Raw genomic sequence first — 115,343 nt, forward strand, 5'->3', positions numbered from 1 at the left:
CCTCGACCCGCCTCGGGTTGGTGGCAGCGGGGCTTTGCGCTTAGCATGGGGCAGTACCGCTGAGCCGAAAGAGAGAGACGCAACGTTGGAACGTGACATCTCCGCCCCGGAATCGCCGCGGCGGCGCTATGCCCCCTGGGCCATGACCGCCATCGTGACGGCACTCGTTGCCCTGCTGTTCCAGGGTAGCCTGCCGCCATTGAACATTGCCGCCGCCATCTTCGCGCTGATGGGGCTGCGCCAGATCCGCCGCCACCCCGACCGCTACATTGGCCGAGCTTTTTGCTGGCTGGCCATCGCGCTGGTGCTGATACTTGCCATACTGACGGCGATGCTCCAGCCCCCGATGCTGGACGATGCTCCCGCCACTGCCCCCGAGCCGCGCGCCATCGAGGCGGAATGACGAGATAAGGCGCGGCACGAATTCATACACGTTAAATGAAGCAAGGCCCGCAGAGGCCAGGAGAAACGACATGGAAGCTCTGAAGGAAACGCAGCTCTACTGTCCGTTCGCCTACATCGACGGCAGTTGGGTCGCTGCCGACAGCGGTGAGCAGATCGAAGTGGTCAACCCGGCGACCGGCGAGACCTTCGGCACCGTGCCGAGGCTGGGCCGGGCAGAGACCGAGCGCGCCATCGCCGCAGCGGATGCGGCGCTGGTCGGTTGGCGTGCTCTCACCGCTCAGGAGCGGGCCGATATCCTCATGAAATGGCACGACCTGATGATGGAGCATCAGGACGATCTGGCAATGATCATGACCCACGAGCAGGGCAAGCCGCTCAAGGAGGCCGCCGGCGAGATCGCCTATGCAGCGAGTTTCCTGCGCTGGTTTGCCGAAGAGGCGCGGCGCATCTACGGCGAGACCATCCCGGCGGCGAAGCCCAATCAGCGTATCGTGGTGACCAAGCAGCCAGTGGGGGTGGTCGGTGCCATCACGCCGTGGAACTTCCCGGCGGCGATGATCACGCGCAAGGCCGGTGCGGCGCTGGCGGCAGGCTGTACCATCGTGATCAAGCCGGCCAGCCAGACCCCGTTCTCGGCTACCGCGCTGGCGCTGCTGGCCGAGCGCGCCGGCATCCCGCGCGGTGTCTTCAACGTGGTGCCGGGTCGGGCCAGCGAGATCGCCTCGGCGATGACCGAGTCGCCGCTGGTGCGCAAGATCACCTTCACCGGCTCCACCGAGGTGGGCCGCGAGCTGATGGCGCAGGCCTCTCGCCACATTCAGAAGATCTCGCTGGAGCTGGGCGGCAATGCGCCGTTCATCGTCTTCGAGGACGCCGACCTGGATGCCGCCGTCGAGGGGGCCATGGCGGCCAAGTTCCGCAATGCAGGCCAGACCTGCATCTGCACCAATCGCTTCCTGGTGCAGTCCAGCGTGATCAACGCCTTCTGCGAAAAGCTGGCGGTGGCGATGAACAGCGAGCTGAAGGTGGGCGACGGCACCGAACCGGACATCAACATCGGCCCGCTGATCGACGAAAAGGCGGTAGCCAAGGTGAGCGAGCACGTGCACGACGCCGTCGACAAGGGCGCTGAACTGCTGTTGGGCGGCAATCCCCATCCGCTGGGGGGCAACTTCTTCTCGCCGACGTTGATCAGCTTCGCCAACGCCGACATGAAGGTTGCCCACGAGGAGACCTTCGGCCCGCTGGCAGCGGTATTCCCCTTCGAGGACGAGGAAGACGCCGTGCAGATGGCCAACGACACCCAGTACGGCCTGGCCTCCTATTTCTACTCGCGGGATCTGGGCCGGGTATGGCGTGTCGCCGATGCGCTGGAGTACGGCATGGTGGGCATCAACACCGGGCTCATCTCCAACACCGCGGCGCCGTTCGGCGGGGTCAAGGCCTCGGGCCTCGGCCGCGAAGGCGGCCATCAGGGAATCGAGGAGTTTCTCGAAACCAAGTACCTCTGCATCGATCTTGGTTAATAAACGGGCTGCGCTCGGTCATACGGCGTTGAAAACTGGCTTAGAATGCTCACTTACAACAGTAAGCTCCGCTTCTTCGCCAGTTTTCGCCTTGTCTGACCGTCGCTCGCACCGTTTCTCGAGATAGAGAAGCATAAAGCGAAAACCCCACACGGGCGTCTAGCCCAGGTGGGGTTTTGCGTGTGACTTGCCGCTTGCTCCTTGCTCCTTGCTTCTCGGCGAGCGTCAGTGCCTGAAGTGGCGCATCCCGGTAAACACCATGGCGATGCCGGCTTCGTTGGCGGCGTCGATTACTTCCTGGTCGCGCATGGAGCCGCCGGGCTGGATCACCGCAGTGATGCCGGCCGCTGCGGCGGCATCGATGCCGTCGCGGAAGGGGAAGAAGGCGTCCGAGGCCATCACCGAGCCGGGCACGGAGAGGCCCTCGTCGGCGGCCTTGATACCGGCGATCTTGGCCGAGTAGACGCGGCTCATCTGGCCGGCGCCGACGCCGATGGTCTGGCCGTCCTTGGCGTAGACGATGGCGTTGGACTTGACGTACTTGGCCACCTTCCAGGCGAAGGCCAGGTCGCGCATCTCCTGCTCGCTTGGCACGCGCTCGCTGACCACGGTCAGCTCGTCGCGGCCGACCATGCCGAGGTCGCGGTCCTGTACCAGCAGCCCGCCGGTGACGCGCTTGAAGTCGTGGGCGTGCTCGCGCTCGCCGGGCCAGTTGTCGCCGACGTCGAGCAGGCGCACGTTTTGCTTCTCGGCGACGATGGCAAGGGCGGCTTCCTCGACCCCGGGGGCGATGATCACCTCGACGAACTGGCGGTCGATGATGGCGCGGGCGGTCTCGGCGTCCAGCGGGCGGTTGAAGGCGATGATGCCGCCGAAGGCGCTGGTGGGGTCGGTGGCGAAGGCCTTGTCGTAGGCTTCACGGGGCGAGGCGCCAACCGCCACGCCACAGGGGTTGGCGTGCTTGACGATCACGCAGGCGATGTCGGTGAAGCTCTTGACGCACTCGAAGGCGGCGTCGGTGTCGGCCACGTTGTTGAACGACAGCTCCTTGCCCTGCAGCTGGCGGGCGGTGGCGACGCTTGCCTCGCGGGCGTCGGCTTCGACGTAGAAGGCCGCGCTCTGGTGCGGGTTCTCGCCGTAGCGCATGGCCTGCTTCTTGACGAACTGCACGTTGTAGGTGCGCGGGAAGCCATCCTCGCCGCCGGGCACGCGCTGGCCCAGGTAGTCGGCGATGGCGGCATCGTAGCCGGCGGTGTGCTCGAAGGCCTTCACTGCCAGGTCGAAGCGGGTGGCATGGCTCACCGCGCCGCTGCCCGAGTCGATCTCGGCCAGCACGCGATCATAGTCGCCGGCATCCACCACGATGGTGGTGTGGGCGTGGTTCTTGGCACAGGCGCGCACCATGGTCGGGCCGCCGATGTCGATGTTTTCGATGGCGTCCTCGAGCGTGCAGTCCGGCTTGGCGACGGTCTGGGCGAAGGGGTAGAGGTTGACCACCACCATGTCGATGGGCGCAATGCCGTGCTCGGCCATCACCGCGTCGTCCTGACCGCGGCGACCCAGGATGCCGCCATGGATCTTCGGGTGCAGGGTCTTGACGCGGCCGTCCATGATCTCGGGAAAGCCGGTGTGCTCGGACACCTCGGTAACGGCGATGCCGTTCTCCTGCAGCAGGCAGAAGGTGCCGCCGGTCGAAAGCAGCTCGACACCGCGTTCGCTCAGGCCGCGGGCGAAGTCGACGATGCCGGTCTTGTCGGAGACGCTGATCAGGGCGCGGCGTACCGGGGTGGGGGAGGCTTGGGCCATGGTGCGGTGCAACTCTCTGTGGGAAGTGGATGTAAGGGGCCGGGCCGTCCAGGGGGGCGTTGCCCGGCGGTGTCAGATCAGGTCGTGCTGCTTGAGCTTCTTGCGCAGCGTACCGCGATTGAGGCCGAGCATCTCGGCGGCGCGGGTCTGGTTGCCCTGGGTGTATTCCAGCACGCTGGCCAGCAGCGGTGCCTCGACCTCGGCCATGACCATGGCGTAGAGATCGGTCACGGTACCGCCGTCTAGATGATCGAAATAGCGTCGCATGGCGGCATCCACGGCTTCGCGCAGCGGCTGTTCGCCCAGCGTACTGGGTGGCGGGGTGAGGCTGCCGAGTTCGGGCAGGCCGGTCAAAGCGTTACCCTCCAGGCCTGGCAGATCGGCATTCGGGTCGAAAACTTCACGGTTCATGCGGCACTGATTCCATTCGTTGCCCACGAGAGGCCGGTTGCACCCTCGAGGGAAAACAGATCGTCGATGAAGTCATACTGTTCGTTCGGCTGCTCCAGGGCGTTGAAGGCTGCCCGCAGCTCGCGCTGTCGATCGCTGTCGAAGCGGCGGTCGGCAGCGAGATACCAGCCCAAGTGCTTGCGTGCAATCCGCACCCCCATGTAGCCGCCGTAAAAGTCGTGCAGGGCACGGACATGACCCCGCAGGACGTCGGCGCGCTCATTCATGTCGGGAGGCGGGCAAGTGCGCCCGTGGCGCAGGTAATGGTCGATCTCGCGAAAAATCCAGGGGTTGCCCTGGGCGCCGCGGCCGATCATCACCGCATCCGCACCAGTATAGTCCAGAACTTCGGCCGCCTTGCGTGGAGAGTCGATATCGCCGTTGGCGAAGACCGGGATGCGCACCGCCTGCTTGATGGCGGCAATGGTGTCGTACTCCGCTTCCCCCTGGTAGCGCTGCTGGCGATGACGGCCATGTACCGCCAGAGCCTGAATGCCGGCGTCTTCGGCCAGCCGTGCCACGCGCACGCCGTTGTTGCTGTCGGCGCACCAGCCGGTGCGGATCTTGAGCGTCACCGGCACCTCGACCGCTGCAACCACGGCTTCGAGTATTTCTGCCACCAGCGTTTCGTCACGCAGCAGGGCTGAGCCGGCGGCCTTGTTGCACACCTTCTTCGCCGGACAGCCCATGTTGATGTCGATGATCTCGGCGCCCTGTGCGGCGTTCAGTCGCGCGGCCTCAGCCAGCATGGCGGCGTCGCCACCGGCGATCTGCACCGCCCGCGGTCCCGGCTCGCCGGTATGGTCCATGCGCTGGCGCGACTTGCGGGTGTGCCACAGTGCCGGGTCCGAGGTGACCATCTCGCCCACCACCAGGCCTGCCCCCAGGCGGCGACAGAGCTGGCGAAAGGGGCGGTCGGTGACGCCGGCCATGGGGGCCAGGATGACCCGGTTGGGCAGGCGGTGGCGACCGATCTGTGGCAGTGGACGACTATCGGGCATGGGGCGGCTCAGTGAACCAGGGGCTGCATATGATACGCCCCCGAAGGGGCCGGGTGAAGGTGACGGTGGTGACCAATGGGCTCATGCCGGCCGCTGTCCACTGAGTCGTACCCAGCCCTCGCGGAGCTGAGGCTCGTCCATGGTCAGGCCCTGCTCGCGATAGGCGTCGAGCACCGCGTTGGCCTGGCCTTCGAGAATCCCCGACAGGGCCAGGCGGCCGCCGGGGGCGACGTGGCCGGCGATGGTCGGGGCCAGCTCCACCAGCGGGCCGGCCAGGATGTTGGCTACCACCAGCGGGAAGCGACGTCCGGCGTCGAGCTGCTCGGGATAGCAGAGCGCCAGTTCGTGCTCGGCAACGTCGTTGCGTATGGCATTGTCGCGGCTGGCCTGCAGCGCCTGGGGGTCGATGTCGGTGCCAGTGGCCATTGCCGCTCCCAGCTTGAGCGCGGCGATGGCGAGAATGCCGGAGCCGCAGCCCACGTCGAGCAGCTCGATGCCGTCGAGACCGCCTTCCAGCGCCAGCGCGTCGAGCCACTCGAGGCACAGGGCCGTGGTGGGGTGGGTGCCGGTGCCGAAGGCCAGGCCGGGGTCCAGGTGCAGGTTGACGGCGTCGAGGTCGGGCGGCTCGTGCCAGCTGGGCACGATCCACAGCCGCTGGCCCATGCGCAAGGGCTTGAAGTCCTCCATCCACTCGCGCTCCCAGTCGCGGTCGGCGAGCAGCTCGTGCTCGATGACCGGGCAGGGCTCGTCGGGCACGCGCTCGGCCCAGGCGGCGGCCAGACGCTCGAGCATGGCATCGAGGCCTTCGAGATCGTCGTAGAGTCCCGTCAGCACCGTTTCGTTCCACAGCGGCGTGGTGCCGCGCTCGGGCTCGAACACCGGGTCGTCGTGGGCGTCCTGCAGGGTAATGGCGGTGGCGCCTTCGGCCAGCAGCAGCTCTTCGAGCAGCTCGGCCTGCTCCGGGGCGACGTAGGTCTTGAGTTGCAGCCAGGGCATGGCATTCTCCGTGCTTAACGCAGACGGGGTGGCCTTGGCCACCCCGCCGGGAGCGATGTTCGGTCCGGGAAGCGAACTTCCTAGGAGCCGAGCTTCTTCTCCAGGTAGTGAATGTTGACGCCGCCCTGCTGGAAATGGCCGTCGCGGACCAGATCCTTGTGCAGGTCGGTGTTGGTCTTGATGCCTTCCACCAGCAGCTCGTCGAGGCCGTTGCGCATGCGCGTCAGCGCGATCTCGCGGCTGTCGCCCCAGGTGATCAGCTTGCCGATCAGCGAGTCGTAGTGGGGCGGCACGGTATAGCCGGTGTAGAGATGCGAGTCCATGCGAATGCCCAGGCCGCCCGGGGGATGATAGAGCGTGACCTTGCCGGGGGAGGGCATGAAGGTGCGCGGGTCTTCGGCGTTGATGCGGCATTCGAATGCGTGGCCGTTGACCTTCACGTCCTCCTGACGGATCGACAGCGGCAGGCCCGAGGCGATGCGCAGCTGCTCGCGCACGATGTCCACGCCGGTCACCATCTCGGTGACGGGGTGCTCCACCTGTACGCGGGTGTTCATCTCGATGAAGAAGAACCGGCCGTCCTCGTAGAGGAACTCGAAGGTGCCGGCGCCGCGGTAGTCGATCTCGATACAAGCCTGGCGGCAGGCTTCGAGCACCTTGGCGCGGGCCTCGGGATCGATGCCCGGGGCCGGGGCTTCCTCCAGCACCTTCTGATGGCGGCGCTGCAGCGAGCAGTCGCGATCGAAGAGATGGATGGCATTGCCCTGGCCGTCGGCCAGCACCTGGACTTCGACGTGGCGCGGACGCTCGAGGAATTTCTCCATGTACACCGTGCCGTCGCCGAAGGCTGCGTGGGCCTCGGTGCGGGTCACGTTGATCGCCGAGAGCAGGTGCCCTTCGGTGTGCACCACGCGCATGCCGCGCCCGCCGCCGCCGGCAGCGGCCTTGATGATCACCGGGTAGCCGATGCGTCGGGCGATGGCGAGGTTGTCGCCTTCGTCGTCGCCCAACGGCCCGTCGGAGCCGGGTACCGTGGGCACGCCGGCCTTCTTCATGGCCTCGATGGCGCTGACCTTGTCGCCCATCAGGCGGATGGTCTCGGCACGCGGACCGATGAAGACGAAACCGGAGCGCTCCACCTGCTCGGCGAAGTTGGCGTTCTCGGAGAGAAAGCCGTAGCCGGGGTGGATGGCGCTGGAGTCAGTGACTTCGGCGGCGCTGATCAGCGCGGGGATGTTCAGATAGGATTGCGCCGAGGGGGCCGGGCCGATACACACGGCCTCGTCGGCCAGGCGAACGTGCATCAGCTCGCGGTCGGCCTTGGAGTGTACCGCGACGGTCTTGATGCCCAGCTCCTTGCAGGCGCGCAGAATTCGCAGGGCGATCTCGCCGCGGTTGGCGATGAGAACCTTGTCCAGCATAGGGAGTCCGCCAGTGTCGGTGAAAGATCAGGAAATGACGAGCATCGGCTGGTCGAACTCGACCGGCTCGCCGTCCTCGACCAGGATGGCCTCGATGACGCCGTCACGATCGGCCTCGATCTGGTTCATCATCTTCATGGCTTCGACGATGCACACGGTCTCGCCCTTGCGCACGCTCTGACCCACTTCCACGAACGGCTTGGAGCCGGGAGCCGGGCTGCGATAGAAGGTGCCGACCATGGGCGAGGTCAGCGCATGCCCCTGGTAGGAGGCCGCAGGCGCTTCTTCGGCGGGGCCGGCTGCGGGAGCGGGGGCCGGCTGGCTGGGCATGGCCTGAGCGGGGGCATACTGGGGCATGGGAGGCTGGGGCCAGCTCACCCCATTGGGGTGGCGGCTGATACGCACCGACTCTTCGCCTTCCTGAATCTCGATTTCGCTGATGTTGGATTCTTCGAGCAGCTCGATCAGCTTCTTGACCTTACGGATATCCATGTTGAGTCTCGACCGGTGGGTAAATGGCGCTGGCAAGGGCGCTGTTAACCCAAGCCAACTTTCGATAGATCGCGGCAAGATGGTGAACATTGCCGACGCTATCGGCCTCAAAGAGCGTTGTTGGCGGAGTGTGCCTAAAATCGCCGGGGATGTCCAGCTGGTCGAACGGCGTTCGGCTACGTCATGCGGGATCAGGAAGCCTCAGGGGCGGAAGCCTGGCCTTCGAGCCAGTCGAGCAGGTCCTGCAGGTGGCTGGCGAGTTCGCCCGCCCGCACCTCACCTTGGATGCGCGCCTCGCGAACCTCTTCTTCCCCGCTGAAGAATAGCAGGCTCGGCGGGCCGAACAGGCCGAAGTGGTCGAGAATCTCGCGGGTCGCATTGTCCGTACGGGTGACGTCGACGTAGATCTGGGCGAACTGCGCCAGGGGCTCGGCGACCCGGGGGTCGGGATAGACCTGACGCTCCATCTGCTTGCAGGAGATGCACCAGTCGGCGGTGAAGTGAACGAAGGCCGGTTGGCCCTGGGACGAGCGCGCGCGCAGCTCGCTGCGCAGCCCTTCGAGATCGGCCACGGTGGTGACGGGGCGCGCCTCGACGGTACCCGAGCCGCTGGACAGAGAGGCCAGCGGACGCAGCGGGTCGCTGCCGCCCATGGCGGCGCCGAACACCAGGGCGATGCCCCAGGCCAGCAACAGCAGGCCGCCGGCCTGGCGTACCCGCGGCCAGCCCTGAGCCTGATTGAGCGAGAGGGCGCCTAGCGCCAGGGCGCTGCCGATGGCCAGGGCGGCCCATAGCAGCAGGCTGACGGAGGCGGGAAGCAGCCGTTCGATCAGCCACACGGCGACGCCCAGCAGCAGAATGCCGAAGGCGATCTTGACCCCGTTCATCCAGGCGCCGCTGCGCGGCAGGGCAGTGGCGCCGAAGGTGCCGACCAGCAGCAGCGGCACGCCCATGCCGAGGCCCAGTGCCAGCAGGGCGGCGCCGCCCATCATGGCATCGCCGGTAGAGGAGATGAACACCAGGGCGCCGGCCAGCGGTGCCGAGACGCAGGGCGAGACCACCAGTACCGACAGCGCGCCGGCACCGGCCAGACCCAGGGGGCCGCTGCGTTGGGCGCGGGCCTGCCAGGCGTCGACGCGACCCGCCAGGCGTGGCGACAGGCGCAGGTCGAAGGTGCCGAACATGGCCATGGCAAAGAGCGCGAAGAGCAGGGCGAAGACGATCAGCACCGGGGCCGACTGCAGATGCGCCTGCAGGTTGAGGCCGGCGCCGAACAGGCCCATCAGCACGCCGACCAGGGCGTAGGTCAGCGACATGCCGGCCACATAGCTGGCGGAAAGGGCGAAGGCGCGCGGCCGGGTCGGATTCTGGCCGACGATGATCGACGACAGGATCGGCACCATCGGCAGCACGCAGGGGGTGAAGGTCAGGCCCAGCCCGGCGAGGAAGAACAGGCCGAGGACCATGGGCAGGCTGGCCTCGCCGATCAGGCTGCTGAAGCGGCCGTCCTGGCTCTGCAGAGCGGGCGGGGCGGCGGCATTCGCGGTGGTGGCGTTCCCGCCCGTGCCGTTACCGTCACGCCAGCCGACGAAGGCGGCCGGCATGGCGCTGGCGGGTGCCTGGAGTTCGACCCGCTCCGGCGGGTAGCACAGCCCGGCGTCGGCGCAGCCCTGGAAGCGTACCGTGATATCGAGCGGACCTTCGGCACTGCCTTGCAGCGGTGCCTCGAAGACCACGCGGTCGTAGAAGACGTAGACGTCGCCGAGAAACTCGTCGCTCTTGAACTCGCCCGGGGGGATCTCCGGTTCGCCGACCTCGAAAGCATCGTCGCGGCTCTCGACGCCGAGCTGGTGACGATACAGGTAGTAGCCCTCGGCATTCTCGAAGCCGATATACAGGGTCTCGCCGTCGTGCCAGGCGCTGGGCTGGAAGGCTTCCATCACCGGCAGGAAGTCGCTCTGGCTGCCGGAAGAGGACGAGAACCACTGGGCCTGGGCGACCAGCGGCACCCACAGCAGCAGGGTGCAGATCAGGCGTATGGCGAGGTGGCGGTGAGTCAACGCAGAGTCTCCTTATCGAAACGTAGCCGGGTGTTACAGGGACCCGGGCGCGTTACGCCGAGTTCCCGGCGAGCTGATGGCTTCCTTAGAATACCTCAGTCGCCGGTGGCGTTAGAACCTTACGCCTGCGCTCCGATGTCGCAGGAAAGCGAACGGGCCGCCCCAATGGGGCGGCCCGTGCGGCAGAGCTGGCTCGGCTCAGGCTTTTTCGTAGGCGGCCACGGCCTTCTCGATGGCCTTGCGGGCGGCATCGGCACCTTCCCACGACTCCACCTTCACCCATTTGCCTTTCTCGAGATCCTTGTAGTTCTCGAAGAAGTGGGCGATCTGCTGGCGCAGCAGTTCCGGCAGGTCGGCGACTTCCTGAACGTCATCGTACAGGGTCGTCAGCTTGGCGTGGGGTACGCACACCAGCTTGGCGTCCTCGCCGGCTTCGTCGGTCATGTTCAGGATGCCCACCGGACGGGCACGGATGATGCTGCCGGCCTGGACCGGGTAGGGCGTGACCACCAGGGCGTCCAGCGGGTCGCCGTCGTCGGCCAGGGTGTGGGGGATGAAGCCGTAGTTGGCCGGGTAGAACATCGGGGTGGCCATGAAGCGATCCACCAGCAGGGCGCCCATCTCCTTGTCGATCTCGTACTTGATCGGAGCGTGGTTGGCAGGGATCTCTATGGCGACATAGACGTCATTGGGGAGGTCCTTGCCGGCGGGAATGTGGTCGAAGTTCATCGTCGCTTCCTTCGTTGGCGAAAAGTTGAGGCCGCAAAATGCGCAGAATTATACGGAGCTGCTGTGAGGATTACCAATGCGACATAGGTGAGAGCCGGCCCGGTTTGGGCTTTGGTTGACAGGTTGTGTCGGCCACAAGCGTGTATCATGGCCGACGTCGGGCGGTTCGGCCAGTCATGTGGAGCGAGCGGTGATCAGCGGCGATATTTCCAATGAGCGTGTATTGTCGGCCAATCGGCTGGCGCTGAGCGTCGGGCAGGCCTTCGTGGCCCCCGATCGGCGACGTCACCGCAGCTCCATGTCGGTGCGCATTCCCGACCAGGCAGGGCAGTTTGCCGCCAAGGGGGCGTGCGCCGTGATCAGCGACACCAGCTCGCGCAATGGCATTGCCAAGCAGGCTGGCGATCTCAGCGTGCGCGGCTTTCTGGCGGACTACTTCTCCACCCCGGACCACTGGGACGTCAAGACCTCGGCCACCCGCGTGCTGCGGGCGCTCAATGGCTGGTGCTACAGCCAGAGCACCTTCGTGCAGGACGGCAGCTACGTCGCTTCGCTGTCGGCCATGGTCTATCGTGGGCGCGACGCCCATCTGTTCCACATGGGCGATACGCTGATCTTCCGCCTGCGCGGCGCCGAGTTCGAGCAGCTCTCGCGAGACCACATCACCGATCTGGGCGGCTACCGCTATCCGTCGCGCGCTCTCGGGCTCGACGGCAGCATCGATATCGACTACATGCAGCTGCCGCTGAAGCAGGGCGATATCTTCCTCTTCACCACCCAGGCGGTGCGCGGCACCCTGATGCCTTCCGACTACGTGGGGTTGATTCGCCAGGATGCCAGCGACCTCGATGCCGCCTGCGAGCGGCTGGCAGCGGCGGCCCGCGACCGAGCCCAGGAGCACGGTTACGGCGCCGACCAGTTCTGCTTCCAACTGGTGCGCATCGATCAACTGCCCGAGGCGGAGCGCGATCACCCCAGCCGTATCTACGGCGACCTGCCGATTCCCCCCGAGCTTGCCCCGGGCGAACGTATCGACGGCCTGGAAGTGCAGGAGGTGCTCTCGCGCACCGCGCAGTCGCGGGTCTACCGGGTGCGCGACACGCGCACTGAGCGTGAAATGGTAATGAAGGCGCCCAGCCCCGAGCTCTCCAATCGCAATGCCTACCTGGAGCACTTCCTGCTGCAGCAGTGGGTGGTTGAGCGCGTCAAGTCGCCGTTCGTGGCGCGGGTCATGGAGTCCTCGCGGCCGCGTCGCCATCTCTATTACCTGATGGCCTACGTAGAGGGCATGACGCTCAGCGAATGGGCTCGGCGCCACCCCCAGGCCAGTCTGGCCCAGCGTCTCGACATAGCCGTGCAGTTGGGCAAGGCGATCCAGGCGCTGCATCATCGCGAGGTGCTGCATCAGCGCATCCATCCCGACAACGTGCTGATCGATACCCACGGTCAGGTGGTGCTGATGGATTTCAGCGCCTGCCACATGCGTGACCTGGACGGACACCGGCGCTCCCGCGAGCTGGCTCGCCAGACCGGCCTGTCCGAGCACAGTGCGCCGGAGTATGCGCTGGACGACGGCGTCGGGCGGCGCAGCGATCAGTACTCGTTGGCTTCGACGATCTACTGGCTGCTGACCGGAGAGCTGCCCTATACCCTGACGCCGGACCGGCTGCGCAGCCATACCGACCTCGAACAGCTCGACTATCGCAGCGCCAGACTGTTCAACCCGGAGGTGACGCCTCAGCTCGACGACACGCTGCGTCGGGCGCTGGATCCGCAGCGCTCGCTGCGCTTCAGACGCCTCTCCGAGCTGCTCTATGCACTGCGCCATCATGACGGGCGGGCCAAGCCCAGGCGCCGCGACCCGCGCCGTTTCCTGCGTGACCCGGCCAGTTTCTGGCAGGGGGTGGCGGGCATTCTGCTGTTGCTGCTGGTGCTCTCCTGGCTGCTGAAGTGAGTTTGGCCACAACGCAAGAGCCCTGGCGATTGCCAGGGCTCTTTGCGGGGGTGGGGCGCTTTCTCAGAGCTTGAATTCGGGTAGCTTGCGCTCCACCTTGGCCAGCTGGAGCTTGGCCACCTTGGGCAGGCCGTTCTCGAAGGGCGGGTAGTCCTCGCCCTGGATCAGCGGGGCCAGATAGCGGCGACACGCCTCGGTGATGCCGAAGCCATCCTCACGAATGTACTCGCGCGGCATGAACTTCTCGCGGTTGGCCACCTCGGCCAGCGGTGCAGACTCGATGCGCCACTCGTAGGGGGAGTCGCTGACGCGCTTGATCGCCGGCATCATGGCGTTCTTGCCGGCAACGGCGAGCTCCACCGCCTGCTGGCCTACCGCATAGGCCTGCTCCACGTCGGTACGTGAGGCCAGGTGGCGTGCCGCCCGCTGCAGATAGTCGGCCACTGCCCAGTGATACTTGTAGCCGAGGTCCTGCTTGACCATGCCGGCCAGCGTGGGGGCCACGCCGCCCAACTGGCGGTGGCCGAAGGCGTCGGTGTTACCGGAGTCGGCGAGGAAGGTGCCATCCTCGTAGCGGGCACCCTCGGAGACCACGATCACGCAGTAGCCGTACTTCTCTACGCACGCTTCGACGCGAGCCATCACCTTGCTGCGTTCGAACGGCACTTCGGGGAAGATCACCAGATGCGGCGGCTGGCCTTCACCCTCGCCGGCCAGCGCGCCGGCGGCGGCGATCCAGCCGGCATGGCGGCCCATGACCTCGAGCACGAAGACCTTGGTCGAGGTGGCGCACATGGAGGCGATGTCCAACGAGGCTTCCAGGGTGGAGGTGGCGATGTACTTGGCCACGCTGCCGAAGCCCGGCGAGTTGTCGGTGATCGGCAGGTCGTTGTCCACTGTCTTGGGCACGTGGATGGCGGTCAGCGGGTAGCCCATCTTCTCGGACAGTTGCGAGACCTTGAGACAGGTGTCGGCGCTGTCGCCGCCGCCGTTGTAGAAGAAGTAACGGATGTCGTGGGCCTTGAACACCTCGATCAGGCGTTCGTACTGGGCGCGATGGCTCTCGATGTCCTTGAGCTTGTAGCGGCAGGAGCCGAAGGCGCCGCCGGGGGTGTGGCGCAGGGCGGCGATGGCCTCGTCCGACTCCTGGCTGACGTCGATCAGATCCTCGGTCAGGGCACCGATGATGCCGTTGTGTCCGGCATAGACCTTGCCGATGCGGTCGGAGTGCAGGCGGCAGGCTTCGATCACGCCGCAGGCGCTGGCGTTGATCACGGCGGTGACACCGCCAGACTGGGCATAGAAGGCGTTATGCTGGGCCATGGGGCTTATGGGCTCCTGGGAAAAGTCCGTTTCATGCTTGACGACAAGGCGAAGTATTTTAGACGAAAGGCGGCGAGCCTGCACGCTGCTGGAGAGGCGGCAGCGCACCGTGCTAGTCTGCCGGTTCTTCCTGGCAGGCGGCGCCTGCCTGCGTTATGCGGTGATTAAGGTCGGACTCCATGCACGTTCATATTCTCGGTATCTGCGGCACCTTCATGGGCAGCCTGGCGCTGCTGGCACGGGATCTCGGCCATACCGTCACCGGTTCGGACAGCGGCGTCTATCCGCCGATGAGTACCCAACTGGTCGAGGCCGGTATCGAACTGCGCGAGGGTTATGCCGCGAGCAACCTGGAACCACGGCCGGATCTGGTGGTGGTGGGCAATGCTCTCTCGCGGGGCAACCCCGAAGTGGAGGCGCTGCTCGATCTCGGCCTGCCTTACACCTCAGGCCCTCAGTGGCTGGCCGAACAGGTGCTACCGGGACGGCAGGTCATCGCCGTGGCCGGTACTCATGGCAAGACCACCACGGCAAGCCTGACCGCCTGGTTGTTGGAGTCCGCCGGTCTTGAACCGGGTTTTCTGATCGGTGGTGTGCCGCGCAATTTCGGTGTGTCGGCACGGCTGGGTGCCCCGGGTTCCCCCTTCGTGGTCGAGGCCGACGAATACGACACCGCCTTCTTCGACAAGCGCTCCAAGTTCGTGCACTACCGGCCCGAGATCGCGATTCTGGGCAATCTCGAGTTCGATCATGCGGATATCTTTGCCGACCTTGCCGCTATCGAGCGTCAATTCCATTATCTCGTCCGCACCGTGCCGGGGCGTGGCCGGCTGCTGGTGGCCGATGGCGAGCCGGCCCTCGACCGCGTGCTGGAGATGGGCAGCTGGACCCCGGTGGAGCGCTTCGGCAGCGACGCCGCGAGCCCCTGGCGCCTGGAGCTGGAGCGGGACGATGCCTCGCGCTTCCGCGTGGTGCACCAGCAGGGCGAGGTTAACGAGGACGCCGTGGTCGATTGGGCGCTGACCGGCACCCATAATGCGCGCAATGCGCTGGCCGCGCTGGCCGCGGCGCACGCTTGCGGCGTCGACCTGGCACGCGGCTGTGCCGCCGCCGCTCGTTTCGAGACCCCGCGGCGGCGTCAGGAAGTGCGCGGCGAGGTGGCCGGCATTCAGGTCATCGACGATTTCGCCCATCATCCCACTGCCTTCGCCGCCACCCTCGAAGGGCTGCGCGCCGCCACGCCCCGCGGTCGCCTGCTGGCGGTGATCGAACCGCGCTCCAACACCATGCGTCTGGGGACGTTGCGTGAACGCCTGGCGGCAAGTACGGCCGCGGCCGATCTGGCATTCTGGTATCAGCCGCCGGGGTTGGACTGGTCGCTCGACCCGGTGCTTGAGGCCAGCCCAATACCGGCCCGCCTGGAGCAGGACATCGATACCCTGGTGGCGGCGCTGGTGGCCGAGGCGCGGCCGCTGGACCGTATCGTGGTGATGTCCAACGGCGCCTTTGGCGGCATCCACGCCAAGTTGCTGGCGGCGCTGGAGGTGGCGCATGAATGAACCCGTTTTTCATCCGCCCGTCACGGTGGCGCTCACCGGGGCGTCGGGCGCCCAGTATGGCCTGCGCCTGATCGAGGCGCTGGTGGCCGCCGGCCACGAAGTGTGGGTGATGGTCTCCAAGGCGGCACATCTCGTCATCGAGACCGAAACCGATACCAGCCTGCCGGCACGCCCTGAGCGCCTGGCCCAGGCGCTGCGCGAGCGCAGCGGGGCGGCAGAGGGTCAGATTCGCTGTTTCGGGCGCGAAGACTGGATGGCGCCGGTGGCTTCCGGCTCGGGGGCGCCCTCGGCCATGGTGATCTGTCCCTGCAGTACCGGCACGCTGTCGGCGGTGGCCACGGGGGCCAGCAACAACCTGATCGAGCGCGCCGCCGACGTGGCGCTGAAGGAGCGCCGCCAGCTGATCCTGGTGCCGCGGGAAACGCCGCTCTCGGCCATTCACCTCGAACACATGCTGAACCTTACCCGCCTGGGAGCGGTGATCCTGCCCGCGGCGCCCGGTTTCTACCACCGGCCCACCACGGTGGACGATCTGGTCGATTTCATCGTGGCGCGCATTCTCAACCAGCTCGGCATCGAGCATCGTCTCATGCCGCGCTGGGGCGAATGAGCGCGCCGGACATTTCCTTGTCATCCTGACCTGCCAGACTGCCTGCCCAAGGACGAGGCCAAACCGCATGATCAAACTCTCATTGCTTTCGGTCTTCGTGCCGACCTTTCTGTTCGTCTCGCTGACACCGGGTATGTGCATGACCCTGTCGATGGTGCTGGGCATGACCCAGGGGGTAAAGCGCACGCTGTGGATGATGGCCGGTGAGCTGGTCGGCGTGGGGCTGGTGGCGTTGGCGGCCGGGGCCGGTGTGGCGGCCTTGATGCTGCGCCAGCCGGAGCTGTTCGCCCTGTTCAAGTGGGTGGGGGGTGTCTATCTCGGCTATCTGGGGGTGATGATGTGGCGCTCCCGCGGGCGTATGGCAATCCCGCTGGAGAACGTCGAGCTGCCGCGAGCCTCGCGGGGCCAGTTGGCGCTGCAGGGCTTCGTCACCGCGGTGGCCAATCCCAAGGGCTGGGCATTCTTCGTCGCGCTGTTGCCGCCGTTTCTCGATGCCTCGCGGTCGCTTGGCGGTCAGCTGGCCGTCTTGATCGCGATTATTCTGCTCATCGAATTTCTCTGCCTGCTGCTCTATGCCGCCGGTGGCAAGGGGCTGCGTCGGGTGCTCGGCGAGAGCGGCAACGTGCGCCTGCTCAACCGCATTGCCGGCACGCTGATGGTCGGCGTGGGGGGCTGGCTGGCTCTGGGCTGAGCATCGGCGTAAGCCAGTTCGGCATCATACCGGCGGCAACAAGACGACCCGGGTCGCGACGAGAATCAGCGAGGCCACGGTGAGGGCCAGCCAGGGACAGGGTGCGAGCGAGGCGTGGGGTTTGCGCTGCCAGGCCAGTCGTACCAGGGCGCACACCACCAGCCCCAGCAGACCGCCGCCGATGAGGTCCGACAGCCAGTGCACGCCGATCACCAGGCGTGACAGCGCCATGGGCAATGCCAGGGCGATGGCCGTCCAGTAGACCCAGAAGCGGCGTTGCGAAGGCAGCTCCTGGGCGATGAAGGCGGCGGCCAGACCGTACAGCACCACGGCGGATGAGGCATGCGCGCTGGGATAGGCCAGCGAGCCGGTGAGGTAGTCCGGCGTGTCCGGGCGTGGCCGACCGATCAGCGCCTTGCCCAGGGTATTGAACAGGGCAATGGCGCCGAGCCCGGCGCCGATGTGGGCGAAAGCGGAAAAATGGCGACGCAGCAGCAGCCAGACGCCCCAGGGCAGTACCAGCGCCAGGATGCCGTACATGTCGCCGATACGCGCCAGCAGTTGGCCGGCCTCGGGCAGCATCGGCACTATCAGGGTATCGAAGAAGGCATGCACCTGCAGGTCGACGGCAAAGGGGCCGCGCTGGCGGATGACGGCGATGGTCAGCCCGGACAGCCCGCCCAGCGAGAATACCAGCAGCAGCCAGCTGGCCAGTGGCACCTCGCCGCGGCGCCAGCTGCGCTTGAGCCATGCCCGGCGCAGCAAGGGACGGCGCCGGGCGCCATGGGCCAGCAGGCGGTAGACGCGACCCGAGCGGCTGACCTGATGACGCAGCCACGAGAAGGCCACCGTCAGCACCACGATGATGATCGCCAGAACGATCAGTAGCGCTTCCAGCCCTGCCGGAAGCGTGAGCAACTGCTGCCAGGTCTGCCCCAGCAGGTAACCGGGCAGCACGTAGGCTGGTGCCCACAGCGCCGCCGAGGCAAGGTTGGCCCAGAGAAAGGCCCGCGGCGACATGTGCAGCATGCCGGCGATCAGCGGAATCACCGGGCGCACCGGGCCCACGAAGCGACCGAAGAAGACCGACAGGCTGCCGTAGCGCTGGAAGAAGCGAGCGCCGCGTGCCAGCCACTCGGGATGACGCGACAGCGGCCACAGTCGGGTGACTCGCTCGCGTTGGCTGTAGCCCAGGGCGAAGCTGATGCCGTCGCCGAGGACGGCGCCGATGAAGGCGGCCAGCAACAGAGAGGCCAAGGCCATGTCCTGGTGGCCAGCCAGGGATGCCGCTGCGGTGATCAACACCACGCCGGGCAACAGCAGGCCGACCAGGGCAAGAGACTCGAGCAGGGCGATGGCGCCCACGATGAACAGCAGCATTTCGGGGGAGGGGGCAAGCTGTTGCAGGGTCTCTGTCAGGCTCAAACAACACTCCTTGTGGGTATGTCATGGCGCAGAGCGCCTTCAATTCAAGTCTCTCTGAGCTTGCGTGTCAGCTCCAGCAGGCGCTGTTCGAAACGCGGCCAGCTCTCGCCGGGTAGCCGCTGGCAGTGTGCGATGGGTGCTCGCAAGGTACCGGTATCCACCAGCACCGTCGACTCGAGCGCCTGTTCGATGCGCTGCTGTACCATCTGTGCGCCGCTCTGGCTGGTATCGGGCAGCACCAGCCAGAAGGTGGCGGTGCCTTGCCGGCCCAGGAAGTCGTGGCGCCGCGAACAGCGATGTACGGCTAGGCACAGCGCGTCGAGCAGGGCCTGACGTGCCCGGCTGCCGAACTGTTCGCCGGCCATTTCCAGCTGGGGCAAGTGCAGTACCAGGACGGCCAGGGGCTGTCCGAGGAACTGGGTGCGCTGATACTCACTGCCGAGCAGTTCATGCATGGCCTCGCGTGCCAGGGCATTGCAATGGCGGTCGCGAGGGTTGGTGGCCTCCAGCAGGGCTTGCTGGCGGCGTTGCTCCCAAGGTACCAGGGCGACGACCAGGGTCATGGCCACATAGCCGAGAGCGAAATGCAGATCCAGCGCGGTATCGCTCAAGAACAGCCAGACGGGGGCCAGGAACAGGTTCAGCAGCATGGCGGAAGCCAGCGGCAGCAGCAGGACCGTGAGCAGCGGCGCAAGGCCGATCCACATGATGCCCGCCTCTTCCAGCCAGGGCAGCTCCAGGGCCAGCATCGAATAGCCGACGAGCAGCGCCAGATAGGCCGGCAGACGTGCCTGGTTGGGGCGGGCCACGTGCAGCAGGCAGGCGACCAGCATGACCAGCGCCAGGGCTGCCGGCAGCAGGATGCGGCTATAGTCGCCCATCAGATAGCGCCAGGCGGCATAACACCCCAGCAAGAGCGTGGAGAAGGCATACGCCACGATGAGTCGTCCCGCGACGTTGCGGCTATCGTCATCCATTCGGACGCTCCGTAGGGGGCTGGGGCTGGGGCTGGTGATGCGCGAAGTGTCGCGTCAGGTCGTCGAGGGTCGAAACCTGGTCCAGCGCTACGAAGCGTACCTCGGCATTGGGACGCAGCCCCTTGAGCAACGCCTGACGGCGGGCCTTGGCCTGGTCGTCATTGCGACTGAGCAGCAGCGTCGCCAAGGTGCGATGGTCGAGTCGATAGCAGTTCTCGAAATCGTGGGTCAGGCGACACAGTTCCTGGGCCATGGGCCAGAACTTGCCGCGTGGCATGCGCAGTAGCATCAGCTCTCCGTGCACGCCTTCCCGGCGGCAGCGGGCGCGCTCACGGCGCAGGTCGGCGGAGAGCTGCTGACTGCTCCAGAGCGGCAGGCCCGGCACCAGACGCATGCGCTGACGTGCACCGGCGCGTGACGGTAGCAAGTAGCGGTTGCGGGCCAGTCCGAGCAGCATCAGCGGCAGCAGCACCAGGCCGGAGAACAGCGTCTGCTCGATGCCCAGCAGGTCTGCCAGGCGCCACCAGGTGAGCCCGGCCAGGCCGCAGCTCAGCGCCAGGACCCAGCCGGGCTGGGGTAGCATCAGCAAAGCAGGCCACACCCATAGCCACAGGGCATGGCGCTCCGGTTCCACGAGCAGCAGGCCGGCCAGCAGCAGGCTGGGCAGTAGCTGCCAGGGGACGGTGGGGGGGCGCCGGTAGCTGAGTTCGAGCAGGCTGGCCGTCACCATCAGCCAGACGCTGGCCAATACCAGCAGCAGAGCGCTGGAGAGCGGTTCGGCGAGGTAAGCCAGCAGGATCAGTAGCAGCGCCGCGGCCCACAGGTTCAGGCGCATCAGCCCGACTTTGTACTTGCTCTGCATGGTGCCTTACTATGAGGTTCAACGTGGTATCGCGCCAGTATAACGTTCGCAGCGCCGTGTGGCGCTCTGCCAGGAGAACTTCGTTCCGCATGACCGCTCACGCCTCTCAAACCGAAACCAGCGTCAACCAGATCGACGATGTCGTTGCCTACATGGCTGGCCTCGGCCAGGCGGCACGCGTTGCCGCCACTCAGATGCGTCGCGCCGTGACCGGCGACAAGAACCGGGCCCTGCTGGCCATGGCCGAGCATCTGCAGCGTCGCCGCAGTGAGATACTCGAGGCCAACGCTGCCGATCTGGCCCGCGGCCGCGCGAGCGGCCTCGAGGCGGCCCTGCTGGATCGTCTGGCGCTCAACGATGCGCGTATCGATGCCATGATCGAAGGCCTCGAACAAGTGGCGGCACTGCCCGACCCCGTAGGCGAGATCGAGGGGCTGCGCTACCGGCCCAGCGGTATCCAGGTGGGCCAGATGCGGGTGCCGCTCGGGGTGATCGGCATCATCTACGAGTCGCGGCCCAACGTGACCATGGAAGCCGCCAGCCTATGCCTGAAATCGGGCAACGCCAGCATCCTGCGCGGCGGCTCCGAGGCGCGCGACTCCAACGCCGCCATCGCCGCCTGCATTCGTGACGGGCTGCGCGATGCCGGACTGCCGGAGACGGCGGTGCAGGTGGTAGCCACCACCGACCGTGCAGCGGTGGGGCAGCTGATCGCCATGCCCGAATACGTGGACGTGATCATTCCCCGGGGCGGCAAGTCGCTCATCGAACGTATTTCGCGCGAGGCGCGGGTGCCGGTGATCAAGCACCTGGACGGCGTATGCCACGTCTATATCGATGCCACGGCGGATCCCGAAAAGGCGCTGGCGATCGCCGTCAATGCCAAGACGCATCGCTACGGCACCTGCAACACCATGGAGACTCTGCTCGTCGATGCGCCGGTTGCCGAGGCGCTGCTGCCGCGCCTGGCGCAAGCCTATGCCGCGCACGGGGTCGAGCTGCGTGGCTGTGAGCGCAGTCGGGCCATTCTCGATGACATCGCTGCCGCAAGCGAAGAAGACTGGTACGCCGAATATCTGGCCCCGGTGCTGGCGGTGCGGGTGGTCGATGGCATGGAGGCTGCCATCGAGCACATCGAGCGCTATGGATCGCACCACACCGACGCCATCGTGACGGAAGACTACGGGCTGGCGCGCCGCTTCATGGCCGAGGTCGATTCGAGCTCGGTGATGGTCAATGCCTCGACCCGCTTTGCCGATGGCTTCGAGTATGGCCTGGGCGCGGAGATCGGCATCTCCACCGACAAGCTCCATGCGCGCGGCCCGGTCGGGCTCGAGGGTCTGACCACGCGCAAGTACGTGGTGCTTGGCGACGGTCAGGTACGGCAGTGACGGCGCAGAGCGGCGCCTTGCCTTCGCAGCAGGCCGTGAAGCCTCTCGAGCCGCCGCGCGTGGCCATGTTCGGCGGCACTTTCGATCCCGTTCATCTGGGCCACCTGCGCAGCGCCGTGGAACTGCACGAGGCGCTGGCGCTCGACCGGGTGCACATGGTGCCGGCGTGTCTGCCGCCGTTGCGCGGCAGGCCGCAGGTGTCGCCGCAGGAGCGCTTGGGCCTGCTGAAACTGGGGATAGGCGATACCCCGGGGCTGGTGGCCGATGGGCGTGAGCTCGAGCGCGACGGCCCGTCGTACACCGTCGATACCCTGGCCAGCCTGCGCGACGAGTACGGTCGCGAGGCGCGCCTGATCATGGCTTTGGGCCACGATGCCTTTCTGCGCCTGGCCGACTGGCACGAGCCACAGCGGCTGTTCGAGCTGGCTCACCTGGTGGTCATCGATCGCCCCGACCATGAAGCACCGCTTTCTCCCGCGCTGGCCGAACTGATCGCCGGACGTGAGGTCGATAGACCCGAACTTCTCATGCGGCGTGCGGCGGGTGGTTTGCTGCGCCTGGCATTGCCCACGCGTATGGCGCTTTCGGCAACGGCGATACGCCAGCGTCTGGCGCAGGGGCGCAGCGTGCGGTACCTGCTGCCGGAGGCGGTGGAGAGAAGAATCGAGGCCGCCTCGCTGTATCGTCACTCTTGAACGCTGCCAGCAGCTGCCCAAGACGCTACAATGGCGGCGTCCAAGACTTCCCGTTGATGAGGGGCTATGCATAACGAATCGCTCAAGACACTGGTAGTAGATGCACTGGAGGATCTCAAGGCCAAGGACGTCGCCCTGCTCGATGTCTCCCGCCTCACCAGTGTCACCGACCTGATGGTAGTAGCCAGCGGTACCTCCACCCGTCATGTGACGGCGCTGGCCGACCATGTGGTCGAGCGGGCCAAGGCAAGTGGCATTCAGCCCCTGGGGGTGGAGGGGCAGGCCGGCTCCGACTGGGTGCTGGTCGACCTTGGCGATCTCGTCGTGCATGTCATGCTGCCCGAGACGCGCCAGCTCTATGACCTGGAGCGGCTGTGGGCCGACCTGCCGAGCGATGGTGAGCACCGGGAGCAGGGCGGCGCATGAGAATCCGCCTGCTGGCGGTCGGCACCCGCATGCCTGGCTGGGTCAACGAAGGGGTGGAGGAGTACCGCAAGCGTTTGCCGCGCGACTTCGCTCTGGAGATCGAAGAGATCGCTCCCGGTCAGCGTGGCAAGAATGCCGATACGGCCAGGGCCGTGGCGTTGGAGGCCAAGCGCATACGCGAGCGGCTGCGGGGCGATGAATTCGTCGTGGCGCTCGAAGTCGGCGGGCGTGCCTGGAGTACCGAGCGCCTGGCCCAGGAGGCCGAGAGCTGGCGGTGCGAAGGGCGAGAGGTGGTGCTGCTGGTGGGTGGGCCGGATGGCCTGGCCCCGGAACTCTCTGCGGCTGCCGACCGCCGCTGGTCGCTGTCGCCGCTGACGCTGCCGCATCCACTGGTCAGGGTGATTCTGGCCGAACAGCTCTATCGCGCCTGGACCCTGCTGGTGGGGCATCCCTACCACCGCTGAACGGCGCCTTACCGAAACTGAGTGAGATCTATTGTCGGCATGCGCGACCGCCGTGACACCCTCAAGAATCCCGAGCAGGAGCTGCGCATCTTTCGCGTACGCGCGCTGCTTGCCGTACTGGTGATCCTGCTTCTGACCGGTCTGCTGTCCGGGCGGCTGGTCTATCTGCAGGTGGTTCAGCACGAGGTCTACACCACCCGTTCCGAGAAGAACCGCGTACGGGTCGAGCCGCTGCCGCCCACCCGCGGCTTGATCTTCGACCGCAACGGCATGCTGCTGGCCGAAAACCGCCCGACCTACAACCTGACGTTGATACGTGAGAGGGCGGAAAACCTCGATGCCACGCTGGACCGGCTCGAGGAGCTGCTGGAGCTGACGCCGGAAGAGGCAGAGGGGTTCCGCATTCGTGCCCGCCAGCCGCAACGACCGTTCCAGCCCGCGCTGCTGATGAGCGATCTCGACGAGGTTCAGATCGCCCGGTTGGCAGTGAATCGGCATCGCTTGCCTGGGGTCGAGGTGGAGGCCCAACTGCTGCGCTTCTATCCCGACGCGAACATCATGGCCCATGCGATCGGTTACGTCGGTCGTATCAATGCCGAAGAGGTCAAGACGCTCGACCCGGGGCGCTATGCGGGTACTCACTTCATCGGCAAGACCGGCGTGGAGCGCTTCTACGAAGACGTGCTGCACGGACAGGCCGGACTGCGCCAGGTGGAGACCAATGCGCGTGGCCGCGTGTTGCGTGAACTTGGTCGTACCGATCCCGTGCCGGGCCAGAATCTGACCCTGACCCTCGACCGCGACCTGCAGAGCCTCGCTTATGAGCTGCTCGATGGCCGGCGCGGTTCCATCGTGGCCATCGTTCCCGCTACCGGGGAGATACTGGCCATGGTGTCGGCGCCCGGTTTCGACAGCAACCAGTTCGTCACCGGCATCGATTTCGCCTCCTACCGGGCGTTGCAGGAGGACATCGATCTGCCGCTGTTCAACCGGGCCATTCGCGGCCAGTATCCGCCTGGCTCCACGATCAAGCCGTTCCTGGCCCTGGCCGGTCTGGTGGAAGGCATCATCACCCCTGACAGGACCATCAACGACCCCGGTTTCTATCAGCTACCCAACGACAGCCGGCGCTATCGCAACTGGCTGCGCTGGGGGCATGGGCGGGTGGACATGGAGCGCTCCATCGCTGTTTCCAACAACACCTATTACTACTGGCTTGCCCATGAGATGGGCATCGACCGCCTGCATACGCAAATGAGCGCCTTCGGCTTCGGTCAGCGTGTCGGTCACGATGTGTTCGGCGAGAGCGGGGCGCTGATGCCGTCGCGCGACTGGAAACGGGCGCGCTTCAATCAGCCCTGGTTTCCCGGCGAGACGCTGTCGGTGGGCATCGGCCAGGGCTACTGGCAGGTCACGCCACTGCAGCTGGCAACCGCCACGGCGGTGCTCGCCAACCGCGGTCAGTGGGTCAAGCCGCGCCTGGCGAGCCGGATCGGCGATGAGCCGGTGCCGGTTGAGCTGCCCGAGACACCCAACGACATCGTCGTTCAGAACGACGCCTGGTGGGACCGTGTCTTCTCCGGCATGGAGAAAGTGCTGACCGGCAGTGAAGGCACGGCGCGGCGGACCGGTGTGGGCCTGAAGTACCGCATGGCCGGCAAGTCGGGCACCGCGCAGGTGTTCTCACTGGGCCAGGACCAGCGCTACAACGCCGAGGAGCTGGCCGAGCGACTGCGCGATCACGCCCTGTTCATGGCCTTTGCCCCCTTGGAGGATCCACAGATCGCCGTTTCCGTGATCGTGGAGAACGCCGGCGGTGGCAGTACCCATGCTGCCCATCTGGCGCGGGCGATGACCGACGCCTGGCTGCTGGAGGAGGAGGAAGTGCCCGATGCAGAGGAGATCCGCGAGGCGATGGAAAACGATGACAGCACCGTGGCGGGGAACTGAGCGATGTTCGGCTTGATGAATGGGCTGCGTGCCAGGCCGGTGCGGGCGCCGGAAAGCGGTATTTCGCGACGCAAGAGCATCTGGGAGCGCACGCATCTCGATCCCTGGCTGCTGCTGTTGCTGATACTTCTGCTGACGGTCGGGCTGGGCGTGCTCTACAGCGCCAGCGGCCAGCGCGTCGAAGTGGTAATGGCCCAGGCATCGCGTTTCGTGGTGGCGTTCGTGATCATGCTGGTGCTGGCTCAGCTGCCGCCGGCGACGCTGATGCGCTGGGCGTTGCTGCTCTATGCTGTCGGACTGCTGATGCTGGTGGCCGTGGAGCTGGTGGGCGACGTCGGCATGGGCGCGCGCCGCTGGCTGGTGATTCCCGGGGTGATACGCTTCCAGCCCTCGGAACTGATGAAACTGGCGATGCCGCTGATGCTGGCGGCCTGGCTGAGCCGGCGTGAACTGCCACCGCGCTGGAAGGATCTGCTGGTGTGTGCCGTGCTGCTGGGCCTGCCCGTGGTACTGATCGCCAAGCAGCCGGACCTGGGAACCTCGCTGCTGGTGGCCTGTGCCGGTGTGTTCGTGGTGCTGCTGGCCGGGCTCTCCTGGCGCTTCATCCTCTTTCTTTCCGTTGCCGCGGCGGCGGCGCTGCCCCTGCTGTGGATGAATCTTCACAACTACCAGCGTCAGCGGGTGCTGACCTTCCTCAACCCGGAAAGCGACCCGCTGGGTGCCGGTTGGAACATCATTCAGTCGACCACCGCCATCGGCAGCGGTGGCCTGTGGGGCAAAGGCTGGCTCGGGGGTACCCAGTCGCAGCTCGAATTCCTGCCTGAGCGCCATACCGACTTCATCGTGGCGGTGCTCGGCGAGGAGTTCGGCCTGGTCGGCATGCTGCTGATCCTGTTTCTCTATCTGCTGATCGTCCTGCGCGGGCTGTGGCTGGCCATGGCCTCGCACGATACCTTCGGTCGGCTGCTGGGGGGCAGTATCATCCTGACCTTCTTCATCTACGTCTTCGTCAACGTCGGCATGGTCAGCGGCATTCTTCCGGTGGTCGGCGTTCCGCTGCCGCTGGTGAGCTACGGCGGTACCTCCAGCGTGACCTTGTTGGCGGGATTCGGTATTCTCATGTCGATTCACGGACACCGTCGTCTGTTGCCGCGTTAGGTGGCGGCGGCACGGGTTCGAGCGCGGTCAGGGAGTGGCAAAAGCATGACGCCTGAGTGGAAGTGGAAAGGGTGGAAAGGACCTCGCATTGCCGCTGCGGCGGCAATGGTTCTGGGTTTGATGGTGCCGGCTGTCCAGGCGGCGGATTTCACCCCTGCCCAGCACGAGGGGGCAAGGCAGTTAGTGGATGAATTGGCCGAGCGCGGCATCGAACGCGACTGGCTCGAGACGGCGCTGCAACAGGCCGTCTTTCAGCAGGGCGTACTCGATGCCATGGAGGGGGCGGCGGAACGCCGGCTGCGCTGGGACGAGTATCGCGAGATCTTCCTGCAGCCGGAGCGCATCGCGCGTGGCGTGGACTTCATCCACGCCCACGAGGACGCCTTCGAGCGCGCCTACGCCGAATACGGCGTACCGCCGGAGGTGATCGCGGCCATCATTGGTGTCGAGACCAGCTATGGCCGTTTCACCGGGCGTCACCGCGTCATCGACTCGCTCTCGACGCTGGCCTTCCATCACCCGGTGCGCGGCAATTTCTTTCGCGGCGAGCTGGCTGCCTTCCTCGAGATCACCCATGAGCAGGAGGTGGACCCCGGTAGTCTGAAGGGCTCCTATGCCGGCGCCATGGGTTATCCGCAGTTCATCCCGACCAGCTACCGCGCCTACGCGGTCGATTTCGACGGCGATGGGCAGCGCAACCTGTGGACCAACCCCGTCGATGCCATCGGCAGCGTGGGCAACTACTTTGCCGAACACGGCTGGCGCCCCGGCGAGCCGATATACGCCGAAGCCCAAGGTCCGTCCGATGGGCCGCCATCCGGTATCGATTTCAACCGCACTCAGCGGCCCTACGTCGAGGTGAGCGAGCTGGAACAGGCGGGCGTCGCCCCCCGGGGCGAGTTCGACGCAGGGCAGCGGGTGATTCCGCTGGCGCTGGAAAAGGACGAGTCGACCTGGCGCTATCGGCTTGGTCATGAGAATTTTTACGTTATCACCCGCTATAACCACAGCCATCTCTACGCCATGGCCGTGACCGAGCTGGCCGAAGAGATCGCCGCCATGCGCGAACTCGGCCCTCTGCCGCAGAATGGATCCGTCGAACCAGGGGAATCGCCATGAAAGCGCTGCCGATCGTGCTCGTCGCTACTGCTTTGTTGGCGGGCTGTGCGGGTAGCGGGCCGACCACCTCGCCTCAGCGCGACGGTGCCGACAGACAGCCCGCTCCGGCACCTTCCAGTGGCGGCGGTCGCTATGCCATGAACAGCGATGCCTATCCGGACAATCCCCCGGACGTCAGCCAGATACCCGATGCCGTGCCGCGCGTGGAGCCGCTCTCGCGTGGCGGCAATCGCCCCGTCTACGAGGTGTGGGGCAAGACCTACCACGTGCTGCCCGACGCGCGCGGCTACGCCCGCCAGGGCACGGCTTCCTGGTACGGTGAGAAATTCCACGGTTACGCCACGTCCAATGGCGAAATCTACGACATGTACGAGATGACCGCGGCGCATCGTTCCCTGCCGCTGCCTACCTACGCGCGTGTTACCAGCCTCGAGAACGGTCGCTCGGTCATCGTCCGGGTCAACGACCGTGGTCCCTTCCACAACGATCGTGAGATCGATCTCTCCTACGCGGCAGCGGCACGGCTCGACATCCTCGAGCGTGGCACCGGTCGGGTCAAGGTCGAAGCGATCGATGCGGAGGTGTGGCTGGCCGAAAATGGCGGCAACGGCGCGAACCGAAGCTCCTCTGGCGCTGTCCAAACGGCGGCTCAGGCGACTCCACGCAGCAACCCGGCGCCGCAGCAGGCCAGTTCGGCACCTCAGCAGGCCAGCTCGGCACCTCAGCAGGCCAGTGCCCCGGCGGCAAGCGCCGGTGCGGCGCCTGCTGAGAACGGTAACGGCAGCGATATGCCGATCTATCTGCAGATCGCTGCGCTGGGGTCCGCCGACAATGCCCGGGCGCTCAAGGCTCGCCTCGAAAGCGAGCTGTCTCATCCCGTGCGGGTGGCGGATGCTACCGGCATGTATCGTGTTCAGGTCGGTCCCCTGGCCCATGCCGGACAGGTGGAGCCTGTGCGCGATGAGCTGAGGCGTGCCGGCTTCGAACAAGCCTTTATTGTCAACGGCGCCGACTGAGTCGCGCCGTTCCCTTGACCCTTCTCGACGTAGTGATGAGATTCATGCCCATGCGAGTGCTGTCCAACCCCATCTACCGGCGGCTGCTGCCACTGATGCTGCTCGGTCTGTTGCTGTTCGTCTCCAAGGCTCTGGCCCAGGCGACTCCGACGCCGACCCCACAGACCATGATCCCGGCCCCGCCGCAGATCGCCGCCAAGTCGTGGATCCTGATGGATGCCGACAGCGGCAGGGTGCTGGTCGAGCACAATGCCGACGAGCGTCTGCCGCCGGCCAGCCTGACCAAGCTGATGACCGCCTATCTGGTGGAGCGTGAGCTCGACCGTGGCAACATCAGTCTGGACGATACCGTGCGCGTCAGCGAAAACGCCTGGCGTACCGGCGGTTCCAAGATGTTCATCGAGGTCAACACCGACGTCTCCATCCGCGACCTGCTCTACGGCATCATCATCTCGTCGGGCAACGATGCCAGCGTGGCCGTGGCCGAACACCTGGCCGGCGGTGAAGCGCCTTTCGCCGATCTGATGAACCAGCACGCCACGCGTCTGGGGCTGCACAACACCAGCTTCGCCAATGCCACCGGGCTGCCGCATCCCGAGCAGTATTCATCGGCACGGGACATGGCTCTGCTCTCGCAGTACATCATCAACGACTACCCGGAGCATTACGCGGTCTACGCCGAGAAATACTTCACTTACAACGATATTCGCCAGCCCAACCGTAACCGGCTGCTGTGGCGCGACCCCACCGTCGACGGCCTCAAGACCGGCTGGACTACCGAGGCGGGCTATGGCCTGGTGGCATCGGCCAAGCGCGATGGCATGCGCCTGATTTCGGTGGTGATGGGCACCAGCTCGGAGGAGTCGCGTGCTCAGGAGACCCAGAAGCTGCTCAGCTACGGTTTCCGCTACTACGAAACCCTCAAGCTCTACGATCAGGGTGCGGTGCTCAACTCTCCGCGTATCTGGGGCGGCGAGAAGAACGAGCTGCGCGTCGGCGTCGACCGCGACGTGGCCATGACCCTGCCGCGGGCGCGCAACGAAGAGCTGCATGCACGGCTGGACATCCGCCAGGACCTCAATGCCCCCATCAACCTGGGCGACCGGGTCGGTACCCTGGAGGTTCGTCTCGGTGAGGAGGTCGTGGGCGAGCATCCCCTGGTGGCCCTTGAGACGATCGAGGAGGGCGGGCTGTTCAAGCGCCTGTTCGATCAAGTGAGGCGCTTCTTCAGCAATCTGCTGAGCGGCTGGTTCTAGGCCGTTCCCAGGCCATCGAGACAGGCGGCGCCTCTGTGCGCCGCCTTCATGGCACTCCTTGTCATGCCTTGGACAGCGGCAGCTTGGGTGCCGATGGCTTGGGTGTCGAGTGAAAGCCGAGTAAAATACTCGGAAATAGATCTGGCCGGAAATCGATAGAGAGCCACGACCCCGAGAGAGCCATGTCAGACGACAAACTGCGCGATCTGCGCCAAGCCCAGGCGGCAAACCAAACGGCGCCGACCATCACCTTTCCCTGCGATTATCCCATCAAGGTGGTGGGCGATGCCGGCGAGGATTTCACCGCCACCGTGTGCCAGGTGGTGCTGCGCCACGATGCCAGCTTCGATGCCGAAAGCATCGAGGTCGTCGAGAGCCGTACCGCCCGTTACCTTTCGGTCAGGCTGACCCTGCGGGCTACCGGTGAGGAGCAGCTCAAGGCGCTGTTCGCCGACCTCAAGGCCACCGGCCGCGTGCACATGGTGGTATAGATGCCGCCAAGCGTCGCTATGGCAGCCCCCATAGAGCTTCGGCGCCTGGGCCGATGTCCCTACCTCCCGGTATGGCAGGCCATGCGCGAACTCACCGACACCCGCGACGAGGCGACGGCGGACCAGCTCTGGCTGGTGGAGCACGATCCGGTCTTCACCCAGGGCCAGGCCGGCAAGCCCGAGCACCTGCTGATGCCGGGCGACATCCCGGTGGTACAGACGGATCGCGGCGGGCAGGTGACCTACCATGGGCCGGGCCAGGTGGTGCTCTATCCTCTCATCGACGTCAAGCGCTGTCGGCTTGGCGTGCGGGATCTCGTCTCGGCGCTGGAGAATGCCGTCATTGCCGTGCTGGCGGAACAGGGCATCGAGGCGCGGGCACGCCCCGATGCCCCCGGAGTCTATGTCGGCGAGGCCAAGATCGCCTCGCTGGGCTTGCGTATCCGGCGCGGCGCCAGCTATCACGGCGTTGCGCTCAATGTCGATGCCGACCTGAGTCCCTTCGCTCGCATCAATCCCTGCGGCTATGCCGGCATGGCCATGACGCGCCTGGCCGATCTGGTGAGGGAGCCGCTTTCGGTGGAGCAGGTGGGCATGAGTCTGGCGCGGAGCCTGGCGCGTGAGCTGGGGCGCGAGCTGCAGCCCCTGGAGGCACAGACGGCCATCTAAGGCCGCCTGCGGATTCGTTTTTCCACCCTCTTTTCCGTCGTCGACTGAGGCAGATGGCGCCGTCAGCCGACGTTGATCGCCTGAATGCGGTTGGGGTCGGGCTCCTGGCCCGGTACCTCGGCGGGGGCGGCCAGGCCCAGATTGTTCTTCTCGAACACCCGGTCGGCGCGGTAGCTGGAGCGTACCAGCGGGCCGGAGGCCACTTCCATGAAGCCTTTTTCCAGACCCAGGCGGCGATAGCGCTCGAACTCGTCCGGCGTGACCCAGCGCTCCACCGGCAGGTGGTTGCGCGTCGGGCGCAGGTACTGCCCCAGGGTGACGATGTCGACGTCGATGGCGCGCAGGTCGTCGAAGGTCTGGAGAATCTCTTCGTCGGTTTCGCCGAGCCCCAGCATCAGGCTGGTCTTGGTCAGCACGTCGGGGCGGTAGCGCTTGGCGTGGGCCAGCACGTCGAGGGTCTTGCGGTAGCCGGCGCGCGGGTCGCGCACGTAGTGGGTGAGGCGCTCCACGGTCTCGACGTTCTGGGCGAACACTTCCAGGCCGGAGTCGACCACCTGCTCGATGGCAGCCGGGTCGCCGTCGAAGTCGGGGGTGAGCGCCTCGACCACCACCGCCGGCGTGTTGGCCTTGATCGCCCGGATGCAGGCGGCGTAGTGAGAGGCGCCGCCATCGGCCAGGTCGTCACGGTCCACCGAGGTGAGCACCACGTAGCGCAGGCCCATCAGCTCCACCGATTTGGCGGTGTTGGCGGGTTCCTCGCTGTCCAGCCAGCCGCGTGGGTTGCCGGTATCCACGGCACAGAAGCGGCAGGCGCGGGTACACACCGACCCCATCAGCATGATGGTGGCCGTACCGTTGCTCCAGCACTCGCCCATGTTGGGGCAGTGAGACTCGGCGCACACGGTGCTCAGGCGATGCTCCTTGACGTTGCGCTTCACTGCCTCGAAACGCCCGCCGCCGGGCATCTGGGCGCGCAGCCACTTTGGCTTGCGTCCCGGTTCCGGTTGCTCGTCGGTCTGGCTGCGCTGCAGCTTGATACCGTCCTTGATGGCGGCGAAGCCGTGCTCGGTGCGGAACTTCGCGCCGCTAGGCACGCGTTTCGAGGTGTTGTCGCTCATAGGTGTGAGCCTCTCCACTAGGCGGCTGCCACGGCCATGCCAGAGTCGATCGGTACGCCATCATCGCGGGCGGACCTGGCCAAAGGCACGGCAATTGATACGTTGGTCGCAGGCCCGTAATCTACCATATTGCGCCTGACTGGCACAGCGGAGCAGGGCGACGCAGGCGTGACGCTCAACCTGATGTAAGCGGCAGGCAGACGACGCCATGGTCGGGGATCGGCCGGGGCGGCGCTTTGAAGTGTGCTTCGATTTCACCGAGACGCTCGCGCACGAAACGCAGAAACAGTTCGGTGACCGGTGTGGGGAAGCGATCTCGGGGATAGACCGTGCACCAGGAGCGGCGCAGGGGGAAACCCGGCAGCGGCAGCTCCGCCAGCAGCCCGGCGCCGATCTCGAGACGAACCGCCAGCCGCGGCAGCACGGTGACGCCCAGGTGAGCCATCACCCCCTGCTTGATCGCCTCGTTGGTGCCCAGCTCCATGGTATGCTGCAGGGTCACGTCCTGCTCGGCGGCGAGCTGCTCGAAGGCGGTGCGTACGCCGGAGCCCGACTCACGCATCAATAGATAATGACGGGCCAGATCTTCCAGGGTGGGCGAGGGCGCCTCGAGCAGCGGATGGCCGGGCCAGACGATGGGGATCAGCTCGTTCTCCAGAAACGGCATGAAGACCAGGTTGTCGTCCTCTTCGGGCACCATCGCCATGATCACCAGGTCGTCGCTGCGTGCGGCCAGCCTTTCCAGGGCCTGGCTGCGGTTGCATACCCGCAGGCGTACCTGAACGTTGGGATAATGAGCGCGAAAGCGGGCGATCAGGTGCGGTACCACGTACTGCGCCGTGGAGACGGCCGCCAGATTGAGCTCCCCGGAAATCGTGCCGTCCAGGTCGGACAGCGTCATCTGCAGCCGCGAGACCTGGCCGAAGATGGCCTGGGTCGAGGCGGCCAGGGCATCGGCCGCCGGGAGTACGTGCAGGGTCTTGCCGGTGTACTTGAACAGGGGTTGACCGAGGGCCTGCTCGAGCTGACGGATCTGTGCGCTGACCGCCGGCTGGGTCAGGCCCAGCTGTTCGGCGGCGCGTGAGTAGGATTGCTGTCGATGCACGGCCTGGAAGACCTGCAACTGGCGAAAGGTCAGGCGGTTCAGCAGCCTTGGGGTTGTCATCGATTGATCCGCTGGAAGGGCACAGGGAGCCCGGTGAAGGACCCTTGTCATGCTAACACTGCCGGTGAAGCGGGTCATGCCGACGGCCTCGTCACAGAGTCATAGAGTGGGAACCCATGCAAAGCCTTCGATTCGACCCATTGCGCTGGCAGCGCCTGCTGGTGGCCGGCAGCGGGCTTGGTGCCTTGCGTGCAGGCCAGGCCTGCAGCGAACTCGGGCTGGCCTGGCATGCCGGCGGCTGTCTGGCTGACGATGCGCTGATCGCACGCGCGCGTGAGCTGGGCTGCGACGCTCTGCACCCGGGCGAGGCGACGGCCACGCAGCAGCGCAGCCTGGCACGGGCCTGTGCCAGCGCGGGGTTGGCGTTCGTCGGGTCAAGCACGAGCCTGCTCGATACCATGTGCGACGGCGATGCCGCCCGGCATCTGATGCGGGATGCGGGCCTGCCGCTGGCCGAGCCGGTGCCCTCTGCGCCGTGCGTGCATCTGCCGGTGCTGGCCGACAATCGGGGCCAGGCGCTGGCCTTGGTCGAGCACGAGCGGATGGCCGACGACTTTGCCGTGGCGCCGAGCGAGCGGCTGACGCCGGAGCAGCGCGCCTATCTGGGACAGCTGGCCGTGCTGGGCGCCCGCGCCCTGGGCCTGGTTGGCCTGGCGACGCTGAGCTTCACCCTGGCCAACAACCGTCTGGGCTTCGTCGACATGCGCCCCGGCCTGACGGGCCATGAAGGTCTGGCCGAGGTGTTGAGCGGGCTCGACCTGGCCGTCGAACAGATTCGTCTGGTACGAGGTGAGCGGCTGCGGCGGCCCAGGGTCGGCCACATGGGGCACGGTCCGGGGCGGCCGGGGCATGCCAGCTTGCGCCAGCTTCCGCTGGGCAAGGGGCTTCTTTGCGGTGGGCCGGGGGTCAGGCTCGATCGGCCGGCAGCGGTCGCGGACGATGCCTGGGTGCGCCTGCTGGTGTGGGGGCGCGATGCGGCCGAGGCCAGGCGTCGCGAGCGCCGGGCGCTGGCCGAATGGCATGGCGAAGTCGTGTCCGGCAATGGCGACATGGGGTGAGGCAGCCACGCGGCGGTCACAAAAAATCGACAAAACGGCTGCGCCGACCCGGCGCAGGGAGTACTATGCTTGTTGCAGTGCAGCAAATTTTCTCCTCCTGACGCCCCTGACGAGCGCCGGGATAACTGGAGCCGAACATGAACTCACTGATGCCGACACCGCCCGCAGAGGCGTTCAGCTTGCTCGACCCATTCGGTTTTGGCCGTGCCGTTTTCGACTACTGGCGTGATGCCGTCGAGCGCAGTGTGCTGTACATGGACGTGATGCGCGAGCGTGGCAACCAGTATCTCGAACACATCGAGAAGACCAAACCCAACGTACTCGGCTTCGATGCCGAGGTGGTGATGGACGGCCGCACTCTGCCGCGACCGGTGAATTACGAGCTGATGCGGATCCTGCCGCCGGCCGGGATCGAGGTCGATCCCAAGTCCCGCCCCTTCGTGGTGGTGGACCCGCGTGCCGGACACGGGCCCGGCATCGGCGGCTTCAAGCCTGACAGCGAGATCGGTGTCGCCCTGCGTGCCGGTCATCCCTGCTATTTCATCGGCTTTCTGCCTTACCCGGAGCCCGGTCAGACCGTTGAGGACGTGGTCGAGGCGGAGATCGCCTTTCTGCGCTGCGTGATCGAACACCATCCCGACTCCTGCGAGAAGCCGATGGTGGTGGGCAACTGTCAGGCAGGCTGGCAGATCATGATGGCGGCCTCGCTCGAGCCGGACGTCTTCGGTCCCATCCTCATCGCCGGTGCGCCGCTCTCCTATTGGGCCGGCGAGCGGGGCAAGGCGCCGATGCGCTATACCGGCGGCATGACCGGCGGCAGCTGGATGACCACCCTGGCCAGCGACCTGGGAGATGGCCTGTTCGACGGCGCACTGCTGGTGCAGAACTTCGAACGCCTCAATCCGGCCAATACCTGGTGGGACAAGCAGTATCGCCTGTACGCCAACGTCGATACCGAGGCCGAGCGCTATCTCAATTTCGAGCGCTGGTGGGGCGGTCACGTGGTGCTGGGAGGCGAGGAGATCCAGTACATCGTCGACAACCTGTTCGTCGGCAACCGCCTCTCCACCGCCCAACTGGTGACCTCCGACGGCCGCCGCATCGACCTGCGCAACGTGCGCTCGCCGGTGGTGGTGTTCTGCTCCCAGGGCGACGACATCACGCCGCCGCCCCAGGCGCTGGGCTGGGTGCGCGACCTGTATGGCGGGGTCGACGACATCATCGCCAGCGGGCAGACCATCGTCTACTGCGTGCACGACAGCACCGGACATCTGGGCATCTTCGTGTCGGGCAGCGTGTCGCGCAAGGAGCACGCCGAGTTCACCGCCAACATCGACTATATCGACGTGCTGCCACCGGGGCTCTACGAGACCACGGTCACCAGCGCCAAGGAGCGCGACGATGCCGAACTGATCGAGCGCGACTACCTGCTCGAGTTCAAGGCGCGCTCCATCGAGGGGCTCAACCGGGACGTGCTGCATCATCGGGCCGATGACGACACGCGTTTTGCTACCGTGGCACGCGTCTCGGAAATCAACCTGGGGCTCTACCGCTTGTTCGTGCAGCCCTGGATCCGGGCGACCATCACACCCGAAGCGGCACGCCTGATGCGGCGTATGCACCCGATCCGTCTGGGCTACAAATTGCTTTCCGATCGCAACCCGCTGTCGGTGCCGCTGCCGGTGCTGGCCGACTGGGTGCGTCGTGACCGGCATCCGGTCGACGACAGCAACGTGCTGCGCTCACTGGAGAAGGCCTGCTCCGGCCAGATTTCCCGGGCACTCGATACGTGGCGCGAGATCCGCGATCAGAGTATCGAACACACTTTCTTGACCGTGTACGGCCAGCCGCTGCTGCAGGCGATGGTGGGCTTGGGCGGCGATGCCCACGTGCACCGCAGGCAGCCCGGCAGCGAGCCGGAGCATCGGCGCTTCATCGAGCGGCGCCAGGACGAGCTGCTCCAGCGCGTCGCGGAAGGCGGTATCCACGAGGCGGTGATGCGTTCGGTGATTCACGTGCTGGGCGGAGCGCCAACCACCGACGAGCGCAACTTCAAGCGCCTGCGGGCGTCGCGCGCCGAGCTGGAGCCGGGCAGCAGCCTGTCGGACTTCAAGCACCTGGTGCGTGAGCAGTTCTTCATCCTCAAGCTCGATCGTGAGGCGGCCCTGGCGGCGATACCGCAACTGCTGGAGCGAGAGCGACCCGCGGCGATTCGCAGCTCCCTCGAGCACATCGAGCATGTGCTGGCGGCCAGCGGCGAGCTTTCCGAGCATGTCCGCAAGCGCTACGAGCACATTCGCGAGCTCTTCGGCGAGGCGCTGGAGCGGGTCGAGCCGGCAGCAAGTCGTCAGGCTCTCGTCGCCCTGCACGACGAGGTGGCGGCGGAAGCCAAGGCCGAGGTCGCCGCCAGGGATGAAGTGAAGAAGATGCTGGAGGATGCCGAGACCAAGGTCGACCCGAACCAGGCGAAAGCGGCGCCGGTCAAGCCAGCCAGCCGCAGCAAGAAGGCCGCCGTGCCCAAGGCCACCGTGTCCAAGGCCACCGTGTCCAAGGAAAGTGGCGACGCCGGCGATGAGAAGCCCGTCGCCAAGAGGGCGCCGCGCAAGCCTCGCAAGCGCTGATGCGCAACGCTCGAGCGTGGTCTCCCGGCGCCTCTGCCGTTAGCGGCAGAGGCGCTGCTGTTTTACCTTCTCTTGATGTTCTCTTGATGCTGTGTCGAGATTGCTGCTTTACTGCCGCCATGCGGAAGCAACTGGCGCGAAACGGGTTGCTGGGGTAGGGTAGGCGGATTTTTCACCCCGCACGGAGCGTCCGCCGAGGACAGGCGGGCCGAAACCGTCAGGCGGGGAAAGGTCCCGCCTTGCAGAATGTGGAGCACTATGGGCAAGTCATTGGTCATCGTCGAGTCGCCGGCCAAGGCCAAGACGATCAATAAATATCTCGGCAGCGAATTCATCGTGAAGTCGAGCGTGGGCCATATCCGCGACCTGCCGACCAGCGGCTCGGGCAAGACGGCCACCGACCCCAAGGAGCGGGCGCGCCAGGCGGCGGCGACGCGCAAGATGTCGCCCGAGGAGAAAGCCGAGTACAAGAAGCACAAGGCCAAGGAACAGCTCATCCGGCGCATGGGGATCGATCCGGAGCATGGCTGGAAGGCCCACTACGAGATTCTGCCCGGCAAGGAAAAGGTGGTGGCCGAGCTGCAGAAGCTGGCTGAGAAGGCCGACGCCGTCTACCTCGCCACCGATCTTGACCGTGAAGGAGAGGCGATCGCCTGGCACCTCAAGGAGACCATCGGCGGTGACGACGAGCGCTATCGTCGCGTGGTGTTCAACGAGATCACCAAGAATGCCATCAAGGAGGCGTTCAAGGAGCCCGGCACGCTCAACCTGCCCCGCGTCGAAGCGCAGCAGGCACGTCGTTTCCTCGACCGCGTGGTGGGCTTCATGCTGTCGCCGCTGCTGTGGGCCAAGATTGCCCGCGGCCTTTCCGCCGGTCGCGTGCAGTCGGTGGCGGTGCGGCTGATCGTCGAGCGCGAGCGCGAGATCCGCGCCTTCGTACCCGAGGAGTTCTGGGACGTTCATGCCGACCTCGTCTCCAGCGAGGGTGAGCCGGTGCGCTTCGAGCTGGTGCGCCAGGACGGCAAGACGTTCCGGCCCACCACCGAGGCCGAGACCCTCGAGCGCATCGAGGCGCTGCGCAAGGCGTCGCTTGCCATCACCGCTCGCGAAGACAAGCCGACGCGATCCAAACCCGGTGCTCCCTTCATCACTTCGACCCTGCAGCAGGCCGCCAGCGGCCGCCTCGGTTTCTCGGTGAAGAAGACCATGACCCTGGCCCAGCGCCTCTACGAGGCGGGCTACATCACCTACATGCGGACCGACTCCACCAACCTTTCGCAGGATGCGGTGGCCATGGCCCGTGAGCATATCGAGCAGGAGTACGGTAAGCGCTACCTGCCGGAGTCGCCCAACCGCTACTCGAGCAAGGAGGGGGCGCAGGAGGCTCACGAGGCGATTCGCCCCTCCGACGTCAATCGCAAGGCCGGCGATCTGGCCGGTATGGAGCGCGACGCCGAGCGGCTCTATGAACTGATCTGGCGTCAGTTCGTGGCCTGTCAGATGACCCCGGCCGAGTACCTCTCCAGTACGCTGACGGTCGAGGCGGATGGCTACGAGCTCAAGGCCAAGGGCCGGGTGCTCAAGTTCGACGGCTACACCCGGGTGATGAAGCCGGCGGGCAAGAACGAGGATCAGGCCCTGCCGGACCTGGCCGAGGGTACGCCCATGCGGCTCGAGGCACTCGACCCGCAGCAGCACTTCACCAAGCCGCCGGCCCGCTATACCGAGGCCAGCCTGGTCAAGGAGCTGGAGAAGCGCGGCATCGGGCGTCCCTCGACCTATGCCTCGATCATCTCGACGATCCAGGATCGCGGCTACGTCAAGCTGGAGAGCCGGCGCTTCTATGCCGAGAAGTTGGGCGACATCGTCACCGAGCGCTTGAAGGAGTCCTTCCCCGACCTGATGGATTACTCCTTCACCGCGCGCATGGAGGACAGCCTCGACGAGGTGGCCGAGGGCGAGCGCAACTGGCGCGAACTGCTCGATGCCTTCTATGCCGAGTTCCGCGAGGAGCTCGAGGCCGCCGAGAGCGAGGCGGGCATGCGGCCCAACCAGCCGGTGCCCACCGATATCGATTGCCCCACTTGCGGGCGCAAGATGCAGATCCGCACGGCCTCCACCGGGGTGTTCCTGGGTTGCTCCGGCTACAACCTGCCGCCCAAGGAGCGCTGCAAGACCACCATCGACTTGCTGCCCGGCGACGAGGCGGTGCCCGCCGATGCCGATGAAGAAGCCGAGACCCAGGCGCTGCGTGCCAAGCATCGCTGCCCCAAGTGCGGCACGGCGATGGACAGCTACCTGATCGACGAGAAGCGCAAGCTGCATATCTGCGGCAACAGCCCCGACTGCGACGGCCATGAGATCGAGCACGGCAAGTTCCGCATCAAGGGCTATGAAGGGCCCACCATCGAGTGCGACAAGTGCGGCAGCGAGATGCAGCTCAAGTCCGGGCGTTTCGGCAAGTACTTCGGCTGCACCAACGAGGCGTGCAAGAACACCCGCAAGCTGCTGCGCAGCGGCGAGGTGGCGCCGCCCAAGATGGACCCCATTCCCATGCCGGAGCTGGCCTGCGAGAAGGTCGACGACCACTACGTGCTGCGCGACGGCGCCAGCGGTCTGTTCCTGGCGGCGAGCAAATTCCCGCGCAATCGCGAAACGCGCCCGCCCTTGGTGCGTGAACTCAAGGCGCATGCCAAGGAGCTGCCCGAGAAATACCGCTACCTGCTCGACGCGCCTGCCGAGGACCCGGACGGTCGCCCGGCGCAGATCCGCTACTCGCGCAAGAGCAAGGAGCAGTTCGTCATGACCGAGGAGGACGGCAAGGCGACCGGCTGGCGGGCGCTCTTCGACAATGGCAAATGGCAGGTGGAGGACAAGCGCAAGTGACCCCGCGTAGCCGTACCAATCAGCTGCTGTATCAGGCCGAGCTGCTGCTCAACATCGATCCCGGTAACGACGAGCACGCCGAGGCCAGGCGCATGGCGAGCGAAGAGGCCGCGCTGGCTCTGGCCGAGCTGGCGTTGGAGTCGCTGCTGCGCGAGGTCACCGAGCACGCCCGCCTGCCGCGACACGACTGGCACGAGCTGCTCGGTGGCGAGGGGCTGGGTATTGCCGAGCTGCACCGGCTGCGCGAGTTGGCTGCCCGCCCCGACAGCTGGCTGGCCTGGCTGCTGCAGCGCATCGAGGCGCTGCACGACAGTGCCGGTGTCGCCCGGCGGGGCAGGCCGAGCGCTGCGGGCATGATCGCGGTGGGCGGCAGTGCGGCCTTGGGCGATGAGCTCCGGGCATGCCTTGAGGAAGCCAAGCGCGAGATCCAGTCGCTGCGCGAGACCAGCCAGGAGTGGTAGCCGCCGTTGCCCGGCGGCCCCATGCTCATATCGCTTTCCGTTGATGTACGTCAAGCGTTGTCACCAGGCTTTGGCTAGGATGAAGTAAAAGCGCCGGTCAGCGAAGCCGGTGTCCAGCCTGGAGGAGAGGGGTATGCGCTTTCATCAAGTCAAGGAACTGGTCGATTGGGCGGCGGATTACCATGCCCGTCTGGCCGATCAATACGCTCGCCTGGCCGCCGCAGGGGAGGAGGAGCGGGTCAGGATGGCGCTCGAGTACCTGGCCCAGCGTGAGCGTAAGCTGCAAGGCGATCTGCTGGGCTACCTCGATGACGGCAGCGATCACCGCAGCGTGCTGGAAGCCTGGTTCGACGATCCCAACGACTTTCCTCATGCACCGGTACTTGAACGTTTGCCGGAAGGCGTCGATGGTAAGAGAGTGCAGGACGTGTTGGCCACGGCGCTGACTGCGCACCGGACGCTTCAGGATCTCTACGCCCACCGTGCCGAGCTGGCGGGGGGCAGTGACGAGAGAAGCTTCTTCGAGGCTCTGGCCTCGGGGCATGAAGCCGAGGTGCGGCGCATCGTCCGCGACATGCAACGACTGGAAGATTACTGAGGAGGTCACCCATGTCGGAACAGCTACTCTCTCCCAAGGTGCTGGGCTACTGGACGCGCGAGCAGTTGCACGACACGCCGGATGAGTCGGGCTTCTTCTGTGTCTTCCGCGCCGCCCGCGACCCGGAAACCAAAGAGATGGACGTGCAAGAGCTGCTCTATGTGGGCGAGCATCGCAGCGCCCGCTATGGTCTGGAGCACCATCCCGATCACGACAAATGGCAGGCTTTCCTGCAGCCGGGTGAGGAACTCTGGTATGCCGTGGGGCTGGTGGGGCACCCCAATCGCGAACGGCTGACGGCGGCGATGATCAATGCGCACAAGCCCAGGTTCAACAATGGCAGCCAGTATCGCGACCGTTTCCCCTTCGACGAGACCACGGTGCACATCTACGGCAAGAAGCACAAGCTGCAGAGCATCTTCACCGTGGAATCCCACGCCTAGAGCGCTGTCACCGAGGCGGATGACCTCGCAGTAGCCAAGTGAGCCCCGGCAGCCGAGCTGTCGGGGCTCACTGCGTGACGAGGCCTTTTCCGTGTGGCGAACCTTGCCTGCGCTAGACTTCCTGCAGCGGTCGTGCTTCGGCACGATATGGCGCATGGACCAATCAGGGAGGAAACGCCGTGTCCGAGGAGAGCTACCGGCAGCTGCTGCCTGCCTTGCTGGCGTTGCTCGAGGCGGAGCCGTTGCCGAGCGGCAATACGCTGGAGGCGCATGCGCTGCTCGACGATGCCCAGCGGGCCAGAGCCAGCGACATCCACCTGGACCCCGAGCGGCGGGGATACCGCATTCGTCTGCGCATCGATGGGCGCATCGTCGAGGCGCTGCACGTGGAGCCGACGCAGGGCGCGCGTCTGGTCAACCAGTTCAAGGTGCTGGCCAAGCTCAACCCGGTACCCTCGCTGGCCACGGCGGAGGGCAGTTTCAGTTGGTTCCACACGGAGAGTCCGGAGGAGGAACGCTCGCTTCGCGTCACCGCCGTGCACTGTGTGGCGGGAGAGAAGCTGGCCGTACGTTTTCTGGCACCGCCGCAGGCGTATGAAGATACCGCTGAATTGGGCATCGGTGAGGAAGGGGCGTTGGGCATCAGGCGCTGGATGGATGCCACGGGCAGCATGCTGCTGGTGGCCGGGCCGACCGGTGCAGGCAAGACCACCACGCTCTATACGCTACTCGGCCAGCTGCGTCTCTCCGACAGCCATGTGGTCACGCTGGAAAACCCCGTCGAGTACGGTATCGAGGGCATCAATCAGATCCAGGTCGATCCGGACCATGGCCTCGATTTTGCCAGTGGCACCCGCTCCTTGCTGCGCCTCGACCCCGATTACGTGCTGATCGGTGAGATTCGCGATCGCGAGTCGGCCTTCGCGGCGCTGAATGTGACCAGCAGCGGGCGCTCGCTGATGGGAACCCTGCACAGTCGCGATGCGGTGGGCGTGGTGACCTCGATGCGTCAGATGGGGCTCGGCGACAGCGAGATCAGCGCCAATCTCGGCCTGGTCATCGCGCAGCGCTTGGTGCGGCGCCTGTGCCCGCACTGCCGGAAGCAGACGCCGCCCGAGCATCGCGAGCGGGAGTGGTTGGCGGCGATAGGCCTGGCAGTGCCGGAGTCGGCCTGGAGCGCATCGGGCTGCTCTCGCTGCGATGGTCTGGGCTATCGCGGGCGTATCGGGGTGTTCGAGATCTGGCAGCTGACACCTGAGGATCATGCCCGGATCCTGCGCCACGCCGATGAGGCCGAGCTGCGCCGGCACTTGCTTGAGCGCGGCGTGACGCTGATGCTGGCCGATGGCCTGGCCAAGGCCGAGTCGGGTATCACCAGCCTGCGAGAGGTGTTCCGCATGGGCGCCATCCTGACGGCCTGACGCTCGGGCGCTGAGCTTGCCAGCGCAGCGCGAACGCCTCAGCGCAGCGCCTGGGGGTCGCCTTCGCCGGCGAGCGCCAGGCGCTCCGGCTCATCGAGCAGGGCCTCGAGTTCGAGCTGTGCCACTTCGCTGACGGCCTCCAGCACATGGCCCCAGGTAGCGCGATTGGCATACAGCATGCCGAAGGTATCCAGCGTGCCGCCCCGGTTGCGATAGCCAAGAAAGCGCGAACCGCTGCCGGTGTCGAGCGGGCGCAGTACTCCGCACAGCGGCTCGGGGCGGCAATGCGCCAGGAAGACCCTGGCGTGGGTAGGCGGCACCAGCTGGCTGAGCCGGCACTGACCGAGGGTGGCGGTCGCCTCTCGTTCGTCCCTGGCCTCGCGCAGCTTGCCGGGCTCCTGAATCACGTACAGGCTGGCGTCGACACCCGCCCGGGTCAGTCTTGTCAGGGCACGCTGCATCTCGATCAACTGGTAGGCGCCTATCGCGAACAGCTGGACGCGGGGAGCCGCCGTATCGTGCAGGCAGAGTATGCCGTCCTCGTAGAGGCGCCTGGCCTGCTCTTCATCGAGCACTACCGGCACGGGGTTCTTCGCTACCACTGCCAGGGCGATGCGTCCGCGTGAACGGTAAAGCTCACGCAGCGTATAGGCCGCGCTTGGTGCGTCGACCGGGAACAGCGTCGGCGCCACGTCGTCCATTTCACCCAGCCAGGCCTCGCACAGCGTCGGGTCCTGGTGCGACTGCTCGTTCTTGCCGTTCTCCCAGGTATGAGAGCTGGCCAGCAGTGGCACCGTCAGCCAGCCCGGCTCGCGCCCGGCTTCGCGCTGATGACGGGCGAAGATGACCTCCTGGCGCATGGCGCCCAGCATCTTGACGGCAAAGGCCTCGTACGATGCCACCAGGTTCAGGCCCTGCTTGTTGGCCAGTGCCGCACACACCACCGCTTCTTCGTTGAGGGCGGTGATCACCGAGCCGTCGAGCGCTTCGGCGACGCCCGGCTCGGGATCGGTCACCCGGTGCTTGAGCAGGTCCAGGGTCTGGTCGAGCCGGTTGCTGCGCATCTCGTCGGGATTTCCTACCCGCACCCGCAGCTCGGGGTTGGCCAGCACGAGGCGCTTGAAGGTCTCATCGATTGCCGCCATGGGGGAGGCGAGCTGGCCTGGTGCGAAGATCGGTAGCGGTGGGGTGGTGGGTAGCGGCGTGACGGCGACGGCCAGCTCGTGATCGCGCTCCTTGGGGCGTTGGCTGGAGGCGTGGTCGTTGAGGGCGTCGATCGCCTGACGCAGATCGGTTAGCGGTACGTGGAGCGCGGCCGCGCCGCTGTTGAAGCGCTCGCGTGCCGATGCATCCTCGGCCGGGCTGGCGAGGAGCGGGAGATTGTGCGCCGCATTGGTGCCGGCGCCGGGAAAGCCGTAGCCCTTCACCGTTTCGGCGATGACGTAGGGCAGGCGTAGCGGGTAGCGGCCGTGTCCCGCTTTCAGCGCAGCCACCTGCTCGGCCAGCTCCGTTTCGGCGGCGATGATCGCCCAGGCGAAGGCGGCAGGGTCGCGGCCATCGATGGTCAGCGGTGCGAAGCCGTTGAGTATCAGATGCTCCTCGAACCAGTGGGTGCCCCCCGACTGGCTCATGGTCGTACGCTGATCGATGCGCCGGCCATTGGCGATCATCACCGGCACGATAGGGCCGCTGTCCTCGGCGCGCCACCAGCGCGGTACCCAGTCGCTTCCGCGCTGCTCTTCGAAGGCGCCATCGCTGAGAAATGCCACAAGATGCTGGTGCGCAAGAGGCATGTGCGCATACTGCAGGCCCGCAAAGCCCAGATAGCCCCCTTCGCTCAAGCCGCCCGCCGTATGGGCGTTGACGTGGCTGCCGAGAGGCGAAACCGGATGGCCGTCGGCATCGACCCCGCAATGGTAGAAATCGTTGACCAGCTTCGTCAGACCCTCGTCACTGAGCGAATAGCGGGCCGCGTGGGCAGGTGCCATGTTGTCCATCAGCACGTTGAGCGCATCGATGGCGGCCACGCAGTGGCCTTGTCCCATCAGCCAGCTGCGGGTCATCCGGGTCAGGCTGTTGGCGGTGAGATAGCCGACGTAGGCAGGCACCATGTTGAGGGCGCCCCCGGTGTGCCCCTCCGGCCGGGGTTTGAAATCCCCTGCGACGAGCGGCTCGCCATCCAGCCGTACGCGTCGTGCATAGGTCATGTGGGCGACCAGCCACATGCCCATGTTGGCCAGCCGGTCGGCGGCACGCAGCTTGGCCAGCCAGGCGCCTCTGAGTTCGGGGGTATGGGCATGGCGTTGCAGCAGGCTGGCGATGGCCGCCTGGGTGGCGGGGCCATGCGAGATCATGCCCACCCCTTGGGCCCAAGCGGCGAAATCGGGGTCCTGCGCAGCGCTCGGGAGCTGGGTGTGGCGGGGCGGACGGGAACTGCCGGGCTGGTTGGGCATGCGGACACCTCGTGCGAGTCAGGGCCTGGGGCGAAGGGTTTGACTGTGAGCCTAGAACCAAGCTTGTACGAAGACCATTGATCGGCGTCATGAATGCAATGTTCGGTTACGTTAAGTGGACTGACAGTCGAAGCGGGATACGTTATAAAACGCTAACGAACCGACCTGCCGTGAGGAGTCGATGAGATCCGTTTCCCGCCGTCGCTTTGGCCAGCTGGCCTTGCTGGCCCCCTTTGCCCTGCTAACGGGGCATGCAGCCCATGCAAGCCTGATCGAGACCATCCTGTCGCGCGCTCACGCGCCTCGCCATGACGGCGAGGTGTGGGTGCTGGTCGACGATCGGGAATCCTCGTTGAGCGTCTATCGGGGCAACGCACTGCTCGAGCGCTTCGCTCCCGTCTCGCTGGGGCGCTCCGGCGCCAGCACGATGCGCACCTACGGCGGCAACGTCACGCCGAAGGGAGAATTTCGCGTCAATCGCTTTAATTGGGAAAGCCAGTGGCATATCTTCATCGGCATCGATTATCCTACGCCGTCCCATGCGCGTACGGCGCTGGAATCAGGGCTTTACACGGAGCAGGATTACGCAGATTATTTCGCCTACTATCGGCGCCACGGCTATCCGCCCCAGCAGACCGTGCTGGGGGGCTTCATCGGAATCCATGGCCTCGGTAGGGCAGACCCGGAGGTCCATGCCAGTTATCACTGGACTCAGGGATGCGTGGCGGTAACCGACGCGCAGATCGAGAGGCTCTCCGAGCTAATCGACATTGGCACTCGCGTCGTCATCCGCTAGGCTCAAGATACGCAAGGGACGTTTCGAGCTATGGACAAGCGCCGTAGGGTATTATAAAACAGCGTTTGACTCCTGTGCTTGGCAGCAGTCGCTGCAAGAATCCTGCATTGAGCAGGGGAGCCTGGATCACAGGCATCATCAACGCCGCTGTACTAACCTGTGCAGTACCAAGGAAGACTCAAGGAGAACATCATGACTCTGAAGACCACCCTGAAGCTGACCGCCGCTGCCGCTTCTATGGCCATCCTGGCTGGTTGTGCTACCAACGCTGCTCTGGACGAAGTTCGCCAGACTGCTGAAGCCGCTCAGGCGGACGCTGCAGAAGCTCGCAGCATCGCTACTCAGGCGCAGAACACTGCCAACCAGGCGCAGCGTGACGCCCAGGCGGCTCTGCAGATGTCCGAGCAGAACCGCGAAGAAATGAACCGTATGTTCCAGCGCTCCATGCAGAAGTAATTCTGCTGGGGCCTCATCACCCTCACGGGTGATGGCGGTTCTGCAACGAGAGAACCCCGCCTCGGCGGGGTTTTCTCGTTCATGCGCATGCGCTTCGTGAAGCGGGGATCTCAGGGAGCGGATGCTTGCCGGCGGCGTGGTGCGCATGCCGCCGGCGTGAGGCAGCGACCTAGCGGCGGTAGGCCTCCAGCTCCGTGAACAGGCCGGAAAGCTGGCCGAGCTCGATCTCGGAGAAGAGTCCTTCGTCGAGGCTGTCCTGCTGCGGGGCGGCAGGCGCCGGCTCCTCTTCGGCGACTCTCAGCAGCGAGACCAGACGACCATCGGGATTTTCCACCACGCGACGCAACTGGGCGTAGTCGACCGGCGGGCGCTCTTCGCCGAAGGCGTTGGCCAGCACTTCCATGGCGTTGATGATCGGCTCGAAGGTACCCTGGTTCTCTTCGAGCTGCGGGAAGGACTGCGCGTAGAGCACGCCATCTGCCGACCAGGCCACCTTGAACGGCTGATCGATGATGTTGACCTGCGTGCCGCTGGGAACGCGCTCGTAGAGCGACTCGATGTCTTCCGGGAACATGCGGATACAGCCGCGGCTGGCACGCATGCCGACCCCGTCAGGCATGTTGGTGCCGTGGATCAGATAGCTCGGCAGGCCCAGCAGGATGGCGTGGCGGCCCAGGGGGTTGTCAGGACCGGGCGGTACCACCGCGGGCGGCGGCTCGCCGCGTGCCGCGGCTTCCTCGCGCATGGAGCGGGGCGGCGACCAGTGCGGGTCCTTGACCTTGACCGTGGTGCGGGTCACGCCGACCGGAGTGGCAAAGCCGTCGCGGCCGATGCTGATCGGGTAGGTTTCGACGATGCCCGGGCGCGAATAGTAATACAGACGCAGTTCGGAGAGGTTGACCACGATGCCTTCACGCGGGGCATCCGGCAGGATGTGCTGGGCCGGGATCACCACTTCGATGCCGGGCTGGGGGGCCCAGATGCTGACGTCGGGATTCGCCATGCGCATCTCTTCGTAGCCGGCGTTGTGGCGGCGGCCGATGTCGAGCAGGGTTTCACCCTCTTCGACGACGACGGTATAGGCTTCGCCGATCACGTTGCCCGCTTCGGGCAGGTGAAAATGGCCGCGGGGTAACTCTCGGGTGCCGTTCGAACTCTCGTCGGCAACCGTTGCCGTTGCCAACAGGGCGGCAAGACTGAACAGGGCAACGCCAAGGCCGATACGCCTGGCCAGTGTCGGGTTCTTCATTTACGTCATGTTCTCGTCATAAAGTCGCCAACGCGTGGCATGTCTCCAGACATACCACGGCATTCGGCAACGGTCACGCGCCTTTCGGTTCTTGGCGCCGGGTTCGTGTCAAGGCTGCGATTGGACACCTACGCATAGTATAGCGTTCCCGCGCGATGGGGGAGTCCTGGTGCGCTTGTCTAGGTGGCTAACGCCGCCCTGGTCAGGCGGCTTGGGCCTTGCGGTTGAGCACGTCGAGCAGTTGTTCCACGGCCTGGAAGCGCTCCTCTTCCTTTTCCATCGCCGCCTCGAAGCGCAAGGTATCGGCGCCGTCGAGCCGATAGCGCTGCGGCTCGGCCTGAATCAGCTTGACCAGCACCAGCGGATCGACCCGGGTCTGGCCGCCGAAGATCACCCGTCCGCGCTCGGTGCCGGCCTCGAGACGCACGATGCCCAGCCGCTCGGCGCGTTGACGCAGGCGGGTCTGGCGCATCAGGGTCTTGACCGGCGCCGGCAGCAGGCCGAAGCGGTCGATCATCTCCACCTGCAGCTCCTTGAGCTCGGCTTCGTCGGCGGCACTGGCGATGCGCTTGTACATTACCAGGCGCTGCTGCACGTCGGGCAGATAGTCGTCGGGAATCAGCGCCGGCAGGTTGAGGCTGACCTCGACCCCTTCGTTCAGCGGGGTTTCGATGTTGGGTGTCTTGCCGGCACGAATGGCGGCCACCGCGCGGTCGAGCATTTCCATGTAGAGGGTATAGCCGATGGCCTCCATCTGGCCGCTCTGCTCCTCGCCGAGCAGTTCGCCGGCGCCGCGGATCTCCATGTCGTGGCTGGCCAGGGTGAAGCCGGCGCCGAGGTCGTCGGCGGCAGCGATGGCCTCCAGGCGCTTGACGGCGTCCTTGGTCATGGCCCGTGGCGGTGGGGCGAGCAGGTAGGCGTAGGCCTGGTGATGGCTGCGGCCCACACGGCCGCGCAGCTGATGCAGCTGGGCCAGGCCGAACTTGTCGGCACGCTCGATGACGATGGTGTTGGCGCTGGGCACGTCGATGCCGGTCTCGATGATGGTGGAGCACACCAGCACGTTGTAGCGCTTGTGGTAGAAGTCCGACATGACGCGCTCCAGGGCGCGTTCGGGCAGTTGGCCATGGGCTACCGCCACGCGGGCCTCGGGAACCAGCGAGCGGATCGTCTCGGCGGCGGTTTCGATGGTCCTGACCTCGTTGTGCAGGTAGTAGACCTGGCCGCCGCGAAGGATCTCGCGCAGGATCGCTTCCTTGATGATCGACTCGTCACGCTGCTGGACGAAGGTCTTCACCGACAGGCGTCGGGCCGGGGGCGTGGCGATGATCGACAGATCGCGGATGCCGCTCATGGCCATGTTGAGCGTACGCGGTATCGGCGTGGCGGTGAGCGTGAGGATGTCGACCTCGGCACGCAGCTCCTTGAGCCGCTCCTTCTGAGCGACGCCGAAGCGGTGCTCCTCGTCGATGATCAGCAGCCCCATGTTGGGCAACTTCATCGATTTCGACAGCAGCTTGTGGGTGCCGATCACGATGTCGGCCTTGCCGCTCTCGATGCGCTCGAGTGCCTCCGCCTGACCCTTGCCCGCGGTGAAGCGCGAGATCAGCTCGATCTGTACCGCGGTATCGGCGAAACGGTCGCGGAAGTTCTCGTAGTGCTGGCGGGCGAGCAGGGTGGTGGGTACCAGCACCACCACCTGACGCCCCGAATGCACGGCGAGGAAGGCCGCACGCATGGCCACCTCGGTCTTGCCGAAGCCGACGTCGCCGCACACCACGCGATCCATCGGGCGAGGGGCGGTCATGTCGCCAATCACGGCAGCGATGGCGGCGCGCTGATCCGGGGTCTCCTCGAACGGGAAGGTGGCGGAGAAGCGGGCATACTCCTCGTCGGGCAGGGCGCAGGCGAAGCCTTCCCGGGCCTCGCGGCGGGCGTAGACGTCGAGCAGCTCGGCGGCGGTGTCGCGGATCTTCTCTGCCGCCTTGCGCCGCGCCTTGTCCCACTGCTCGGAGCCCAGCCGGTGCAGCGGGGCGAGCTCGTCGTCGGCACCGGCGTAGCGCGAGATCAGATGCAGGTTGTCCACCGGCACGTAGAGCTTGGCGCCGTCGGCGTACTCCAGCGCCACGAACTCCGCCGCCTGACCGCCGGCCTCGAGCCGCTCCAGGCCGCGGTAGCGGCCCACGCCGTGGGTCTGATGTACCACCGGAGCCCCCGGGCGCAGCTCGGCCAGATGGCGAATGGCCAGCTCGCCCATGTCGGTGGCCTTCTCGCGGCGACGACTCTGGCGTACCACGTCGCCGAACAGCTCCGTCTCGCTGATCACGGCAAGGTCGGGTTGCTCCAGCCACAGCCCGGCGCTGAGCTCGCCTTCGGTGACGGCCAGTCGCGCCGTGCTGTCTTGAAAGGCGTCGAAGCCGGCGACATGGGGCAGCGTCAGCTGCAGCGGGGCGAGCGTCTCTTCCAGGGCCTCGCGGCGGCCGCGTGACTCGGCGACGAACAGCACCCGGGTGTCGCCGTGCTCGGCGAGAAAGCGTTCGAGCGCCGCCAGCGGCTGCTTGGCGCGGGCGTTGACCGCCACTTGCGGCAGAGCCTGTGCGGCGCCTGGATGCACGTGCCGCCGTTCGGGGTCGTCGCTCAACTCGATGCGCGGGTGGCGCTTGATGGCGGCGAAGATCTCCGTGACCGGCACGAAGGCGCGATGGGGCGGCAGCAGCGGGCGGGTCGGGTCGACGCCGAGGTTTTCAAAGCGGCTCTCGATGGCGGCCCAGTGATGCTCGGCGGCGCTGAAGACGTCGGGCAGCAGGGCCACCCGGGTGCCCTCGGCCAGGTGCTCGAACAGGGTCGCCGTCTCTTCGAAGAACAGCGGCAGGTACTGCTCCAGGCCGGGCGAGGGGATGCCCTTCAAGGCGTCGACGTAGAGCGGGCACTGGCGCGGGTCGACGTCGAACAGCGTCTCGAAGCCCTCGCGGAAGCAAGCGATGGCGCTGCGCGACAGGGAGTATTCGTGAGCCGGCAGCAGCTCGACCCGCTCGACCTTGTCCTGGCTGCGCTGGGTGTCGGGATCGAAGCTGCGCAGGGTATCGACCTCGTCGTCGAACAGGTCGATGCGCAGCGGACTTTCGCTGCCCATGGGGTAGAGGTCGATCAAGGCGCCGCGCAGAGCGTACTCGCCGGGCTCGTAGACCGTCTCCACGGCCCGGTAGCCGGCCCGCGACAGGCTGTCGCGAAAGCCTTCGCGATCGAGCCGCATGCCCACCTCGAGGGTGAGCACCCGGCCGGCGATGTAGTCCACCGGCGGCAGGCGCTGCATGAGCGTGTTGATCGGTACCAGCACGATGCCGTGCTCGCCGTCCTGCAGCCGGCGCAGCGTGCGCAGGCGTTCCGAGACGATGTCCTGGTGCGGCGAGAAGCTGTCGTAGGGCAGCGTCTCCCAGTCGGGAAAGGGCAGCACCGGTACGCTGGCGTAGAAGCGCAGGTCGTCCTCGAGGCGCTGAGCGCTGGCGGTGTCCGGGGTCACCACCAGCAGCGGCTCATCGTCGGCCAGATGAGCCAGCGCCAGCGCCGCCGCGCTGCCGGGCGGCGTCTGCCAGTAGAGGGTTTCGCGGGTCCCGGCAGGGCGGGGCGGGTCGAGCAACGAGAATTTGGGCATGATGGTGTCGGGACGTATCGTCGTTCGTGTGTGCGGCCTTCGCGGCATTCGCCATGCCGAATGAAGCGGCGGCATGCAGTCGGTGTGGGATCATACCAGCCCGATGCGATGCTTGTAGTCAACCTGCGTTTTCTGTAATACCCCTACAGCGCCTGCGACCATCCTGCGATTGCCCCCCACGAACCCGGACGGGATAATGAATAGGAATTCCCGATTACCAGAGAGGCTTCACGTGAGTCAGCAACCCCTCGAGACCGTCTTCCAGGAATGGCACGACAATCAGGCGCTTGCCGAGCAAATGATCCCCCTGATCGGCAGTCTGTATCGTCACAACAACGTGGTCACCACCCTTTACGGGCGCTCGCTGTTCAACCGCTCGGTGATCCGTATCCTGAAGGACCACCGTTTCGTCAGGAAGGTTGAGGGCACCGAACTCTCGGTGCAGGACACCCTGCCGCTCGTCCAGGCCATGACCGAACTCAACCTGGGGCCGGCTCACGTCGACGTGGGCAAGCTGGGCGTGGCCTTCAAGAAGCGCGGCGGCGGTGACGCCAAGGCCTTCCTGCGCGAAGAGCTCGCCGAGATCGTCGATGCCCACGACCCCAATGGCAACAACGGTCGGTCCAAGGACGTGGTGCTCTACGGCTTCGGCCGCATCGGCCGTTTGCTGGCACGGGTGCTGGTGGAGAAGGCCGGCGGCGGCAACCTGCTGCGTCTGCGCGCCATCGTCGTGCGCGGCCGTGGCGACATCGCCAAGGACCTCGAGAAGCGTGCCAGCCTGCTGCGTCGCGACTCCGTCCACGGCCCCTTCGACGGCACCATCAGCGTCGACTACGAGGCGCGCACCATTACCGCCAACGGCAACGTCATCCAGGTGATCTACGCCGACAAGCCGAGCGACATCGACTATACCGCCTATGGCATCGACAACGCCGTGGTGGTCGACAACACCGGCATCTGGCGCGACGAGGCGGGCCTCGGTCAGCACCTGGAGTGCAAGGGCGTGTCCAAGGCGCTGCTCACCGCACCGGGCAAGGGCAACATCAAGAACATCGTGTTCGGCATCAACCACGGCGACATCGCCACGGACGACACCATCCTCTCGGCGGCATCCTGTACCACCAACGCCATCGTGCCGGTGCTCAAGGTACTCAACGACGAGTACGGCATCGAGACCGGTCACGTCGAGACGGTGCACGCCTACACCAACGACCAGAACCTGATCGACAACTACCACAAGGGCGATCGCCGCGGTCGCAGCGCGCCACTCAACATGGTGCTGACCGAGACCGGGGCCGCCAAGGCGGTAGCCAAGGCGCTGCCCGAACTCGGCGGCAAGCTGACCGGCAATGCCATTCGCGTGCCGATCCCCAACGTCTCCATGGCCATCCTCAACCTGACCCTGGGGCGCGAGACCGACGCCGAGGCGCTCAACGACTATCTGCGCCGCATGTCGATCGACTCCTCCTACCAGAAGCAGATCGACTACGTCGACTCGCCCGAGGTGGTGTCGTCGGACTTCGTCGGCAACCGCCATGCCGGTATCGTCGACGCCAAGGCGACCATCGCCAACGGCAGGCAGGCGGTGCTGTATGTCTGGTACGACAACGAGTTCGGCTACAGCTGCCAGGTGGTGCGCATCCTGCAGCACATCTCCAACGTGCATTTCCTCAAGCTGCCCCGAACTCAGGCTTGAACCAGGCGACTCGGAGCGGTACGACCATATTCCCGACCCGGCGGGTCGGGAATTTCTGACCTGAGTCACCTTCATTTCACGTCGGCCGGTGCCACCCAGGTGCCGGCCGGTGTCTTCGAGGCTGCTTGAACCTCTTGAAACGAGCGTCTTTCAACGCCTTTTGAACCCTTCTCGAGGCAGGCGCCGAGCGGCTTCGTTACCCCTTTTGCGACCTTAGGCCGTGTGGCCTTTGGTCGCGCTTGTCTTTATAATACCGGGGATTTTTTCGGGGTGGTCCGAAATGCCTTCGGGCCTGACTGGTAACGTACTGACTCAACAAGAATTCGAATCCATTCGAACCCCTTTCCTTCGCATTTCCGATCCATCAACTGGGCGAGACTATGATCGAAGTCAAGAAAGGCCTGGATCTCCCCATCATGGGGACGCCCGAGCCGCGCATCGAGGATGCGCGAGCCGTGCGTCACGTGGCTATCCTGGGCACCGACTACGTCGGCATGAAGCCGACCATGGAGGTCCGGGAAGGGGACAAGGTGAAACTGGGCCAACTCCTCTTCACCGACAAGAAGAACGAAGGCGTACGCTTCACGGCCCCGGCGGCCGGTGAAGTCATCGCCATCAATCGCGGCGAAAAGCGCAAGCTGCTCTCCGTGGTGATCAAGATCGACGAGAGCGAAGAAGCGGTCGAGTTCACGGCTCATGGCCGCAACGCACTCGAGAGCCTGGATCGCCAGGTCGTGGTCGATCAACTGGTCGAGTCGGGGCTGTGGACCGCGCTGCGCACGCGTCCCTTCTCGCGTACACCGGCCATCGACGGCGTGCCGGTCGACATCTTCGTCACCGCCATCGATACGCATCCGCTGAGCCCCAATCCCGCCGACATCATCAACGAGCAGCCCGAGGCGTTCGAGGATGGTCTCAAGGTGCTGGCGCGGCTGACCAATGGCAAGGTGTACCTGTGCACCGCGCCCAATGCGCCGATTCCCGGTGGCGACGTCAAGGGCGTGCAGGTCGAGACCTTCGCCGGTCCTCATCCGGCGGGCCTGGTCGGGACCCACATTCACTACCTGTCGCCGGTCGCGCTGCACAAGAAGGTGTGGCACATCGGTTACCAGGACGTGATCGCCTTCGGCAAGCTGTTCGTGGAAGGTCGGATCGAAACCAGCCGCGTGGTGGCAGTGGGCGGCCCGCGGGCCGAGAAGCCGCGACTGCTGCGTACGCGAGTCGGTGCCAGCACCGAGGAACTGTTGGCCGGTGAAATCCTCCAACCCGAGAGTACGCGGGTGATCTCCGGTTCGGTGTTCTCCGGATTCACAGCGGAAGGCGGGTTGCGCTATCTGGGCCGCTTCCACAACCAGGTGACCCTGCTCGAAGAGGGCAACAAGCGCGCCTTCATGGGCTGGCTCTCGCCGGGCGTCAATCGCCACTCGGTGCTGGGCATCTACCTGTCGAAGTTCAAGGGACTCTCCAACTACGCGCCCAATACCTCCACCAACGGCTCCGAGCGGGCCATGGTACCGGTAGGCGTCTACGAGGAGGTGATGCCGTTGGATATTCTGCCGACCCAGCTGCTGCGCTCGCTGATCGTCGGTGACATCGAGGTGGCCATGCAGCTCGGATGCCTGGAGCTGGACGAAGAGGACCTGGCGCTGTGCACCTACGTGTGCCCGGGCAAGTATGAATACGGTCCCATCCTGCGTGACAACCTCACCATGATCGAGAAAGAGGCCTGATGATGGGTATCCGACAGACACTCGACAATCTCGAACCGCATTTCCACAAGGGTGGCAAGTACGAGAAGTGGTATCCGCTCTACGAAGCGGTCGACACCATCTTCTATGCGCCGCCGAGCGTGACCAAGACCACGGCTCACGTGCGTGACGGCGTCGACCTGAAGCGCATCATGATCACCGTGTGGCTGTGTACCTTCCCGGCCATGTTCTTCGGCATGTGGAACGCCGGCTGGATGGCCAACATGGCGATCGCCGATGGTTATGCCTCCATGGGCGGCTGGCGCGAAGCGATTCTGATGACCCTGGCCGGTGGCCACAATCCGGACAGCCTGTGGGCCAACTTCGTGCTCGGTGCGACCTACTTCCTGCCCATCTACCTGGTGACCTTCGCGGTCGGCGGGTTCTGGGAAGTGGTCTTCGCCGTCAAGCGCGGCCATGAGGTCAACGAAGGCTTCTTCGTCACCTCCGTTCTCTATGCCCTGATCCTGCCGGCCACCATCCCGCTGTGGCAGGTGGCGCTCGGCATCACCTTCGGCGTGGTGATCGGCAAGGAGATCTTCGGCGGTACCGGCAAGAACTTCCTCAACCCGGCGCTGACCGGCCGTGCCTTCCTCTACTTCGCCTATCCGGCGCAGATCTCGGGTGACGCCGTGTGGGTGGCCGCCGATGGCTTCACCGGTGCGACTCCGCTGTCCATCGCCTTCCAGGAGAGCATGGCCGATCTGACCAGCCAGTACAGCTGGTGGGACGCCTTCATCGGCTTCGTGCCCGGCTCGGTAGGTGAGGTGTCGACGCTGGCGATATTCATCGGGGCGGCGGTGCTACTATGGACCAAGATAGCCTCGTGGCGAATCATGCTGGGTTGCTTCCTCGGCATGGTCGCGACCAGTGCGCTCTTCAACCTGATCGGCTCCGACACCAATCCGATGTTCGCCATGCCCTGGTACTGGCATCTGGTGATCGGCGGCTTCGCCTTCGGCATGGTGTTCATGGCCACCGATCCGGTATCGGCCTCCATGACCAACCAGGGACGACTCATCTTCGGTGTCCTGATCGGCATCATGACCGTGCTCATCCGTGTGGTGAACCCGGCATTCCCTGAAGGCATCATGCTGGCGATCCTGTTCGCCAACCTGTTTGCCCCGCTGATCGACCACTTCTTTGTTCAGGCCAACATCAAGCGCCGTATGCAGCGCACCGGTGTGCCGGCCGAGGAGACTGCCTGATGGCCCAGAGCAACAACTCCATCAAGAAGATTCTGACGGTGGCGTTCGCACTCTGCATCGTGTGTTCCGTCATCGTCTCCACCGCTGCGGTGGCGCTGCGTCCCATGCAGCAGCTCAACGTGGAACTCGACCGCAAGACCAACATCCTGCGCGTGGCCAATCTCCACGAGCCGGGCATCGACGTGGAAGCGGCCTTTGCCGAGATCACGCCGCGTGTGGTGGACATGCGTACCGGTGAGTACACCGACGAGTTCGATGCGGAGACCTTCGACCACTTCCAGGCGGCTCGCGATCCGGCTACCGGTCGTACCCTGTCGGGCGATCGCGACATCGCCGGCCTGACCCGCGTCGAGAACTTCGCTACCGTCTACCTGGTGGGTGACCCCGAAAACCCCGAGCAGATCATCCTGCCGATTCGCGGCCAGGGCCTGTGGGGGCTGATGCGGGGTTACATGTCCATCGAGGGCGACGGTAACACCATCGTCGGTATCACCTACTACGAGCACAGCGAAACGCCCGGACTCGGCGCCGAGGTCAACAACCCGCGCTGGCAGGCACAGTGGGAAGGCAAGCGCATCTTCGCCGACGAAGAGAGCGTGACCCCGGCCATTCGTGTGGCGCGCGGCAGCGGCACCGGCGATCACCAGGTGGACGGTCTGTCAGGTGCTACCCTGACCGCCAATGGTGTGACCAACATGCTGCAGTTCTGGCTGAGCCCGGAAGGCTTCGGTGAGTATCTGGCAAGATTCCGTACCGGAATCGAGCCGGAGGATGCTCAGGAAGCCGATGTCGAACTCGAAGCTGAAGCTTAAGGAGCGATCATGTCAGCCGTTACTCCCAAGAGCGTTCTCACGACGCCGCTGACGAGGAACAACCCCATCGCCCTGCAGGTGCTTGGCATCTGTTCGGCCCTGGCCGTGACCACCAGCATGAGCGTGTCGCTGGTCATGACCCTGGCGGTAATCTTCGTCTGTGCGTTCTCGAACCTGTTCGTCTCGCTGATTCGTCAGCACATTCCGTCGTCCATCCGCATCATCGTGCAGATGACCATCATCGCTTCGCTGGTCATCGTGGTGGATCAGGTACTCAAGGCCTTCGCCTACGAGATGTCCAAGCAGCTGTCGGTGTTCGTCGGCCTGATCATCACCAACTGTATCGTGATGGGTCGTGCCGAGGGCTTCGCCATGCAGAACACGCCGGGACTGTCGTTCCTGGACGGCATCGGCAACGGTCTGGGCTATGGCCTGATCCTGATGCTGGTCGGCTTCGTACGTGAACTGTTCGGCTCCGGCAGCGTGTTCGGCTTCACCGTGCTCGAGACGGTGCAGAACGGTGGCTGGTACGTGCCCAACGGTCTGCTGCTGCTGCCGCCGTCGGCGTTCTTCATCATAGGTCTGCTGATCTGGGCAATCCGCGGTATGCACCCGGAACAGGTCGAGGCCAACGAGTTCAAGATGAAGCACAACACCGAGCCGAAGGAGGCTGTGTAACATGGAGCACTATATTAGCCTTTTCGTCGCCTCGGTCTTCGTCGAGAACCTGGCCCTGGCGTTCTTCCTCGGCATGTGTACCTTCCTGGCCGTGTCCAAGAAGGTCTCGGCGGCCTTCGGTCTGGGCATTGCGGTCATCGTGGTACTGACCATCTCGGTGCCGGTCAACAACGTGATCTACAACGCGCTGCTGGCCGAAGGTGCGTTGACCTGGACCGGCATCGCCGGCGCCGAGAACATCGACCTGTCGTTCCTGGGTCTGCTCTCCTACATCGGCGTCATCGCCGCACTGGTGCAGATCCTCGAGATGTTCCTAGACAAGTACGTACCGGTGCTCTACAACGCGCTGGGTGTGTTCCTGCCGCTGATCACCGTGAACTGTGCCATCCTCGGTGGCGTGCTGTTCATGGTCGAGCGTAACTACGGCTTCGGCGAGTCCGTGGTCTACGGCCTCGGCTCGGGCGTGGGCTGGGCACTGGCGATCACCGCCCTGGCAGGTCTGCGCGAGAAGCTCAAGTACAGCGATGTGCCGGGTGGCCTGCAGGGCCTTGGCATCACCTTCATCACCGTGGGTCTGATGTCGCTGGGCTTCATGTCCTTCTCCGGCATCCAGCTCTGAGCCAGGGTGCGTCTCCGGCGATGCCAGGCATCGCCGGAGTGCAGGTTACTCACAGCAAATAGGAAACCGACATGGTTGGAACAACTGTCATCTTGCTCGGTGTGTTCATGTTCACCGCGGTCGTCATCGGCCTTGTCCTGGTGATCCTGGCCGCCCGTAGCAAGCTCGTGAGCACCGGGGACGTGACCATCGAAGTCAACGGCGACCCGGAGCACACCATTACTACCCAGGCCGGTGGCAAACTGCTCAACACGCTGGCGGCCAACGGTATCTTCCTGTCGTCCGCCTGCGGCGGCGGCGGCTCCTGTGCCCAGTGCAAGTGCCGCGTGGAAGAGGGTGGCGGCGCCATCCTGCCCACCGAGGAATCCCACTTCACCATGCGCGAGAAGAAGGAGGGCTGGCGCCTCTCCTGTCAGGTACCGGTGAAGCAGGACATGAAGGTCGAGGTTCCCGAAGAGGTCTTCGGCGTCAAGAAGTGGGAGTGCGAGGTCATCTCCAACCCCAACGTGGCGACCTTCATCAAGGAGCTCAACCTCAAGCTGCCCGAGGGCGAGAACGTCGACTTCCGTGCCGGCGGTTACGTTCAGCTGGTGGCGCCGCCCTACGACATCAAGTTCTCCGACTTCGATATCGAGGAGGAGTATCGTGGGGACTGGGAGAAGTTCGATCTGTTCAAGATCTCCCACAAGAACAACGAGGAAGTCATTCGCGCTTACTCCATGGCGAACTACCCCGAAGAGAAGGGCATCCTCAAGTTCAACATCCGTATCGCCACACCGCCTCCCGGCACCAACCATCCGCCGGGCCTGATGTCGACCTACGTCTTCAACCTGAAGCCGGGCGACAAGGTCACCGTGATGGGGCCCTTCGGCGAGTTCTTCGCCAAGGACACCGACGCCGAGATGGTGTTCGTCGGTGGCGGTGCGGGCATGGCCCCGATGCGTAGCCACATCTTCGACCAGCTCAAGCGCCTGCACTCCAAGCGCAAGATCTCCTTCTGGTACGGTGCGCGCTCCTGGCGCGAGACCTTCTACAACGAGGAGTACGACCAGCTGGCCGAGGAGTTCCCCAACTTCGAGTGGCATCTGGCACTGTCGGATCCGCTGCCCGAGGACAACTGGACCGGGCCGACAGGGTTCATCCACAACGTGCTGTACGAGAACTACCTCAAGGACCACCCGGCCCCCGAGGACTGCGAGTACTACATGTGTGGACCGCCCATGATGAACGCGTCGGTGATCAAGATGCTGCTCGATCTGGGTGTGGAACCCGAAAACATCCTGCTGGACGACTTTGGCGGATGATGCGGTTCGCCCACGGGCGACTCTCCGGGCTGGCCCTCTACGGGCCGGCCCTGTTCTTTCTCATGCTGTCATCCTTCCTGCTCAGTGCCTGCCGCCAACAGGTCGACGAGCAACTCTATCAGGGTACGGCTCTGGGAACGGGCTACCATATCACCCTCTATGCCGACCTCGGAGCGGGACAGGCCGCCGAGATCGAAGCCGGCATACAAGGTGAATTGGCAAATCTCGAAGCGCAGCGTGAGGTTCTGATCAGAGCCAGCGTTGCCGCATTCGCGCCGTTCTGGGTGGCGCCTTCAGTGGCGCTGCAACATGAGGTGGATCGCCGCTTCCATGCGCTAGCCGTCGACCGTCTGACGCTGTGGCTCGGTCACCACGCCATTGCTCCTGCCGCCGTGCTGGTCGAGGTTGGCGGGGTAATGCGGGGTTTGGGCACGCCACCCGCCGGTGCCTGGCGTCTTTCGCTGGAGCAGCCCGGCCTGCCAGGGCCTGAAGGCGCGCGTCATGTGCGCCTGCAGGACGCCGCGCTGGTGCATCGCTTCGTGCAGCAGGAGGCCGCCGCTCCCCTCGTCACTCCGGCGACGCCGCTTTCCGTGAGCGTCATCGCAGCGGATGCCGGCACGGCCATGCGAGAAGCCAGTCTGCTGATCCACGCCGGGCCCGAAGAGGCCATACGGCTGGCCGATGAGCTGGATAGCGCGGCCAAGGTTGTTGTCAAGAGACCACAGGGCATTGAAATTCATCACACCGCGGCGCTCGAGCCTTGGCTCGTCCGTTAGCCGCCAGGAGCTACCCTATGAGTACTTTTCTCGTCGTTCTGGGCTTCATGCTGTTGATCATGGCCGCCATGGCCATCGGTGTGATTCTGGGGCGCAAGCCCATCGCCGGCTCCTGCGGCGGCCTCAACAGGCTGGGTCTCAAGGAGGGGTGCGACATCTGCGGCGGCAAGGATGAAGTCTGCGAGGAGGAGAACCGCAAGCGCAAGGGGCAGGCCAGTGCCCGCCGCAGGAGCGATGAGAGTCGCGGCGCTGATCTCGGCTACGATGCCACTCGCCGTTGAGCCGCTACGTGCCGCTCACCACATGGCGTCGAGTCATAGCGACAGGTGAAAGCCGGCACCCGACATCAACAAGGGAAAGGAGATGCAAGAGCCCATGGCAGTCCATAACTACGACGTGGTGGTGATCGGTACCGGACCGGCCGGCGAGAGTGCCGCCATCAATGCAGCCAAGCACGGCAAGCGGGTTGCGGTCGTGGAGAAGCAGCCCGTTCTCGGGGGCAACTGCACCCATTGGGGCACGATACCCTCCAAGGCGCTTCGCCATCAGGTCAAGCAGATCATGCAGTTCAATACCAACCGCATGTTCCGCGATATCGGCGAGCCACGCTGGTTCTCCTTTCCCAAGGTCATGGAGCGCTCGCGTATGACCATCGACCAACAGGTCGAGATGCGCACCAAGTTCTATGCCCGCAACCGTATCGATCTCTACAGCGGCGTGGCGCGCTTCAAGGACGAGCATACCCTGCTCGTTCGCGACCGCCAGGAGGCGCTGGAAGAGCTGGTGGCGCAGAAGATCATCATCGCCACCGGCTCGCGCCCCTATCGCCCGGCCGACATCAATTTCCGCCATCCCCGCATCTACGATTCCGATACCATACTTAGCCTCTCGCATACGCCGCGTACGCTGGTGATCTTCGGTGCCGGTGTGATCGGCTGCGAGTATGCCTCCATCTTCTCGGGGCTGGGCGTCAAGGTCGACCTGATCAACAACCGCGACCGGCTGCTCTCCTTCCTCGATGACGAGATCTCCGATGCGCTCTCCTACCATCTACGCAAGCATGGCGTGCTCATCCGCCACAACGAGGAGTACGAGCGCGTCGAAGGGGACGAGTCCGGCGTCGTGGTCTATTTGAAGTCGGGCAAGAAGCTGCGTGCCGATGCCTTCCTGTGGGCCAACGGGCGTACCGGCAATACCGACGAGCTGGGGCTCGAGAACATCGGCCTGGAGGCCAACGGGCGCGGTCAGCTGCAGGTGGATGACCACTACCGCACCGCCATTCCGCACATCTATGCCGCCGGCGACGTGATCGGCTGGCCCAGCCTGGCCAGTGCCGCCTACGACCAGGGGCTAAATGCCTGCGACGAACTGCTCGAACGGGACTACCGCTTCGTCAATGAGGTGCCGACGGGTATCTATACCATTCCCGAGATCAGCTCCTTCGGCAGAACCGAGCGTGAACTGACCGAGGCCAAGGTGCCCTATGAGGTGGCCCAGGCCTTCTTCAAGGATACCGCACGGGCTCAGATCACCGGCGACACGGTGGGCATGCTGAAGATCCTCTTCCATCAGGACACGCTGGAGATCTACGGTATCCACTGCTTCGGTGACCAGGCTTCCGAGATCGTGCACATCGGCCAGGCCGTGATGCAGCAGAAAGGCGAGGCCAACACCCTGAAGTACTTCGTCAACACCACGTTCAACTACCCGACCATGGCGGAAGCGTACCGGGTCGCGGCGCAGAACGGGCTGAATCGGGTTTTCTGAGTTTCTACCCTCTGGCCCATACCACCTTACGAGATTACTAATTCGCGCCGGTTGAAAAGACCGGCGCTTTTTTGTGCCTACATGTCGTACTTGCGCAATCCTTTTTGCCCTTTTAACGGCTCTTCTCCTGGCTCCTTGTTCACCGAAACTTCGGTGAAGATGAACGAGGCATCCCTCTCCGGCATAGCCGCATGATGACGAAAAAGCATGAGAAAAATGATATACGCAGCCGCGAGCAAGCTATGTGATCTTATGTATCTGAAAGAATTGTTCAAGGATAGCGGCCGTTCTGGTCGGCAGAACGCTGCCAGCGCAAGACGATACGGCAAATACAAGGCAAGGAGAATGCCTGATGACTCCCGGGCGGTAGCGTGTCAAGGAGATGAAAGGAAACGGGCCTGATCGCGGCTACCAAGGAGCACAAGGTCATGCACAGCCAGTTATTGTCGTGACCACTGGAGACACTCATGCCGTCTACTGATAGCCCTTTATTCACCGTGGTGGTGCCGGTTTACAACAAGCGGAAATACCTCGAAGAAGCGTTTGGCTCCCTGTTTTCGCAAACTTTCAAGAATTTCGAGATCGTCGTCGTAGATGACGGGTCGACCGACGGCTCGATGGAGCTATTGGAGCAGTACCAGGCGCTGGGAAAGATTCGTTTATACCGTCGTCAACAGCCTGGCCCCGGTGGCTACGCGGCTAGGAACCATGGCGCACGCCTGGCAAGGGGTAAATGGCTGCTGTTCCAGGATGCCGATGACTGCTGTTCATCCGATCACTTGGCACAATTTCATCAGAGCATTCAACGTACCCAGGGCAAGGCGATCAAGTTATATGTGAATGCCTACGCCAAGTTGCGCGGCGACAGAGTCGAGCCTGCCGTGGCTTATCCGTATGATGGCGAAATCACCCGGCGGCAAGGTCTCGAACTATTCTCCCGCTCCGATTACATCCATATGAATGGGGCCTGTATCGATAGAGAGCTGTTTCTCGAGAGCGGTGGCTTCCCGGCTGGGGTGTATAGAAGGGGCGGCGATGTCTATTACTGGATCAGAATGCTGGCAACCTTGGAAAAATCGCATTACAACCGAAAGGTTACCAGCCAGTGGAAGATCGATCATTGCGGCATCAGCAATGACATCAAGAACCTTGCACATGTCCATCCAGCCAGGGACGCCTTGTCTGCACTTCAGACGAAGTTGTCCTGGCGCGAGGCATACTACGCGAGAAAGGCAATCAATCGAAAGCTGGTCTCCTGGAGCGTAGAGAAACGGATGCATGGCATGGGCGTGGCGGAGGATATCGGCAGCCTCTACCTGAGCGCGCTTTCCGTCAAGCAGCTGCTGCACTGCCTGATGCTGCTGCTGCCCAGAAACATATTTCAGAATTTTCGTTTGCTGGTAGCCAATCACCAATAAAGGCTCACTCGCATGGCGACGCTTCCATTGATGAAGAGAGGCTTGGCAGCAGTCGTGTGCTTGCCGTTGATCGCTCTCTCCTTTCTCGTCAAGAAAAATGATTCCATATGGGTTTTCGGTGCCTGGAATGGAAGGCAGTATTCTGACAATCCGCGATATCTTTACGAGGCGGTGGGTGCGACCGACAGTTCCATTACGCCAGTCTGGATATCGAAATCGCCCGAGATAGTGACAGCACTCAAGGCGCAAGGTTGCCAGGCTCACCACTGGCTGTCGCCATTGGGAATCTATTATTCCCTGCGTGCCGGAGTTGCCGTGGTCAGTCATTCGGCAGACGATATCAACCCCTTCGCCTCATACCGCAGCAAGCTGTTCAAGATTACCCACGGCACGCCGATGAAACGCATGGGGCGGGATAACCTTTCGGTTCACCCGGAGCGCAGGTCGAGAAGGATTTACGAAAGGGTCAGGGCCTTTACGCCGCAGCGAAAGGCACCGATTGCGGCCTTCGTCTCCTCCGAGGTCTCGAAGGCCCGTTTCGAGAGCGCGTATCGCGGCAGCGATATCGCCGTCGTCAATTCAGGCTATCCGCGCTGGAAAGGTATAACGGACAATAGTGGCGTGCTGTGGCGTATCGTCGAGAATGAACTGAAGAGCGCTCCTGTCGGCGCTTATGAAAAGATCATTCTCTATGCGCCCACGCGACGAGCCGATAGTACTTTCCGACTGAGTATCGATGAGGATTTCGTAGCGTTCGTTCGCTATGCCAATGCAGACAAGTACGTCGTCGTGCTCAGACCCCATCCCTCCTTGTCGCTGGCAATGAATGAAGACGTCAGCCGTCAGCTGTCGGAACTGGGCTTTCTGGAGGTCGACTGTCAGCGGCTCAATGACATCAACTCTGCTCTGCAGGATGTCGATGTCCTCGTGACGGACTACTCCAGTGTGATCTACGACTACTGCATCCTCGCGCGTCCCGCCTTTCTCTATGCGCCAGACCTGGACGACTACATCACCAGCGATACGGGGCTGTATGAGGCCTACGGCGAGTCGGAGCCCGCCCTGAAGGTCGAGTGCCTGCAAGAGGTGCTCGATCCGGCGCTGCAGCAGGAAGCCCTGAGTCGAACCCTGGCGTTCAAGGAGATGCACTGCGGCGGTGATGCGATGGCGGCGTGTGCCGCCATCGTACGGACGATAAGGGGAAGGACGCGACGGTCGGTCGGCATCGAGGAGGTCGCATGAGCATCGGCGTGCTTCATCACACCATGTCCCGGACGGGGCGCATCGTGGTGATCGCCGGCATCGATGGCGCAGGCAAGTCGACGGTGGTGGCAAGCCTGGCGGCCCGTCTCGAGACGACGCAGCGAGTGGCACGGGTCAGCGGTGGCAAACCGCAAGCCGCCTGGCTGGAAAGGCTGCGCCTCGGGCTGCGCAGGGCGTCGCCCGAAGACGGCATGGGGCGCAGCCAATCGAGGCCCAGGACACGCATCATTCGCGATGCGCTCCCCGGGCTTGTGCTTGCGCTGCTGCGCTGGCGGCTGTCCCGTCGTGCTCGCCGGCTTGCTCTCGCCGGCGTCACGGTGGTGGCGGATCGTTGGCCGACGCTCGAACACGGCAAGATGGACGGGCCGAAGATCGCCCGCGACCAGCCGGGCCTTAACGGCGCCATTCTGCGCCTGCTGGCCCGCTGGGAGCTTGCCCTCTATCGGCGCATCGAGCCGGCCGACATTGCCTTCTTTCTCGTCGTGGACGAGTCGACTGCCATCCAGCGCAACGCCGAGCGGGTGAAGGCCGGCAAGGAGAGTGCCGAGGACATCAAGCGGCGCTATCGGGAGAATCTCGCCTACCGACCGATAGCGCAGCGGTTCGAGCGCATCGACAACTCGGGAACCCTGGCCGAGGTTCTTGCGCTACTCGAGCGCAACCTGGAGCCGGGGCGATGAATACGGCGCCTTATGTCGAGGCGTTCGGCTGCCCCGCCGTGGGCAAGAGCTACGTGACCGAGCGCTTGCTGGGACTTGCGGAGCTGCGCGATGCCGGTGTCCAGAGCGAACTCTTCTCGATATCCCGCGCCCGGCGACTGTCGCGCATGGCAACGAAGCTGCGGCTCGTCGTCGGCGCTGTGCCGCTGCTGGGAGCGCATTGGGGACGCTTCTGCGCTCTCGTGCGGTGCACGCCATGGTCGAGCGCGCCGGCGGCCGGCCGTGCCTTGCTGAACTGGCTGCAGTTGCTCTCCATGGTGCAACGCCTGCACCGACAGGGCAGGCCGATTCTGCTCTGTCAGGGCATCTTTCAGGCGGTCTGGTCGCTGCGCTATCGCGCCAGGCCGGATGCTGGTCCCGCTTTTCCCATGCAGCAGTGGGTTTCGCTGACGCTGGCACTGCTGCCGCCGTGCCCGATCGTCGTCTTGCACGTGGTGGCCGAGCGCGAGGTGATCCAGCGCCGGCAGCACGACAGGGTGGGCGGTCAGAGCGTGATCGACAGGAGCCGAGACGCTCGGAACGACTCGGTCGTGATCGCCGAGGAGGTGCTCGCCGTCATCGCCGCCCTGGAGGCGTCAGGCCGCGTGAGGGTGGTCACCTTCGACAACACCGTGGCGGAGCCTGGCCACCGTAGCCTGAGCGCCCTGGCGCGTGCCCTGGGGCTGGCGGGCTCGACGCAGGCCATGGCGCCGAGGGCCGCTCACGGCTTCAGCCAAGCCCCGTGATGCGAGGCGACGGGCTCGCATTGCGTTCTCTCCACTGACGCGAGGTGTGTCATGCGCGTGGGCCTCTGCTTCCCTTCCCCGGGTTATGGCGACTGGGAGCGCAAGGTGCATTCGGCTCTGGTCGAGCTGGTTCCCGAGCTGACGCTGCTCGACTGCAGCAGCGCGGGCTGCTTGCACGATGTAGCGCCGGAGGTCCTGGTGGGGCACGAGAGCGAGGCGCTGTGTGCCGGCTTGGCCGCCCCGCCAGAGTCGCTGCGCTGGGTGCAGATCATGAGTGCGGGGGTGGATCGCCTGCTCGACGCCATCGGGCCCGGCCCCGTGGCTTTTCGCATCACCAACGTGCGCGGCATTCACGCCCAGGCCATGGTCGAGTATCTGCTGGCCGTACTGCTGCATTTCGAGAAGCGCCTGGCGCTTTTCGTCGACAACCAGCGGGAGAAGCGCTGGGAGAGACCGGTGCTCGGCCAGCTCGCAGGCAAGCGGCTGCTGGTATGCGGGGCGGGTGGAATCGGCCTTCCCGTCGGCGTCGCGCTGGCCGGGCTCGGTGTCTCGGTCGAGGCGATTGCCCGGGACACCTCGCCGCGGGCGCCTTTTCAGCGAGTGCATGCCTTGTCGTCCCTGCCTGAGGTGATCGGTGACTTCGATTACGTCTTCTGTGCCCTGCCGCTGACCGATGTGACCCGCGGTGTCTTCGGTCGAGACGCGATAGGGGCGATGCGGGATGGCGCCGTCTTCGTCAACGTGGCCAGGGGCGAACTCGTGGACGAGAGCGCCCTGCGCGCGGCGCTGTGCGCCGGCAAGCTGGCGGGAGCGGCACTCGATGCGTTCCGCGAGGAGCCTCTTCCGAGCGTATCGCCCCTGTGGGCGACGCCGAATCTGTTGGTCACCCCTCATGTGGCGGGACGCTTTGCCGCAGGGCATCAGCTGGGACTGGCGGTGCTCAGGGACAACATGGCGGCCTATCTCGCCGGGGCGCCGATGCGCACCGAGGTGCTACCGCAGCGGGGGTATTGAGCATGCGCAAAGAGAGCGGTGCCAATGGTACGGACGTCCTGTTCATTGCGGCGAACACCCGATCGCTGGCCGTCAACCGAGGGGCTTTCATCCGCGCCTTGCAGGCGCGCGGGCTCAGCGTCGGGGCGCTGGTGCCGGACGAGGAGTTTCTGCGGGAGGTCCATGCGCTGGGAGTCGTTACGTGGCACTACCCGCTCGAGCGGCACAGCATGGGCGTGGGCGGGGAGCTCTCCCGGTTCCTGGCGCTGCGTCGCCTGATTCGCCAGATCGCGCCGCGTGCCGTCTTTGCCTACTCCGTCAAGCCGATCGTCCTCGGTATTCCGGCCGCCAGGCTGGCGGGCGTTGCGGAAACCTACTGCCTGGCGACCGGGCTCGGCTATCTCTATGGGCGCCATGACCGCCGCACGCGCTGGATCCGTCGAGTGGTCGACGGCTGCTATGCCGTGTCGGGCGGACTGAGCCGGACGTTCTTCTTCCAGAACCCCGATGATCGCAACGAGCTGCAGCAGCTTGCCCTCTTTCGCCGCTTTGCCCGCAGCGTCGTGGTCAATGGCTCCGGGGTCGATCCGGACGAGTATCCCTTCAGCGAGCCGCCCGTGAGGCCGGTCCGTTTTCTGTTCATGGGGCGCTTCCTGCAGGAAAAGGGCATTCGCGAGTTCGTCGCTGCGGCGAGGCAGCTGGCCGGGCAGACCACCGGTGCGGAGTTCGTCGCCTTGGGCGATACCGACGAAAGCACGGTCAACGGGGTCGGGGCGGCGGAAGTGGCGGCCTGGCGCAAGGAAGGCGTCGTCACGCTGCCCGGCAAGGTGCGCGATGTCCGCAGCCATCTCCAGGCGGCATCGGTGATGGTTCTGCCTTCCTACTATCGGGAGGGCATTCCGCGCAGCCTGCTGGAAGCCATGAGCACGGGCAGGGCGGTGATCACCTGCGATTCGCCTGGCTGTCGGGAAACCGTCATCGACGGGGTCAACGGCTGGCTGATCCGACCCGGAGATGCCGCTGACCTGGCGCGGCGCATGCAGGCATTCGTCAGCGACCCGGGCCTCATCGGGCGAATGGGCAGGGCGGGCAGGGCAATGGTGCTCGAGCGTTTCACTACCGATTTCGTCAATCGGCAAATGCTCGAGGAAATGCCGATCGCCAACATGGGCCAGCCACTGGGAGACCTGGCATGAACCGTACCGATGCGCCCGGAAGGGGCAAGCTGGCACTGCTCGAGTATCTGCAACGCACCGTACCCACGGGGATTCGCTGGGCCTTGCGCGGGGGCAGAGGTGGGCTGGCCGCCTGGCTGGCCAGTGATACGGTCAAGGACCTGGACCTCTGGGTTCACAGTGCAGACATTTCACGCTTCCTCCATGCCCTGTCTCCTCTGGCCGCGGCAACGGTGTCACTGGAATCGGATCCGCGCTGGCTGCGACATCTCGTACTGGTCATGCCCGAGCGATTCGACCATCAGCTCATCGACATCACCTACGGTGACCTCAAGGTAGGCGGGGCGCTGACCTGCCGTGAGGCCCTGGTCGCCACCCGCTCGGGCACGCATGGCCCGATGCTCGCCGGGGTGGCGGCAGTTTCCGACCTGCTGTTGCGCAAGCTGCTGAGAGGAAAACGAGTGGACCCGAGCCGGCTGGCCGAAGCCACCCTGCAGTGGCACCAGGCGCCCGAGCAGCAGCGCCGCTGCTGGCTTGGCGATCTCGGCGAAAGTCTCGGCAGTGCCTTGCAGCACAGCCTGCCGGCCATCCTTTCGGGGCGGCGCATCTCCCAACTGCAGCGTGCAACGTTTCTGCTGGCGGCGCTTCGCGCCTCACTCCACCAGGGCGGTATCTCTCTTGCGCTGCGTCGACGCCGACGGTTGGTGCTGGGGCGACGGTTCCGCGTACCGCTGAAGCGCCCCGTGGCGCCCGTCATGTTTTACCTGGCCGGCTCCGAGGCGGGGGGGCTGGCCCATCGCATCGAGCAGGTGCTGTTCGGCATCGGCGTAGCGACTCAGAGGATCGATGCGGGAACAGCAGTGGGGAGGAGGCTGGGCCGACTCGCTGTGGCAGGCATCTACGGACAGGCCGTCATCGTGACAGGCGATCGTCGGCTCTCCCGTCTGACGGCCTCTCTCTTCGGGGGGGCCATCACGTTCGCGGCGGAGGTCGGCCGGGAAGAGATCCTCAAGCGCTACTACCTGGCCGCTCACCGTTGGTACATCGACGACACCGCCCTCGCCGGGCGCCTGGCAGCCGGTGAAAGTGCCGGCATGGACCTCTCGCTGAGAGCGGCTTCGACGCTGCCCTGAGGCATCACCCAAACCCTGTTTGCCGATCTGCGGCCTGCGCCATGCGCGCTGCTGCAAGCCCTTGCGGCTGGCCGACTTCCCAGATACGAGGCCGTGGCTACCATGAAACGCATTCTCGATGTCGTCCTCTCCGCGCTGGCGCTGCTGGTGCTGTCGATGCCGATGCTGCTGATCGCACTGCTGATCCGCTGGGACTCCCCCGGTGGGGCGCTCTTCGTGCAGCGTCGGGTAGGCCGCCACCTGGTGCCTTTCGATATCTACAAGTTCCGCACCATGCACCACCGTCGCGCCGACGAGATCGACCCGCTGGTCGAGGGGGTCATCGATTCGGAGCACGCGCGCATCACGCGTATCGGCCGTGTACTGCGCGCCACCAGCCTCGATGAGCTGCCTCAGCTGCTGAACGTGCTCAAGGGTGACATGAGCCTGGTGGGCCCCCGCCCCGTTTTGATCGAGCAGGTCGAGGCCGTGCCGGCGCGATACTTGAACCGGTTCTCGGTAAGACCCGGATTGACGGGCCTGGCGCAGGTGCGCGGACGGCGCAGTCTCGGTTGGCTACAGCAGCTGGAGCTCGACTGCCACTATGCCGAGCGTGTCAGCATCGGACTGGATCTGCGCCTCATGCTGGCCACGGTCCATGTCGTGCTGACCTTCAAGGACATCTACGGCGGCACCGAGCAGAACTGGCGTCAATACCGCAACGGGCGGTGCCGGCACGACGTGGAGGAATCGAAGTGAAACGCTTGCACACCATGCTGATCACCGTAGTGCCGGATATCGCTCGATATGCGCAAGAGAGCGGCGTCGATACACTGTTCATCGACATGGAGACGCGCGGCAAGGCGGAGCGACAGGGACATCTGGACACGCACAAGAGTGCGCATACCTATGCCGATGTCGCCCGTATCGCGGCAGTGCTCACCGAGGCCGAACTGATGGTGAGGATCAATCCCCCCTGGGAGGGCACCTCGGCCGAGGTCGATGCCGCCATCGATGCCGGGGCTCAGCGGCTGATGCTGCCCATGTTCAGGCACGTCGCCGAGGTGGCCGAGTTCAAGCGTGCCGTGGCGGGGCGCGTGCCGGTCACGCTGTTGGTGGAAACGTCGGCAAGCCTGGCGCGCCTACCGCTGATCCTGCCTCTGCTCGAGGTCGAAGATCGGGTGCACTTCGGGCTCAATGATCTATGCCTCGACATGCGGCTCGACTTTCTTTTCGAGGTGCTGGGCGGTCGGATGCTCGACGGTCCGACCTCGTTCTGCCGCGAGGCAGGCATTCCGTTCGGCATAGGTGGGGTCGGCTGCATCGGTCAGGGGGTCGTGCCCGCCGAGTGGATTCTCAGCGAGCACGTTCGCCTCGGGTCGGAGTGGGTCATACTGTCCCGAGCCTTCCACGGCGGGGCGGAATCGCTGCCCGCACTGCTGGCGCGCCTGGACCTGGCGAACGAACTCAACGTCATGCAGCGCTGCTATCGACAGCTCGCCATGACCGCGCCCAACGTACTGGCTGCCAATCAGGCCAGCCTGGCGCTGCGCGCAGCGGCGGTCAACGGACAATATCAGCAGCCCAGGGTGGCCTGAAGTCCATGTCGTGAATCCCAGGCCATGATGGCATATCGCAGGTAGGCGGGTTCGAGAGGGTTGTGCAAAAGCGCCTGACGGCTGGACCGTCAGGCGCTTTCGTTTTCAGGGGACGGGCCGTCACTCTTCCCCCAGCTGGGGGCGATAGCAGGGCGGTGAGGTGAGTTCGAGATCCTCGATGTCCTCATGCTGTAGTGCTTCTAGCACGGCTTGCTGCAGTTGCGGAAGATAGGAGTCCTCCAGGTTGCGCGCCGCCGAAAGCAGCGTCAATTTTCCCTGACGCGCATAGCGCATGAGCGGGACGAGGCATTCGGGGTGGTCTCGCAGTTCGCCGCGATAGCGGACCGTGAAGACGGCCGGGGTGATCTCCCCCTCATGCAGCTGACGCCGCAACAGCGTCGACGGCGAGGCATCGCGATACCAGTCCGTCAGGTTGAGGCTCTCGCGACGCTTGCCGCGAGGCCAGAGGCGGTCGACCAGGACCCGGGCACCGTCGCTGGGTTCGCTCGGACTGTAGATTCGCTTGAGTACGATCTCGTAGCTCACACCGTCTCCCTTTGTGCTGTGGGTGTCTGTCTCACCTAGTCTCCAGACGACAACCGTTCCAGGGCCGCCGTGGCATGGGCCTGCCAATGACCGGGCAAGGCAACGGCGCGCTCCAGTGCCTGGCGAGCCTCGCCGATGTTGCCCTGGGCCTGAAGTGTCAGGCCCAGATTGAGCCACGCCACCCCCAGGTCGTCGCGCTGCGCCACCGCGGAGCGAAAGGCTTCGCTGGCCCCTTCGAGATCCCCTGTGGCATGACGGGCGTTGCCCAGAGCGAAGTATCCCATGCCAGAGTGAGGGAAGCGCTCGACGAAGGCTACCCAGGCGGGCAGCGTGGCTTCGGCCCCCTGAACCTGCTCGAATGCCGCAATGGCCTGCAGGGCACGCTGTTCGCCGATACCGCTTGGCAATTCGCCGGGGCGCAGGGCCACGAAAGCCCAGCGATCGCTGCGTGCCCAGGTGGCATCGAAGCGGCGAAACGACTCGATACGCTTTGCCTCTTCGCCACTGTGCAGCATCAGCTCCCTGGCATCCAGATCGTAGCCGATGGCCACGGCGTAATGCCACATCGGCCAGGCAGGAAGCGAGAGGTTCTGCAGCACGACCACGGGATGGCCGGTGGCGATCTCGGTCAGCAGGGCATCGAACGAGTCGTTGAGCACGAAGGGAATGCGTCCATGACGCCTGACGGTGGCCAGCATCTCGGGCTGTACGCTGCCTTCACGACCGGGGATGAACACCTGCGGGATGAGCGTCTCCATGGGCACATCCACGCCAGCGTGATTGAGCGTCATGGCCAGCGCGGCGGGGCCGCACTGGTACTCGCGCTGGGCGTGGAAGGGCACGTCCTCCACCCAGGCCTGGCGAGGCAGGGCCTGGGCAGTGCTCTCGGCCAGGCGCGGCGTGGTGGCGCAGCCGGTCAACAGCAGTAGCCCCAACAGCAGAACGCCCGCAAGGCGGGCGTTCCGGAGGGGCCGATCGATACGGCCTTGCATGATGACGTTCGTCCTCAGCGGGTGAAGGGGAAGACGTTGGTCAGACCCAGGATATCGGTCACCAGCAGCACGATGAAGACGACCAGGAGGGCACCCACGACACCGGCGCCTGCCGGCAGCTGCTCGAGCTGTTCGGCCATTTGGTGCGCTTCTTCGTCGGAGAGCGCCGCCACACGGGCGTCGACTTCGGCCAGATCCACCCCTTGGGCGATGAGCTGCTCCTGCACCTCGGCGCGGGACAGGATCTCATTGATGCGCTCGCGGTCGGCATCGGCGCGTTCGGCCGAAAGTGCAGCCTGGGTCGAGATGAGTTCGCTGGTAGGCAGCGGGGCGGCCGAGACGGAGACGCTGCCGAGCACCAGGGCCAGAATCAACAGCGGGCTAAGAAAGCGGCGGAGTGTTTTCATGTTCAGTGTTCCTTCTTCTTGGGCTTCCGGCTCTTGAATGATCCACGCTCAACGGGCGCAGTCGTGTTGTAGTGCTCCAGCGATGCTTAATAAGTATAAGCAAAAAGCGCATGGTATTTCATGCCCTTGCATTTCATTTCACGACTGCCGGAAGAAATGTGGTCGCAGCGGGGCATGAGACTCCCATAATTCCATTCATCGTGGAATCGATGGCCAACGCTTGCTTCAGCCCACCCGATAGGAGGAAGGCATTTCGGCCAGCAGGCCGCGGCCGCCGGCCAGGGTCAACGCCAGGTCGTGGAGACTTTCCCACAGCGGCAGCTGGGCGGCGCCCTTGATCGAGAGATCGAGGCGCTGGGCGAAGAGCAGCAGCTTGTGCAGGCGCTTTCTGGGCAGACGCGAAATGGCCTGTTGATAGGCGGGGCGGCGTTTGTCGAAGATGGCCGGCTTCTGCGCCTTGCAGGCATGCTCGAAGCTCTGCCCCTGATCGAGGTGCTGGTGCAGCGAGAGCAGGGTGCGCAGCTCGCGGGTCAGGGCCCACAGCACGATGGGCGCCTCGACCCCCTCGCCGCGCAGGCCGCGGACGATACGCGAGACGCGCTCGCGCTCGCCCTTGAGGCAGGCGTCGGCCAGGGTGAAGACATCGTAGCGGGCGCTGTCCTCCACGCCTCCGGCGATCTGAGGGGGACCGACACGGGTGCCGGGCGGTAGCAGCAGAGCGAGCTTCTGCAGCTCCTGATCCGCCGCCAGCAGGTTGCCTTCGGTGCGCTCGCCGAGCAGGCGCGCGGCATCCAGGTCGAGCGTAAGACCATGACGCTCGGCGCGATCGCGCAGCCAGAAACCGAGGCGGGCGGCATCCACCGGCCACACCGGCACGAACAGCCCCAGCTTGTCGAGTGCCGTGAACCAGGCGCTCTTCTGCTGGCGGAAGTCGAGCTTGCCCATGCTGACGAGCAGCACGTTGTCGCCGGTGCCCGGCGCCTCGGCGTACTCCTTCAGCGCCTTGCTGCCTTCCTGGCCGAGGCTCTGGTTGCCCAGGCGCAGCTCGATCAGCTTGCTCGAGGCGAACAGCGACAGGCTGGCAGCCGCTTCGTGCAGCCGGCCCCAGGCGAAGTTGCCCTCGACGTGCAGCACCTCGCGCTCTTCGATGCCGCGCTCACGCGCTGCGCTGCGCACGGCATCGCAGGCTTCCATGTGTTGCAGCGGCTCCTCGCCGGCGACGATGACCACCGGAGGCAGCTTCTTGCTCAGCGCTTCGGGCAGCTTGTCGGCAAAGACCTTCATGTGCGTGCCGCCATGTCAGCGGGTTTCCAGCGCGCGCAGGCGATCGAACAGGCGGCGCAGTGCTTCGTGACGAAGCTCCTGACGCGCCTCCTCGCGTATATCGTCCTGGGCCAGCAGGTTGTCGTCGCTGACGGTGAAGCGCGTTGCTACCTCGAGGCGCTGCTGGGGAAGGCGATAGGCACCGTCACTGCGCCGCTGCACGGAAAAAGGCACCGACAGCGTCATTTCCCGCTCCTGGGGGCCGCTGTCCAGCACGCTCAGCTGGCGCTCGCCGAAGTTCTCGGGGCCCAGGTTGAGTACCAGCGGGGCGTTGGCGTGTACACGCGTGCCGAGCGAGGAGAGGCGTTCTGCCGTGAGCCGGGCCAGTTCGCTGTCGCTGCCGGCGATGGCAAGCTCGTCGACGGCCAGCTCCGGCGTATCGAAGCCGCGCAGACGAAAGCCGCAGCCGGTCAGTGCCATTGCCGCACCGGCGGCCATGGCAAGGTTGAGAAATCCGCGTCGCTGCATGGGGGCTCCCATTCGATCCGTGTCAGCTCACCACGATGTTGACCAGCTTGCCCGGTACCACGATCACCTTACGCACCGTCTTGCCCTCGATATGGCGCTGCACGTTCTCGGCGGCGAAGGCGTCGGTCTCGATGGCCTCCTTGGGCGCGTCGGCGGCCACTTCGATACGGGCGCGCAGCTTGCCGTTGACCTGCACCACCAGCTCGATGGTGTCACGCTCGAGGGCCGACTCATCCAACTGCGGCCAGGCGGCGTCGATGGCGGGTTCCGTGTGGCCCAGCTCGCGCCACAGCGCATGACAGGCGTGGGGCGTGATCGGAGCGAGCAGCAGCACGCAGGCTTCCACGGCCTCGCGGGCCACTGCCAGACCCTGCGGCGAAGCATCCTCGAACCTGGAGAGCGCGTTGGTCAGCTCCATCACCGCCGCGATGGCGGTGTTGAAGGTGGTGCGGCGGCCGATGTCGTCGCTGGCCTTCTTGATCGTCTCGTGAGTCTTGCGCCGCAGTTCACGCTGGTCGTCGTTGAGCGCAGCGCTGTCCAGCTTGCCCGGCTGGCCGGCCTCGAGGTGCTCGGCGACCAGGCGCCACAGGCGCTTGAGGAAGCGGCTGGCGCCCTCGACCCCGGAGTCGGACCACTCCAGCGACTGCTCGGGCGGCGCGGCGAACATCATGAACAGACGCACGGTGTCGGCGCCGAAGCGGTCGATCATCGACTGCGGGTCGACGCCGTTGTTCTTCGACTTGGACATCTTCTCGATGCCGCCCATCTCCACCGGCTCTCCGTCCTTGATCAGCACCGCGCTGACCGGACGGCCCTTGTCGTCGCGCTTGACCTCCACGTCGGCGGGGTTGAACCACTCCTTGCCGCCGTTCGGCGTCGTGCGGTAGAAGGTCTCGGCGATCACCATGCCCTGGGTGAGCAGACGCTGGAACGGCTCGTCGACCTTGACCAGGCCCAGGTCGCGCATCAGCTTGGTGAAGAAGCGCGCGTAGAGCAGGTGCAGGATGGCGTGCTCGATACCGCCGATGTAGAGATCCACCGGCAGCCAGTAGTCGGCACGCTCGTCGAGCATCGCCTCCTGGTTGTCGGCACAGCAGAAGCGAGCGAAGTACCAGGAAGACTCCATGAAGGTGTCGAAGGTGTCGGTCTCGCGCACCCAGCCGTCGCCCAGCTCATAGAACTCGGGCATCTTCTTGAGCGGAGAGCCGGAGGCATCGACGGTCACTTCCATCGGCAGGGCGACGGGCAGCTCCTCGTCGGAGAGCGGCACGGTCTGGCCTTCGGGGCCGTACTTGACCGGAATCGGCGCGCCCCAGTAGCGCTGACGGGCCACGCCCCAGTCGCGCAGGCGGTAGTTGGTCTTCACCTCGCCGCGACCCAGTTCGGCGAGCCTGCCGGCGATGGTCTCGAAGGCGGCATCGAAGTCGAGGCCGTCGAACTCGCCGGAGTTGATCAGCCGGCCATACTCCACGTAGGCGCCTTGCGAAAGATCCGGCGCCTGGCCGCTCTCGTCGGCAATGACCGCCTCGATGGGCAGGCCGTACTTGGTGGCAAATTCCCAGTCGCGCTGGTCATGGCCGGGAACGGCCATCACCGCGCCGGTACCGAACTCCATCAGTACGAAGTTGGCCACGTACACCGGCACCTCGCGGCCGGTCAGCGGGTGCACTGCCACATGCCCGGTAGGCATGCCGCGCTTCTCCTTGGTGGCCAGCTCCGCCTCGGAGGTGCCGCCGCGCGCGCACTCCTCGCAGAAAGCGGCCAGTTCGGCGTTGCCTTCCGCCGCGGCCTTGGCCAGCGGATGGCCGGCCGCCACCGCCACGTAGGTCACGCCCAGCAGCGTATCGGGGCGGGTGGTATAGACCGACAGCGGCTCGGCGGCGCCACCGTCCACCGTCTTGATGTCGAACGTGAGCTCCACCCCGCGCGACTTGCCGATCCAGTTGCGCTGCATGGTCTTGACCTGCTCCGGCCACTCGATCTTGTCGAGATCGGCGAGCAGTTCGTCGGCATAGTCGGTGATGCGCAGGAACCACAGCGGGATCTCCTTGCGCTCCACCAGCGCACCCGAGCGCCAGCCGCGCCCCTCGATGACCTGCTCGTTGGCCAGCACGGTCTGGTCCACCGGATCCCAGTTGACGGTGGACATCTTCTTGTAGACCAGCCCCTTCTCCACCAGCTTGGCGAAGAACCACTGCTCCCAGCGGTAGTAGCTGGTGTCGCAGGTGGCGAACTCGCGGCTCCAGTCGTAGGCGAAACCCAGCGCCTTGAGCTGGTTGCGCATGTAATCGATGTTGTCGTAGGTCCACTTGGCCGGCGGCACCCGGTTCTGGATCGCCGCGTTCTCGGCCGGCATGCCGAAGGCGTCCCAGCCCATGGGCTGCATCACGTTCTTGCCCTGCATGCGCTGGAAGCGCGAGACCACGTCGCCGATGGTGTAGTTGCGCACGTGCCCCATGTGCAGCTTGCCGCTGGGGTAGGGGAACATCGACAGGCAATAGAACTTCTCGCGGTTGGCGTCTTCCACCGCCTTGAAGCACTGGTTCCGGTCCCAGAACTGCTGGGCGTCGCGTTCGATTTCGAAGGGCTTGTACTGTGCGTCCATCGGCTTTCGCAATGACCTTAGAGTGTACGGGCACGGCCGTGCCGTGCGGGTGCGCAGAAATTGTCCGGCGTCATTCCCGATCGGCAGCCGTACGATAAAACGTTGAACTGACGGCGGGATGGCGTCTAAATGGTAACCAAGGATACCCCAGTAGGGCATGCCCGGCCATGCCCGGCCCATGCCGAAACCGGTTCGAGGAGATGACCATGAGCGAACGTCCCGACTCCCATCGCGAACATCGGCTGCGCGAAGGCTACGAGCGTATGCTGGCACGGCTGCGTGAGGGCGCCGACGACCTGACCTGGGAGAACCTGCAGCAAGAGCTGGACGAGGCCGTCGAGTTCGAGGCCGAACTCGAGGAGTTCACCAAGGACGAGCTGGCCCTGCTGCGCGCCTGGGTCGAGCGCGACCTGATCGACATGCGCCGCTACCTGCGGGCTGGCGGGCGTGGCGTGGCCGCCTGGCTGGGTATCGATCTCGACCAGCTCTCGCGCAAGGTGGTGGACTCGCTGTTCTCCATTGCCGATCGCAGCATCGTCGACAACGAGCGGCTCAAGGAGGACCTGGAGGCCGCCCGGGCCGACTACTGCGAGGGCGAGGTGGCAGCCCCCGGGCGCATGGCCTGCGTGCACTGCGACGCGGTGGTCGACCTCGAAGGCGTGACCCGTATCGAGCCCTGTCACCAGTGCGGCCATCGCTACTTCTACCGGGTGTCGCAATAGCCCCGTCTGACATGTCTTGTCCGACATAGTCCGTCCGACATAGCCCGTCCGACGCTGCGGGCCGGCAGCTGCCGGTCCGCGCTTCCTCGCTGCCGTTCGGCCAGGCCTGTCACAGCCAGGCGTCGAGCAGCATGATGGCCCCCACCACCAGCGCGCTGAGCACCAGGGCATAGCCCAGGTTGAGGCGCATCATGCGGTAGCCGCTGGTGCCGTAACGGCCCTGTAGCGACAGGTTGATGCCCGACAACGGCCCCACCGAGGTGCCCACGGCCCAGGAGGCCAGCGCCGTGAAGGCGAACAGGGTAGGTTCGCTGCCGCGCAGATCCAGCATCGAGGCCAGCACCGAGACGCCGATGATCGGGTGCAGGCCGGCCACGGCGCTGAGGACGATGGCCAGAAAGCTGATCACGGCCTGGAGCGCGCCAAAATGGGCGAACAGCCGCCACTCGCTGCCGGTAGCGGCGGCCACCAGGGTGGAGAGACCCAGCGTCAGCAAACCCGCCGAGAGAAACAGGGCGATCTCGCCGCGCATCGCCGGCAGCCGTGTGAGGGTGTGCTGGCGCACCCGGTGCCAGGTCCAGCGCGGCCCGGCGGGCAGGTTGCTGGCCAGCGCCACCGCCGGCAGCAGGAAGGTGATGATGCTGACGATGCCGAGCTCAGGCGTCAGCTGGAAATGGAACAGCATCACCAGGGCGGCCATGGCCACCGGCATCAGCAGGCTGCGTGGGGAGAGCGAGAAGCCCGCTACCTCGGCGAGATCGAAGCGGCGCGACAGCTCGAACGTGGTCAGCGCCCCGCTGACAAGCGCCAGGGGCAGCCCGATGGCCAGGACGCGCGAATACTCCATGCCTGGTGCCAGCGTCATCACCACGCCCATGGAGGCGAAGAAGGGCGACCACAGCGCGGCGCTGGAGAGGCCGCGATTGAGCGCCAGCAGTTGGGGCGTGGTCAGCGGAGCGCGGCGGGCCAGGCGGTCGCCGATCATGAACACCGTCGACAAATTGAGGATGGTGCCGAGCAGGTGTACGCCGAGCCAGGTGCCGGCAGTGCCTCGGCGGCCGGTGACCGGCCGGCCCAGGGGGCGCGACGAGCCGCTGCGGTTGCCGATCAGGCCGATGAAGCTGACGCCGACCAACATTGCCACTACATAGGTATTGCCGCTGGTGACCGTCGGCCAGGCGACCGGCGCGCCGTAGTGCCAGCGTGAGACGACCAGCAAACCCAACCCGATGACGGCCAGCGCCCCGGCCTGCCAGCGGGTACGCCGGGGAATGTCGCGCCATAGCAGCAGCGTGGCCAGCCACAGGGCATAGCCGACCCCATGCGGCAGCAGCACGATTCCGCTGAAGGCAAGTATCTGCTGCACCAGCCCGAGCAGGATCAGCACGCCTGCCAGGGCATGGCGCAAGGGCATCGGTGACGAGTCGGGTGGGGACACGATGGCTCAGGGCTCCGGCGAGTCGGGACGGTGTGTCTGATTTGTGAGCAGTCTAACAATATCTTCCTATCCCCCGCGACTCGCCGTGTCACGCGCCTCCTCCAGCAGGGAGAGCATCGCCCGTGCGGCGTTGGAGAGCGTGCGGCTGCGGTGCACCAGGTAGCCCAGCGAGCGATGGATGGGTGGGTGCTCCACGTCCAGCTCGTGCAGCTCTCCCGCCACCATTCGCTCCGGCAGCAGGCTCCAGCCCAAGCCGATGGCGGCCATCATCTTGAGCGTTTCGAGATAGTTGGTGGCCAGCGCCACGGGCAGGGTGAGACCGGCAGCGGCGAAGCGCGACTCGATCAGCGTACGGGTAAAGGTCAGCGGACCGGGGAGCACGGCATCGAAGGTGCACAGCTCATGCAGCGTAAGCCGCCCATGCCCGGCCAGCGGATGGTCGTGGGCACAGACGAAACACATGCGATCCTGCCATACCGGTACCACGTCGAGCTGCGGGTCGGGATGCGGCGCCAGGGTCACCACGGCGAGCTCCAGCTCACCGTCCAGCACCCCTTGATAGGCCAGCTCCGAGTCGAGGAAGCGCAGGTCCATGCGTACCTCGGGGTGGGCCTGGGTGTAGGCCTTGAGCAGCGGCGGCAGGCGGTGCAGGCCGATATGGTGACTGGTGGCAAGCGTCAGGCTGCCGGCCACCTGGCCTTCGAGATTGGTCAGCGCGCGCCGGCTGTCGTCCACCATGACGAGGATTTGCCGGGCGCGGGGCAGCAGCACCCGACCGGCTTCGGTAAGGGTGACGCGGCGGCCGATGCGGTCGAACAGCCGCGCGCCGATCTGGTCTTCCAGGGTGGCGATGCGCTTGGAAACCGCCGGCTGGGTCAGGTGCAGCTGCTCCGCGGCGCGGGAGAAGCTGCCACTGTCGGCCACGGCGAGAAAGGCTTGCAGGCTCTGGGTGTCCATCTCTCGTTTGTATTCCTTTATGGAATCCAATGAATAAATAACATGAATTGATTTTATGGGCGAGCCGCGCAAGACTGCAATCACTCGGCCATGGCGATGCAGGAAAGGAGTAGCCTTGGCATGTCGGGGCTTTGCCGGCGACAAGGTCTTCGAGGAGGCGCTGTGAATCCATCCCTGGACGCTACATTTGCCATCCATGGCAAATGACCTCCTCTCCGACCTGTCCCCGGCGCCCCTCGGCGAGTCCTGCTGCAATGGCCATTTGAGGCAATACGTACGAGATCGGCGAACCTTGGGCGCGCTGAACAAATCGACGAGCGAGATGAAGCGCAAGGCGCACGGAGCACAGTACCGAGCGAAGCGACAAACAGCCGTAGGCTGGCCCCGAAGGGGCGAGAAGCCGAAGGCTTCGAGTCAACCGGTGCATATGGGGTATATGTGAGGATTCCGAGCACCGCGCAACGCAGCGATTCGCTCGCGCAGTCATTTGGGGAGTCTTTCCCTAGACCGGACAGGCAAAAGGGCCATAGCGCCCGGGAGAACGATATGGCAGGCCAGACGCTTTACGACAAGCTGTGGTCGCAGCACCTGGTGAAGGAGCGCGACGACGGCACCGCACTGATCTACATCGACCGCCAGTTGCTGCACGAAGTGACCTCGCCGCAGGCCTTCGAGGGGCTGCGTCTGGCCGGGCGCAAGCCGTGGCGTCTCGACGCCAACCTGGCCACGCCGGACCACAACGTGCCGACCACGGTGAAGGAGCGTGCCGAGGGTAACGCCGGCATCAAGGATCCGGTGTCGCTGATCCAGGTGCAGACGCTGGACGACAACTGCGTCGAGTTCGGCATCGAAGAGTTCAAGATCAACGACCCACGCCAGGGCATCGTCCACGTGGTGGGGCCGGAGCAGGGCGCCACCCTGCCGGGCATGACCGTGGTCTGCGGCGACTCCCACACCGCCACCCATGGTGCCTTCGCCGCGCTGGCCCACGGCATCGGCACCTCCGAGGTGGAGCACGTGCTCGCCACCCAGTGCCTGCTGGCGCAGAAGATGAAGAACATGCAGGTGCGTGTCGAGGGCAAGCTGGGCGCCGGCGTCACTGCCAAGGACGTGGTGCTGGCCATCATCGGCAAGATCGGTACCGCCGGCGGCACCGGCTATGCCATCGAGTTCGCCGGCAGTGCCATCCGCGACCTCTCCATGGAAGGCCGCATGACGGTGTGCAACATGGCCATCGAGGCCGGCGCCCGGGTCGGCCTGATCGCGGTGGACGACACCACCATCGAGTACCTCGCCGAGCGTCCCTTCGCTCCTCGGGGCGAGCAGTGGCAGGCCGCCGTGGCCGATTGGCGCAACCTGGTTTCCGATGCGGACGCCGAGTTCGACAAGGTGGTGACGCTGGACGCCGCCGAGATTGAACCCCAGGTGAGCTGGGGCACCAGCCCCGAGATGGTCACCGGCATCTCCGGCGAAGTGCCCGACCCGGCCGAGCAAGGCGACGAGACGCTCAAGCGCGGCTACACCCGTGCGCTGGAGTACATGGGCCTCGCGCCCAAGCAGAAGATCACCGATATCAAGCTCGACAAGGTCTTCATCGGTTCCTGCACCAACTCGCGCATCGAGGACCTGCGTGAGGCGGCCAAGGTGGCGCGCGGCAAGAAGGTGGCCGACTCCATCAAGCTCGCCATGGTGGTGCCGGGCTCCGGCCTGGTGAAGCGCCAGGCCGAGGCCGAGGGGCTCGACAAGATCTTCATCGAAGCGGGCTTCGAGTGGCGCGAGCCGGGCTGCTCCATGTGCCTGGCGATGAACGCCGACAAGCTCGGTGCCGGCGAGCACTGCGCCTCCACCTCGAACCGCAACTTCGAGGGGCGCCAGGGCTACGGCGGGCGCACCCATCTGGTCAGCCCGGCGATGGCCGCCGCCGCCGCCATCGCCGGTCATTTCGTCGACGTACGCAGCTTCGACGCCCAGCCCGTCGCAGAGGAGGCCTGAGCCATGAGAAAGTTCGAACGCACCGAAGGGCTCGTCGCGCCGCTCGACCGGGCCAACGTCGACACCGACCTGATCATTCCCAAGCAGTTTCTCAAGTCGATCAAGCGCACCGGCTTCGGCGTCAATCTGTTCGACGAGCTGCGCTACCTCGACGAGGGGCAGCCCGGACAGGATTGCTCGCAGCGTCCGCTCAACCCGGATTTCGTGCTCAACCAGCCGCGTTACCAGGGGGCTAGCGTGCTGCTCGCACGGCGCAACTTCGGCTGCGGCAGCTCCCGCGAGCACGCCCCCTGGGCGCTGGAGGATTTCGGCTTCCGCGTGGTGATCGCACCGAGCTTTGCCGACATCTTCTACAACAACGCCTTCAAGAACGGCCTGCTGCTGATCACCCTGCCCGAGGAGGTGGTCGACCGGCTGTTCCACGAGGTGGAGGCCAGCGAAGGCTACCGCCTGGACGTGGACCTGGAGAACCAGCGGGTGATCACCCCCGCGGGCGAGATCCTCGAGTTCGAGGTCGACGCCTTCCGCAAGCACTGTTTGCTCGAAGGGCTCGATGACATCGGCATCACGCTGCAGGACGAGGACGCCATTCGCGCCTTCGAGGTGAAGCATCGCCAGGCCCGGCCGTGGCTGTTCCGCGATACCGCTCAGGCCTGAACGCTCTTAACTTTGCATCCGTCGCTGGTGCGGGGCTGATCCGGCGGCAGGCCTTCGAGGAGGCGCTGTGAACCCGTCCCTGGGCGCTACTTTTGCCATCCATGGCAAAAGACCTCCTCTTCGGCCTGCCCCCGGCGCCCCGCTTGCGACGGCGTAGTCAACCAAGGAAGCAACGATGACACGCAAGATTTTGGTACTGCCGGGTGACGGCATCGGCCCCGAGATCACTGCCGAGGCCAGCCGCATCCTCGCTGCCTGCCAGGCCAATGGCCTCGACATCGAGATCGAGCAAGGGCTGGTCGGCGGAGCCGCCTATGACGAGCACGGCGAGCCGCTGCCCGCCGTGACCCTGGACAAGGCCAAGGCCGCCGATGCCATCCTGCTCGGCGCCGTGGGCGGACCCAAGTGGGACAAGCTCGAGGACCTCGCCAAGCGCCCGGAGAAGGGCTTGCTCGGGCTGCGCAAGAACCTCGGCCTGTTCGCCAACCTGCGCCCGGCCATCACCTACCCGCAGCTAGCCAGCGCCTCCAGCCTCAAGCCCGAGCTGGTGGCCGGCCTCGACATCATGATCGTGCGCGAGCTCACCGGCGGCATCTACTTCGGCCAGCCCCGCGGCATCGAGGTGCGTGACGGCCAGCGCGTCGGTTTCAACACCTATATCTATTCCGAGAGCGAGATCGAGCGCATCGGCCGGGTCGCCTTCGAGCTGGCACAGAAGCGCGGCAAGCGCCTGTGCAGCGTCGACAAGGCCAACGTGCTCGAGGTCACCATCCTGTGGCGCGAGGTGATGGAGCGGCTGGCGCCGGAGTACCCCGACGTTGAGCTCTCGCACATGTACGTCGACAACGCCGCCATGCAGCTGGTGCGCGCGCCCAAGCAGTTCGACGTGATGGTCACCGGCAACATGTTCGGCGACATTCTCTCCGACGCCGCCGCCATGCTCACCGGCTCCATCGGCATGCTGCCCTCGGCCTCGCTCAACGAGAGCGGGCAGGGCATGTACGAGCCCTGCCACGGCAGCGCGCCGGACATCGCCGGCAAGGGAATCGCCAACCCGCTGGCGACGATTCTCTCGGTGGCGATGATGCTGCGCTACTCCCTTGGCGAGCCCGAGTTCGCCAGCCGCATCGAGGCTGCCGTGGGCAAGGTGCTGGATGACGGCCTGCGCACCGCGGACATCGCTTCCGAAGGCACCCGCACCGTCTCCACCCGCGAGATGGGCGATGCGGTGCTGGCGGCCTTCGAGGCGGCTTGATGGCCAACGCCGGCCGGTGCTGATGGGCGGCGGTGGGTTTTCACCGGGATGGGCTTGTCACTGGGGTGGGGTTCTCGACTACGCTGGTGACAAGGTACGTCGCCGTGCATGGGGCCCGCCATGGTGAAGACTCTCCGCCGCTTTTCTCGCTTGCCCTGGCAGCGCAAGGCCCTGCTGCTGGAGGGCGCGTTGTGGCTGACCTTGGCCTGGATGCTGGTGCGCGGCCTGCCGTTTCGCTTCTGGTCGCGCTGGCTGGGCCAGCAGGCGGAAGGCGAAGTCGAACTGAGGGCTGCCGGACGCGATCCTCGGGCGCTGGAGATCTGCTGGTCGGTCAGCGTCATCAATACCCGGCTGGGCGGCAGGTTGACCTGCCTCATGCTGGCCATGGCGGCTCAGTGGATGCTGCATCGACGGCGGATATCTTCTTGCCTGGTGCTGGGCACGTTGACGCAACAGGATGCGCAGCGCCGCCCCACTTTCAAGGCGCATGCCTGGGTGAGGGACGCCAGCGGAATCGTGCTGGGCCATCAGGACGAGCCCTATGTGGCGCTCTCCAGCTTCGTGCGCTGCTATCCCGCCCGGGAAGGCGAAACCTGCTGAGGTCGATCAGGAGAAGCAGACGCTACGTGCTGCTGTCGTACCTGTCCTGGAAGGCTGGTCCTCAGCCTGTCGATATGAGAACTCCCCTCTCTTCGGTCTAGTGCCAAAAGGCGGTGCGTCTTGGCTTGATGCGTCTGCGAGAAGATACAATTCTTCACATGATGTTTGGTGCCATCAAGGGAGTCAGCCATCATGCAGATGACCACGGTTGTGAGGCGACATCCGTCGCTGCTTGCGTCACAGGTCAATGACGATGTGGTGCTGTTCAGTGCCGAGCGGGGCATGTACTACGGTACTCAGGCAGTGGGCGGGCGTATCTGGAGCCTGATTCAGGACGAGACGAGCGTCTCGGATATCTGCGAGCGGGTTCTGGCAGAGTTCTCGGTGGAGCGTGAAAACTGTGAGCGCGACGTGTTGCAGTTTCTGGAGCAACTCGAGACCGAAGGCCTGGTGACGACGCGCTGACAGGTCGTGCTGTCGATAGAAGTGGCGCTCAGGCGCCCACTTCGCGATAGTGGTGTGCCTGTTGGTTGAACAGACGACAGTAGATGCCGCCCCGCCGGATCAGCTCATCATGGGTCCCGCTCTCGCATATCACCCCTTCCTCCATCACATAGATACGATCGGCCATGCGCACGGTCGAAAGCCGGTGGCTGATGATGAGTGCAGCTCGGTGATCGATCCGCTCGCGAAAATTCTCGAACAGCTGGAACTCGGCGCCCGGATCCAGCGCGCTGGTGGGTTCGTCGAGAATGATGACGTTGGACTGCTGCTGCATGAAAGCCCGCGCCAAGGCGACTTTTTGCCACTGGCCGATGCTGATCTCCTGGCCGTCGTCGAACATACGGGTCAAGGGGGTATCGTAGCCGGCCGAGAGCCCCTGTATGAAGCCATCGGCATCGGCCTTGCGCGCCGCCGATCTCACGGCCGGGGTGTCGCGAGGTGCCTGGATATCGCCAAAACGAATGTTCTCTCCAGCCGACTCGGCGTAGTGAGAGTAATCCTGGAAGATCACGCTGAACAGGCGGCGGTAGTCTTCCAGCCCGTAGTCGCGTATGTCGACGCCATCCAGCGTTATCTTGCCTGCCGTCGGGTCGTAGAGGCGGCAGAGCAACTTGATCAGCGAGGTCTTGCCGGAGCCGTTGGTGCCCACCAGCGCCACGATCTGGCCCGGGGCGATGCTCAGGTCGATATGACGTAGCGCGGGAGCGGTGCAGCCGGGATAGTGAAAGCTGACGTCGTGAAACCGAATTCCCTCGCGCATCGGCTCGGGTATCGGCACGGGCTGGGCGGGGTCGGAGATGACCGGGCGAACGGCCAGGAACTCGAGCAACAGCCCCATGAAAAGGTGGTCTTCATAGAGATTGGAAAGCTGGTGGACCAGATCCTGCCCCATTGACTGGGCGCGTTGAAAGATCAGCAGGAACAGCACCAGGTCGCCGACGCTGTTGTAGCCCTCTGCGGTTTGCCAGGCCAGATAGGCCAGGGCGCCGAAGAAGGCGGTGGTGGCGACGGCGCCCACGGCCACCTCGATCCGCGTGCGGCGTTGAGTGATGTCCACGCGTTCGCGCCGGATCTGACTGCGTAGCCTGCCGTAGCTGCTCCTTAGATGGTCGCCTAGCCGATAGAGACGCAGCTCCTTGGCGTGGTGATTCGAGGTCATCAGCCAGTCGAGATAGCCGGCGCGACGCTCCATCTGCGTGCGTCGCAGCTGCCAGTCGTAAAGATGCCGGGTGAAATGCAGTCTCACCAGTAGTGCCGGAACGATGGCGATCGCCAATATCGGCAGCAACAGCCAATTGAGTGACACAATCAACCCCGCGATGGCCGCCAGCATGATGCCGTTGCGCACCAGCATCATGAGATTGCTGACCACCTGGACCGGCCGGTGGCTGCCCGCTTCCCGCGCGCGTTCGAGGGTGTCGAAGTAGCGCGGACTTTCATAGAAAGCGAGGTCGGCCGCCACTGCCCGGGCATGTATCTCCTGGTCGATATGGTCGGCCACCAGCAGGGCCTGTATCTCCTTGGCCAGGTTCGACAGGGCGCGTACCGCGATGAAGGCGAGCGTCGTGATACCTGTCAGGGCGACATACCACAACACGGGAGCGAAGCTGTCCGGCGAGGCAGCGTCGCCGAGAAGCTGAGTGACGACATCCACCAGTTGTTTGAGCAAATAGAGGACGGCCAGGCCCAGGCATGCCTCCATCACCATGAACAAGGTGCTCAGCAGCGTCCATTTCCGGCTACTCTTCCACAGCAGGGGCAGGATGGCCCTGAGGGTCTCCACGGGAGCCAGGAGCTTCCGAAGGCTCACCATTTGTGCTTGGCCAGGGCGTGAGTCATGAGCGCGACCTCCGCGACAGGATCAGGTTACGCAGCTTGCGGCAGGGATGCGTGACGTAGTAAAGCCATTGCCAGCTCGGTGGGAGAGGGCGGCTGGCATAGTCGAAATAGCTGGGCCGAAAGGGCTGCACCCAGCGTCTCAGGCGGCTCGCGATTCGGTAGCGCATGGTGGTTTGCCAATGGAAGGCAAACTCGGGAGCGGGCCGCTTGCGGCGCAGCGCCAGTTCGGCCTCGAGCCCGCCCTGGAGCGTGGCCAGGCAGGCCTGATACAGAGCGCGTCCCCGCTTGCTGAGCTCCTTGGCCGCAGCGTCCAAATCCGGGCTGGCCAGCAGTGCACTCAGCTCCAGGCTCGCGTCGACGGTGGCGGTCAGGCCACGCTGACTGGCACACGCATGCACGGCTCTCAGGTCGAAATCGGGGTGGCGTTGCAATGCGTCCAGATCGACCAGCCAGTGCAGGTGCGACCAGTAATGACGCGTGTTGTGCAGACAAAGATAGACGAACAGCTCGTGGGTCGGCATGACATGAAGAACGGTATCGCCCACTTGCAGAGGCTCGCGAGTCGCAAGAATAGCTTCGGTGTCATAGAGCGCGGCCTGTTTGTCGAGCTGGCAATGCACTTCGACTTCGACACCGCCCGGCGTCACGATGTTGATGATGGGTTGCCGATCGATGGCGAACTCCAGCGCGGTCCTGTCCGCGGTCAGCCACGGTGGCTCGCTGGGCTGGTACCCGCTCTGCAGCGCTCTGGCAAGCAGGTCGACAAGCCGGTCGCGGGGGATCAGTAGGTCGATGTCGCCACAGCACCGCAAACCAGGGGCGTTATAGTAGCGTGCGGCGAGCGCCGGGCCCTTGAAGAAGAGGTACGGGACCTGCAACGGGTCGAGAAGCTCGTGCACCAGCCGCTTCTGCTCGGCAGCCACTCGCAGATTGTCTGCTACCAGCATCAGGCTTTCGCCACGTAGCTGTGCCATGGTGTGCGGGGGCAGCGCGGGTGGGGCGAGCCGGTCCAGATGGCGATAGGCGATGGGCAATAGGTAGGTGTCCTGGGCAAGGCGTACCAACTCGGCCCAGTCGTCGATGGCGGAACAGAGAGCGACTGCCTGTCGCTCCTGCTCCGCCGTAAGCTCCAGCCTGGCGAGGAGAAACAGCAAACGCAGCATCGGCGACGGAGAGCCGGGCCTGGTCGCTATGGCAGGCCTCGCATTGCCGGGGCGGACACTGTCTTGAAGCATCGTGGCGATCCTCCAGCGGGTAGTCCTTTGCTGCTCAAGGCGGCGCAGACCCTAGCCGATCGATGCGCTGGCCGTCGAGAGGGGTGTCCTGTTACTTGATATTACATTTTCGCGGGCTGCGCCAGGTGCCTGTTCGGAGTCTAGGCCAGGTGGCCCGCCGCCGCGTATCCGTTCCCGCAGTGCGATGGGCCCGGAGGCCCTCAAAATGCTGGACGGTGGCCTCAGGACCGCGGATATTTGCCTGCGAGGGGACGCATCCCGCTTTCGCCCACGCCTGCGCGAATCGGTGCCGACACTACCATTGCTGTGACTCTGGCGCTCGGGCCCGCCTGCGAGGTGGGCTCGGGTCATGTATACTATTGGCCTCATACTCTTCAGGAGGACTTCACATGTTGAAAGTCGGTTTCGTCGGTTGGCGCGGCATGGTGGGCTCCGTGCTCATGCAGCGTATGCAGGAGGATGGTGATTTCGACGGCATCGAGCCGATCTTCTTCACCACCTCTCAGGTCGGCAAGCCCGGCCCGGATATCGGCGTCGACGTTCCTCCGCTCAAGGATGCCACCAACATCGACGAGCTCAAGGCGCTGGATGTCGTGATCACCTGCCAGGGCGGCGACTACACCAAGCAGGTGTACGGCGACCTGCGCGGCAGTGGCTGGAAGGGCTACTGGATCGATGCGGCCAGCACCCTGCGCATGGAGGACGAGGCGACCATCGTGCTCGACCCGGTCAACCGCCGCGTCATCGACGACCAACTGGCGCGTGGTGCCAAGACCTTCGTTGGCGGCAACTGTACCGTCAGCCTGATGCTGATGGGGCTGGGTGGCCTGTTCGAGGCCGACCTGATCGAATGGATGACCTCCATGACCTACCAGGCTGCTTCCGGTTCCGGTGCCAAGCACATGCGCGAGTTGCTGCTGCAGATGGGTGCGCTGCGCGATTGTGTCGCCGATGAGCTGAACGATCCCGCCAGTGCCATTCTTGAGATCGACCGCAAGGTCACCCAGGCCATGCGTGGCGGCGATTTCCCGATCGATAATTTCACTGCGCCGCTGGCCGGCAGCCTGCTGCCCTGGATCGACACCAAGCTCGACAACGGCCAGAGCCGCGAAGAGTGGAAGGGCAGCGTCGAGACCAACAAGATCCTGGGAATCCAGGACAATCCGGTACCCATCGATGGTATCTGTGTGCGTATCGGTGCCATGCGTTCGCACAGCCAGGCCTTTACCATCAAGTTGAAGAAAGATGTGCCGATAGATGAAATCGAGGAGCGCATCGCCAAGCACAACGAGTGGGTCAAGGTGATCCCCAACGACAAGGAAGCCACCATCGCCGGGCTGACGCCCTCAGTCGTCACCGGTACCTTGAGCGTCCCGGTGGGTCGCCTGCGCAAGCTGAACATGGGCGGCGAATATCTCACGGCCTTCACCGCCGGCGATCAGTTGCTATGGGGCGCGGCCGAGCCACTCAAGCGGATGCTGAAGATCCTGCGCGAGCAGTGATCCATTCGCAGTGCCAAGGACGGGGCATCTCCTTATGGAGGTGCCCCGTTTGTATATGAGGACGGCAGCAGTGACGAAATGGCTCCCATGCGTATCCGCCGGGGTGGCGCAGGCAGGGAGTAAATGTGGTACATATTTCGTCATGTTCTAAATGCCGGCATTACAAGAACCGGGCGTTTCATAAGCAAGCGGGTAACGCAAGGGAGTTCGATGAGACGTAAGTTGTCACTGGCCGTGCTGCTGTCGCTTTCGGCCGTCAGCCCACCGGCGCTGGCACTGGGTGTCGGTGAAGTCGATGTTCGTTCCACCCTGAACGCACCGCTGCGCGCTGTGATTCCGCTCACCGATACGGCAGGGCTCGACCCCGAGCGGCTGCGGGTCAGCGTCGCGGACTCGCGTGAATTCGAGTCGGCCGGTCTGTTGCGTACGCCGCTGGCGGCCAGCGTGAGTGCCGACGTGGAGGTGCGTCAGGGCCAGTGGGTGGTGACGCTTGCCAGTGAGAGGGCGGTACGCGAACCCTGGATGGATCTGCTGCTGCGTTTCGACTGGCCCAGCGGGACACAGCTGCGAGAGGTCACCCTGCTGCTGGATCCACCGGATTATGACAGCATGCCCGTGCTGGTCAGCGGTTCGAGCCGTCGCTCCCAGCCTGTCGCTCAGGTCTCGGGGCGAGTTGCTCAGCCGACTGCCGAGCCTGCTGCCCAGCCTTCCGCTGCGCTTGCAAGCCAACCCATGACGGCAGGCACTGCGTGGGTGGGCAGCGGCGATACACTGTGGTCGGTGGCCGGGCGCCTGCGGCCCGACAGCGGAATCAGCATGAACCAGATGATGGTGGCGCTGGTCGAGGCCAATCCGGATGCCTTCCCCTCGGGCAATATCAACGCCATGCGTGCCGGCCATAGCCTCGTCGTGCCGTCACGTGAAGCCATCGCTGCTCGCACCGGTGCCCAGGCCGATCACATCGTTCAGGCGATGAACCAGGCCTGGGCCAATCGCGGTAGCGGCGCTCCCGCACGCGTTCCCCTGGGGCCGTCGGCTCCTGCTGCTGAAAGCGTACAGGTGGCCACCGCTGCGACCGAGGCGGCCGAGCGGGTCGCGGCGGCCGAACCCGAGCCGGCACCATCTGCTTTGGCCGATACTGCCACGCCTGCTGCGGAGGCTGGCGATACTGCCGCTCCGCGGCTTACGCTGCTCAGCGACGAAGAGCTGGCGGCCGAGGCTGCGCGGCAGGGGGCGGATGTGGCCGATCGCAACCTCGATGCCGACGTGCTATCGGCACTGGGGGGCGGGGAGCTGGCGCTTGGGCAGAGCGAGCCGCGCCTTGCGCTGCTCGAGCAGCGCTGGCAGGAGAGTCATGCTGCGCTGGAAGAGGTGCAGGTCGAGCGCGACGCCCTGCAGCAGGAGCTCGGCGAGCTGCGCGACGAAGTCGAGACGATGCGCGAACAGCTGGCGGCCCTGCTCGCCGATGACAGAGCGGACACGGTCACGGGGAGTGGCAGCGTCGTGGTACAGCCGGAGGGTCAGACCGAAGAGACGCCCTGGTGGGGAGCCGTCCATCCCGCTGCCATCGACCGTAAGCTGCTGCTGGGTGGAGCCGGTCTCGCCGCGTTGTTGGGCCTGTGGCTGTGGGTGCGCCGGCGTCAACGCCATGCCGCGGCCGAGATGGGAAGTGTCTCCATGCCCAGCATGGTGCATGGCATGCCGCCTTCCGACGTGGCGTCGCCGCCGAGCCCGGCTGCCACCATGATGCCGCCCCTGGCACCGGGTATGATCATTGGCGATGACGAGTCGCAAGAGCGCGAGACGCCGCGCCCGGCGATGCCACAGGCAGAGGCCATCAGCGAAGCCGACATCTTCATGGCATATGGTCGCTACGATCAGGCCAGGGAAATTCTCGAGGCCAGTCTCGCCCGGGATCCCGAGCGCCATGACCAGCGCCTCAAGCTGCTCAATGTCCATGTGGAGCAAGGTAACTGGCAGGCTGCCGAGGAAGAGATGCAGACGCTTGCCGAAACCGGCGACTCCACTCTGCTGGCCGAAGCAGCGAGACTGATGGCCAGGCGTCAAGGCGAGAACGAGCGAGCCGGTGTGGCCCGAGAGATTGATGAGCCGACGGAGGAGGAGCTGCACGAGCGCCGTCACGAGGCCTCGCCCGCTGACGGCATGTCTGAAGAGGTGTCAGCCGAAGAGACCACGCTCGAGCGCTCTCGAGATGACGTGCCGGCAGATGGAGAGGGTGCGACCGACGAGGGCATCTTCCCACCGCTTGCCCGGGGTCGGGAGACGACCGAGGCAACTGCCGCGACGGATGCGCCGAGCGGCGATAGGCCGGACGAGGAGCCCTTGGCAACGCCAGAGGAAGAGGCGCCACCGACGCGTCCATCGCAGCAGGCGTCGCCCATCGAGTGGGATGTCATCGACTATCGGCCTCCCCGCCTCGACCCGGAACCAACTCCCAGGGTGGAGACACCGATGCAGCCGAGCATCGAGTTTCCCCGGATGGATGCGCTTGACGACTCGCTGTCAGCCTCTGAAAGCGAGCCGTCTCCTCGTGAAGAGCCTTCTCTCGACGAGGAGGATCGGTGGGAGGTGGAGGAGGTGGCCTTCCCGCCGCTGGACCGGGATAATGGCGCCACCCCGGGCAAGTCCGCCCAGTGGGATGAGCTGAGCGAAGCTCGCCGTTTGCTGGAAAGCGGCGAGGTCGAACGTGCTCGTCCTCTGCTGCAAAGGCTGTCCCAAGGGGCCGAGTCGTCTCGCCTGCGTGAAGAGGTCGAGGCGCTGATCACTCATTATCGACTCTGACGGTGGCATGACCCTTTTCCGATCTCTCGACGATAGCCAACCTCTGCGCGGCCGTCTGGCCTTGGGAGTTGAGTACGACGGCAGCGCTTACTGTGGCTGGCAGCGGCTCAAGCATGCACCCTCGGTTCAGGCCGAGCTGGAGCGGGCGCTGAGCAAGGTGGCGAGCCAACCGGTCACGGTGCATGCCAGCGGGCGCACCGATTCCGGTGTACATGCCACCCGCCAGATCGTGCACTTCGATGCCCCGGCGCCGCGCTCGCAGAAGGCCTGGGTGTTCGGGGTCAACGCCAATCTGGCGCGGGATGTCGCGGTGCGCTGGGTACGTGAAGTGCCCGACGACTTCCACGCCCGCTTCAAGGCGCTGGCGCGCCGCTATCGCTACCTCATCCTCAACCAGCCGAGCCGGCCGGTGCTGGAGCGCGCCAACGTCACCTGGTGCCGCGACCCGCTGGATGCCGAAGCCATGCACCGTGCGGCTCAAGCTCTGGTGGGCGAGCACGACTTCTCCAGCTTCCGCGCCGCGGGCTGTCAATCCAAGACCCCCTGGCGCCATCTGCACTTCATCGAGGTGCACCGGCATGGTCCCTTGGTCGTCATCGACGTGCAGGGCAACGCCTTTCTGCACCATATGGTTCGCAACATCGTGGGCGCGCTGGTCAGTGTGGGGCGCGGCGAGCAGGACGATGGCTATCTGGCCGAACTGCTGGCGTTGAAGGATCGTACGCTGTCCGACGTGACGGCACCGGCCTGCGGTCTTCACTTCGTCGACTCGCTCTACGACGGCGCCTGGGGGCTGCCACAAGAGCCGCTGGGGCCCACTCTGCTGGCTTTTCTCGGCGAGTGGACCGGTGAGCGCGAGCTGCCGGACTGTCCCATGGTCGAGTTTCGGCGGGGGGAACCCCGGGCAAAGGGAGCGTCCGTGGCCGAGTGACCTGCCTCTAGGGGGCCACCGCCAGGCAGGCTGGGCTGCGACTTGGCATGGCTGGCTTATTTGCTACATTTTGTAAATGCTTGGTGATCTGAGTGCCATCGGACGGCTTCTGGGAGATCAGGAGCGTTGCCTGACGGCCTGCGGGAGGTCTATCCCCAGTGAGCGGCATCTGCGGAATCATTCGTCTCGATGGCGTCCCGGTCGGCCGTGCCGAGCTGGAAACGATGACGTCCCGTGCCGCCTATCGAGGTTTCGATGGCATCGAATATCACTGCCATGGGCCAGTGGGGATCGCGTGCCTGTCGCTGGATACCACCCCTGACGGAGCCGGCGCCTGCCGACCGGTGATCGAGCGGCACCAAGGCGTGATTTTTGCCGCCGATGCGCGCCTCGATAACCGCGATGCCTGTGTTGCCGTGAGTCCATTTCCCCACTCCATGAGTGCGACGGACGCCGAACTCATGCTGGACATGCTGCTCCATGCCGGCGGGCAAGGGCCTGCACGGCTGCTCGGGGACTTTGCCTATGCGCTGTGGGATCCTGCTCGGCTCGAGCTGCGCCTGGCCAGAGACCCCATGGGGATGCGTACCCTGTATTACCGTATCGAGACCGGGCGAGTGCTGTTCGCCACCGAGGTGCGGCAGATTCTGGCGCTGAAGGACGTACCGCGACGTTTGAACGTGCAGGCCGTCGGCTGGCACCTGTGTGGCATGCAGACACCACAGGGGCAGGTCTTCTATGAGGGTATCGAAGAGCTCAAGCCCGCCGAGGAAGTGACGATCGATCGGGCAGGGCGTAAGCGCAGTCGCTGCTACTGGGCTCCGGATCCAGAGCGTCGCTTGCGCTATCCCGATGAGAGAGTCTATGCCGAGCACATGCGTGAACTGCTGACCGAAGCAGTGCGCTGTCGCATGCGTGCCCGCGACCCGGTTGGCGTAAGCCTGAGCGGTGGGGTCGACTCCACCTGCGTGGCTTCAATGGCGGGCTGGCTGCGTGGCCAAGGGGCGGCAGTTCCCGCAATGCGCGCCTACAGTTGGGTCTTCTCCGAGCTGCCAGAGTGCGACGAGCGCGAGAACATCTACCGGATCGCGGATCATTTCGGTATGCCGGTGCATGAGGTGCCGGCGGAGGAGACCTATCCCCTGGTCGAGGATGCTCTCAACCAGCCTCACGAGGACGATCCCTTTTTCTCGATGTTTCTGCCGTTCATGGAAAAGTCGCTGTCTGCGGCTGCGGCCGACCGGGTCAGCGTGATGTTCTATGGTTTTCGCGGCGACGTGATGTGTGGCGGCAACGTCAACGACGTTCCCGGCATGCTGCTTGCTGGGCATTTTCGCGAGAGTTGCCGCGAACTATCGGCGCTGTCGCAGGTGTTCTCGCTATCCTGGCCTTCGACCCTATCACGCTACCTGGTGCGCCCCGTGCTGGCGGATACCCTGAGAGGCGGAGCCTTTGTCAGCGGCTGGCGCGCCTTGCGACGAGATGGCCCATCAGGCAGTGAAAAGAGCGACGCAGGGGCGCACCTGTTGCCGAGGGGGCCGATGAGGCGGGCGGCCGAGCATGTCTCCTCGGCGTTCCTGCACCAGGTCGGCCTGCCGCCGGTCGAGCCAGTGCGGGTGGCTGCACGGGTATGGCCGCACAGTGCGCCGCGAAATAGGTACATCCACATCTTTTCACCGCTCGTCACCCGCGGAGTGACGTATGCCGAGCGTGTCGCAGCTCAACATGGCGTGGGATTGGCCGACCCCTGGAGCGATAGACGCATCGCTGAATTCATACTTGCCTGTCCCCAGTACTGTGTCGACACCGCCAGCGAGGGAAAGCGACTGGCGCGACGGGCCATGGTCGGCATCATGCCAGCAGAAGCCATCCGGGCCGTTGGCAAGGTTTCCCCCGAACCTCTGTATCTCGGTGCGTTGCGTGACAAGGCCTATCACAAGGTCCTCGATCTGATGACGCACAGCCGCTGTGCTGAGCTCGGGTTCGTCGACGAAGCGATGCTGCGCGAGCGCTTCGAGCGTTTCGTGCGCGGCGATGTGCCCAACTTCGACCTCTGGCCAACCCTGTCGCTTGAAATCTGGCTGAGACGATTTTGGTAGTGGCACCAGCCGTTTGGCGAGACGATGCATGATGTAGCCACTACTTACCGAGCGATGAAAGCCAGACATTAACCTTTTGTAAACCACGCTTTTTTTGCATGGCTGTTAAATATGGACTGGCCTAGCCTGTCTCTGTAAGCAAAAGTATTTTCTAAACGTAAGTTAATGTTAGTAAATGTTATCAGGTTGGATCTGGGTGGTGACGTGAGTTCGCTACCCGGCAATGGAACTGATCGGAGGATCAGGCAATGAACGAGAGTAAGGAAATGCGTAGCGATGTCCGCCGTGAGTACAGCAGTCCCCAACTGACGCGGTGGGGAACCGTTGCCGATCTCACCCTGGTGGGACAGACCAGGCCGGGCGGTGACGTGCTGCCCGGGCAGGCCCAGGGTCGTCAGGGCGGCAGCGTCAACAGGCCCCGTAGGCGCAGGTGGTGGAGTTAAGCGGTCGGGTGTCTGACCTTGGCGCTGGCTAGCCCATGCAAAAGAGGATCGATGCCGTCCTGCTGCTCGATGGCCGCTGGCTCGTCGAGCAGCTGCTTGCCTTTACCCGGCAATCCGATCGGGAGTCTGCCCTGCAGACGCTCGCTGAGGGCATACAGGCCAACTCCCTGTGGCACAAACTGGATGGGGCCAGACTCGTGACACGAGCCTGGCCCCATCCTCTTGTTGCCGTGTTCGGTGACTTTTCGGCCAAGCAGCGCCTGCTCCTGGCCGATCTGGCGGCACAGCTCCACGAGGTGATCCCGCATCACCGCTATGTCGATTATGCCGCTGCCGAGCAGGCAGCGGAGCGGCTGGCGACCGCCCTCAGGCTGCGCTTCGGCCAGGAGGCCCTGTCACGCTTTCGCTATACCGCGATTCCCCGGGGCGGATGGATCGTGCTCGGCATGCTCTCCTACTTGCTGAATCTGCATCCCGAGCAGATCGGGGTGCCCGGTCCGTCAGGTCACGACTCCCAGGAGACTTGGGTGGTGGTGGACGACTGCGCCCTCTCCGGGGTGCGTTTCCAGCAGTTCCTGCAGCGCTGGAACCTGCCCGTCGTCATCTTCTGCCCGCTGTTCGCCCCTCGCGAGCTGTGCCTGGCCATCGAGCGGGCCGAGCCGAGGGTCGAGGCTTGTATCAATGCCGAAGACCTCAAGGATATCGCCCCTGTGCGGTTCGGCGAGGCCTATCCCCAGTGGCTCGATGAGCGTGAGCGGCAAATGGCGGGCGATGGCTACTGGAACGGCATTGCCGAGTACATTGCCTTTGCCTGGTGCGAGCCCGAAACGAAGTACTGGGATGTCGAAGCGGGATGTTTCAAAGCTGGCTGGAACGTTCTACCGCCGTCGCTATGCCTGAAGCGTCGCATGCAGGCCTCGTCGCAGCGTAGTAGGCGAAACGGCAGGGCGAGAGGGCTGGCGAGAGGGCCAGCGTGGGAGACGATCGACCGGCAGGCGGTGGGGCCTGGCCCCCTCAAGGCCAACGATCGCGTGCTGTGGGCGTCGTTCGGCGCCTCGCTGGCGGTGGCGCACTTTCCCATGGAGGCCGGCGAACCTACGGCCTGCTTGCAGCTTGATTCGACCGCGACCGAGATGTGGCGCGCCCTGCTGAGCACCGGCAGCCTGAAGGGGGCCGCGTCGCTGCTGCTGGAAAATTATGTCGTAGCGCCGGAAATGCTTCGCCAGGACCTGGCCTCGCTGATGGCGGAGCTCGAGGAAAGCGGCATCATGATTCAACATTGAGCGTGGTGGAACAGGGAGCGAACGTGGCATACCGATACTGGATCTATGGGCTCTGCCTGGAAACTGCTTACCGCTTCCGTACTCCCTTGACCGTGGCGCCCGCCACGGCAACCTGCGACCTGCGCTTTCTCTGTGTGCCGGGCGACCTTGGCGGGTCGGACGGCGATACCGCCGTTCCGCCATCTGCGGATGCCCTCTATCTGAGCCAGGAGAGGAACTGGTGCGGTGAGCATGTCCTGGAGATTTACGCCACGGCCGACGGCCGTCTGATGCGCTTTCCCGGCGTGGCGGACTTCCTGGTGAGCCCGGGACGGATCGTCTGTCGGCTGCATAACGCCGAACTCGGCTTCATGGTGGATCTCTGCCTGCTGGGGCATGTGATGTCCTACTACCTCGAGATGACCGGAGTGAGCGCTCTGCATGCCGGTGCCGTGGTGCACGATGGCCAGGCGGTGCTGTTCGCGGCGGATCGCCAGGGGGGCAAGAGTACTCTGGTCACTTCGCTGGTCGCGGCGGGCTTCCCTCTGCTCGCCGACGACATCGCCGCACTCGAGCCCTCGGCAGAGAAGGTTCTCTGCCGACACGCTTTCCCCCAGCTCAAGCTGACGCCGCAGCAGGCCCTGCGCTTCGTCGGCAGCGCCGAGGGTTTCGAGCTGGTGCATCCCGATTTCCCCAAGCTCAGCGTGCCGGCCGACAGGGTAGGAAGCATTGCCACGCAAGCGCTGCAGGTGGCGAGAATCTACCTGCTGGAGCGTCGCGCGCCCGACGACGCCGATGTCGCGATCCGCATGGAAGCGCTCGGTCCGGGCGAAGCGCTGATCCAGCTCGTGCGTCACTCCTTCCTGGCCGAGGCATTGGGAGAGCACGGTACGGTGGGGGCGCGCGGCGGCGAGCTGGAAACCGCGGTCCGGGTGCGTTTTCAGCGTCTCGCAGCCATCGCGCGCAACATGGTGGTCAAGCGCCTGTGTTATCCTAGCGGCTACCACCATCTTCCCGAGGTGCACCGTGCGGTGCTCGCCGATCTCGGGGAGGCGCAGGGCGTCGAACGACAGGCAAGTTGAGTCAGCAGCCTGTCGGAAATCCTGTTTTCTCGTGACGATCGGTCAACTCCGACAGGCAGCAAGGATGGACATGATTGACATACAAGCCGTGGGATACCGCACCCGGATCAAGTTCTGTGGCCTCAGCCGCGAGCAGGACGTGGCCGATGCCGTGGCCGCCGGCGCCGATGCGCTGGGCTTCGTGCTCTGGCCCGGTAGCAAGCGCTGCGTCGATGAGGCGCGCCTTGCCACACTGGCCGCACAGGTACCGGCCTTCGTCACTCGGGTAGGGCTGTTCGTCGATCAGGAGCCCGAGCTGATCGCGCGCAGTGCCGAGCACCTCGACCTGCTGCAGTTCCACGGTGACGAGACGCCGGCTTTCTGCGCCGGCTTCGGCCGGCCCTGGATCAAGGCGCTGCGCATGCGCGACGACCTCGACCTGCACGCTGCCGCAGAGGCCTATGCAGGGGCCCAGGCGCTGCTGCTGGATGCCTATCGTCCCGGCGTGCCGGGCGGCACCGGCGAGACCTTCGACTGGTCGCGAATCCCCGCAAACCTGGCAAAACCTGTTATTCTCGCGGGGGGACTCGGTCCGGACAACGTGGCGCAAGCCATTGAGCGTGTCCGCCCTTTTGCGGTAGACGTCTCCGGTGGCGTGGAAGCCGCACCTGGGCGCAAGGATCGCGGGTTGCTGGCGGCCTTTGCCGCGGCAGTGGCCCAGGCCGACCGCACGCACCGGGCGTGACCTGTATCCGTATTCCCGGGCTTGGCCCAACACCACTCCCATTCCCTTATGGCGACCCTATGAGGTGTCTTTAGTGAGCAAGTTCAGTGACCTGACCCGACTGCCGGACGCCCGCGGCCACTTTGGCCCCTACGGCGGCCGGTTCGTTTCGGAGACCCTGAGCTTCGCCCTGGACGATCTGGAGAAGACCTACATGCGTCTTCGCGACGACCCGGATTTCCAGGCCGAATTCGACTATGACCTGGCCCATTACGTGGGCCGTCCCTCTCCGCTCTATCATGCGGAGCGATGGTCGAAGAAGCTGGGTGGCGCACGGATCTGGCTCAAGCGCGAAGACCTCAACCACACCGGCGCGCACAAGGTGAACAACACCATCGGTCAGGCACTGCTGGCCAAGATGAGCGGCAAGCCGCGGGTCATCGCGGAGACCGGTGCCGGCCAGCATGGCGTGGCCACGGCCACCGTGGCGGCTCGCCTGGGTCTCAAGTGCGAAGTCTACATGGGCGCCGAGGACGTACAGCGCCAGAAGCTCAACGTCTACCGCATGCGCCTGCTGGGGGCCAACGTGATTCCGGTGGAGTCGGGCACTCGCACGCTCAAGGACGCCATGAACGAAGCGCTGCGCGACTGGGTGACCAACGTCGACGACACCTTCTACATCATCGGCACCGTGGCCGGCCCGCACCCGTATCCCATGCTGGTACGTGACTTCAACGCCGTGGTCGGCCGCGAGGCGCGCCGCCAGTCGCTGGAGGAGTTCGGCAAGTTGCCCGATGCGCTTATCGCCTGCGTCGGCGGTGGCTCCAATGCCATGGGCCTGTTCTATCCCTTCGTCGAGGATGACGAGGTCGCCATGTACGGTGTCGAAGCCGGTGGCGACGGCGTCGAAACCGGACGCCACGCGGCACCGCTGGCCTCCAACGCGCCGCGCGGCGTGCTGCACGGCAATCGCACCTACCTGATGTCCGATGAGGGCGGTCAGGTGTCCGACACCCATTCGATCTCGGCCGGCCTGGACTATCCGGGGGTCGGGCCCGAACACGCCCTGTGGAAGGACGTGGGCCGCGTGCAGTACGTGGCCGCCAACGACGATGCCGTGCTCGAGGCGTTCCGCGAGCTGACCCGCATCGAGGGCATCATGCCGGCACTGGAGTCGGCCCATGCGCTGGCCCACGCCAAGGTGTTGGCGCCGACCATGCGGCCCGACCAGAACATCGTGGTCAACCTTTCCGGCCGCGGCGACAAGGACATCATGACGGTCGCCAAGATCGACGGCCTGGAGTTCTGACGATGAATCGAATCGACAAACGCTTCGCCGAACTCAAGGCACAGGGCCGCCGCGCGCTGATTCCCTTCATCACCGCCGGCGACCCGGCGCCGCAATATACCGTCGGCTTCATGCACGCGCTGGTGGAGGCGGGGGCCGACGTGATCGAGCTGGGGGTGCCTTTCTCCGACCCCATGGCCGACGGACCGGTGATCCAGAAGGCCTGCGAGCGCGCCCTCAAGCACAACGTACGCCTGACCCACCTGTTCGAAATGGTGCGCGAGTTCCGCCAGCGCGACGGCGATACGCCCGTGGTATTGATGGGTTACCTCAACCCGGTGGAGCGCATCGGTCTCGAGGCATTCGCCGATCAGGCCTCCGCGGCCGGTATCGACGGCGTGCTGACCGTGGACATGCCGCCGGAGGAGGCCGACGAGTTCGGCCCCATCCTCAAACGGCACGGCCTGGCGTCGATCTTTCTCGTCGCCCCTACCACTTCGAGCGAGCGGGCCGCTACAATATGCGCCCACGGTGAGGGCTATCTCTACTATGTCGCGCTCAAGGGCGTGACCGGGGCCGCCACGCTGAATGCCGCCGATGTAGCCGAGCACCTGGCGCCGCTGCGAGGTCTGACCGAGCTGCCGCTGTGCGTCGGTTTCGGTATCCGTGACGGCGCCTCGGCCGCCGAGGTCGGCAAGGTCGCCGATGGCGTGATCGTCGGCAGCGCACTGGTCAGCCGGATTGCCGACAACGCCGAGCGGCCGGAAGCGATTGCCGATGAGCTCAAGGCGGTGCTCGGCGAGATGCGTCAGGCCCTGGATGCGTTGCCTGCCCGCTGAGCGCGCCCTTGCCCTGCTAAAGATTCGACTCATGACGCCCGGCACGACCGGGCGCAACAGCATACGGAAGCCTTTCTGACATGAGCTGGCTCGACAAGATTGTGCCCTCCATGGGGCGGATTCAGCGCAAGGACCGACGGGCCAGCGTGCCCGACGGCCTGTGGCGCAAGTGCCCGAAGTGCGAGGCGGTGCTCTATCTGCCCGAACTGGAGAAGCACCACAACGTCTGTCCCAAGTGCGACCATCACCTGCGTCTGACCGCGCGCAAGCGTCTCGACTGGTTCCTCGACAAGGAGGGGCGGGAAGAGATCTCGGCCGAGCTGGAGCCGGTGGATCGCCTCAAGTTCCGCGACTCCAAGAAGTACAAGGACCGCCTCAATGCGGCCCAGAAGGAGACCGGTGAGAAGGATGCCCTGGTGGCCATGCGCGGCAAGCTCGATGGCCTGCCCGTCGTGGTGGTGGCCTTCGAGTTCACCTTCATGGGCGGCTCGATGGGCGCCGTGGTGGGCGAGAAGTTCGTGCGCGCTGCCACCCTGGCCCTGGAAGAGCGAATCCCCTTCATCTGCTTCTCCGCCTCGGGCGGGGCGCGGATGCAGGAAGCGCTGTTCTCGCTGATGCAGATGGCCAAGACCTCGGCGGCGCTGGAGCGGCTGCGCGTGGCGGGTGTGCCTTACATCTCGGTACTCACCGACCCGGTGTTCGGCGGTGTGTCCGCTTCGCTGGCCATGCTCGGCGATCTCAACGTGGCCGAGCCCAATGCGCTGATTGGCTTCGCCGGCCCGCGCGTGATCGAACAGACCGTGCGCGAGAAGCTGCCGGAAGGTTTCCAGCGCAGCGAGTTCCTGCTCGAGCACGGCACGGTGGACATGATCGTGCCGCGCGGTGAAATGCGCTCGCGCCTGGGAGGCGTGCTGCGCAAGCTGACTCATCAGCCCCCCAGCGGCCTTGAAGAGAGTCTGCTTCACGAGCCGGACCTGGTCGACGAGGCCGAGCGTGCGGCGGCGGAAGAGGGCGAGATCATCGAGGCGGCCGAGCCGGATACGTCGGCAGATGTCGATACCTCGACCCCATCCGAGGATGCGGATGGTCGGCCCGATGCGGCGCGCTGAAGGCCCGTGATGCCCGCGACGACACCGCGTACGCTGGATGCCTGGCTCGAGTACCTGGAGCGTGTGCATCCGGTGGGCATCGATCTCGGCCTCGACAGGGTGGCCGAGGTGGCCCGCCGTATGGCGCTGCTCGATGAGCCTCTGGCGTCGCGCATCATCACCGTGGCCGGTACCAACGGCAAGGGTTCCACCGTCGCCATGATCGAGGCGCTGGCGCGCGCCCATGGCCTCTCAGTGGCCGCCTACACCTCACCGCATCTGCTGCGCTACAACGAGCGGCTGCGGTTCGATGGCAACGAAGCGGACGACGCTGCGCTGATCGCCGGCTTCGAGGCCGTGGAAGCCGCGCGCCTGACCGAAGAGCCCGTCAGCCTGACCTATTTCGAAGCCGGTACCCTGGCAGCTCTGTGGCTGATCGCACGGCGCCGCCCCGATCTCGCCGTGCTCGAGGTGGGGTTGGGCGGCCGGCTCGATGCGGTCAACGTCATCGACGCCGATGTCGCCGTCATCACTACCATTGCCCTCGACCACGCGGCCTTTCTCGGCAATGAGCTCGAAGGTATCGGTCGCGAGAAGGCCGGCATCATGCGCGCCGGTTGCCCGGCCGTGCTGGGCAGCCGCGAGCTTCCCGCAAGCGTGCGTCAGTCGGCCCGGGAGCGTGGGGCGCCTGTCAGCGCCCTGGGACCCGACTTCTATTGGCAGGCCGCTGCGGCAGAGGGCTGCTTCGACTGGCAGGGAACCGCACCCCAAGGGGGTATTCTAAGCCTTGATGGCTTGCCCGACCCGGGGTTGCCGCTGGACAATGCCGCAACGGCTCTGCAGGCCCTGGCGGCGGCCGGCATCGTGCTCGACGAGCGGTGCTGTCGAGCGGCCATGGCCGACGTGCGGGTGCCGGGTCGCATGCAATGGCTGGGGCAGTGGTGCCTGGACGTCGGCCACAATCCGCATGCGGCTGGCTACCTGGCGGGCCGGCTCGCGGCACAGCCATGTCGTGGGCGCACCTGGGTGCTGCTGGGCATGCTCGCGGACAAGGATGCCGACGGGGTGATAGAGGCGTTGGACAGCGTGGCGGATGAGTGGGTGACCGCCACCCTGGGTGGCGAACGTGCGCGCGAGGCGTCGGAGCTGGCAAGGCGTATCGAGGCGCATGGCGGTAAGGTCTCTTATCAGGCGGCAACGCCAGAGATCGGCGCCGAGTGGCTGGCCGAGCGGTTGGCCGCCGATGATCGGGTGCTGGTCTGCGGCTCCTTCTTCATGGTGGCCGCCATACTGACATGGAAGCAGGCACACGCGGCATAGCGGGGCAGGAGGGGATGATGAAATACGGAATGCGCGAACGAATCAGCGGGGCGGTCATCCTGATCGCCCTGGCCGTGATCTTTGTGCCGATGCTGTTCGACGAACCGGCTCCCCGCGACGAGCGCCCCCAGCCGGTACTGACCATCGAGCAGCCGGTGCCGGTGGAGCGGCGTAACGTGCCCGATCCGCAGCCGCCGGAGAGCCTTGGCCAGATTCGCTCTCCCGGCACCAGCCCGGCCCCGGCCGAACCGCAGCTGCCCCTGGAAGGCGTAGAGCCCGGCGCGGCAGCGCAAGTCGACCCGCAGCCGGCCGTGGCGGTTCAGCAGGGCGAGGCGGCTCAGCAGGGCGAAGCGAGTAGCGGCGCGCCACCGGCGGAAGCGCCACGGCAGGATCCGATTGCCGATCTGGCCCAGGCGGCATCCGAGCGGGTGGCAAGCAGCCCGCCGGCTGCCTCGAACCCCGAGCCTCAGACACCACCGGCCACGACCGCATCGCCCGGCGGCGAGTGGGCCGTGCAGGTGGGCAGCTTCGGTGAGGCAGGCAATGCCGAACGCCTGCAGGCGCGGCTCGAGGAAGAGGGGTTTCCCGTCTATAGCCGGCGGCGCGACAATAACATGACGACCGTATACGTGGGTCCCTTCGATTCCTCGGAGTCGGGCGAGCGGGCCATGAATACGGTGAAGGAACGTGCCAACCTTCAAGGGTTGCTGGTCAGGGTAAGAGATTGAAACGATGACGCTGACCTGGATCGACTGGGGCTTTCTTGCGGTATTAGCCGTTTCTACGCTGGCTGGCTTCATGCGCGGTCTGGTGCGGGAAGGCCTGGGGCTGGCGGCCTGGATCATCGCGCTGCTGGCCGCACGGTTGCTTGCCGAGCCGGTTGCCGACCTGCTTTCAGGCCTGATCGACAACCCCGATGGCCGGCTGGTGCTGGCCTTCGTGCTGGTCATCCTCGGCGTGGTGCTGTTGTGCGGGATCGTCATCCGCATGGTGCATGCCGCCGTGGAGTGGGTGGGCATGGGCTTCTTCAATCGCGTGGCCGGCGCCTGCTTCGGTGTTGCCCGCGGCGCGGCGGTACTGGTGGTGGCCACCATCCTGATCAGCCTGACGCCGCTGGCGCAGCTGCAGGCGTGGCAGGAGGCCGAGCTTCGTCCCACCTTCGAGCAGATGCGCGACTGGGCGGTGAGTCAGCTCGAGGCCTGGGAAGGGCGCGTGCCCGAGGCCCCCGAGGCCTGGCGCAACATGCCGTTGCCCGAGCGTCGCGATGCCGGCGAGCCCGAGCCGGGCGCCCTGTGACCGGCGCACGCTGTGTGACTGTTTTGACACACTGTGCGACTGTTTTGAATAGTGCTTTTTCCAAGCCGGCTGCGGTCGGCACCCTGCAAGCGAGGTAAGGTGGAATGTGCGGTATCGTCGGCCTTCTGGCCAAGCAGACCGTGAATCAGGCGATCTACGACGCCCTGACAGTGCTGCAGCATCGTGGTCAGGATGCCGCTGGCATGATGACCTGGAACGAGGGCCGCTTTCTGCTGCGCAAGAGCAATGGGCTGGTGCGCGACGTGTTCCACACCCGCCACATGGCACGCCTGAAGGGCAAGCTGGGAATCGGCCATGTGCGCTATCCGACCGCAGGTTCCTCGAGCGAGGCGGAGTCGCAGCCGTTCTACGTCAACTCGCCCTACGGCATCGCGCTGGCCCACAACGGCAACCTGACCAACTCGGAGCAGATCAAGCAGGAGCTGTTCACCTCCGACCTGCGTCACATCAATACCAGCTCAGATTCGGAAGTGCTGCTCAACGTCTTTGCCCATGAGCTGGGCAAGCAGGGGCTGCATCTCGCGCCTGGTGACATCTTCGATGCGGTGCGCCGCGTGCATCGTCGCTGCCGTGGCGGCTATGCCGCGGTGGCGATCATCAACGGCGTCGGCCTGGTGGCCTTCCGTGACCCCCACGGCATTCGCCCGGTGGTGTTCGGCACCCGCGACGAGGGCAACGGCCAGGAGGTGATGATCGCCTCCGAGTCGGTGGCGCTCGACGTGGGCGGCTTCGAGCTGCATCGCGACCTGGCTCCGGGCGAGGCGATCTTCGTCGATATGAACGGCAACATTCATACCCAGTCGTGCGCCGATGCGCCGCTGTTGGCACCCTGCATCTTCGAGCATGTCTACCTGGCACGCCCGGACTCGATCCTCGACGGTGCCTACGTCTACGGCACCCGCATCCAGATGGGGCGCAAGCTGGGCGATCGCATTCGCAGCGAGTGGCCCGACCACGACATCGACGTGGTGATCCCGATTCCCGATACTTCGCGCACCTCGGCCCTGGAGCTGGCACAGCATCTGGGAGTGACCTATCGCGAAGGCTTCATGAAGAACCGCTACATCGGGCGTACCTTCATCATGCCCGGCCAGACCCAGCGCAAGAAGTCGGTGCGTCAGAAGCTCAACGCCATCGGCGTCGAGTTCAAGGGCAAGAACGTACTGCTGGTGGACGATTCCATCGTGCGGGGCACCACCTGCAAGCAGATCATTCAGATGGCCCGTGAGGCCGGTGCCAACAAGGTCTATTTTGCCTCGGCGGCGCCACCGGTACGCTACCCTAACGTGTATGGCATCGACATGCCGGCGGCCTCCGAGCTGATTGCCCACGGTCGCAGCGAAACCGAGGTGGGCGAGTTGATCGGTGCCGACCGCATCTTCTATCAGGATCTCGACGACCTCAAAGCCGCCTGCCGCGAGGTCAATCCCAATCTCGACCAGTTCGACTGCTCCGTCTTCGATGGTCGATACATCACCGGAGACATCGACGCCAGCTATCTGTCGGCTCTCGAGGCCTCGCGCAACGACGCGGCCAAGCAGCAGCAGAGCGTCGGCGCCCACGCACTGGTGGGCATGCACAACCAGGATGACGACATCGACGACTGAGGCTCACCATGCACGACGAGACGACACCCGATCCGGCCTGGGCTCTGGAAACTCTGGCGATTCGTGCCGGCCACCAGCGTACCCACGAGCAGGAGCATGGCGAGCCGATCTTCCCCACGTCGAGCTTCGTCTATGGCAGCGCCGCGGAAGCGGCGCGCAAGTTTGGCGGTGAGGAGCAGGGCAACGTCTATTCGCGTTTCACCAATCCCTCGGTGCATACCTTCGAGCGACGCCTGGCGGCGCTCGAAGGCGGTGAGCGCTGCGTGGCGACGAGTTCCGGCATGGCCGCGATTCTCTCCACGGTGCTTGCCCTGCTGCAGGCCGGCGACGAGATCGTCGCTTCGCGCTCGCTGTTCGGCTCCACCGTCAGTCTGTTCGACAAATACTTCGGCAAGCTGGGCATCATCACTCGCTACGTCGAACTCTCGGACCTGGCGGCCTGGGAGGCGGCGATCACGCCCAACACCCGTCTGCTGTTTGCCGAGACGCCCTCCAACCCGCTCTCGGAGGTGGTCGACATCGCCGCGTTGGCCGAAATCGCCCACCGTCACGAAGCGCTGCTTGCCATCGACAACTGCTTCCTCACGCCCGCATTGCAGCAGCCGCTGACGCTGGGCGCCGACCTAGTGATCCACTCCGCGACCAAATACCTCGACGGTCAGGGCAGGGCAGTGGGCGGGGCCGTGGTGGGGCGCAACAAGGAGCTCGAGGAGGTCTTCGGCGTGGTGCGTACCTGCGGTCCGTGCCTGAGTCCGTTCAACGCCTGGATCTTCACCAAGGGACTGGAGACGCTAAGCCTGCGCATGCGGGCGCACTGTGGAAATGCCCAGGCGCTGGCCGAGTGGTTGCAGGTACACCCGGCCGTGGCGCGTGTGCATTACAGCGGCCTGCCCGACCATCCGCAGCACGAGCTGGCCGGACGGCAGCAGGCCGGCTACGGGGCGGTGCTGGGCTTCGAGGTGAAGGGGGGGCGTGAGGCGGCCTGGTCGGTCATCGATGCCACGCACATGCTGTCGATCACCGGCAATTTGGGCGACGTCAAGACCACCATCACCCATCCTGCCACCACCACTCACGGGCGGCTCTCTCCGGCGCAGAAGGATGCGGCCGGTATTAGCGAGGGCCTGATTCGTGTGGCGGTAGGTCTCGAGTCGATCGAGGACATTCGCCTCGACCTGGCCCGCGGGCTCGATGCATTGATCTGACCTGGAAGTTGCCTGCCGCCGCGAGGGCGGCAGGCCTGTTCCTGGTGTACAGGCAATTTTTGCGAACGAAGCGTTCGGCTTTTTTCAGCGCAAGCGGATGATGCGCTGCGGTATGCTGCCCTCCATCGAAAACGAAGCTCAAGGGGAGCGACGAGATGTGGCGCAACACCCGTACAGGCTGGGGGCTGGTCAGCATCGCCTTGCACTGGCTCAGTGCCCTGACCATCGTCGGCCTGTTCGTGCTCGGCTGGTGGATGACCGGACTGGGCTACTTCGACCCCTGGTATAATCTCGCGCCTTGGTGGCACCGCTCGCTCGGTATGCTGCTGCTGTTCGCCACGCTGCTGCGTATCCTATGGCGACTGTTTCAGCCGACTCCTCAGGCTCAGGGCAGTCGTTTCGAGCGCATCGCGGCCCACCTCGGTCATATCGCGCTCTACGTTCTGATGCTTACGGTCATGATCAGCGGCTACCTGATCTCCACTGCCCGCGGGCGTGGTATCAGCGTATTCGACTGGTTCGAGGTGCCGGCGTTGATCAGCGGCCTGCCCAACCAGGCGAGCATTGCCGGTGACATTCACTGGTACAGCGCTCTGGCCCTGATGCTGTTGGCGGCAGGCCATACCATGGCCGCCCTGAAGCATCACTTCATCGATCGTCACGATACCGTCTTGCGTATGCTGAACCCGGCACGTACGCGTCGCCGTTGAACGTCTGCGCCTTCGGGCGCCATCACCAAGGAGAGACCCATGTTCAAGAAAGCCGCACTCGCTACTGCCCTTAGCACCGCTGCCCTGGCCACGGCTGGCCAAGCCCTGGCGGCAGAGTACGTCGTGGATACCGAAGGCCAGCATGCCTTCATTCAGTTCAAGATCAACCACCTCGGCTACTCATACATCCTCGGCAACTTCGAGGAGTTCGAAGGTCGTTTTTATTACGACCCCGAGGACCTCGGAGCGTCCAGCGTCGAGATGGAAGTGCAGGTCAACAGCCTCAACAGCAACCACGCCGAGCGTGATCGCCACTTCCTGAGCGACGACTTCCTCAGCGCCGGCGACTACCCGACTGCGACCTTCGTTTCCACCGGCTTCGAGCCCACCGGTGACAACGAAGGCGTGCTGACCGGCGAGCTTACCCTCAAGGGCGAGACGCGCGAAATCGAGATGCCGGTCACTCTGGTCGGTGAAGGTGAGGATCCCTGGGGCAGCTATCGGGCCGGTTTCGAAGGCTCGACCATGCTGACGCTGGCCGATTTCGGCATCGACATGAGCGATTTCCCCGAAGTGATGGAAGAGCTTGAGCTTTACGTCACCTTCGAGGGCGTGCGCCAGTAACGCTGCGACGGCTCTCACCCGATCGCTGAGCCTCCCGGCCATGAGCCGGGGGGCCGGTAATACACCTGAATATCGGCTACCATGCAGGCCCCTGTGATCCCTCGCTGCTGCTGGAGTCTGCCATGGCTGCTCATTTCCCCTCGTTGCGTCGCCTTTGGCATGCTGTCGAACATCTGTTGGGCCTGGGTGGCAAGGCTCGCCCGGGAGACAAGCGCTTTCGCGCGCTATTGGAAGAGCTGCCCAACATCGCCGTTCAGGGCTACGACCGCGACAGGCGAGTGATCTACTGGAATGAAGAGAGCGTGCTGCTCTACGGTTACCGCACCGAAGAGGCCGTAGGGCGAAGGCTCGAAGAGCTCATCATACCCGATGCGATGAAAGCGGATGTGGTTCGCCTGCACTCTGCCTGGTTGTACGAGGGCCGGTCGATACCATCGGGGCGTCTGGTATTGCAAGACAAGCAGGGGCGTCCGGTTCCTGTCTATTCCTATCATGTCATGTTCGATGAGTTCACCGAGAATCCTGTCATGTTCTGTGTCGATGTTCGTATCGATGCCACGGTCGCGGCATCCTCTACCGGGGTATCGTCCCGCCTTGCAGATACGGAGTCGCAGCTGCAGTGACGACTCGTTCATCGCCCAACGGGCCCACGCTGCGCCTTGGTCCGGTGCTATGGCGCCAGACCTGGCCGATGACCATTGGCGTGCTGGCACTGTTGGGCTTCCAACTGGTGGACAGTGCCTTCGTGGCTCGCCTGGGCACGGCGCCCTTGGCCGCCCAGTCGTTCACTTTTCCGCTGACCTTTCTCATCATCGGCGTGCAGGTGGGGCTTGGCATTGCCATCGCCGCCCTGATCTCACGAGCACTGGGTGCCGGAGAGGTCGCACGGGCACGACGCCTGGGAACTCTGGTGGTGTCGGTGGGCAGCGTGACCATAGCGCTGCTGGCCATCGTGCTGTGGTGGGCCCAGGTGCCGATCTTCACCCGCCTTGGGGCCGATGTGACAACGCTGCCGCTGATTCGCGCCTACTGGGCGCCTCAGCTGTTTGCGGCCTGGCTGGGGGCGGTGCTCTATTTCATCTACAGCCTGTTCCGCGCTCACGGCGATACGCGCCTTCCCGGCAAGATGATGGTGGTCACCAGCCTGGCCAACCTGGTGCTCGATCCCTTGCTGATCTTCGGTGTCGGCCCCTGGTCGGGGCTCGGGCTTCCGGGGGCGGCCTGGGCCACTGCCATAGCCTTTGGCTGCGGATTGCTGGTCGTGGCAGGGCGGTTGCGTCACAACGACTGGCTTTCGCGAAGCGGACTCAAGCAAGAGCTGGTGGTTTCGGCGCGTCCCTTCATCGGTATCGCCGGACCCGCCATGATCGGTCAGTTGATGCCGCCATTGGCGGCGATGCTCGCCATCTCGGTGGTGGCCGGTCTGGGAGAAGCTTCGGTGGCGGCCTGGGGATTGGCAAGCCGGCTCGAGACGCTGGCTCTGGTCGTGGTCCTGGCCATGACCATGTCGTTGCCACCTTGGCTGGGTCGTTGCTACGGTGCGGGCGACTGGCCGCAAATTCGGGCGCTGATACGTCTGGCGCTGCGAGTGGTGGTGGTGTGGCAGCTTGGGCTCGGTCTGGTGCTGGCGCTTCTGGCTCCGTGGCTGGCGCAACTGCTGGGCGGGAGTCCGGCGGTGCGCGGGGATCTTACCTTGCTGATTCGCTTTCTGCTGCCAAGCTACGCTGCGCTGGGCGTCTGCATGTTGGTGGTCTCTGCCGGCAACGCCTTGGGTTGGCCATTGAGGGCCATGCTGATGTCGGCGGCAAGACTGTTCGTTTGTTATCTCCCCTGCCTGTGGTTGGGAGCCTGGCTCGGTGGGCTTGCCGGTCTGGCCATGGGAGCCGCGCTGGGGAACGTGTTGGCAGGGCTGATGGCGTGGCAGCTGATGCGACGCTTACTGGTGCGAAGGGGGTGGGATGGCCGGCCCGAGTCGAAACTTTTGGCTCGTGAGCGAACCTGAGGCGCTATATGCTGTCAGGGTAAGGACGTAGTGGCTCGACCGGCACGAGCCATGAAAGCAACTCTGATGGAATGGAGTAACCAATGAAGCTCACCAAATTTGTGGCAACTCTCGCGCTCACCCTGGGCATCGCTGGCGCTGCGGCAGCACAGCAGATGCAGGCTCCGCCCCAGGGCGACCAGGTGGATCAGCTCGACCAGTTGCTCGATCTGGACGAGAATCAGCAGCAGGAAATCCGTGGCTTGCTCGACGAGGCGGAGCGCCAGCTGGCACCCAAGGAGCAGGAGGCTCAGGCGCTGCAGGCGCGTCTCGGTGAGTACGTTGGCCCCGATTTCGATGAGAATGCCATCCGCCAGGATGCTGCGCGGCTTGGCGACCTGACCGGTGAGATTACTGCCGAGACGGTACTGCTGCAGTCCCGTATCGAGGCGGTGTTCACCGATGAGCAGCGTCAGCGTCTGGATGAGGCGATTGCCCAGCAACAGCAGCAGATGCAGGACCTGCAGGATCAGATGCAGCAGCAGGGTGGCGAACAGCCCGCCCAGCCCATCCAGTAACTGTCTGACCTGGCAGGCTCGTCGATGACGAGTTGAGACAGCGGCTTCGCTCATGAAGGCGCTTCTTGCTGCGCAAAAAGCCCTGTCACTCGACAGGGCTTTTTGGTTGCAGGGCCAGTGGGGCGTCGTCAATCGGCGGAAGAGGGTTGGCGGTTGGATGCGGAATTGGCTGAGTATGGGGTGGCCAGCTTCTCCTGCTGCCAGGCGAAGTAGAGGAACAGCGCGCCCATTACCAGGTAGCCCAACGTGAAGTCCCAGGCGGCGTTGAAGGCCAGCTTGGGCGCATGCATCAGGCCGACGAAGGAGAAGGCGGCCGCGACTCCAGCGAAAGCGGCGGCGCGGCGGAACTGGTGATCGATGACCGAAACGGTCATGGCGCCGATGAGGATGGCCATGAACATGGCCCCCTGGCCCAGCGGCACGATACCTGACGATATGCCTGCGACCGTCTCGCCGGCGGCATTGTTGAAGCGGGTCATCACGTAGTTGGCGAAGTAGGGCAGCATGGCCAGCGCCACGGCAGGATAGTAGCGCGTATCGTTGCTCTGAAAAGCAGTAGCGATCATCGACATGCCGACGAAGACCAGGATAGGGGCAACCACCGAGACCGGGATGATGGCCGCCAAGGCGGCGATCAGGCCGAACATGGTGGCCAAGGCGTAGACCGCGCCATTGAGAATGCTGTAGCCGCGTCCTGCCCCCATCCATTTGGCGCCAACCGTGGCGATGTAGACGGTGGTCGGGAAGACGCCGCCGAACAGCGCGCCGATCATGGTGCCGGCTCCATCCACGGCCTGGCATTCGCGCACGTCATACTTGTCGCCCGCGGCTTCCATCGCCTCGACGTTGTTCATGGTCTCGATGGCGTTGTACAGCGTGATCGGCAGTACCACCGTGAGCACTGCCAACATTCCGGTGAACAGCAGCCCCAGCCCCTCGAACCAGGCCATGTTGGGCAGCAACGGGTAGAACCCGAGATGGGTGAAGGCGTCGCTGAATCGCTCGCCGCCGGCGTCGCCGATCAGGTAGGCCATGGCGGTACCGAGGACGATGGCGAACAGCGAGGTAGGCAGGCGGAACGGCATGGCGACTCGGGCTACCAGGCCGACGATGATGATCGCCAGCACCAGCAGGCCGATCACCGGCATTTCCAACGTCTTGAACAGCATCTCGCCGGCGATGAAGGTCAGCGCCACCCCGGCCACGGCGCCGAGCATGGCCGCGCGGGGCAGGTGGTACTGGACCCAACGGCCGATGAGACTCACGGCGGCCTCGATGGCACCACTGATGAAACAGGCGGCCACGGCAACCTTCCAGGCCAGCGCGGCATCGCCGGTGAGCTGTTTGGCAGGCAGCAACACGCCGAACAGGAAGACGAACATCACCGGGGTGGAAATACCGTAGGAGAGCGCGGTGACGTCGCTGCGATTTTCCTTGCGTGCCAGGCGGGCCGCGCTCCAGGCATAGTAGAAGTTACCCACCATCACGGCGACGGCGGCTCCCGGGAGCACCTGGCCGAAGACGATGGAGGCGGGGAAGCCCATACCCAGCATGGTGATCGCAATGATGACGAAGTTCGCGATATTGTTTTGAAAAAGGGCGAAGAAGGCGTCGGTATCCTCCTTCTTGTACCAGGGATAGTGCACAGGGGAAGCCGCCATGGTGAGCCTCTTATGAGTTGGGTTTGTATACAAGGCGTGTTCAGTCTGGCCTGAGTCTGACTGATCGGTCAAGACTGCCTTTGTCGTATACTGCTGTAACGGTTCTGAGTGTCCATGTTCATAGGCGTCTGGAGAGGAGAAATACCGATGAGCTCAGAGGAGAGCTGTGTCGTTCGCCACTTCCGTTATTACCACCCGGTGTCAGACGAGGACGTCATGCTGCTGGCCCGGCTGGAAGATAGCGCTACGCCGTTACGGGCCGGTACTGTCTTGTGGGAAGAGCGAGACGAGGCTCATGAGTTCTGCACGCTAAAGCATGGCTGGGCATTCTCCTACCGCGAATTGGAAAACGGGACTCGGCAGATCCTGGAGATCTACCTGCCGGGCGACATCATCGGTCTGCGGGAGTTCGCCTTCTCCCAGCGCCTGGCCGGCGTTCAGATGGTCGAGGATGGTGAGGTTTGCTTCTTTCCCCATCGCCATATCGTCGATATCTTTCGCCAGTCGTTCACTCTGACCTCGATCCTGTTCGCCATCGCCAGCCACCAGCAGGTGATGATCACCGAGCGCCTGGTCAATCTGGCCCGCCGCAATGCCCGTCAGAAGCTGGCTCACTTCCTTCTGGAGATGATTCAGCGCCTCAGGCAGACCCAGGCCGACGGCAGCGAGAGTTTTCGTCTGCCGCTGTCTCAAGAGATCCTGGCGGATCTGCTGGGACTCAGCCCGGTGCACGTCAGCCGCACTTTCACCGCGCTGAACGACGATGGGTTGGTGTTCCGCGACCGTTATCAGGTGCAAATACCCGATCTGGAGGCGCTGAAGCAAGAGGCGGGGTTCGATGACCGCTATCTGATCGAGAACATGCGTCCGCTGTTCGATGCCAAGAAGGCTGACGGGAACCGTGGCCCTGACGCCTGAACGCAATGCCCCGGCCTGAGCCGGGGCATCGATATCGGCGAGTGCAGCCTAGTTGACGGCCGCGATGGCCTTGGCCAGGTAGGGCAGGTTCTCGTGGGAGAAGCCGGCCACGTTGGCGCGACCCGAGCGCACCATGTAGATACCGAACTCGTCGCGCAGGCGGTCGACCTGCTCGGGCTTGAGCCCGGTATAGGAGAACATGCCGCGCTGCTCGGCCACGCAGGCGTATTTCTGGTCGAGTCCGTAGGGCTTGAGTGACTCGACGAAGTCGCGCCGCAGGGTATTGATGCGGTCGCGCATTTCGGTGAGTTCCTCGCGCCATAGGGCGGCCAGTTCGGCGGAGTGCAGGATCTCACTGACGATGGCGCCGCCGTGGGCCGGCGGGTTGGAGTAGTTCTCGCGCGCCACGATAGCCACCTGTGAGCGTACGTTCTCCATCTGCTCGCTGTTCTTCGCCACCATGATCAGGCAGCCGGTACGCTCGCAGTAGATGCCGAAGTTCTTCGAGCAAGAGCTGGTGATGATGACCTCGTCGAGGTTTTCGGCCATCAGGCGCACGCCGTAGGCATCCTCGTCGAGGCCTTCACCGAAGCCCTGATAAGCGAAGTCGATCAGCGGCAGCAGGTTGCGTTCGCGTACCACTTCGAGAATCTGCTGCCACTGCCCGCGGTCCAGGTCGAAGCCGGTGGGATTGTGGCAGCAGGCGTGCAGCACGATGACGTCGCCGGCGGGAATTTGCTTGACGGCTGCCAGCATGCCCGCGAAATCGAGGCGGTTTTCAGCGTCGACGTAGGGGTACTTGTGCAGCTCGATGCCCGCCGCCTTGAAGATGCCGTGGTGGTTCGGCCAGGTGGGATCGCTCACCCAGATGCTCTTGCCGGGAAGCTGGGTGCTGATAAAGTCGGCGGCCAGTCTCAGGGCGCCGGTGCCGCC

The 115,343-nt window shown here is 65.0% G+C and carries 102 protein-coding genes (1 of these 102 only partly in view); 73 read left to right on the plus strand and 29 right to left on the minus strand.

The window, feature by feature from the left end; translation table 11 throughout:
• Positions 1–85: 85 nt before the first annotated feature.
• Positions 86–403 carry a hypothetical protein gene (locus C4S71_RS03245; protein WP_086509801.1) on the plus strand — a complete coding sequence of 106 codons (318 nt, stop codon included), beginning with the start codon at positions 86–88 and terminating at the stop codon, positions 401–403.
• A gap of 70 nt (positions 404–473) precedes the next feature.
• Entirely contained in the window at positions 474–1,931 is a 1,458-nt protein-coding gene (locus tag C4S71_RS03250; RefSeq protein ID WP_086509800.1) for an NAD-dependent succinate-semialdehyde dehydrogenase, read from the plus strand.
• Positions 1,932–2,156: 225 nt separating this feature from the next.
• Here C4S71_RS03250 and purH read toward each other — a convergent pair whose 3' ends face one another.
• The 8 genes from purH to ppa form a co-directional block, all read right to left on the minus strand.
• Entirely contained in the window at positions 2,157–3,737 is a 1,581-nt protein-coding gene (gene purH / locus C4S71_RS03255; RefSeq protein ID WP_103968190.1) for a bifunctional phosphoribosylaminoimidazolecarboxamide formyltransferase/IMP cyclohydrolase, read from the minus strand.
• A 72-nt stretch (positions 3,738–3,809) separates the two neighbouring features.
• The gene (gene fis / locus C4S71_RS03260; RefSeq protein ID WP_176342769.1) at positions 3,810–4,148 is read right to left on the minus strand and encodes a DNA-binding transcriptional regulator Fis; all 339 of its coding nucleotides are present in this window, start codon (positions 4,146–4,148) and stop codon (positions 3,810–3,812) included.
• Entirely contained in the window at positions 4,145–5,188 is a 1,044-nt protein-coding gene (gene dusB / locus C4S71_RS03265) for a tRNA dihydrouridine synthase DusB (protein ID WP_086508684.1), read from the minus strand. The genes fis and dusB overlap by 4 nt, the downstream gene beginning before the upstream one ends.
• An 81-nt stretch (positions 5,189–5,269) precedes the next feature.
• Entirely contained in the window at positions 5,270–6,184 is a 915-nt protein-coding gene (gene prmA, locus C4S71_RS03270) for a 50S ribosomal protein L11 methyltransferase (RefSeq protein WP_103968191.1), read from the minus strand.
• Positions 6,185–6,264: 80 nt separating this feature from the next.
• Positions 6,265–7,605, minus strand: coding sequence for an acetyl-CoA carboxylase biotin carboxylase subunit (gene accC, locus C4S71_RS03275; RefSeq protein WP_086508686.1), 1,341 nt, complete (start codon positions 7,603–7,605; stop codon positions 6,265–6,267).
• A 27-nt stretch (positions 7,606–7,632) separates the two neighbouring features.
• Positions 7,633–8,097 carry an acetyl-CoA carboxylase biotin carboxyl carrier protein gene (gene accB / locus C4S71_RS03280; RefSeq protein ID WP_103968192.1) on the minus strand — a complete coding sequence of 155 codons (465 nt, stop codon included), beginning with the start codon at positions 8,095–8,097 and terminating at the stop codon, positions 7,633–7,635.
• Positions 8,098–8,288: 191 nt separating this feature from the next.
• Positions 8,289–10,157 carry a protein-disulfide reductase DsbD gene (gene dsbD, locus C4S71_RS03285; protein WP_103968193.1) on the minus strand — a complete coding sequence of 623 codons (1,869 nt, stop codon included), beginning with the start codon at positions 10,155–10,157 and terminating at the stop codon, positions 8,289–8,291.
• Between the two features lie 198 nt (positions 10,158–10,355).
• Positions 10,356–10,886, minus strand: a complete 531-nt coding sequence (ppa, locus tag C4S71_RS03290) for an inorganic diphosphatase (RefSeq protein ID WP_086508689.1) — start codon at positions 10,884–10,886, stop codon at positions 10,356–10,358.
• A gap of 298 nt (positions 10,887–11,184) precedes the next feature.
• Between ppa and C4S71_RS03295 the strand changes: the two genes are divergently transcribed.
• Entirely contained in the window at positions 11,185–12,840 is a 1,656-nt protein-coding gene (locus C4S71_RS03295) for a protein kinase domain-containing protein (RefSeq protein WP_422666839.1), read from the plus strand.
• A 63-nt stretch (positions 12,841–12,903) separates the two neighbouring features.
• On the opposite strand, the gene C4S71_RS03300 is transcribed toward C4S71_RS03295, so the two are convergent.
• Positions 12,904–14,163 (minus strand): 6-phosphofructokinase, encoded by a 1,260-nt coding sequence (locus C4S71_RS03300; protein WP_103968194.1) that lies wholly within the window; start codon positions 14,161–14,163, stop codon positions 12,904–12,906.
• A 179-nt stretch (positions 14,164–14,342) separates the two neighbouring features.
• Between C4S71_RS03300 and mpl the strand changes: the two genes are divergently transcribed.
• From mpl to C4S71_RS03315, 3 genes are all read left to right on the plus strand, one after another.
• Positions 14,343–15,722, plus strand: coding sequence for a UDP-N-acetylmuramate:L-alanyl-gamma-D-glutamyl-meso-diaminopimelate ligase (mpl, locus tag C4S71_RS03305; RefSeq protein ID WP_086508691.1), 1,380 nt, complete (start codon positions 14,343–14,345; stop codon positions 15,720–15,722).
• The gene (locus C4S71_RS03310; protein ID WP_103968195.1) at positions 15,715–16,332 is read left to right on the plus strand and encodes a flavin prenyltransferase UbiX; all 618 of its coding nucleotides are present in this window, start codon (positions 15,715–15,717) and stop codon (positions 16,330–16,332) included. The genes mpl and C4S71_RS03310 overlap by 8 nt, the downstream gene beginning before the upstream one ends.
• 67 nt (positions 16,333–16,399) lie before the next feature.
• Positions 16,400–17,023 (plus strand): LysE family translocator, encoded by a 624-nt coding sequence (locus C4S71_RS03315; RefSeq protein ID WP_200825220.1) that lies wholly within the window; start codon positions 16,400–16,402, stop codon positions 17,021–17,023.
• 24 nt (positions 17,024–17,047) lie between these two features.
• On the opposite strand, the gene C4S71_RS03320 is transcribed toward C4S71_RS03315, so the two are convergent.
• From C4S71_RS03320 to C4S71_RS03330, 3 genes are read right to left on the minus strand one after another with little or no spacing between them, the layout of a single operon-like run.
• Entirely contained in the window at positions 17,048–18,448 is a 1,401-nt protein-coding gene (locus C4S71_RS03320; RefSeq protein WP_103968196.1) for a bifunctional DedA family/phosphatase PAP2 family protein, read from the minus strand.
• Positions 18,449–18,492: 44 nt separating this feature from the next.
• Positions 18,493–19,425 (minus strand): GGDEF domain-containing protein, encoded by a 933-nt coding sequence (locus C4S71_RS03325; protein ID WP_103968197.1) that lies wholly within the window; start codon positions 19,423–19,425, stop codon positions 18,493–18,495.
• Positions 19,418–20,287, minus strand: coding sequence for a hypothetical protein (locus C4S71_RS03330; protein WP_103968198.1), 870 nt, complete (start codon positions 20,285–20,287; stop codon positions 19,418–19,420). Before C4S71_RS03330 ends, C4S71_RS03325 begins: the two co-directional genes overlap by 8 nt.
• A gap of 89 nt (positions 20,288–20,376) precedes the next feature.
• On the opposite strand from C4S71_RS03330, the gene C4S71_RS03335 reads away from it, so the two are divergent.
• From C4S71_RS03335 to lipB, 11 genes are all read left to right on the plus strand, one after another.
• Positions 20,377–21,678, plus strand: coding sequence for a glutamate-5-semialdehyde dehydrogenase (locus C4S71_RS03335; protein ID WP_103968199.1), 1,302 nt, complete (start codon positions 20,377–20,379; stop codon positions 21,676–21,678).
• Between the two features lie 65 nt (positions 21,679–21,743).
• On the plus strand, positions 21,744–22,373 hold the full coding sequence (nadD, locus tag C4S71_RS03340; RefSeq protein WP_103968276.1) for a nicotinate-nucleotide adenylyltransferase: 630 nt from the start codon (positions 21,744–21,746) through the stop codon (positions 22,371–22,373).
• Between the two features lie 66 nt (positions 22,374–22,439).
• Positions 22,440–22,799 (plus strand): ribosome silencing factor, encoded by a 360-nt coding sequence (rsfS, locus tag C4S71_RS03345; protein WP_086508697.1) that lies wholly within the window; start codon positions 22,440–22,442, stop codon positions 22,797–22,799.
• On the plus strand, positions 22,796–23,263 hold the full coding sequence (rlmH, locus tag C4S71_RS03350) for a 23S rRNA (pseudouridine(1915)-N(3))-methyltransferase RlmH (protein WP_086508698.1): 468 nt from the start codon (positions 22,796–22,798) through the stop codon (positions 23,261–23,263). Before rsfS ends, rlmH begins: the two co-directional genes overlap by 4 nt.
• Positions 23,264–23,302: 39 nt before the next feature.
• Positions 23,303–25,213 (plus strand): penicillin-binding protein 2, encoded by a 1,911-nt coding sequence (gene mrdA / locus C4S71_RS03355; protein ID WP_086508699.1) that lies wholly within the window; start codon positions 23,303–23,305, stop codon positions 25,211–25,213.
• A gap of 3 nt (positions 25,214–25,216) precedes the next feature.
• Positions 25,217–26,371, plus strand: a complete 1,155-nt coding sequence (rodA, locus tag C4S71_RS03360; RefSeq protein WP_086508700.1) for a rod shape-determining protein RodA — start codon at positions 25,217–25,219, stop codon at positions 26,369–26,371.
• A gap of 45 nt (positions 26,372–26,416) precedes the next feature.
• Entirely contained in the window at positions 26,417–27,490 is a 1,074-nt protein-coding gene (mltB, locus tag C4S71_RS03365) for a lytic murein transglycosylase B (RefSeq protein WP_422666836.1), read from the plus strand.
• Entirely contained in the window at positions 27,487–28,506 is a 1,020-nt protein-coding gene (locus tag C4S71_RS03370) for a septal ring lytic transglycosylase RlpA family protein (protein ID WP_103968200.1), read from the plus strand. The genes mltB and C4S71_RS03370 overlap by 4 nt, the downstream gene beginning before the upstream one ends.
• 50 nt (positions 28,507–28,556) lie before the next feature.
• Positions 28,557–29,762: a D-alanyl-D-alanine carboxypeptidase family protein gene (locus C4S71_RS03375; RefSeq protein WP_422666837.1), complete on the plus strand. Its 1,206-nt coding sequence runs from the start codon at positions 28,557–28,559 to the stop codon at positions 29,760–29,762.
• A gap of 182 nt (positions 29,763–29,944) precedes the next feature.
• Entirely contained in the window at positions 29,945–30,253 is a 309-nt protein-coding gene (locus tag C4S71_RS03380; protein WP_103968202.1) for an HP0495 family protein, read from the plus strand.
• Between the two features lie 18 nt (positions 30,254–30,271).
• Complete coding sequence (lipB, locus tag C4S71_RS03385) at positions 30,272–30,922, plus strand: lipoyl(octanoyl) transferase LipB (protein WP_103968203.1); 651 nt, start codon at positions 30,272–30,274, stop codon at positions 30,920–30,922.
• A gap of 62 nt (positions 30,923–30,984) precedes the next feature.
• On the opposite strand, the gene lipA is transcribed toward lipB, so the two are convergent.
• Both lipA and C4S71_RS03395 read right to left on the minus strand, forming a co-directional pair.
• A complete protein-coding gene (lipA, locus tag C4S71_RS03390) occupies positions 30,985–32,040 on the minus strand; it encodes a lipoyl synthase (RefSeq protein ID WP_086508703.1) in 1,056 nt (351 codons plus the stop codon).
• A gap of 175 nt (positions 32,041–32,215) precedes the next feature.
• Positions 32,216–33,205, minus strand: coding sequence for a LysR family transcriptional regulator (locus C4S71_RS03395; protein WP_086508704.1), 990 nt, complete (start codon positions 33,203–33,205; stop codon positions 32,216–32,218).
• A gap of 116 nt (positions 33,206–33,321) precedes the next feature.
• On the opposite strand from C4S71_RS03395, the gene C4S71_RS03400 reads away from it, so the two are divergent.
• The 7 genes from C4S71_RS03400 to C4S71_RS03430 all read left to right on the plus strand — a co-directional run bounded on the left by C4S71_RS03400 (position 33,322) and on the right by C4S71_RS03430 (position 42,693).
• Positions 33,322–34,263 carry an ATP-binding protein gene (locus tag C4S71_RS03400; protein ID WP_103968204.1) on the plus strand — a complete coding sequence of 314 codons (942 nt, stop codon included), beginning with the start codon at positions 33,322–33,324 and terminating at the stop codon, positions 34,261–34,263.
• Positions 34,264–34,400: 137 nt separating this feature from the next.
• Complete coding sequence (locus C4S71_RS03405) at positions 34,401–36,884, plus strand: DUF3141 domain-containing protein (RefSeq protein WP_103968205.1); 2,484 nt, start codon at positions 34,401–34,403, stop codon at positions 36,882–36,884.
• Positions 36,885–37,142: 258 nt separating this feature from the next.
• Positions 37,143–39,770, plus strand: a complete 2,628-nt coding sequence (topA, locus tag C4S71_RS03410; protein ID WP_103968206.1) for a type I DNA topoisomerase — start codon at positions 37,143–37,145, stop codon at positions 39,768–39,770.
• A complete protein-coding gene (locus tag C4S71_RS03415) occupies positions 39,767–40,231 on the plus strand; it encodes a DUF6586 family protein (RefSeq protein WP_103968207.1) in 465 nt (154 codons plus the stop codon). Before topA ends, C4S71_RS03415 begins: the two co-directional genes overlap by 4 nt.
• Before the next feature lie 133 nt (positions 40,232–40,364).
• Positions 40,365–40,829, plus strand: coding sequence for a hypothetical protein (locus C4S71_RS03420; protein WP_086508709.1), 465 nt, complete (start codon positions 40,365–40,367; stop codon positions 40,827–40,829).
• A gap of 11 nt (positions 40,830–40,840) precedes the next feature.
• Positions 40,841–41,272: a hypothetical protein gene (locus C4S71_RS03425; protein WP_103968208.1), complete on the plus strand. Its 432-nt coding sequence runs from the start codon at positions 40,841–40,843 to the stop codon at positions 41,270–41,272.
• 179 nt (positions 41,273–41,451) lie between these two features.
• Complete coding sequence (locus C4S71_RS03430; RefSeq protein WP_103968209.1) at positions 41,452–42,693, plus strand: GspE/PulE family protein; 1,242 nt, start codon at positions 41,452–41,454, stop codon at positions 42,691–42,693.
• A gap of 38 nt (positions 42,694–42,731) precedes the next feature.
• Here the strand turns inward: C4S71_RS03430 and C4S71_RS03435 are convergent, their stop codons facing one another.
• The gene (locus tag C4S71_RS03435; protein WP_103968210.1) at positions 42,732–45,146 is read right to left on the minus strand and encodes a phosphoketolase family protein; all 2,415 of its coding nucleotides are present in this window, start codon (positions 45,144–45,146) and stop codon (positions 42,732–42,734) included.
• Between the two features lie 181 nt (positions 45,147–45,327).
• Here C4S71_RS03435 and C4S71_RS03440 point away from each other — a divergent pair, with 181 nt between their 5' ends.
• Positions 45,328–45,942, plus strand: coding sequence for a L,D-transpeptidase family protein (locus C4S71_RS03440; protein ID WP_103968211.1), 615 nt, complete (start codon positions 45,328–45,330; stop codon positions 45,940–45,942).
• Positions 45,943–46,134: 192 nt separating this feature from the next.
• A complete protein-coding gene (locus C4S71_RS03445; RefSeq protein ID WP_010629080.1) occupies positions 46,135–46,398 on the plus strand; it encodes an Lpp/OprI family alanine-zipper lipoprotein in 264 nt (87 codons plus the stop codon).
• A gap of 169 nt (positions 46,399–46,567) precedes the next feature.
• Here C4S71_RS03445 and C4S71_RS03450 read toward each other — a convergent pair whose 3' ends face one another.
• Both C4S71_RS03450 and mfd read right to left on the minus strand, forming a co-directional pair.
• Positions 46,568–47,647, minus strand: coding sequence for a L,D-transpeptidase family protein (locus C4S71_RS03450; RefSeq protein ID WP_103968212.1), 1,080 nt, complete (start codon positions 47,645–47,647; stop codon positions 46,568–46,570).
• Positions 47,648–47,849: 202 nt separating this feature from the next.
• Complete coding sequence (gene mfd, locus C4S71_RS03455; RefSeq protein WP_103968213.1) at positions 47,850–51,299, minus strand: transcription-repair coupling factor; 3,450 nt, start codon at positions 51,297–51,299, stop codon at positions 47,850–47,852.
• Between the two features lie 232 nt (positions 51,300–51,531).
• On the opposite strand from mfd, the gene C4S71_RS03460 reads away from it, so the two are divergent.
• From C4S71_RS03460 to C4S71_RS03550, 19 genes are all read left to right on the plus strand, one after another.
• Positions 51,532–52,995 carry a glyceraldehyde-3-phosphate dehydrogenase gene (locus C4S71_RS03460; protein WP_103968214.1) on the plus strand — a complete coding sequence of 488 codons (1,464 nt, stop codon included), beginning with the start codon at positions 51,532–51,534 and terminating at the stop codon, positions 52,993–52,995.
• Between the two features lie 380 nt (positions 52,996–53,375).
• Positions 53,376–54,725: a Na(+)-translocating NADH-quinone reductase subunit A gene (locus tag C4S71_RS03465; protein ID WP_103968215.1), complete on the plus strand. Its 1,350-nt coding sequence runs from the start codon at positions 53,376–53,378 to the stop codon at positions 54,723–54,725.
• A complete protein-coding gene (locus C4S71_RS03470) occupies positions 54,725–55,951 on the plus strand; it encodes an NADH:ubiquinone reductase (Na(+)-transporting) subunit B (RefSeq protein WP_086508717.1) in 1,227 nt (408 codons plus the stop codon). The genes C4S71_RS03465 and C4S71_RS03470 overlap by 1 nt, the downstream gene beginning before the upstream one ends.
• Entirely contained in the window at positions 55,951–56,763 is an 813-nt protein-coding gene (locus C4S71_RS03475) for a Na(+)-translocating NADH-quinone reductase subunit C (RefSeq protein ID WP_103968216.1), read from the plus strand. Before C4S71_RS03470 ends, C4S71_RS03475 begins: the two co-directional genes overlap by 1 nt.
• Before the next feature lie 9 nt (positions 56,764–56,772).
• Positions 56,773–57,441, plus strand: coding sequence for an NADH:ubiquinone reductase (Na(+)-transporting) subunit D (locus C4S71_RS03480; RefSeq protein WP_010629073.1), 669 nt, complete (start codon positions 56,773–56,775; stop codon positions 57,439–57,441).
• A gap of 1 nt (position 57,442) precedes the next feature.
• A complete protein-coding gene (nqrE, locus tag C4S71_RS03485) occupies positions 57,443–58,060 on the plus strand; it encodes an NADH:ubiquinone reductase (Na(+)-transporting) subunit E (protein WP_010629072.1) in 618 nt (205 codons plus the stop codon).
• A gap of 71 nt (positions 58,061–58,131) precedes the next feature.
• Positions 58,132–59,364 (plus strand): NADH:ubiquinone reductase (Na(+)-transporting) subunit F, encoded by a 1,233-nt coding sequence (nqrF, locus tag C4S71_RS03490; RefSeq protein WP_086508719.1) that lies wholly within the window; start codon positions 58,132–58,134, stop codon positions 59,362–59,364.
• Positions 59,361–60,140: a hypothetical protein gene (locus tag C4S71_RS03495; protein WP_103968217.1), complete on the plus strand. Its 780-nt coding sequence runs from the start codon at positions 59,361–59,363 to the stop codon at positions 60,138–60,140. The genes nqrF and C4S71_RS03495 overlap by 4 nt, the downstream gene beginning before the upstream one ends.
• A 17-nt stretch (positions 60,141–60,157) precedes the next feature.
• Complete coding sequence (gene nqrM / locus C4S71_RS03500; RefSeq protein ID WP_086508721.1) at positions 60,158–60,421, plus strand: (Na+)-NQR maturation NqrM; 264 nt, start codon at positions 60,158–60,160, stop codon at positions 60,419–60,421.
• Between the two features lie 94 nt (positions 60,422–60,515).
• The gene (gene sthA, locus C4S71_RS03505) at positions 60,516–61,907 is read left to right on the plus strand and encodes a Si-specific NAD(P)(+) transhydrogenase (protein ID WP_086508722.1); all 1,392 of its coding nucleotides are present in this window, start codon (positions 60,516–60,518) and stop codon (positions 61,905–61,907) included.
• Positions 61,908–62,374: 467 nt separating this feature from the next.
• On the plus strand, positions 62,375–63,325 hold the full coding sequence (locus C4S71_RS03510; protein WP_103968218.1) for a glycosyltransferase family A protein: 951 nt from the start codon (positions 62,375–62,377) through the stop codon (positions 63,323–63,325).
• A 12-nt stretch (positions 63,326–63,337) separates the two neighbouring features.
• Positions 63,338–64,567, plus strand: coding sequence for a CDP-glycerol glycerophosphotransferase family protein (locus C4S71_RS03515; RefSeq protein WP_103968219.1), 1,230 nt, complete (start codon positions 63,338–63,340; stop codon positions 64,565–64,567).
• Positions 64,564–65,268, plus strand: a complete 705-nt coding sequence (locus tag C4S71_RS03520; RefSeq protein WP_103968220.1) for a hypothetical protein — start codon at positions 64,564–64,566, stop codon at positions 65,266–65,268. Before C4S71_RS03515 ends, C4S71_RS03520 begins: the two co-directional genes overlap by 4 nt.
• Positions 65,265–66,032 (plus strand): hypothetical protein, encoded by a 768-nt coding sequence (locus C4S71_RS03525; protein ID WP_103968221.1) that lies wholly within the window; start codon positions 65,265–65,267, stop codon positions 66,030–66,032. Before C4S71_RS03520 ends, C4S71_RS03525 begins: the two co-directional genes overlap by 4 nt.
• A 51-nt stretch (positions 66,033–66,083) precedes the next feature.
• Positions 66,084–67,046, plus strand: coding sequence for a D-2-hydroxyacid dehydrogenase (locus C4S71_RS03530; RefSeq protein WP_103968222.1), 963 nt, complete (start codon positions 66,084–66,086; stop codon positions 67,044–67,046).
• A gap of 2 nt (positions 67,047–67,048) precedes the next feature.
• A complete protein-coding gene (locus C4S71_RS03535) occupies positions 67,049–68,221 on the plus strand; it encodes a glycosyltransferase family 4 protein (RefSeq protein WP_103968223.1) in 1,173 nt (390 codons plus the stop codon).
• Positions 68,218–69,333, plus strand: coding sequence for a hypothetical protein (locus tag C4S71_RS03540; protein WP_103968224.1), 1,116 nt, complete (start codon positions 68,218–68,220; stop codon positions 69,331–69,333). Before C4S71_RS03535 ends, C4S71_RS03540 begins: the two co-directional genes overlap by 4 nt.
• Before the next feature lie 102 nt (positions 69,334–69,435).
• Positions 69,436–70,071 (plus strand): sugar transferase, encoded by a 636-nt coding sequence (locus C4S71_RS03545; protein WP_103968225.1) that lies wholly within the window; start codon positions 69,436–69,438, stop codon positions 70,069–70,071.
• Positions 70,068–70,910 (plus strand): aldolase/citrate lyase family protein, encoded by an 843-nt coding sequence (locus tag C4S71_RS03550; RefSeq protein WP_200825221.1) that lies wholly within the window; start codon positions 70,068–70,070, stop codon positions 70,908–70,910. Before C4S71_RS03545 ends, C4S71_RS03550 begins: the two co-directional genes overlap by 4 nt.
• A 120-nt stretch (positions 70,911–71,030) precedes the next feature.
• On the opposite strand, the gene C4S71_RS03555 is transcribed toward C4S71_RS03550, so the two are convergent.
• The 6 genes from C4S71_RS03555 to leuS form a co-directional block, all read right to left on the minus strand.
• The gene (locus tag C4S71_RS03555) at positions 71,031–71,456 is read right to left on the minus strand and encodes a DUF488 domain-containing protein (protein ID WP_103968226.1); all 426 of its coding nucleotides are present in this window, start codon (positions 71,454–71,456) and stop codon (positions 71,031–71,033) included.
• Between the two features lie 35 nt (positions 71,457–71,491).
• Positions 71,492–72,448: a PA2778 family cysteine peptidase gene (locus C4S71_RS03560; protein ID WP_103968227.1), complete on the minus strand. Its 957-nt coding sequence runs from the start codon at positions 72,446–72,448 to the stop codon at positions 71,492–71,494.
• 14 nt (positions 72,449–72,462) lie between these two features.
• Positions 72,463–72,855 (minus strand): PA2779 family protein, encoded by a 393-nt coding sequence (locus C4S71_RS03565; protein WP_010629045.1) that lies wholly within the window; start codon positions 72,853–72,855, stop codon positions 72,463–72,465.
• A gap of 225 nt (positions 72,856–73,080) precedes the next feature.
• A complete protein-coding gene (gene holA, locus C4S71_RS03570; RefSeq protein ID WP_086508748.1) occupies positions 73,081–74,139 on the minus strand; it encodes a DNA polymerase III subunit delta in 1,059 nt (352 codons plus the stop codon).
• A 15-nt stretch (positions 74,140–74,154) separates the two neighbouring features.
• A complete protein-coding gene (locus C4S71_RS03575; RefSeq protein ID WP_103968228.1) occupies positions 74,155–74,646 on the minus strand; it encodes an LPS-assembly lipoprotein LptE in 492 nt (163 codons plus the stop codon).
• A gap of 22 nt (positions 74,647–74,668) precedes the next feature.
• Complete coding sequence (gene leuS, locus C4S71_RS03580) at positions 74,669–77,251, minus strand: leucine--tRNA ligase (protein ID WP_103968229.1); 2,583 nt, start codon at positions 77,249–77,251, stop codon at positions 74,669–74,671.
• Positions 77,252–77,457: 206 nt separating this feature from the next.
• Here leuS and C4S71_RS03585 point away from each other — a divergent pair, with 206 nt between their 5' ends.
• Complete coding sequence (locus tag C4S71_RS03585) at positions 77,458–77,973, plus strand: zinc ribbon-containing protein (RefSeq protein ID WP_086508751.1); 516 nt, start codon at positions 77,458–77,460, stop codon at positions 77,971–77,973.
• Between the two features lie 109 nt (positions 77,974–78,082).
• Here C4S71_RS03585 and C4S71_RS03590 read toward each other — a convergent pair whose 3' ends face one another.
• Both C4S71_RS03590 and C4S71_RS03595 read right to left on the minus strand, forming a co-directional pair.
• Positions 78,083–79,387, minus strand: coding sequence for a hypothetical protein (locus C4S71_RS03590; RefSeq protein ID WP_103968230.1), 1,305 nt, complete (start codon positions 79,385–79,387; stop codon positions 78,083–78,085).
• Positions 79,388–79,477: 90 nt separating this feature from the next.
• A complete protein-coding gene (locus tag C4S71_RS03595) occupies positions 79,478–80,368 on the minus strand; it encodes a LysR family transcriptional regulator (protein ID WP_103968231.1) in 891 nt (296 codons plus the stop codon).
• Between the two features lie 546 nt (positions 80,369–80,914).
• Here C4S71_RS03595 and leuC point away from each other — a divergent pair.
• The 5 genes from leuC (at position 80,915) to C4S71_RS03620 (ending at position 85,337) form a co-directional block, all read left to right on the plus strand.
• Entirely contained in the window at positions 80,915–82,360 is a 1,446-nt protein-coding gene (gene leuC, locus C4S71_RS03600; protein WP_103968232.1) for a 3-isopropylmalate dehydratase large subunit, read from the plus strand.
• 3 nt (positions 82,361–82,363) lie between these two features.
• Positions 82,364–83,017, plus strand: coding sequence for a 3-isopropylmalate dehydratase small subunit (gene leuD, locus C4S71_RS03605; RefSeq protein WP_103968233.1), 654 nt, complete (start codon positions 82,364–82,366; stop codon positions 83,015–83,017).
• Between the two features lie 175 nt (positions 83,018–83,192).
• Entirely contained in the window at positions 83,193–84,272 is a 1,080-nt protein-coding gene (gene leuB / locus C4S71_RS03610) for a 3-isopropylmalate dehydrogenase (protein ID WP_103968234.1), read from the plus strand.
• Positions 84,273–84,392: 120 nt separating this feature from the next.
• A complete protein-coding gene (locus tag C4S71_RS03615; protein ID WP_160113347.1) occupies positions 84,393–84,872 on the plus strand; it encodes a lasso peptide biosynthesis B2 protein in 480 nt (159 codons plus the stop codon).
• Positions 84,873–85,064: 192 nt separating this feature from the next.
• A complete protein-coding gene (locus tag C4S71_RS03620) occupies positions 85,065–85,337 on the plus strand; it encodes a PqqD family peptide modification chaperone (RefSeq protein WP_086508769.1) in 273 nt (90 codons plus the stop codon).
• A gap of 28 nt (positions 85,338–85,365) precedes the next feature.
• Here C4S71_RS03620 and C4S71_RS03625 read toward each other — a convergent pair whose 3' ends face one another.
• Positions 85,366–87,159 carry an ABC transporter ATP-binding protein gene (locus C4S71_RS03625; protein WP_160113348.1) on the minus strand — a complete coding sequence of 598 codons (1,794 nt, stop codon included), beginning with the start codon at positions 87,157–87,159 and terminating at the stop codon, positions 85,366–85,368.
• A gap of 52 nt (positions 87,160–87,211) precedes the next feature.
• On the minus strand, positions 87,212–88,378 hold the full coding sequence (locus tag C4S71_RS03630; RefSeq protein ID WP_160113349.1) for a nucleotidyltransferase domain-containing protein: 1,167 nt from the start codon (positions 88,376–88,378) through the stop codon (positions 87,212–87,214).
• Between the two features lie 461 nt (positions 88,379–88,839).
• On the opposite strand from C4S71_RS03630, the gene asd reads away from it, so the two are divergent.
• The 21 genes from asd (at position 88,840) to C4S71_RS03735 (ending at position 111,831) form a co-directional block, all read left to right on the plus strand.
• The gene (gene asd, locus C4S71_RS03635; protein ID WP_103968238.1) at positions 88,840–89,952 is read left to right on the plus strand and encodes an aspartate-semialdehyde dehydrogenase; all 1,113 of its coding nucleotides are present in this window, start codon (positions 88,840–88,842) and stop codon (positions 89,950–89,952) included.
• A 210-nt stretch (positions 89,953–90,162) separates the two neighbouring features.
• Positions 90,163–92,754, plus strand: a complete 2,592-nt coding sequence (locus tag C4S71_RS03640) for a type IV pilus assembly protein FimV (RefSeq protein WP_160113350.1) — start codon at positions 90,163–90,165, stop codon at positions 92,752–92,754.
• Positions 92,755–92,761: 7 nt separating this feature from the next.
• The gene (truA, locus tag C4S71_RS03645) at positions 92,762–93,685 is read left to right on the plus strand and encodes a tRNA pseudouridine(38-40) synthase TruA (RefSeq protein ID WP_103968240.1); all 924 of its coding nucleotides are present in this window, start codon (positions 92,762–92,764) and stop codon (positions 93,683–93,685) included.
• A gap of 158 nt (positions 93,686–93,843) precedes the next feature.
• Positions 93,844–95,784: an asparagine synthase-related protein gene (locus tag C4S71_RS03650; RefSeq protein ID WP_103968241.1), complete on the plus strand. Its 1,941-nt coding sequence runs from the start codon at positions 93,844–93,846 to the stop codon at positions 95,782–95,784.
• A gap of 266 nt (positions 95,785–96,050) precedes the next feature.
• On the plus strand, positions 96,051–96,227 hold the full coding sequence (locus tag C4S71_RS23015; RefSeq protein ID WP_160113351.1) for a lasso RiPP family leader peptide-containing protein: 177 nt from the start codon (positions 96,051–96,053) through the stop codon (positions 96,225–96,227).
• 35 nt (positions 96,228–96,262) lie between these two features.
• Positions 96,263–97,510: a PqqD family protein gene (locus C4S71_RS03660; protein ID WP_103968243.1), complete on the plus strand. Its 1,248-nt coding sequence runs from the start codon at positions 96,263–96,265 to the stop codon at positions 97,508–97,510.
• A 23-nt stretch (positions 97,511–97,533) separates the two neighbouring features.
• Positions 97,534–98,571 carry a hypothetical protein gene (locus C4S71_RS03665; RefSeq protein WP_146064579.1) on the plus strand — a complete coding sequence of 346 codons (1,038 nt, stop codon included), beginning with the start codon at positions 97,534–97,536 and terminating at the stop codon, positions 98,569–98,571.
• Positions 98,572–98,641: 70 nt separating this feature from the next.
• Positions 98,642–99,295, plus strand: coding sequence for a phosphoribosylanthranilate isomerase (locus tag C4S71_RS03670; RefSeq protein ID WP_103968245.1), 654 nt, complete (start codon positions 98,642–98,644; stop codon positions 99,293–99,295).
• Positions 99,296–99,368: 73 nt separating this feature from the next.
• Positions 99,369–100,583, plus strand: a complete 1,215-nt coding sequence (gene trpB / locus C4S71_RS03675) for a tryptophan synthase subunit beta (RefSeq protein WP_086508780.1) — start codon at positions 99,369–99,371, stop codon at positions 100,581–100,583.
• A 2-nt stretch (positions 100,584–100,585) separates the two neighbouring features.
• On the plus strand, positions 100,586–101,401 hold the full coding sequence (trpA, locus tag C4S71_RS03680; RefSeq protein ID WP_103968246.1) for a tryptophan synthase subunit alpha: 816 nt from the start codon (positions 100,586–100,588) through the stop codon (positions 101,399–101,401).
• Between the two features lie 80 nt (positions 101,402–101,481).
• Positions 101,482–102,510 (plus strand): acetyl-CoA carboxylase, carboxyltransferase subunit beta, encoded by a 1,029-nt coding sequence (gene accD / locus C4S71_RS03685; RefSeq protein WP_086508782.1) that lies wholly within the window; start codon positions 101,482–101,484, stop codon positions 102,508–102,510.
• 9 nt (positions 102,511–102,519) lie between these two features.
• Positions 102,520–103,809: a bifunctional tetrahydrofolate synthase/dihydrofolate synthase gene (gene folC / locus C4S71_RS03690; protein WP_103968247.1), complete on the plus strand. Its 1,290-nt coding sequence runs from the start codon at positions 102,520–102,522 to the stop codon at positions 103,807–103,809.
• Between the two features lie 17 nt (positions 103,810–103,826).
• Positions 103,827–104,537 (plus strand): SPOR domain-containing protein, encoded by a 711-nt coding sequence (locus tag C4S71_RS03695; protein ID WP_200825222.1) that lies wholly within the window; start codon positions 103,827–103,829, stop codon positions 104,535–104,537.
• Positions 104,538–104,541: 4 nt separating this feature from the next.
• Entirely contained in the window at positions 104,542–105,105 is a 564-nt protein-coding gene (locus C4S71_RS03700; RefSeq protein WP_086508785.1) for a CvpA family protein, read from the plus strand.
• Positions 105,106–105,209: 104 nt separating this feature from the next.
• A complete protein-coding gene (gene purF, locus C4S71_RS03705; RefSeq protein WP_103968249.1) occupies positions 105,210–106,733 on the plus strand; it encodes an amidophosphoribosyltransferase in 1,524 nt (507 codons plus the stop codon).
• An 8-nt stretch (positions 106,734–106,741) separates the two neighbouring features.
• Entirely contained in the window at positions 106,742–107,938 is a 1,197-nt protein-coding gene (locus C4S71_RS03710) for an O-succinylhomoserine sulfhydrylase (protein ID WP_103968250.1), read from the plus strand.
• 155 nt (positions 107,939–108,093) lie between these two features.
• Entirely contained in the window at positions 108,094–108,648 is a 555-nt protein-coding gene (locus C4S71_RS03715; protein WP_103968251.1) for a cytochrome b, read from the plus strand.
• 39 nt (positions 108,649–108,687) lie between these two features.
• Positions 108,688–109,272, plus strand: a complete 585-nt coding sequence (locus C4S71_RS03720; protein WP_103968252.1) for a YceI family protein — start codon at positions 108,688–108,690, stop codon at positions 109,270–109,272.
• A gap of 122 nt (positions 109,273–109,394) precedes the next feature.
• Positions 109,395–109,895, plus strand: a complete 501-nt coding sequence (locus C4S71_RS03725) for a PAS domain S-box protein (protein ID WP_103968253.1) — start codon at positions 109,395–109,397, stop codon at positions 109,893–109,895.
• Between the two features lie 68 nt (positions 109,896–109,963).
• The gene (locus C4S71_RS03730; protein WP_103968254.1) at positions 109,964–111,274 is read left to right on the plus strand and encodes an MATE family efflux transporter; all 1,311 of its coding nucleotides are present in this window, start codon (positions 109,964–109,966) and stop codon (positions 111,272–111,274) included.
• Positions 111,275–111,357: 83 nt separating this feature from the next.
• Entirely contained in the window at positions 111,358–111,831 is a 474-nt protein-coding gene (locus tag C4S71_RS03735) for a Spy/CpxP family protein refolding chaperone (RefSeq protein ID WP_086508792.1), read from the plus strand.
• A 128-nt stretch (positions 111,832–111,959) separates the two neighbouring features.
• On the opposite strand, the gene C4S71_RS03740 is transcribed toward C4S71_RS03735, so the two are convergent.
• Positions 111,960–113,492: a uracil permease gene (locus C4S71_RS03740; protein WP_086508793.1), complete on the minus strand. Its 1,533-nt coding sequence runs from the start codon at positions 113,490–113,492 to the stop codon at positions 111,960–111,962.
• A 147-nt stretch (positions 113,493–113,639) separates the two neighbouring features.
• On the opposite strand from C4S71_RS03740, the gene C4S71_RS03745 reads away from it, so the two are divergent.
• Complete coding sequence (locus tag C4S71_RS03745; protein ID WP_200825223.1) at positions 113,640–114,410, plus strand: Crp/Fnr family transcriptional regulator; 771 nt, start codon at positions 113,640–113,642, stop codon at positions 114,408–114,410.
• Positions 114,411–114,458: 48 nt separating this feature from the next.
• On the opposite strand, the gene C4S71_RS03750 is transcribed toward C4S71_RS03745, so the two are convergent.
• Positions 114,459–115,343 carry the 3' portion of an amino acid aminotransferase gene (locus C4S71_RS03750; RefSeq protein ID WP_086508794.1) on the minus strand. Its footprint extends 303 nt past the window's final position, so 885 of the gene's 1,188 nt are visible here — the last part of the coding sequence; its start codon lies beyond the right edge, outside the window; its stop codon occupies positions 114,459–114,461.

Origin of the sequence: Billgrantia desiderata (genome assembly GCF_900108215.1) — a bacterium.
Taxonomy (GTDB): Bacteria; Pseudomonadota; Gammaproteobacteria; order Pseudomonadales; family Halomonadaceae; genus Halomonas; species Halomonas desiderata.

Excerpts from the sequence above, each read along its gene's own strand:
- folC (WP_103968247.1), top strand. The coding sequence starts at position 102,520 with ATGCCCGCGACGACACCGCGTACGCTGGATGCCTGGCTCGAGTACCTG.
- C4S71_RS03615 (WP_160113347.1), top strand. The coding sequence starts at position 84,393 with ATGGTGAAGACTCTCCGCCGCTTTTCTCGCTTGCCCTGGCAGCGCAAG.
- C4S71_RS03495 (WP_103968217.1), top strand. The coding sequence starts at position 59,361 with ATGATGCGGTTCGCCCACGGGCGACTCTCCGGGCTGGCCCTCTACGGG.
- C4S71_RS03535 (WP_103968223.1), top strand. The coding sequence starts at position 67,049 with ATGCGCAAAGAGAGCGGTGCCAATGGTACGGACGTCCTGTTCATTGCG.
- C4S71_RS03700 (WP_086508785.1), top strand. The coding sequence starts at position 104,542 with ATGACGCTGACCTGGATCGACTGGGGCTTTCTTGCGGTATTAGCCGTT.
- purH (WP_103968190.1), bottom strand. The coding sequence starts at position 3,737 with ATGGCCCAAGCCTCCCCCACCCCGGTACGCCGCGCCCTGATCAGCGTC.
- C4S71_RS03400 (WP_103968204.1), top strand. The coding sequence starts at position 33,322 with ATGCAAAGCCTTCGATTCGACCCATTGCGCTGGCAGCGCCTGCTGGTG.
- C4S71_RS03315 (WP_200825220.1), top strand. The coding sequence starts at position 16,400 with ATGATCAAACTCTCATTGCTTTCGGTCTTCGTGCCGACCTTTCTGTTC.
- trpA (WP_103968246.1), top strand. The coding sequence starts at position 100,586 with ATGAATCGAATCGACAAACGCTTCGCCGAACTCAAGGCACAGGGCCGC.
- topA (WP_103968206.1), top strand. The coding sequence starts at position 37,143 with ATGGGCAAGTCATTGGTCATCGTCGAGTCGCCGGCCAAGGCCAAGACG.
- C4S71_RS03375 (WP_422666837.1), top strand. The coding sequence starts at position 28,557 with ATGCGAGTGCTGTCCAACCCCATCTACCGGCGGCTGCTGCCACTGATG.
- leuS (WP_103968229.1), bottom strand. The coding sequence starts at position 77,251 with ATGGACGCACAGTACAAGCCCTTCGAAATCGAACGCGACGCCCAGCAG.
- accB (WP_103968192.1), bottom strand. The coding sequence starts at position 8,097 with ATGGATATCCGTAAGGTCAAGAAGCTGATCGAGCTGCTCGAAGAATCC.
- mfd (WP_103968213.1), bottom strand. The coding sequence starts at position 51,299 with ATGCCCAAATTCTCGTTGCTCGACCCGCCCCGCCCTGCCGGGACCCGC.
- C4S71_RS03250 (WP_086509800.1), top strand. The coding sequence starts at position 474 with ATGGAAGCTCTGAAGGAAACGCAGCTCTACTGTCCGTTCGCCTACATC.
- leuD (WP_103968233.1), top strand. The coding sequence starts at position 82,364 with ATGAGAAAGTTCGAACGCACCGAAGGGCTCGTCGCGCCGCTCGACCGG.
- C4S71_RS03520 (WP_103968220.1), top strand. The coding sequence starts at position 64,564 with ATGAGCATCGGCGTGCTTCATCACACCATGTCCCGGACGGGGCGCATC.
- C4S71_RS03720 (WP_103968252.1), top strand. The coding sequence starts at position 108,688 with ATGTTCAAGAAAGCCGCACTCGCTACTGCCCTTAGCACCGCTGCCCTG.
- C4S71_RS03465 (WP_103968215.1), top strand. The coding sequence starts at position 53,376 with ATGATCGAAGTCAAGAAAGGCCTGGATCTCCCCATCATGGGGACGCCC.
- nqrF (WP_086508719.1), top strand. The coding sequence starts at position 58,132 with ATGGTTGGAACAACTGTCATCTTGCTCGGTGTGTTCATGTTCACCGCG.
- dusB (WP_086508684.1), bottom strand. The coding sequence starts at position 5,188 with ATGCCCGATAGTCGTCCACTGCCACAGATCGGTCGCCACCGCCTGCCC.
- C4S71_RS03560 (WP_103968227.1), bottom strand. The coding sequence starts at position 72,448 with ATGCAAGGCCGTATCGATCGGCCCCTCCGGAACGCCCGCCTTGCGGGC.
- C4S71_RS03695 (WP_200825222.1), top strand. The coding sequence starts at position 103,827 with ATGAAATACGGAATGCGCGAACGAATCAGCGGGGCGGTCATCCTGATC.
- C4S71_RS03325 (WP_103968197.1), bottom strand. The coding sequence starts at position 19,425 with ATGGATGACGATAGCCGCAACGTCGCGGGACGACTCATCGTGGCGTAT.
- C4S71_RS03445 (WP_010629080.1), top strand. The coding sequence starts at position 46,135 with ATGACTCTGAAGACCACCCTGAAGCTGACCGCCGCTGCCGCTTCTATG.
- C4S71_RS03745 (WP_200825223.1), top strand. The coding sequence starts at position 113,640 with ATGAGCTCAGAGGAGAGCTGTGTCGTTCGCCACTTCCGTTATTACCAC.
- C4S71_RS03335 (WP_103968199.1), top strand. The coding sequence starts at position 20,377 with ATGACCGCTCACGCCTCTCAAACCGAAACCAGCGTCAACCAGATCGAC.
- accC (WP_086508686.1), bottom strand. The coding sequence starts at position 7,605 with ATGCTGGACAAGGTTCTCATCGCCAACCGCGGCGAGATCGCCCTGCGA.
- nqrE (WP_010629072.1), top strand. The coding sequence starts at position 57,443 with ATGGAGCACTATATTAGCCTTTTCGTCGCCTCGGTCTTCGTCGAGAAC.
- mrdA (WP_086508699.1), top strand. The coding sequence starts at position 23,303 with ATGCGCGACCGCCGTGACACCCTCAAGAATCCCGAGCAGGAGCTGCGC.
- C4S71_RS03545 (WP_103968225.1), top strand. The coding sequence starts at position 69,436 with ATGAAACGCATTCTCGATGTCGTCCTCTCCGCGCTGGCGCTGCTGGTG.
- C4S71_RS03405 (WP_103968205.1), top strand. The coding sequence starts at position 34,401 with ATGAACTCACTGATGCCGACACCGCCCGCAGAGGCGTTCAGCTTGCTC.
- accD (WP_086508782.1), top strand. The coding sequence starts at position 101,482 with ATGAGCTGGCTCGACAAGATTGTGCCCTCCATGGGGCGGATTCAGCGC.
- C4S71_RS03630 (WP_160113349.1), bottom strand. The coding sequence starts at position 88,378 with ATGCTGCGTTTGCTGTTTCTCCTCGCCAGGCTGGAGCTTACGGCGGAG.
- fis (WP_176342769.1), bottom strand. The coding sequence starts at position 4,148 with ATGAACCGTGAAGTTTTCGACCCGAATGCCGATCTGCCAGGCCTGGAG.
- C4S71_RS03735 (WP_086508792.1), top strand. The coding sequence starts at position 111,358 with ATGAAGCTCACCAAATTTGTGGCAACTCTCGCGCTCACCCTGGGCATC.
- lipB (WP_103968203.1), top strand. The coding sequence starts at position 30,272 with ATGGCAGCCCCCATAGAGCTTCGGCGCCTGGGCCGATGTCCCTACCTC.
- mpl (WP_086508691.1), top strand. The coding sequence starts at position 14,343 with ATGCACGTTCATATTCTCGGTATCTGCGGCACCTTCATGGGCAGCCTG.
- C4S71_RS03435 (WP_103968210.1), bottom strand. The coding sequence starts at position 45,146 with ATGCCCAACCAGCCCGGCAGTTCCCGTCCGCCCCGCCACACCCAGCTC.
- C4S71_RS03450 (WP_103968212.1), bottom strand. The coding sequence starts at position 47,647 with ATGAAGAACCCGACACTGGCCAGGCGTATCGGCCTTGGCGTTGCCCTG.
- C4S71_RS03590 (WP_103968230.1), bottom strand. The coding sequence starts at position 79,387 with ATGCCCTTGCGCCATGCCCTGGCAGGCGTGCTGATCCTGCTCGGGCTG.
- holA (WP_086508748.1), bottom strand. The coding sequence starts at position 74,139 with ATGAAGGTCTTTGCCGACAAGCTGCCCGAAGCGCTGAGCAAGAAGCTG.
- C4S71_RS03480 (WP_010629073.1), top strand. The coding sequence starts at position 56,773 with ATGTCAGCCGTTACTCCCAAGAGCGTTCTCACGACGCCGCTGACGAGG.
- C4S71_RS03715 (WP_103968251.1), top strand. The coding sequence starts at position 108,094 with ATGTGGCGCAACACCCGTACAGGCTGGGGGCTGGTCAGCATCGCCTTG.
- C4S71_RS03585 (WP_086508751.1), top strand. The coding sequence starts at position 77,458 with ATGAGCGAACGTCCCGACTCCCATCGCGAACATCGGCTGCGCGAAGGC.
- C4S71_RS03740 (WP_086508793.1), bottom strand. The coding sequence starts at position 113,492 with ATGGCGGCTTCCCCTGTGCACTATCCCTGGTACAAGAAGGAGGATACC.
- C4S71_RS03510 (WP_103968218.1), top strand. The coding sequence starts at position 62,375 with ATGCCGTCTACTGATAGCCCTTTATTCACCGTGGTGGTGCCGGTTTAC.
- ppa (WP_086508689.1), bottom strand. The coding sequence starts at position 10,886 with ATGAACTTCGACCACATTCCCGCCGGCAAGGACCTCCCCAATGACGTC.
- leuC (WP_103968232.1), top strand. The coding sequence starts at position 80,915 with ATGGCAGGCCAGACGCTTTACGACAAGCTGTGGTCGCAGCACCTGGTG.
- C4S71_RS03330 (WP_103968198.1), bottom strand. The coding sequence starts at position 20,287 with ATGCAGAGCAAGTACAAAGTCGGGCTGATGCGCCTGAACCTGTGGGCC.
- C4S71_RS03620 (WP_086508769.1), top strand. The coding sequence starts at position 85,065 with ATGCAGATGACCACGGTTGTGAGGCGACATCCGTCGCTGCTTGCGTCA.
- C4S71_RS03370 (WP_103968200.1), top strand. The coding sequence starts at position 27,487 with ATGAAAGCGCTGCCGATCGTGCTCGTCGCTACTGCTTTGTTGGCGGGC.
- C4S71_RS03525 (WP_103968221.1), top strand. The coding sequence starts at position 65,265 with ATGAATACGGCGCCTTATGTCGAGGCGTTCGGCTGCCCCGCCGTGGGC.
- C4S71_RS03300 (WP_103968194.1), bottom strand. The coding sequence starts at position 14,163 with ATGGCCCAGCATAACGCCTTCTATGCCCAGTCTGGCGGTGTCACCGCC.
- leuB (WP_103968234.1), top strand. The coding sequence starts at position 83,193 with ATGACACGCAAGATTTTGGTACTGCCGGGTGACGGCATCGGCCCCGAG.
- nqrM (WP_086508721.1), top strand. The coding sequence starts at position 60,158 with ATGAGTACTTTTCTCGTCGTTCTGGGCTTCATGCTGTTGATCATGGCC.
- C4S71_RS03670 (WP_103968245.1), top strand. The coding sequence starts at position 98,642 with ATGATTGACATACAAGCCGTGGGATACCGCACCCGGATCAAGTTCTGT.
- asd (WP_103968238.1), top strand. The coding sequence starts at position 88,840 with ATGTTGAAAGTCGGTTTCGTCGGTTGGCGCGGCATGGTGGGCTCCGTG.
- sthA (WP_086508722.1), top strand. The coding sequence starts at position 60,516 with ATGGCAGTCCATAACTACGACGTGGTGGTGATCGGTACCGGACCGGCC.
- C4S71_RS23015 (WP_160113351.1), top strand. The coding sequence starts at position 96,051 with ATGCGTAGCGATGTCCGCCGTGAGTACAGCAGTCCCCAACTGACGCGG.
- rodA (WP_086508700.1), top strand. The coding sequence starts at position 25,217 with ATGTTCGGCTTGATGAATGGGCTGCGTGCCAGGCCGGTGCGGGCGCCG.
- C4S71_RS03425 (WP_103968208.1), top strand. The coding sequence starts at position 40,841 with ATGTCGGAACAGCTACTCTCTCCCAAGGTGCTGGGCTACTGGACGCGC.
- rlmH (WP_086508698.1), top strand. The coding sequence starts at position 22,796 with ATGAGAATCCGCCTGCTGGCGGTCGGCACCCGCATGCCTGGCTGGGTC.
- C4S71_RS03440 (WP_103968211.1), top strand. The coding sequence starts at position 45,328 with ATGAGATCCGTTTCCCGCCGTCGCTTTGGCCAGCTGGCCTTGCTGGCC.
- C4S71_RS03395 (WP_086508704.1), bottom strand. The coding sequence starts at position 33,205 with ATGACAACCCCAAGGCTGCTGAACCGCCTGACCTTTCGCCAGTTGCAG.
- C4S71_RS03725 (WP_103968253.1), top strand. The coding sequence starts at position 109,395 with ATGGCTGCTCATTTCCCCTCGTTGCGTCGCCTTTGGCATGCTGTCGAA.
- C4S71_RS03475 (WP_103968216.1), top strand. The coding sequence starts at position 55,951 with ATGGCCCAGAGCAACAACTCCATCAAGAAGATTCTGACGGTGGCGTTC.
- C4S71_RS03515 (WP_103968219.1), top strand. The coding sequence starts at position 63,338 with ATGGCGACGCTTCCATTGATGAAGAGAGGCTTGGCAGCAGTCGTGTGC.
- C4S71_RS03540 (WP_103968224.1), top strand. The coding sequence starts at position 68,218 with ATGAACCGTACCGATGCGCCCGGAAGGGGCAAGCTGGCACTGCTCGAG.
- purF (WP_103968249.1), top strand. The coding sequence starts at position 105,210 with ATGTGCGGTATCGTCGGCCTTCTGGCCAAGCAGACCGTGAATCAGGCG.
- mltB (WP_422666836.1), top strand. The coding sequence starts at position 26,417 with ATGACGCCTGAGTGGAAGTGGAAAGGGTGGAAAGGACCTCGCATTGCC.
- C4S71_RS03310 (WP_103968195.1), top strand. The coding sequence starts at position 15,715 with ATGAATGAACCCGTTTTTCATCCGCCCGTCACGGTGGCGCTCACCGGG.
- C4S71_RS03420 (WP_086508709.1), top strand. The coding sequence starts at position 40,365 with ATGCGCTTTCATCAAGTCAAGGAACTGGTCGATTGGGCGGCGGATTAC.
- C4S71_RS03470 (WP_086508717.1), top strand. The coding sequence starts at position 54,725 with ATGATGGGTATCCGACAGACACTCGACAATCTCGAACCGCATTTCCAC.
- C4S71_RS03575 (WP_103968228.1), bottom strand. The coding sequence starts at position 74,646 with ATGCAGCGACGCGGATTTCTCAACCTTGCCATGGCCGCCGGTGCGGCA.
- C4S71_RS03295 (WP_422666839.1), top strand. The coding sequence starts at position 11,185 with ATGTCGGTGCGCATTCCCGACCAGGCAGGGCAGTTTGCCGCCAAGGGG.
- C4S71_RS03530 (WP_103968222.1), top strand. The coding sequence starts at position 66,084 with ATGCGCGTGGGCCTCTGCTTCCCTTCCCCGGGTTATGGCGACTGGGAG.
- prmA (WP_103968191.1), bottom strand. The coding sequence starts at position 6,184 with ATGCCCTGGCTGCAACTCAAGACCTACGTCGCCCCGGAGCAGGCCGAG.
- C4S71_RS03565 (WP_010629045.1), bottom strand. The coding sequence starts at position 72,855 with ATGAAAACACTCCGCCGCTTTCTTAGCCCGCTGTTGATTCTGGCCCTG.
- C4S71_RS03730 (WP_103968254.1), top strand. The coding sequence starts at position 109,964 with ATGACCATTGGCGTGCTGGCACTGTTGGGCTTCCAACTGGTGGACAGT.
- nadD (WP_103968276.1), top strand. The coding sequence starts at position 21,744 with ATGTTCGGCGGCACTTTCGATCCCGTTCATCTGGGCCACCTGCGCAGC.
- C4S71_RS03595 (WP_103968231.1), bottom strand. The coding sequence starts at position 80,368 with ATGGACACCCAGAGCCTGCAAGCCTTTCTCGCCGTGGCCGACAGTGGC.
- C4S71_RS03710 (WP_103968250.1), top strand. The coding sequence starts at position 106,742 with ATGCACGACGAGACGACACCCGATCCGGCCTGGGCTCTGGAAACTCTG.
- truA (WP_103968240.1), top strand. The coding sequence starts at position 92,762 with ATGACCCTTTTCCGATCTCTCGACGATAGCCAACCTCTGCGCGGCCGT.
- C4S71_RS03380 (WP_103968202.1), top strand. The coding sequence starts at position 29,945 with ATGTCAGACGACAAACTGCGCGATCTGCGCCAAGCCCAGGCGGCAAAC.
- lipA (WP_086508703.1), bottom strand. The coding sequence starts at position 32,040 with ATGAGCGACAACACCTCGAAACGCGTGCCTAGCGGCGCGAAGTTCCGC.
- rsfS (WP_086508697.1), top strand. The coding sequence starts at position 22,440 with ATGCATAACGAATCGCTCAAGACACTGGTAGTAGATGCACTGGAGGAT.
- C4S71_RS03640 (WP_160113350.1), top strand. The coding sequence starts at position 90,163 with ATGAGACGTAAGTTGTCACTGGCCGTGCTGCTGTCGCTTTCGGCCGTC.
- C4S71_RS03660 (WP_103968243.1), top strand. The coding sequence starts at position 96,263 with ATGCAAAAGAGGATCGATGCCGTCCTGCTGCTCGATGGCCGCTGGCTC.